This is a genomic window from Pseudomonas sp. GL93, from assembly GCF_003408955.1.
Classification (GTDB): domain Bacteria; phylum Pseudomonadota; class Gammaproteobacteria; order Pseudomonadales; family Pseudomonadaceae; genus Aquipseudomonas; species Aquipseudomonas paracarnis.
This window is the reverse complement of the sequence record NZ_NKRF01000087.1, coordinates 1-113,349: the sequence shown is the minus strand read 5'-3', so window position 1 is coordinate 113,349 and position 113,349 is coordinate 1. Positions and strand designations below refer to the sequence as shown.

At 60.9% G+C, this 113,349-nt stretch carries 110 protein-coding genes and 3 pseudogenes (1 of these 113 only partly in view); 47 read left to right on the top strand and 66 right to left on the bottom strand.

Translation table 11 applies throughout. From position 1 onward, the window contains the following. Both CER19_RS19985 and CER19_RS19980 read left to right on the top strand, forming a co-directional pair. Positions 1 to 45, top strand: partial view of an adenosylmethionine--8-amino-7-oxononanoate transaminase gene (locus CER19_RS19985; RefSeq protein ID WP_032902293.1) — the end only. Its footprint begins 1,362 nt before the window's first position; only the last 45 of its 1,407 coding nucleotides appear in the window; the start codon falls outside the window, past its left edge; its stop codon occupies positions 43 to 45. A 137-nt stretch (positions 46 to 182) separates the two neighbouring features. Next, positions 183 to 902 (top strand): 16S rRNA (uracil(1498)-N(3))-methyltransferase, encoded by a 720-nt coding sequence (locus CER19_RS19980; protein WP_116667689.1) that lies wholly within the window; start codon positions 183 to 185, stop codon positions 900 to 902. Positions 903 to 979: 77 nt separating this feature from the next. Here the strand turns inward: CER19_RS19980 and CER19_RS19975 are convergent, their stop codons facing one another. Next, positions 980 to 1,477, bottom strand: a complete 498-nt coding sequence (locus CER19_RS19975) for a hypothetical protein (RefSeq protein ID WP_133298347.1) — start codon at positions 1,475 to 1,477, stop codon at positions 980 to 982. A gap of 1,284 nt (positions 1,478 to 2,761) precedes the next feature. Between CER19_RS19975 and CER19_RS19970 the strand changes: the two genes are divergently transcribed. Next, positions 2,762 to 3,673, top strand: coding sequence for a hypothetical protein (locus CER19_RS19970; RefSeq protein WP_116667687.1), 912 nt, complete (start codon positions 2,762 to 2,764; stop codon positions 3,671 to 3,673). Positions 3,674 to 3,680: 7 nt separating this feature from the next. Continuing rightward, positions 3,681 to 5,042, top strand: a complete 1,362-nt coding sequence (locus CER19_RS19965; protein ID WP_105228832.1) for a hypothetical protein — start codon at positions 3,681 to 3,683, stop codon at positions 5,040 to 5,042. Positions 5,043 to 5,173: 131 nt separating this feature from the next. Here the strand turns inward: CER19_RS19965 and CER19_RS19960 are convergent. Continuing rightward, positions 5,174 to 5,290, bottom strand: a pseudogene (locus CER19_RS19960) (IS5/IS1182 family transposase); the annotation flags it as partial. After that, positions 5,272 to 5,358, bottom strand: coding sequence for a DEAD/DEAH box helicase family protein (locus tag CER19_RS29475; RefSeq protein WP_371921555.1), 87 nt, complete (start codon positions 5,356 to 5,358; stop codon positions 5,272 to 5,274). The gene CER19_RS29475 and the pseudogene CER19_RS19960, both read right to left, overlap by 19 nt. A gap of 274 nt (positions 5,359 to 5,632) precedes the next feature. Here CER19_RS29475 and CER19_RS19950 point away from each other — a divergent pair, with 274 nt between their 5' ends. Then, complete coding sequence (locus CER19_RS19950; protein WP_116667685.1) at positions 5,633 to 6,613, top strand: toll/interleukin-1 receptor domain-containing protein; 981 nt, start codon at positions 5,633 to 5,635, stop codon at positions 6,611 to 6,613. A gap of 529 nt (positions 6,614 to 7,142) precedes the next feature. On the opposite strand, the gene CER19_RS19945 is transcribed toward CER19_RS19950, so the two are convergent. From CER19_RS19945 to CER19_RS19930, 4 genes are all read right to left on the bottom strand, one after another. Further along, a complete protein-coding gene (locus tag CER19_RS19945) occupies positions 7,143 to 8,045 on the bottom strand; it encodes a transporter substrate-binding domain-containing protein (protein WP_116667684.1) in 903 nt (300 codons plus the stop codon). A gap of 25 nt (positions 8,046 to 8,070) precedes the next feature. After that, complete coding sequence (locus tag CER19_RS19940; RefSeq protein WP_116667683.1) at positions 8,071 to 8,421, bottom strand: RidA family protein; 351 nt, start codon at positions 8,419 to 8,421, stop codon at positions 8,071 to 8,073. Positions 8,422 to 8,431: 10 nt separating this feature from the next. Beyond that, complete coding sequence (locus CER19_RS19935) at positions 8,432 to 9,673, bottom strand: D-amino acid dehydrogenase (protein ID WP_116667682.1); 1,242 nt, start codon at positions 9,671 to 9,673, stop codon at positions 8,432 to 8,434. A 120-nt stretch (positions 9,674 to 9,793) separates the two neighbouring features. Beyond that, entirely contained in the window at positions 9,794 to 11,035 is a 1,242-nt protein-coding gene (locus tag CER19_RS19930) for a D-amino acid dehydrogenase (RefSeq protein WP_116667681.1), read from the bottom strand. A gap of 104 nt (positions 11,036 to 11,139) precedes the next feature. Between CER19_RS19930 and CER19_RS19925 the strand changes: the two genes are divergently transcribed. Further along, complete coding sequence (locus CER19_RS19925) at positions 11,140 to 12,063, top strand: LysR family transcriptional regulator (RefSeq protein WP_116667680.1); 924 nt, start codon at positions 11,140 to 11,142, stop codon at positions 12,061 to 12,063. On the opposite strand, the gene CER19_RS19920 is transcribed toward CER19_RS19925, so the two are convergent. Next, complete coding sequence (locus tag CER19_RS19920; RefSeq protein ID WP_003195019.1) at positions 12,044 to 12,661, bottom strand: hemolysin III family protein; 618 nt, start codon at positions 12,659 to 12,661, stop codon at positions 12,044 to 12,046. The genes CER19_RS19925 and CER19_RS19920 overlap by 20 nt on opposite strands. A gap of 145 nt (positions 12,662 to 12,806) precedes the next feature. Between CER19_RS19920 and CER19_RS19915 the strand changes: the two genes are divergently transcribed. Next, positions 12,807 to 13,721 (top strand): LysR substrate-binding domain-containing protein, encoded by a 915-nt coding sequence (locus tag CER19_RS19915; protein ID WP_116667679.1) that lies wholly within the window; start codon positions 12,807 to 12,809, stop codon positions 13,719 to 13,721. 58 nt (positions 13,722 to 13,779) lie between these two features. On the opposite strand, the gene madM is transcribed toward CER19_RS19915, so the two are convergent. From madM to pilG, 19 genes are all read right to left on the bottom strand, one after another. Then, positions 13,780 to 14,544 (bottom strand): malonate transporter subunit MadM, encoded by a 765-nt coding sequence (gene madM, locus CER19_RS19910; RefSeq protein WP_046069909.1) that lies wholly within the window; start codon positions 14,542 to 14,544, stop codon positions 13,780 to 13,782. Between the two features lies 1 nt (position 14,545). Continuing rightward, on the bottom strand, positions 14,546 to 14,950 hold the full coding sequence (madL, locus tag CER19_RS19905; protein WP_046069910.1) for a malonate transporter subunit MadL: 405 nt from the start codon (positions 14,948 to 14,950) through the stop codon (positions 14,546 to 14,548). A 67-nt stretch (positions 14,951 to 15,017) separates the two neighbouring features. Beyond that, positions 15,018 to 15,917, bottom strand: coding sequence for a malonate decarboxylase subunit epsilon (mdcH, locus tag CER19_RS19900; RefSeq protein ID WP_116667678.1), 900 nt, complete (start codon positions 15,915 to 15,917; stop codon positions 15,018 to 15,020). After that, complete coding sequence (locus CER19_RS19895) at positions 15,914 to 16,510, bottom strand: malonate decarboxylase holo-ACP synthase (protein WP_116667677.1); 597 nt, start codon at positions 16,508 to 16,510, stop codon at positions 15,914 to 15,916. Before CER19_RS19895 ends, mdcH begins: the two co-directional genes overlap by 4 nt. Next, a complete protein-coding gene (gene mdcE, locus CER19_RS19890) occupies positions 16,504 to 17,274 on the bottom strand; it encodes a biotin-independent malonate decarboxylase subunit gamma (protein ID WP_116667676.1) in 771 nt (256 codons plus the stop codon). The genes CER19_RS19895 and mdcE overlap by 7 nt, the downstream gene beginning before the upstream one ends. After that, positions 17,271 to 18,113, bottom strand: a complete 843-nt coding sequence (locus tag CER19_RS19885) for a biotin-independent malonate decarboxylase subunit beta (RefSeq protein WP_116667675.1) — start codon at positions 18,111 to 18,113, stop codon at positions 17,271 to 17,273. The genes mdcE and CER19_RS19885 overlap by 4 nt, the downstream gene beginning before the upstream one ends. Beyond that, complete coding sequence (locus CER19_RS19880) at positions 18,106 to 18,405, bottom strand: malonate decarboxylase subunit delta (protein WP_116667674.1); 300 nt, start codon at positions 18,403 to 18,405, stop codon at positions 18,106 to 18,108. The genes CER19_RS19885 and CER19_RS19880 overlap by 8 nt, the downstream gene beginning before the upstream one ends. Then, the gene (locus CER19_RS19875; protein WP_116667673.1) at positions 18,405 to 19,238 is read right to left on the bottom strand and encodes a triphosphoribosyl-dephospho-CoA synthase; all 834 of its coding nucleotides are present in this window, start codon (positions 19,236 to 19,238) and stop codon (positions 18,405 to 18,407) included. Before CER19_RS19875 ends, CER19_RS19880 begins: the two co-directional genes overlap by 1 nt. Then, positions 19,239 to 20,909, bottom strand: a complete 1,671-nt coding sequence (gene mdcA, locus CER19_RS19870) for a malonate decarboxylase subunit alpha (protein WP_116667672.1) — start codon at positions 20,907 to 20,909, stop codon at positions 19,239 to 19,241. 83 nt (positions 20,910 to 20,992) lie between these two features. After that, positions 20,993 to 21,715, bottom strand: a complete 723-nt coding sequence (locus CER19_RS19865) for a hypothetical protein (RefSeq protein ID WP_133298346.1) — start codon at positions 21,713 to 21,715, stop codon at positions 20,993 to 20,995. Between the two features lie 157 nt (positions 21,716 to 21,872). Next, positions 21,873 to 22,112 (bottom strand): DUF6124 family protein, encoded by a 240-nt coding sequence (locus CER19_RS19860; protein WP_116667670.1) that lies wholly within the window; start codon positions 22,110 to 22,112, stop codon positions 21,873 to 21,875. Positions 22,113 to 22,310: 198 nt separating this feature from the next. After that, positions 22,311 to 22,730, bottom strand: coding sequence for a hypothetical protein (locus CER19_RS19855; protein WP_116667669.1), 420 nt, complete (start codon positions 22,728 to 22,730; stop codon positions 22,311 to 22,313). Next, positions 22,708 to 23,091, bottom strand: a complete 384-nt coding sequence (locus tag CER19_RS19850; protein ID WP_044269533.1) for a polymorphic toxin type 44 domain-containing protein — start codon at positions 23,089 to 23,091, stop codon at positions 22,708 to 22,710. Before CER19_RS19850 ends, CER19_RS19855 begins: the two co-directional genes overlap by 23 nt. 240 nt (positions 23,092 to 23,331) lie before the next feature. After that, a complete protein-coding gene (locus tag CER19_RS19845; protein ID WP_003195048.1) occupies positions 23,332 to 23,787 on the bottom strand; it encodes a chemotaxis protein CheW in 456 nt (151 codons plus the stop codon). Next, positions 23,780 to 29,599, bottom strand: a complete 5,820-nt coding sequence (locus tag CER19_RS19840) for an Hpt domain-containing protein (protein WP_116667668.1) — start codon at positions 29,597 to 29,599, stop codon at positions 23,780 to 23,782. The genes CER19_RS19845 and CER19_RS19840 overlap by 8 nt, the downstream gene beginning before the upstream one ends. A 175-nt stretch (positions 29,600 to 29,774) precedes the next feature. Beyond that, positions 29,775 to 31,826, bottom strand: a complete 2,052-nt coding sequence (locus CER19_RS19835) for a methyl-accepting chemotaxis protein (protein WP_116667667.1) — start codon at positions 31,824 to 31,826, stop codon at positions 29,775 to 29,777. Then, positions 31,823 to 32,347 (bottom strand): chemotaxis protein CheW, encoded by a 525-nt coding sequence (locus CER19_RS19830; protein WP_116667666.1) that lies wholly within the window; start codon positions 32,345 to 32,347, stop codon positions 31,823 to 31,825. The genes CER19_RS19835 and CER19_RS19830 overlap by 4 nt, the downstream gene beginning before the upstream one ends. Before the next feature lie 11 nt (positions 32,348 to 32,358). Further along, positions 32,359 to 32,724, bottom strand: coding sequence for a twitching motility response regulator PilH (pilH, locus tag CER19_RS19825; RefSeq protein WP_014720320.1), 366 nt, complete (start codon positions 32,722 to 32,724; stop codon positions 32,359 to 32,361). A 46-nt stretch (positions 32,725 to 32,770) separates the two neighbouring features. Next, positions 32,771 to 33,178 (bottom strand): twitching motility response regulator PilG, encoded by a 408-nt coding sequence (gene pilG / locus CER19_RS19820; RefSeq protein ID WP_014720321.1) that lies wholly within the window; start codon positions 33,176 to 33,178, stop codon positions 32,771 to 32,773. Positions 33,179 to 33,417: 239 nt separating this feature from the next. Between pilG and gshB the strand changes: the two genes are divergently transcribed. From gshB to CER19_RS19785, 7 genes are all read left to right on the top strand, one after another. Continuing rightward, on the top strand, positions 33,418 to 34,371 hold the full coding sequence (gene gshB / locus CER19_RS19815) for a glutathione synthase (RefSeq protein WP_116667665.1): 954 nt from the start codon (positions 33,418 to 33,420) through the stop codon (positions 34,369 to 34,371). 77 nt (positions 34,372 to 34,448) lie between these two features. Next, positions 34,449 to 35,354: an energy transducer TonB gene (locus CER19_RS19810; RefSeq protein WP_116667664.1), complete on the top strand. Its 906-nt coding sequence runs from the start codon at positions 34,449 to 34,451 to the stop codon at positions 35,352 to 35,354. 48 nt (positions 35,355 to 35,402) lie between these two features. Then, positions 35,403 to 35,972 carry a YqgE/AlgH family protein gene (locus tag CER19_RS19805; protein ID WP_060763957.1) on the top strand — a complete coding sequence of 190 codons (570 nt, stop codon included), beginning with the start codon at positions 35,403 to 35,405 and terminating at the stop codon, positions 35,970 to 35,972. Next, complete coding sequence (ruvX, locus tag CER19_RS19800) at positions 35,972 to 36,409, top strand: Holliday junction resolvase RuvX (RefSeq protein ID WP_116667663.1); 438 nt, start codon at positions 35,972 to 35,974, stop codon at positions 36,407 to 36,409. Before CER19_RS19805 ends, ruvX begins: the two co-directional genes overlap by 1 nt. Positions 36,410 to 36,557: 148 nt before the next feature. After that, complete coding sequence (pyrR, locus tag CER19_RS19795; protein WP_116667662.1) at positions 36,558 to 37,064, top strand: bifunctional pyr operon transcriptional regulator/uracil phosphoribosyltransferase PyrR; 507 nt, start codon at positions 36,558 to 36,560, stop codon at positions 37,062 to 37,064. Between the two features lie 24 nt (positions 37,065 to 37,088). Further along, complete coding sequence (locus CER19_RS19790; RefSeq protein WP_014720325.1) at positions 37,089 to 38,093, top strand: aspartate carbamoyltransferase catalytic subunit; 1,005 nt, start codon at positions 37,089 to 37,091, stop codon at positions 38,091 to 38,093. Beyond that, positions 38,090 to 39,361, top strand: coding sequence for a dihydroorotase (locus CER19_RS19785; RefSeq protein WP_034128939.1), 1,272 nt, complete (start codon positions 38,090 to 38,092; stop codon positions 39,359 to 39,361). Before CER19_RS19790 ends, CER19_RS19785 begins: the two co-directional genes overlap by 4 nt. Before the next feature lie 132 nt (positions 39,362 to 39,493). Here the strand turns inward: CER19_RS19785 and CER19_RS19780 are convergent, their stop codons facing one another. After that, complete coding sequence (locus tag CER19_RS19780) at positions 39,494 to 39,922, bottom strand: TM2 domain-containing protein (protein ID WP_020301920.1); 429 nt, start codon at positions 39,920 to 39,922, stop codon at positions 39,494 to 39,496. A 249-nt stretch (positions 39,923 to 40,171) separates the two neighbouring features. Between CER19_RS19780 and CER19_RS19775 the strand changes: the two genes are divergently transcribed. Further along, positions 40,172 to 40,810 (top strand): C40 family peptidase, encoded by a 639-nt coding sequence (locus CER19_RS19775; protein ID WP_116667661.1) that lies wholly within the window; start codon positions 40,172 to 40,174, stop codon positions 40,808 to 40,810. Positions 40,811 to 40,950: 140 nt separating this feature from the next. Here CER19_RS19775 and CER19_RS19770 read toward each other — a convergent pair whose 3' ends face one another. Continuing rightward, positions 40,951 to 41,985 (bottom strand): type IV pilus twitching motility protein PilT, encoded by a 1,035-nt coding sequence (locus CER19_RS19770; RefSeq protein WP_116667660.1) that lies wholly within the window; start codon positions 41,983 to 41,985, stop codon positions 40,951 to 40,953. Between the two features lie 57 nt (positions 41,986 to 42,042). Between CER19_RS19770 and CER19_RS19765 the strand changes: the two genes are divergently transcribed. The 9 genes from CER19_RS19765 to CER19_RS19725 all read left to right on the top strand — a co-directional run bounded on the left by CER19_RS19765 (position 42,043) and on the right by CER19_RS19725 (position 48,745). After that, the gene (locus CER19_RS19765; protein ID WP_116667659.1) at positions 42,043 to 42,729 is read left to right on the top strand and encodes a YggS family pyridoxal phosphate-dependent enzyme; all 687 of its coding nucleotides are present in this window, start codon (positions 42,043 to 42,045) and stop codon (positions 42,727 to 42,729) included. A gap of 33 nt (positions 42,730 to 42,762) precedes the next feature. Next, the gene (gene proC / locus CER19_RS19760) at positions 42,763 to 43,581 is read left to right on the top strand and encodes a pyrroline-5-carboxylate reductase (RefSeq protein WP_116667658.1); all 819 of its coding nucleotides are present in this window, start codon (positions 42,763 to 42,765) and stop codon (positions 43,579 to 43,581) included. A 25-nt stretch (positions 43,582 to 43,606) separates the two neighbouring features. Beyond that, entirely contained in the window at positions 43,607 to 44,194 is a 588-nt protein-coding gene (locus CER19_RS19755) for a YggT family protein (RefSeq protein WP_116667657.1), read from the top strand. A gap of 192 nt (positions 44,195 to 44,386) precedes the next feature. Continuing rightward, positions 44,387 to 45,526: a homoserine O-acetyltransferase gene (locus tag CER19_RS19750; protein ID WP_116667656.1), complete on the top strand. Its 1,140-nt coding sequence runs from the start codon at positions 44,387 to 44,389 to the stop codon at positions 45,524 to 45,526. Positions 45,527 to 45,533: 7 nt separating this feature from the next. Next, positions 45,534 to 46,154 carry a methionine biosynthesis protein MetW gene (gene metW / locus CER19_RS19745; RefSeq protein ID WP_003195091.1) on the top strand — a complete coding sequence of 207 codons (621 nt, stop codon included), beginning with the start codon at positions 45,534 to 45,536 and terminating at the stop codon, positions 46,152 to 46,154. 21 nt (positions 46,155 to 46,175) lie between these two features. Then, on the top strand, positions 46,176 to 46,610 hold the full coding sequence (locus CER19_RS19740) for a DUF4426 domain-containing protein (protein ID WP_032894709.1): 435 nt from the start codon (positions 46,176 to 46,178) through the stop codon (positions 46,608 to 46,610). Beyond that, entirely contained in the window at positions 46,607 to 47,203 is a 597-nt protein-coding gene (gene rdgB / locus CER19_RS19735; RefSeq protein ID WP_116667655.1) for an RdgB/HAM1 family non-canonical purine NTP pyrophosphatase, read from the top strand. Before CER19_RS19740 ends, rdgB begins: the two co-directional genes overlap by 4 nt. Further along, on the top strand, positions 47,200 to 48,402 hold the full coding sequence (gene hemW, locus CER19_RS19730; protein ID WP_116667654.1) for a radical SAM family heme chaperone HemW: 1,203 nt from the start codon (positions 47,200 to 47,202) through the stop codon (positions 48,400 to 48,402). The genes rdgB and hemW overlap by 4 nt, the downstream gene beginning before the upstream one ends. Positions 48,403 to 48,421: 19 nt before the next feature. Continuing rightward, the gene (locus tag CER19_RS19725; RefSeq protein WP_034133991.1) at positions 48,422 to 48,745 is read left to right on the top strand and encodes a DUF3392 domain-containing protein; all 324 of its coding nucleotides are present in this window, start codon (positions 48,422 to 48,424) and stop codon (positions 48,743 to 48,745) included. A gap of 138 nt (positions 48,746 to 48,883) precedes the next feature. Here the strand turns inward: CER19_RS19725 and trmB are convergent, their stop codons facing one another. The 4 genes from trmB to CER19_RS19705 form a co-directional block, all read right to left on the bottom strand. Continuing rightward, positions 48,884 to 49,609 (bottom strand): tRNA (guanosine(46)-N7)-methyltransferase TrmB, encoded by a 726-nt coding sequence (gene trmB / locus CER19_RS19720; RefSeq protein WP_003195101.1) that lies wholly within the window; start codon positions 49,607 to 49,609, stop codon positions 48,884 to 48,886. 9 nt (positions 49,610 to 49,618) lie between these two features. Continuing rightward, positions 49,619 to 50,413, bottom strand: a complete 795-nt coding sequence (locus tag CER19_RS19715; protein ID WP_116667653.1) for a thiazole synthase — start codon at positions 50,411 to 50,413, stop codon at positions 49,619 to 49,621. Between the two features lie 54 nt (positions 50,414 to 50,467). Continuing rightward, on the bottom strand, positions 50,468 to 50,668 hold the full coding sequence (gene thiS / locus CER19_RS19710; protein WP_165861651.1) for a sulfur carrier protein ThiS: 201 nt from the start codon (positions 50,666 to 50,668) through the stop codon (positions 50,468 to 50,470). Between the two features lie 79 nt (positions 50,669 to 50,747). Next, positions 50,748 to 51,122 (bottom strand): DUF423 domain-containing protein, encoded by a 375-nt coding sequence (locus tag CER19_RS19705; protein ID WP_054897582.1) that lies wholly within the window; start codon positions 51,120 to 51,122, stop codon positions 50,748 to 50,750. A 74-nt stretch (positions 51,123 to 51,196) separates the two neighbouring features. Between CER19_RS19705 and mtgA the strand changes: the two genes are divergently transcribed. Continuing rightward, positions 51,197 to 51,919, top strand: a complete 723-nt coding sequence (gene mtgA, locus CER19_RS19700) for a monofunctional biosynthetic peptidoglycan transglycosylase (protein WP_116667651.1) — start codon at positions 51,197 to 51,199, stop codon at positions 51,917 to 51,919. 188 nt (positions 51,920 to 52,107) lie between these two features. On the opposite strand, the gene rpoH is transcribed toward mtgA, so the two are convergent. From rpoH to ftsY, 4 genes are all read right to left on the bottom strand, one after another. Continuing rightward, a complete protein-coding gene (gene rpoH, locus CER19_RS19695; protein ID WP_003176698.1) occupies positions 52,108 to 52,962 on the bottom strand; it encodes an RNA polymerase sigma factor RpoH in 855 nt (284 codons plus the stop codon). A gap of 130 nt (positions 52,963 to 53,092) precedes the next feature. After that, positions 53,093 to 54,115, bottom strand: a complete 1,023-nt coding sequence (gene ftsX, locus CER19_RS19690; RefSeq protein ID WP_054897584.1) for a permease-like cell division protein FtsX — start codon at positions 54,113 to 54,115, stop codon at positions 53,093 to 53,095. Continuing rightward, positions 54,112 to 54,783: a cell division ATP-binding protein FtsE gene (ftsE, locus tag CER19_RS19685; RefSeq protein ID WP_003195112.1), complete on the bottom strand. Its 672-nt coding sequence runs from the start codon at positions 54,781 to 54,783 to the stop codon at positions 54,112 to 54,114. Before ftsE ends, ftsX begins: the two co-directional genes overlap by 4 nt. Then, positions 54,780 to 56,183 carry a signal recognition particle-docking protein FtsY gene (ftsY, locus tag CER19_RS19680; RefSeq protein WP_116667650.1) on the bottom strand — a complete coding sequence of 468 codons (1,404 nt, stop codon included), beginning with the start codon at positions 56,181 to 56,183 and terminating at the stop codon, positions 54,780 to 54,782. Before ftsY ends, ftsE begins: the two co-directional genes overlap by 4 nt. A gap of 232 nt (positions 56,184 to 56,415) precedes the next feature. Here ftsY and CER19_RS19675 point away from each other — a divergent pair, with 232 nt between their 5' ends. From CER19_RS19675 to CER19_RS19660, 4 genes are all read left to right on the top strand, one after another. After that, positions 56,416 to 57,771, top strand: coding sequence for a pitrilysin family protein (locus CER19_RS19675; protein ID WP_116667649.1), 1,356 nt, complete (start codon positions 56,416 to 56,418; stop codon positions 57,769 to 57,771). Beyond that, a complete protein-coding gene (locus tag CER19_RS19670) occupies positions 57,764 to 59,254 on the top strand; it encodes a pitrilysin family protein (protein ID WP_032894697.1) in 1,491 nt (496 codons plus the stop codon). The genes CER19_RS19675 and CER19_RS19670 overlap by 8 nt, the downstream gene beginning before the upstream one ends. Next, entirely contained in the window at positions 59,254 to 59,859 is a 606-nt protein-coding gene (rsmD, locus tag CER19_RS19665) for a 16S rRNA (guanine(966)-N(2))-methyltransferase RsmD (protein ID WP_116667648.1), read from the top strand. The genes CER19_RS19670 and rsmD overlap by 1 nt, the downstream gene beginning before the upstream one ends. A 112-nt stretch (positions 59,860 to 59,971) precedes the next feature. After that, positions 59,972 to 60,967, top strand: coding sequence for a hydrolase (locus tag CER19_RS19660; protein WP_116667647.1), 996 nt, complete (start codon positions 59,972 to 59,974; stop codon positions 60,965 to 60,967). 117 nt (positions 60,968 to 61,084) lie between these two features. Here CER19_RS19660 and CER19_RS19655 read toward each other — a convergent pair whose 3' ends face one another. Continuing rightward, positions 61,085 to 61,939 (bottom strand): sulfurtransferase, encoded by an 855-nt coding sequence (locus CER19_RS19655; protein WP_116667646.1) that lies wholly within the window; start codon positions 61,937 to 61,939, stop codon positions 61,085 to 61,087. Positions 61,940 to 61,972: 33 nt separating this feature from the next. After that, a pseudogene (locus tag CER19_RS19650) lies at positions 61,973 to 62,643 on the bottom strand (TetR/AcrR family transcriptional regulator). A gap of 145 nt (positions 62,644 to 62,788) precedes the next feature. Between CER19_RS19650 and CER19_RS19645 the strand changes: the two are divergent. From CER19_RS19645 to CER19_RS19625, 5 genes are all read left to right on the top strand, one after another. After that, positions 62,789 to 64,216: a coniferyl aldehyde dehydrogenase gene (locus tag CER19_RS19645; RefSeq protein ID WP_116667645.1), complete on the top strand. Its 1,428-nt coding sequence runs from the start codon at positions 62,789 to 62,791 to the stop codon at positions 64,214 to 64,216. A gap of 29 nt (positions 64,217 to 64,245) precedes the next feature. Continuing rightward, the gene (locus tag CER19_RS19640) at positions 64,246 to 64,791 is read left to right on the top strand and encodes a twin-arginine translocation pathway signal protein (protein WP_116667644.1); all 546 of its coding nucleotides are present in this window, start codon (positions 64,246 to 64,248) and stop codon (positions 64,789 to 64,791) included. A 53-nt stretch (positions 64,792 to 64,844) separates the two neighbouring features. Then, a complete protein-coding gene (locus CER19_RS19635) occupies positions 64,845 to 66,440 on the top strand; it encodes a GMC family oxidoreductase (RefSeq protein ID WP_116667643.1) in 1,596 nt (531 codons plus the stop codon). Positions 66,441 to 66,543: 103 nt separating this feature from the next. Beyond that, positions 66,544 to 67,023, top strand: a complete 480-nt coding sequence (coaD, locus tag CER19_RS19630; protein WP_003195136.1) for a pantetheine-phosphate adenylyltransferase — start codon at positions 66,544 to 66,546, stop codon at positions 67,021 to 67,023. A gap of 162 nt (positions 67,024 to 67,185) precedes the next feature. Beyond that, the gene (locus tag CER19_RS19625) at positions 67,186 to 67,437 is read left to right on the top strand and encodes a YfhL family 4Fe-4S dicluster ferredoxin (RefSeq protein ID WP_116667642.1); all 252 of its coding nucleotides are present in this window, start codon (positions 67,186 to 67,188) and stop codon (positions 67,435 to 67,437) included. Positions 67,438 to 67,560: 123 nt separating this feature from the next. Here the strand turns inward: CER19_RS19625 and mutM are convergent, their stop codons facing one another. Then, positions 67,561 to 68,373 carry a bifunctional DNA-formamidopyrimidine glycosylase/DNA-(apurinic or apyrimidinic site) lyase gene (mutM, locus tag CER19_RS19620; RefSeq protein ID WP_003195148.1) on the bottom strand — a complete coding sequence of 271 codons (813 nt, stop codon included), beginning with the start codon at positions 68,371 to 68,373 and terminating at the stop codon, positions 67,561 to 67,563. 21 nt (positions 68,374 to 68,394) lie between these two features. Continuing rightward, the gene (locus CER19_RS19615; protein ID WP_169918568.1) at positions 68,395 to 69,207 is read right to left on the bottom strand and encodes an HDOD domain-containing protein; all 813 of its coding nucleotides are present in this window, start codon (positions 69,205 to 69,207) and stop codon (positions 68,395 to 68,397) included. A 279-nt stretch (positions 69,208 to 69,486) separates the two neighbouring features. Between CER19_RS19615 and CER19_RS19610 the strand changes: the two genes are divergently transcribed. From CER19_RS19610 to ilvD, 4 genes are all read left to right on the top strand, one after another. Then, positions 69,487 to 70,683 (top strand): class I SAM-dependent rRNA methyltransferase, encoded by a 1,197-nt coding sequence (locus tag CER19_RS19610; protein WP_116667641.1) that lies wholly within the window; start codon positions 69,487 to 69,489, stop codon positions 70,681 to 70,683. Between the two features lie 223 nt (positions 70,684 to 70,906). Then, positions 70,907 to 72,067, top strand: a complete 1,161-nt coding sequence (locus CER19_RS19605; protein WP_116667640.1) for an MFS transporter — start codon at positions 70,907 to 70,909, stop codon at positions 72,065 to 72,067. Between the two features lie 213 nt (positions 72,068 to 72,280). Next, the gene (locus CER19_RS19600) at positions 72,281 to 72,739 is read left to right on the top strand and encodes a transposase (protein ID WP_116667639.1); all 459 of its coding nucleotides are present in this window, start codon (positions 72,281 to 72,283) and stop codon (positions 72,737 to 72,739) included. A gap of 362 nt (positions 72,740 to 73,101) precedes the next feature. Then, positions 73,102 to 74,943 (top strand): dihydroxy-acid dehydratase, encoded by a 1,842-nt coding sequence (gene ilvD, locus CER19_RS19595; RefSeq protein ID WP_116667638.1) that lies wholly within the window; start codon positions 73,102 to 73,104, stop codon positions 74,941 to 74,943. 225 nt (positions 74,944 to 75,168) lie between these two features. Here the strand turns inward: ilvD and CER19_RS19590 are convergent, their stop codons facing one another. The 4 genes from CER19_RS19590 to CER19_RS19575 all read right to left on the bottom strand — a co-directional run bounded on the left by CER19_RS19590 (position 75,169) and on the right by CER19_RS19575 (position 80,509). Beyond that, on the bottom strand, positions 75,169 to 77,616 hold the full coding sequence (locus CER19_RS19590) for a TonB-dependent siderophore receptor (RefSeq protein WP_116667637.1): 2,448 nt from the start codon (positions 77,614 to 77,616) through the stop codon (positions 75,169 to 75,171). A gap of 131 nt (positions 77,617 to 77,747) precedes the next feature. Then, complete coding sequence (locus CER19_RS19585; RefSeq protein ID WP_116667636.1) at positions 77,748 to 78,704, bottom strand: FecR family protein; 957 nt, start codon at positions 78,702 to 78,704, stop codon at positions 77,748 to 77,750. Next, complete coding sequence (locus CER19_RS19580; RefSeq protein ID WP_116667635.1) at positions 78,701 to 79,234, bottom strand: RNA polymerase sigma factor; 534 nt, start codon at positions 79,232 to 79,234, stop codon at positions 78,701 to 78,703. The genes CER19_RS19585 and CER19_RS19580 overlap by 4 nt, the downstream gene beginning before the upstream one ends. A 213-nt stretch (positions 79,235 to 79,447) precedes the next feature. Beyond that, positions 79,448 to 80,509, bottom strand: coding sequence for a haloacid dehalogenase-like hydrolase (locus tag CER19_RS19575; RefSeq protein WP_116667634.1), 1,062 nt, complete (start codon positions 80,507 to 80,509; stop codon positions 79,448 to 79,450). Positions 80,510 to 80,751: 242 nt separating this feature from the next. Between CER19_RS19575 and CER19_RS19570 the strand changes: the two genes are divergently transcribed. Then, a complete protein-coding gene (locus CER19_RS19570) occupies positions 80,752 to 82,143 on the top strand; it encodes an L-cystine transporter (protein ID WP_116667633.1) in 1,392 nt (463 codons plus the stop codon). A 12-nt stretch (positions 82,144 to 82,155) separates the two neighbouring features. Here CER19_RS19570 and CER19_RS29470 read toward each other — a convergent pair. Beyond that, positions 82,156 to 82,242, bottom strand: a pseudogene (locus CER19_RS29470) (outer membrane lipoprotein carrier protein LolA); the annotation flags it as partial. A 13-nt stretch (positions 82,243 to 82,255) separates the two neighbouring features. Beyond that, positions 82,256 to 82,768 carry a dihydrofolate reductase gene (locus CER19_RS19565; protein WP_116667632.1) on the bottom strand — a complete coding sequence of 171 codons (513 nt, stop codon included), beginning with the start codon at positions 82,766 to 82,768 and terminating at the stop codon, positions 82,256 to 82,258. Positions 82,769 to 82,837: 69 nt separating this feature from the next. Between CER19_RS19565 and CER19_RS19560 the strand changes: the two genes are divergently transcribed. Beyond that, positions 82,838 to 84,217, top strand: coding sequence for a DUF2868 domain-containing protein (locus CER19_RS19560; RefSeq protein ID WP_116667631.1), 1,380 nt, complete (start codon positions 82,838 to 82,840; stop codon positions 84,215 to 84,217). After that, on the top strand, positions 84,210 to 85,589 hold the full coding sequence (locus CER19_RS19555) for a DUF3482 domain-containing protein (RefSeq protein ID WP_116667630.1): 1,380 nt from the start codon (positions 84,210 to 84,212) through the stop codon (positions 85,587 to 85,589). Before CER19_RS19560 ends, CER19_RS19555 begins: the two co-directional genes overlap by 8 nt. A 45-nt stretch (positions 85,590 to 85,634) precedes the next feature. Here the strand turns inward: CER19_RS19555 and CER19_RS19550 are convergent, their stop codons facing one another. The 8 genes from CER19_RS19550 to CER19_RS19515 all read right to left on the bottom strand — a co-directional run bounded on the left by CER19_RS19550 (position 85,635) and on the right by CER19_RS19515 (position 95,345). Continuing rightward, positions 85,635 to 86,210, bottom strand: a complete 576-nt coding sequence (locus CER19_RS19550) for a hypothetical protein (protein WP_116667629.1) — start codon at positions 86,208 to 86,210, stop codon at positions 85,635 to 85,637. 91 nt (positions 86,211 to 86,301) lie between these two features. Next, a complete protein-coding gene (locus CER19_RS19545) occupies positions 86,302 to 86,856 on the bottom strand; it encodes a phosphonate degradation HD-domain oxygenase (RefSeq protein ID WP_116667628.1) in 555 nt (184 codons plus the stop codon). Then, a complete protein-coding gene (locus tag CER19_RS19540; RefSeq protein ID WP_116667627.1) occupies positions 86,853 to 87,983 on the bottom strand; it encodes a TIGR03364 family FAD-dependent oxidoreductase in 1,131 nt (376 codons plus the stop codon). Before CER19_RS19540 ends, CER19_RS19545 begins: the two co-directional genes overlap by 4 nt. Before the next feature lie 123 nt (positions 87,984 to 88,106). After that, entirely contained in the window at positions 88,107 to 89,120 is a 1,014-nt protein-coding gene (locus CER19_RS19535) for a putative 2-aminoethylphosphonate ABC transporter substrate-binding protein (RefSeq protein WP_116667626.1), read from the bottom strand. A 23-nt stretch (positions 89,121 to 89,143) separates the two neighbouring features. After that, positions 89,144 to 90,856 carry a putative 2-aminoethylphosphonate ABC transporter permease subunit gene (locus CER19_RS19530; RefSeq protein ID WP_116667625.1) on the bottom strand — a complete coding sequence of 571 codons (1,713 nt, stop codon included), beginning with the start codon at positions 90,854 to 90,856 and terminating at the stop codon, positions 89,144 to 89,146. A gap of 1 nt (position 90,857) precedes the next feature. Then, positions 90,858 to 91,922 (bottom strand): putative 2-aminoethylphosphonate ABC transporter ATP-binding protein, encoded by a 1,065-nt coding sequence (locus CER19_RS19525; protein WP_116667624.1) that lies wholly within the window; start codon positions 91,920 to 91,922, stop codon positions 90,858 to 90,860. 236 nt (positions 91,923 to 92,158) lie between these two features. Next, the gene (locus CER19_RS19520) at positions 92,159 to 93,022 is read right to left on the bottom strand and encodes a LysR family transcriptional regulator (protein WP_054898683.1); all 864 of its coding nucleotides are present in this window, start codon (positions 93,020 to 93,022) and stop codon (positions 92,159 to 92,161) included. Between the two features lie 16 nt (positions 93,023 to 93,038). Next, complete coding sequence (locus tag CER19_RS19515; RefSeq protein ID WP_116667623.1) at positions 93,039 to 95,345, bottom strand: heavy metal translocating P-type ATPase; 2,307 nt, start codon at positions 95,343 to 95,345, stop codon at positions 93,039 to 93,041. Between the two features lie 85 nt (positions 95,346 to 95,430). Here CER19_RS19515 and cadR point away from each other — a divergent pair, with 85 nt between their 5' ends. Then, positions 95,431 to 95,871: a Cd(II)/Pb(II)-responsive transcriptional regulator gene (gene cadR, locus CER19_RS19510; protein ID WP_116667622.1), complete on the top strand. Its 441-nt coding sequence runs from the start codon at positions 95,431 to 95,433 to the stop codon at positions 95,869 to 95,871. Between the two features lie 69 nt (positions 95,872 to 95,940). On the opposite strand, the gene CER19_RS19505 is transcribed toward cadR, so the two are convergent. Next, complete coding sequence (locus CER19_RS19505; protein ID WP_116667621.1) at positions 95,941 to 96,774, bottom strand: thymidylate synthase; 834 nt, start codon at positions 96,772 to 96,774, stop codon at positions 95,941 to 95,943. 51 nt (positions 96,775 to 96,825) lie between these two features. Beyond that, on the bottom strand, positions 96,826 to 97,638 hold the full coding sequence (gene lgt / locus CER19_RS19500; RefSeq protein ID WP_003195189.1) for a prolipoprotein diacylglyceryl transferase: 813 nt from the start codon (positions 97,636 to 97,638) through the stop codon (positions 96,826 to 96,828). Between the two features lie 216 nt (positions 97,639 to 97,854). Here lgt and CER19_RS19495 point away from each other — a divergent pair, with 216 nt between their 5' ends. Further along, entirely contained in the window at positions 97,855 to 98,601 is a 747-nt protein-coding gene (locus CER19_RS19495; protein ID WP_116667620.1) for an NRDE family protein, read from the top strand. Positions 98,602 to 98,700: 99 nt separating this feature from the next. Here CER19_RS19495 and ptsP read toward each other — a convergent pair whose 3' ends face one another. Beyond that, positions 98,701 to 100,980 (bottom strand): phosphoenolpyruvate--protein phosphotransferase, encoded by a 2,280-nt coding sequence (ptsP, locus tag CER19_RS19490; protein WP_116667619.1) that lies wholly within the window; start codon positions 100,978 to 100,980, stop codon positions 98,701 to 98,703. A gap of 22 nt (positions 100,981 to 101,002) precedes the next feature. Next, positions 101,003 to 101,482, bottom strand: a complete 480-nt coding sequence (locus CER19_RS19485) for an RNA pyrophosphohydrolase (protein WP_003176750.1) — start codon at positions 101,480 to 101,482, stop codon at positions 101,003 to 101,005. A gap of 143 nt (positions 101,483 to 101,625) precedes the next feature. On the opposite strand from CER19_RS19485, the gene CER19_RS19480 reads away from it, so the two are divergent. Further along, positions 101,626 to 102,282: an HAD family phosphatase gene (locus CER19_RS19480; RefSeq protein WP_116667618.1), complete on the top strand. Its 657-nt coding sequence runs from the start codon at positions 101,626 to 101,628 to the stop codon at positions 102,280 to 102,282. 116 nt (positions 102,283 to 102,398) lie between these two features. Here the strand turns inward: CER19_RS19480 and CER19_RS19475 are convergent, their stop codons facing one another. Both CER19_RS19475 and ilvA read right to left on the bottom strand, forming a co-directional pair. Further along, the gene (locus tag CER19_RS19475; RefSeq protein WP_014720366.1) at positions 102,399 to 102,812 is read right to left on the bottom strand and encodes a DUF2269 family protein; all 414 of its coding nucleotides are present in this window, start codon (positions 102,810 to 102,812) and stop codon (positions 102,399 to 102,401) included. A 40-nt stretch (positions 102,813 to 102,852) separates the two neighbouring features. After that, positions 102,853 to 104,367, bottom strand: a complete 1,515-nt coding sequence (ilvA, locus tag CER19_RS19470) for a threonine ammonia-lyase, biosynthetic (protein ID WP_116667617.1) — start codon at positions 104,365 to 104,367, stop codon at positions 102,853 to 102,855. Between the two features lie 138 nt (positions 104,368 to 104,505). Between ilvA and rpiA the strand changes: the two genes are divergently transcribed. Together rpiA and CER19_RS19460 are read left to right on the top strand one after the other, a co-directional pair. Next, the gene (rpiA, locus tag CER19_RS19465) at positions 104,506 to 105,177 is read left to right on the top strand and encodes a ribose-5-phosphate isomerase RpiA (RefSeq protein ID WP_003195201.1); all 672 of its coding nucleotides are present in this window, start codon (positions 104,506 to 104,508) and stop codon (positions 105,175 to 105,177) included. Between the two features lie 333 nt (positions 105,178 to 105,510). Continuing rightward, entirely contained in the window at positions 105,511 to 107,457 is a 1,947-nt protein-coding gene (locus tag CER19_RS19460) for an autotransporter domain-containing protein (protein WP_116667616.1), read from the top strand. Here CER19_RS19460 and CER19_RS19455 read toward each other — a convergent pair whose 3' ends face one another. The 4 genes from CER19_RS19455 to CER19_RS19440 form a co-directional block, all read right to left on the bottom strand. Continuing rightward, a complete protein-coding gene (locus tag CER19_RS19455) occupies positions 107,458 to 108,366 on the bottom strand; it encodes an SdiA-regulated domain-containing protein (RefSeq protein WP_116667615.1) in 909 nt (302 codons plus the stop codon). It lies immediately after the preceding gene. Positions 108,367 to 108,487: 121 nt separating this feature from the next. Continuing rightward, complete coding sequence (locus CER19_RS19450) at positions 108,488 to 109,411, bottom strand: SdiA-regulated domain-containing protein (protein ID WP_116667614.1); 924 nt, start codon at positions 109,409 to 109,411, stop codon at positions 108,488 to 108,490. A 247-nt stretch (positions 109,412 to 109,658) separates the two neighbouring features. Then, positions 109,659 to 110,324: a fumarylacetoacetate hydrolase family protein gene (locus CER19_RS19445; RefSeq protein WP_116667613.1), complete on the bottom strand. Its 666-nt coding sequence runs from the start codon at positions 110,322 to 110,324 to the stop codon at positions 109,659 to 109,661. 22 nt (positions 110,325 to 110,346) lie between these two features. Then, positions 110,347 to 111,741 (bottom strand): FAD-binding oxidoreductase, encoded by a 1,395-nt coding sequence (locus tag CER19_RS19440; RefSeq protein ID WP_116667612.1) that lies wholly within the window; start codon positions 111,739 to 111,741, stop codon positions 110,347 to 110,349. A gap of 205 nt (positions 111,742 to 111,946) precedes the next feature. On the opposite strand from CER19_RS19440, the gene serA reads away from it, so the two are divergent. Beyond that, positions 111,947 to 113,176, top strand: coding sequence for a phosphoglycerate dehydrogenase (gene serA / locus CER19_RS19430; RefSeq protein WP_116667611.1), 1,230 nt, complete (start codon positions 111,947 to 111,949; stop codon positions 113,174 to 113,176). Positions 113,177 to 113,272: 96 nt separating this feature from the next. Here serA and CER19_RS29140 read toward each other — a convergent pair. Beyond that, on the bottom strand, positions 113,273 to 113,349 hold a 77-nt coding region (locus tag CER19_RS29140), incomplete at its 5' end, for a hypothetical protein (RefSeq protein WP_256660497.1).

Below are 113,349 nucleotides of genomic sequence, written 5' to 3'. Positions count from 1 at the left end.
GCGGTGCCGAAAGATTTTCACCCGGGCTTCCGTGATCCGGGTTGATTGCCGAAATCCTTGTAGGAGCGAGCTTGCTCGCGAAGGTATTCCAGGCGCACCGCTGCGTCGGATGTACGTTTTTCGCGAGCAAGAACTAGGCGTCCCCCTCGCTCCTACATAAACAACCTCTTCAGAGAACAGACATGAGACTGTCCCGCTTTTTCACCGACACCCCGTTGAGCCTCGGTGATCACGAACTGCCCGAAGCCCAGGCGCATTACATCAGCCGTGTACTGCGCATGACTGAAGGCGATGCCGTGCAATTGTTCGACGGCTCTGGCCAGGAGTTTCGTGGCACCTTGCTGGAAGTCGGTAAAAAACGCGTCACCGTGCAACTCACCGATAGCTTTGCCGGCCAGGCCGAATCTCCCCTGCACATTCACCTCGGCCAGGGCCTGTCCCGGGGCGAGCGCATGGATTGGGCGATCCAGAAGGCCACTGAATTGGGCGTCAACGCGATCACGCCGATCTTCAGCGACCGCTGCGAGGTACGCCTCAAGGACGAACGCGCCGACAAGCGTTTGCTGCACTGGCGCCAGGTGGCAATCAGCGCGTGCGAGCAATGTGGGCGCTCAACGGTGCCGGTGATTCACCCACCGCTCTTGCTGGCAGACTGGCTCAAGCAAACCGAGGCGGATTTGAAGCTGGTGCTGCACCCGGTGGCAGAGCCGATGATCAGCCACGCCAAGCCATCGAGCCTGGCGTTCTTGATCGGCCCCGAGGGTGGGCTGACTGACAACGAAGTTGAAGCTGCCCAGAGTGCAGGCTTCCACGCCGCCCGCCTCGGCCCGCGTGTATTGCGTACCGAGACAGCGCCTGTAGTCGCGCTGGCAGTCGCCCAGCAACTGTGGGGCGACTTCTAACCTCACCCTGTAAACCCAATCAAATGTGGGAGGCCCCACTAAGTCTTCGACATAGCGCTGTCGCGCATCAAACTGGTTCATCGTAAAGTTGAAGAACGCGTACGGGGCAAAGGCCGTAGCCGGCACTGGCGTGTCAGCACCCGAGTGGGAGAGTGGCCCGCACGGTATCGGTGTGGAATCATTGTCGGGGTGATGACAAAATCCATGTCGATCTGAGCTTTGTCGACGCACGCATAAGAGATGCGAAACGCTTCCACAAAATCCGGAATTTGCTCAATAGAGCTTCCGTAGAAAATGGGCACGAAATCAGAATCTATTCTTACTTTGGTCTGACCCCAGTCAGCTTCTGGAGAGAAATTTTCAAGCATTGGAAACTCCGGCCAAACCGCATAAAGCGCCTTGGCGAAGTTCTCGAACTCTTCATAGGTTTCGATAGGCAATGCTTCAAGAACCGACTCCTCGGTTCTTAGCAGAACCGCCCACGCAAACATATGTTTGACTTGGCTGGCTACGTTGGCAGGCCACAGATCAGATGCGCACAGGGCCAGCGCTGTATCCGTGCGTTTGTAACGCAAAAAACCTGGCGAGTCTGTTCAATACGTTTCTGAAATTCTCCACCGTTCTCTGGATCAGGCGCGCCTTGCCTGAACAAAGACTCGAAATCCTCAGGCCATAGTTGCGAATCCAGAGTTGCTTTTGCGGCCTTACGCTCGCGCTTTTCCCGAGATTTCTTTCCCATCTGACACTTCCTTTTGCATGGCTGTGGGCGCCGGTTTTGAATTGACCCGATTGCAGAGAGAGAGGCCAGACCAGTCTGATAGTTCCCGAACCATCACCTGTCCAGGGTTATACACTTCTGGTGGTGGGTCAGCCTGGCTCCTGCATATAGGTCAATTCGGCATCAGCGCGAACAATCATGGCTTTCGCGGCCTGCGCTGCTCCTGTCCTAGCTGGCGTGACACCGGCCTTTTCATGCGGCCACTCTCAACCTGTCCAGAAATGTACAAATGTTCATTGGGCCACTGCCACTGACCGGAACGATCAATGCTGTCTGTGGATAGTTGATACAGTGATAACCGTCCGGCCAACTCACTTTCCTGACCCCGACGCCAAAGGCGATAGTGTGCCTCCGGCGTCATGGTAGAAAACCTCTTTTCCAAATGAGTCGCTGCGGATAGCTCGCCCACTTGGCTCAGCTATCCGCTTTCTTGCCGCACCGACAGTGCTAAAGATGAAAGCTGGCCTTTCCCTAGGGGCCGTTCGTCGCATCGGGGCTCATGTGGGAGGGCTGATGGATTCCTGCTCCACCGCGCTTCGGTTAGAATTGTGGACTTGCAGCAGATTGGTATTTTTCGCGATTTTGCCGCATTCAGCCCTGAAAATGCGCTCTGAGCGAGACTCCGGTTTCGAAAGCCGAACGTTGGCTTGGAGTGCTTTCTGACGATCTCAGCGAACCGCAAAGCCGCTATGAGACCACACACATATATTTGACAAAGCCCGGGCTAGGCCTCCAGAATGTGTTTATCCAACGAATGTCGGCATCCAGTCCTAGGAGATGCACATTCGGCGCAGTCAGCATGAGGGGTAGCAACCCTTCTTTGGACATTGGCTACCGTGAGCTGCAACGGTTCCTTCTCTTGGCGCAACAGCCTCGACCAAGAGTGACCGCAAAGGGGCAACGCTCTGTAATCTGTTGGAAGCAGATCTGGCACATTTTGTCAGTAGGGCACGTGAGGGATTTCTGACCTTCCTTGTCGAAGAAACGGACTTCGGCATGCTGATTACTATCCGACGAATATTTATGGTTCATCTCGAGCCTTCGGGCTTGAGATGAACATCCGTCAGGACATGATTTGCATATGAACCCTCGCTTGACTGGCAATGAAATCGCCAAAATTCAAACGCTCCTGAATGAACATGTCCAGAAAAAGGGCCCTAGCATCTTAGGAGCTCAACTGGGCCAGTGCATCAGGCGTGCGATTTCGCCAAAATCCATCAAGTTTATCGGCAATCTTCGGAGCCTCGTGGATAACGAGCTTCGAGAGCTGCTGTCTTTCGTTGAGGCGCTACCCTCCGATTCCCTGTACTTGGTTTCCGGTCCTGGTCAGGGCCCTATCACATTCAACCCCGAATTTGTGCCTGCTGCAGGCGCGAAGCTCTGGGAAAGCTTCTCGAACCCGACGATAGATTGCCTGGTTGGCGTTGACTCGGCTGGTGTGACTTACGTCACGACGTCTGCTAAGCCGTTTGGTGCCGATTTTACACTGCTCAGAAAGATGACCTCGGATGAGTTTTACGACCTCGCCCAGGTTTTTGCTAATGAGCAGAAGGATATTCCACTTCAAGCGGCGCTGTACGAGGCGCTCGATCATCCCAACTTCTATTCGAAGTGGATCGCTGCTCTGCGAGCACATCGCTCCACGGCCAACTTCCTACGAACTTGGGAGATCAAGCGCACTGAGTTGGTGATAGCGCGGCTACAGGAGGAGCTTGAAAGGGCTGGCCTGGGAACTGCTCGGGCGGTTGTTATCGCCAACGATATTCGTCCCAAGCCTGCTCGGTCGGTCGCCAAACCAGCCGCAGTGCCCGCACCAAAGACTGCTCGCCAGCCTGAAGCGCCTACGGCGGTACCAGGAGCTGAGTCGAACGATCTTGAGGAACTGCGCGCGGTAATGCACCGGGCGATTGATAAGATGTCCCTCGCTGACCTCAAAGACATTCGCGTTCCTGCAGGTTTGCTGCTCGAAATTTTCCAAGAGCAAGCGGACTGAATGATTCATGCGGCCATTGTTGATTATTTCTGAAGCCCGACAAGCTAATCAGATCTCAGAAGTTATCCGCAGGTATGGTCATCCTCAGGCCATAAGCCGCTTCATTCGTCGCATCGAGGTGGATCTCAATCTTGAGGTTAACCCTCAGCACTTCCACTACGAAATCATGAAGGTGTTGCAAGACCAGATGCCTGCTGGAGCACGGCAGGGCTACCTGATCTGCGCTACGCATGACATCGAAAGGGAGTTGAGGCTCAAGGGGTTTCTCAAAACCCAGCAGGCAGAATTCCAGCTTTACAATGCGCAGGAACTCGCGAAGGTTTTTCCTGCCGGTGGGCAAGCTAAACCACAGTTGGCAAAGATCATTGCCAATTGTGGTTTGTCGATTGATGCCGCAGCGCTCAGCATCATTTCCAACTGGACTCACTCGCTGATCGACATCAATGCGCTAACCGCGTGGAAAGGTCAGTTCGGTCGTCTAGGAAAGCTCTCTTGGTTGGCTGACGCGATCCTGGCGAGGGTGGCATTGATGACCGCGCCAGAATTGGGTGAGATTTTCATGAACTCCCCAGTGATGGACGCTGAGATCGCTGCATTTAACAAGGATCGTCGCGGCGCGGTCAAAAGCGGAGACATCCTGGCGAATCTGTTGAATAAGAGGCGTCCAGATCTAGAGCTACTTGATTCACCTGCCGATGCCATTGCGAAATTTCCGAATGGCAATGTAGTGGTGGTTGAGGACGGGCTGTGGAGTGGTACTGAGCTCATCGGTGTGTTTGACAGTCTCCTTGGCCGGCGGGCTGGTCGAGAAAAGACCAAGCCACTCGACGATCCTAGCCTTCTGAAGGGGGTGTCGCTTACTCTGGTCTTCGGCATGAGTACTGACTATGGCGAAGCCATGGTAAGGCGCTACCTGCAGGACGAAGGCCTCAACAATATCTCCATATTCAGTGCTAGCCCATTGGAGTTGGCATCGCCGACACTGCTGACGAAAATCGGTGACCCGGCGTTCCCGATTGACGGGCTGCGTGCGAACGGGCCCATGGCCGGCGACATTAATCCATTCCTGATCAGCAGCTTGTCTTCCGCGCTTACACCTGATCAGTGCGAAAATGCTCGCTTGTTCTGCAATTCGCTAGGTCGTCAATTATGGGTCAATTATCTCACTCAAATGAAGACCCTGAAGGACTGGGACATGTGGCCTGACGAGAAGCTGGATAACTGTGCCCTGGGTATGCATGGTCTGGGGCTGACTCACGCATTCGGCCACTCTGTGCCAAAAGCCAGCCTTCCATTACTGTGGGGCAGTGGCCCTGTTCAGTGGGGTGGCAAAACGATTGAGTGGAAGCCGCTTTTCAAGAACGCCTAGGTTGATTGCCTAGCGTAGCCTCAAGCCCTCATGGCTTCCCCGCTGGCATATGCCAGATCTTGTGCACTGCTGAAGTAGAGATCCCGAGCTTCCAAGATGTCTCCTTCCGAGGACGCCCTGAGCTTTGTACCTTAGGCTCTGTACGAAGAGAGATGTCGCAAACACCGCATGGAACGGGCCAGTGAGACCATGGCTGCATAGCTTTTCGCGAGCTTGTCGAAGCGGGTCACTAGCCGGCGGTTCTCTTTCGCCACGTATCTGCAGGCGCGTGGTGGCCCTCATCGATGATGATGAAGTCGAAGAAATCGGGCGACACGTGCTGGGTTATCGGGGTTGTTATCTGCGAGACGGATATCAGGACATCAAGGAGCAGCGCAAATTTCAAGAGCGGATCTCCGACTCTCTGCTGGAGCACTACTCCAGAGAGGCGGTGGCCGTTTTATTTTTCATGACGAGATCAGGAAATTTCAAACGTGCAGAGACTAAGTGGGTGGATTGGTTTCCCTTCATTGATGCTCGTTCCACTGCCGTCAATCCAGCAAGGTGGCCTGGTTGCTGCCCCCCCCTCAATACATCCCAAAGAGTAAAAAATGACAGAAGTCGAAAACCGCGGCTCGATCTTCATCTCCTACGCATGGGGCAATGGATTAGAAAACAAGGAATGGGTACGTCAGCGCATCGTCAGCAGTTTGGACTGGAACCACGACGTATTTTGGGATCGAGACAGCATTGCCTATGGCGAATCGATCGACGGCGTTATTGCCCAGGCGCTGACCAAACGTCCGATACTGATCCTCTGCCTATGCGATCAGGATTATGTAAGGGCCGCTCACCAAGAGGGCTCAGGCCTCTATCGCGAGCTGCAGATGCTGACCAAGATTGCCGACGAGCCTGGAGTACGGATCGTCCCGCTCATTCTTGAAAGCGGATGCATCGACAAACTTCCTGAGCCTTTGGCTGGTCGGCTATACCTGAATCTGCAGCCATTACACCAACTGAACATCGATATCGGAATGGCCTTAATGAGTGCTGCCGAAGGGATGACACCGGCAAAGGTACAAAAAGGCATCAACGCCCAACTGGCCGCCTTCAAATTACGCCAGCGTGCGCTGAACTTCCTGCGCAAGCGCCCAGTGACGATCTGGGGCAATGGCCGCACTCACGAGGTGATGGTTTATCGAGAAGATGCAGCCCCCCAACTATTGCTCGCGCCGCAGTGGATGTGGGAAAGCGATAACTGGAACTACATGCTCAACGATGACGCTCCAACGTTCTGCCCAACCAAGGGGCGCTGGCACTGGGAACTATCGTCCTCGTCAATCGATATGCGCCCGCTCGCCACTGCACTGTTGTCGGTTTTCTTTGAGCAACTCGCCGGCGAGAACGAACAAAGATTTCTAAACCAGGGAGGCATCGTCCTCGCCAACACGTTCTTCAGAACAGTCTTGATTACCGAGCCATTCACTTTCAACGCGGAAGATATCGTTGGCTTTCTGATGCGGCGCGATGAGGGTTACGAAGCATTGGAAATGCTATTGAACGCGGCAGATACGGATGTCGAAGTCGCTTAGCTATCAGCAGAAACTTTAAACGCAGAACAATAGGCCGTTTAGAGATCCCGTGAACGGCCGCCATCAATCAGCGCGATGCACCGCAATGCGCTCGCATTCGGGAAGGCTATAAAATATCCTTGCTTATGGATGTATCCAAACTGGTAGCTTTTGCACCGGCGTGGAGATAGTTGGGGCAAGAGCGTTTTGCTTACTTTGCCGCTTTTGCAAAGTGAGCCGCCGCTGAACACTAAGTGGCCGTTACCTAAATAACGGATATGTACGCGCTCCGATCCAACATCCCAGTTGGCTGCCAGGCCGTCTTCGCAGGCAAGCCAGCTCCCACATTTTGATCGCGGTGCGTCAGTTAGATCAGCGTCGGATGTCAGGCCGTCACGGGAGCAAGCTCCCTCGCCACAGGTCCAGCGTCGCCTCGAAGTTGTGTAGATACCTATGCTGCGATAGCGGTCTTCCAGTTACAGATTAACTGCCTGAACCACCGCTATCGCAGGCAAGCCAGCTCCCACAGTGTGATCGGGTTATCAACGTTTCACTCCACCGGGTTACTCACCGGCTTGGCGATGATCGCCTTCAACTCGCTGGTCATCGGGAACTCCAGGTTCAAGCCCTTGGGCGGAATCGGCTGCTCGAACCAGCGCTGGTAAATCCCGTTGATCTCTCCCGAGCGGTACAGATCGCCCAGGGTTTCGTTGACCACCGCCAGAAACTGCGGGTCATCCTTGCGCACCATGCAGCTGTAGATCTCCCGCGATTGCTCCTCGCCCACCACCACCCAATGATGCGGGTCCCTGGCCTTGGCGCGCTCGCCATAGAGCAACGCGTCGTCCATATAGAACGCTACCGCCCGGCCAGTCTCGAGCATCTTGAACGCTTCGCCATGGTCCTTGGCACTGATCACGAACATATTGGCTTTGTGTTCAGCGTTATAACTTTTGAGGAAGCGCTCATTGGTGGTGCCGGCAGTGGTCACCACATTCTTGCCCGCAAGGTCGGCAAAGCCTTTGATCCCGCTGTCCTTGGCCGTCAGCAACTGGCCCTTCACGTAGATAAACCCGTAGGAGAACGCCACCTGCTTCTGCCGTTCAGCCGTCACGCCGGTGGAGCCGCACTCCAAATCGACAGTGCCGTTCTGCACCAGTGGGATGCGGGTTTGGGACGTCACCAGGTTGTACTTCACCTTGAGGTCGTCCACTGCGGTTTTCTGCTGGATACGCTCGACAATCTTGTTTGCCAGGTCCACCGAGTAGCCCATCGGTTTACCACTGCTATCCCCCACGTAGGAAAACGGCACCGACGCATCACGGTAGCCCAGGGTGATGGACTTGGCGCTGGCGATCTTGCTCAAAGTGCCCTCCAGCGGCGCTTCGGTTGCATGCGCCTGCGCGCCCCACAAAAGGCCCAGGGTGCAGCCGGTCAACAGGATCTTTTTCATTGTTATTCTCCGTTGGACTTTGAGGTTATTTACGTACTGCAATCACGCTGATTTCCACCAGCACACTCGGCCGCGCCAGCTCTGCTTGCAAGGTAGTGCGGGTGGGCGCCATGCCTGGCGAGAGCCATGCGGACCAGACTTCATTCATCGGTGCAAAACCGGCACCGATGTCCTTCAGGTAAATCGTGGCGTTGAGTAAGTGGTCCTTATCGCTGCCCGCCTCGGCCAACAGCGTGTCGATCCTGGCCAGCACTTCCCGGGTCTGGGTAGCCACATCCAGGCCGTCGCCCGGTACCTGGCCCGAAAGGAACACCAGGTCCTTGAACGTCACGGCACCGCTGAGTCGTTCGTTGCTATTGATTCGGGTAATGGTCATGGCTGCATCCTCAAGCGGCGCGGGGCGTCAGGCCCTGCATATCAATGGAAGGGGTGCGCTGGTCGATCAACTCGGCCAGCAGTTGGCCGCTGCCGCAGGCCAAGGTAAAGCCAAGGGCACCGTGCCCCAGGTTCAGCCACAGGTTGCGATAGCGACTGGCACCAATCAGCGGCACGCCCGTTGGCGTGGCCGGGCGCATGCCAGCCCATTCGAGCGCGTGCTGGTAGTCGCCAGCCAGAGGAAATGTCTCTACGGCGTGGCGTTTAATCAGTGCCAGTCGCGAAGGCTCAAGGCCGGTATCGAACCCCACGATATCCACCATGGCCGCGACCCGAAGTTGCTCACCTAGGCGCGCGTAGACGATCTTGCGGTCGTAGTCGGTGATGCTTACGTTCGGCGCCTTGTGTTGCGCGCCAATCGGTACGCTCAAGCTGTAGCCCTTGAGTGGATACACGGGCACCGACAACCCCGGCAGTGCCAACGCGGCACTGCGATAACCCGCAGCGAGCACCAACTGCTCGACCGGCATCACCTCGTCACCCAACTCAACGGCTTGTACCGCACCGCCAGCGTGGCGCAACCCGGTGACCTTGCGCCCCAGCAAGAACCTGCAACGCCCCGACGCCTGAAGGCGGGTCGCTAATTGCTGGCAAAAGGCGTGGCAATCCCCCACTTCTTCGTTCGGCGTATAGATGCCACCAGCAAAGCCGCCGTCCGCCAATGCGGGCTCCAGGCGGGCGCACTCAACAGGCAACAGCACCTGTTGTTGCAGGAAACTTGTCACCTTGCGGCGGGCATGTTCGAAGGTGCTGGCGCTGCGAAACATGACCAGCTTGCCGTTGCGCCGCCAGTCGAAGCCGTCCAGGCGATCATCCTCGCGCCAATGCTGCAACGTACTCTGGCTCAGGGTTGCCAGGCGCAGAAGATGGGCACCGTTACGCCTGTTGACCGAACCCCGGCACGCGCCGATAAAGGCCGCCATCCAGCGCCACTGCTGTGGGTCGAGCCGGGGACGCAGCTTCAAGGGCGAGTCACCGCGCAACAGCCAGCCTATCGCCTGCAGAGGCACGCCGGAATCAGCCAGCGGAGCGACATACCGATAGGACAACTGCCCGCCATTGGCGAAGCTGGTCTCGCTGCCTAGACTGTCGCGCGCATCGATTACCGTCACTTCATGGCCGGCTCGTACCAGTGCATAAGCACTCGCCAAGCCGATGACACCGCCGCCAATGATGCAAACCTGCCTGGCCATCCCAGCCCCCAGCCGTCGATTAAGAGGACTCAGCGTAGGGGCATCGGGCAGGCAGCCGAAAATGAATAAAGAGGAGCAGCCCATAACCTAAGGTTATAGACTAGCGTTTAGGCAGGAAGATCATGCCACTTTGGGAAGAAACGCCCGGGTATCGATAGACGTGGATTGTGCGTCGATCATTTCGGCCAATACTTGCCCACTGCCACACGCGAGGGTGAACCCCAGGGCACCATGGCCAAGGTTGAGCCAAAGATTACGATAGGCCGTGGCGCCAATCAGCGGCAGGCCAGTGGGCGTCGCCGGGCGCATACCTGCCCATTCAACAGCGGCGTCGTAATTCCCGGCCATAGGAAAAGTCTGGCGGGCCAGGCGTTTTATGACCTCCAGGCGCTTGGGCTCCGGAGCACTGTTGAACCCGACGATGTCGACCATTGCCGCGATGCGCAATTGCTCACCGATACGGGCATAGACGGTACGGCGGTCATAGTCGGTAACATTGATGTTCAACGCCGTATGCTGGTCTTCGATCGGCACGGTAAGGCTATAGCCTTTGAGCGGATACAACGGCATATGCAAGGCCGGCAAGCTCAGGCTGTGGCTGTTATGTCCGGCGGCCAGTACCAGGTTATCCACCGGCAGCACTTCATCCTGGAACTCCAGAGCCACCACCGAACCAAAGGCCTCGTGAATCTTCAATACCTTGCATCCCAGCATGAACCGGCATCGCCCGGAGGCTTGCAGATGATCGGTCAGGCGCTGGCAAAACCCATGGCAATCAGCGGCTTCTTCGGTAGGGTTGTAAATGCCACCGATGAACGTGCCCGAGCTCAATGAGGGCTCCAACCGCCGACAGTCCTCGGCCGACAACACTTGCTGCTGTAAAGGGTCGCTCAACTTACGGCGGGCCTGGGCAAAACTCTCGGAGGAGCGAAAGGTCAGCAGCTTGCCGTTACGCTGCCAGTTGAATCCTTCGAGCTTGTCCTCATGACGCCAGCTCTCCAGCGTCTGCTGGCTCAGCGCCGCCAAGCGCAGGAGATGTTGAGAATTGGTGTGATTGACCGATGAACGACAAGCGCCCAGGAAAGACGCGAGCCAGCGCCACTGCAGTGGGTCCATGCGCGGCCTGAGTTTGAGCGGCGACTCGCCCCGCAGCAGCCAACCGAGCGCTTTGAGTGGCATGCCAGCATCCGCAAGTGGCGTGACATACCGATAGGAAAGCTGGCCGCCGTTGGCGAAGCTGGTGGCGCTACCCAGGGTTTTCTGCCCCTCGACCAGCGTCACATCCATTCCCGCACGTACCAGGGCGTACGCGCTCGTCAGGCCAATCACACCCCCACCGATGATACAAACCTGCTTTGCCAAAGTGTCACCTCACACGTCACGAAACTAAATCGAGACTAAGGGTGAGTGACAACGCTTGCACAATGAATAAAAGTAGGACGTCTATAAACCAGGGTTATGCCTTTATGCGTCTACGTCATATCGAAATCTTCCAGGCGATCCGACAGACCGGCTCCGTCAGCGGCGCCGCGCAGTTGCTGCACGTGTCGCAACCGGCGGTGACCAAAGTGCTGCAGCACGCCGAACTGCAGCTGGGCTTTCCCTTGTTCTTGCGGGTTCGCGGCAAATTGCAACCCACGCCGGAAGCCCTTGCGCTGGAAAACGAAGTCGAGAAAGTCACCGAGACCCTGCAAGGCGTGCGACGCCTGGCAAGAAGCCTGCGCCGCGACCCAGGGCAAAGCATACGTATCGGTGCGATCCCGGCACTGGCACTGTCTTTGCTGCCACCCGCGATTCTGGAGTGGACGCGCGACTATCCGAACATGACCTGCGAGCTATCCAGCGACCATAGCAGCGAACTGGTGCAAAAGCTGTTGGTGCGCGAAATCGACCTGGCACTGACCCTCAACTTCTCCGGCCATCCAGGGTTGACCTCCCAAGTGCTGGCCAACGGCGCATTGGTCGCGCTGGCCTCCAAGGGGTTCTGGCGCGACGACGAGTTGAACCAGCCGTTGCCCTTGGCGGACCTGGCGGGAGCGCCGTTAATTGGCCTTTCCAGCGCCGATCCGTTGGCGGCAAAACTTGCTGGCTACCTGGAAAATGTCGAGCCCGCACCTCGGGTCACGATCTCCGTACAGACCTACTCCCTGGCCCGCGCGATGGTGGAATCCGGTGCCGGCCTTGCCGTGATCGACCCTTTTACGGCCCTTGGCGCCTCAACGGCCACCACCTGTATCCGCCCATTCACCCCGCCGCTGCCCATCCCCTTGTACGCCCTGACCCGCGCCGGTGCGCCACCGCCGCATATGTTCGCTCACCTGCTGCAGATTTTCGGCACCCGGGCGCGTGAGTTGCTGGACCTTGCGCAGCTCAAAGCACGTAATGCATGATCGCCACGAAATGCAGCAGGCTGCCGCCAATCACAAACAAATGCCAGATGCCGTGGGAATGGCGCAAGCGATCCTCCAGGGCAAAAAAGATAATGCCTACGGTGTACAGCACCCCACCGGACGCCAGCCAGATAAACCCTGCCGTGCCCAACGCCGCCATCAGCGGCTTGACCGCTACCAGTACGATCCAGCCCATCACGGCGTAGATCACGATGGACAGAATCCGCGCCTCCGAACGCGGCTTGATCTCCTGCAGGATGCCGATCACCGCCAGCCCCCACACAATCCCGAACAACGTCCAGCCCCACGGCCCGCGCAGGGTCACCAGGCAGAATGGCGTGTAGCTGCCGGCTATCAACAGGTAAATAGAAAAGTGATCGACCTTCTGCATGATCGCTTTTCGCCGGCCTCGCACGCTGTGGTACACCGTTGACGCGCTGTACAGCACCATCAGGGTAAAGCCATAAATCGCCACGCTGACGATTTTCCAGGGGCTGCCGTCCAGGCTCGCCACTACCAACATCCACACGGCGCCTATACAGGCCGCGACTGCACCGAGCAAATGGCTCCAGGCGTTGAATCGTTCCCCGTGGTACATCTGTCACTGACCTCCCGTAACCCTCAAGAACAGGCGGACAAGCGTCCAGCCTTGCGCATCAGAGTGCAAGCGGCACATGACGTTCCGGCGACGACAGCCGCATTTACGGGCACAATCGAGCGCAATCGAACAAGAGCCCAAGGCCATGCTGATCGACGAAGAACTCACCCTCAAGAAGCTGGAGATCTTCCTGGCGTTCATGCGCACCGGCAACCTGGCCCGCGCCGCCGCCGAGCTGCAAACCAGCAATGTCAGCGTGCACCGCGCCATTCACTCCCTGGAAAGTGCCCTGCGCTGCCCGCTGTTCAAACACGAGGGGCGCAACCTCACCCCGCTGGAAAGCGCCTACGTGCTCGAAGAGCGTGCGCAGAAACTGGTGGCCGACGTGGTCGACAGCGTGCGCCTGACCCGCGAAGCCGCCGGGTTCTCCGCCGAACGCTTCAAGCTCGGCTCGCTGTATTCGCTGACGGTCAAGACCGTGCCACAGTTGATCATGGGTCTGAAAATCAGGCGCAGCGAACTCAATATCGACCTGATCCTGGGCTCCAACTTCGACCTGCTCTACAAGCTCAAGAACATGGAGGTGGACGCGATCCTCATCTCCCTCGACGAACACGCCCACGACCCCGACTGCGAGCAGATCGCGCTGTTCAGCGATGACATCTTCCTCGCCACCCCGGCCGATTCGCCCCTGGACCGCAATCAGGAAATCGACCTGGCCGACGTGCGCGATGCCACCTTCATCACCCTCACCCAGGGCTTCGCCACGCACCAGGACGGCAACCGGGTGTTCCATCAGGCCGGGTTCGAGCCGAAGGTGGCAATGCAGGTAAACGATATCTTCACCTTGCTGAGCATGGTCAGTTCAGGGGTGGGTTATGCCCTGCTGCCAGGGCGGATCGCAGCGGTGTATGAGAACCGCGTGAAGCTGATACCGCTGCAGCCCAGGTATCGATTGCAGCAGCAGATCGGCGTGGTGTTCCTGAAAGCCAAGGAGCGCGATCCGAATTTGCTGGCGTTGTTGGCGGAGTGTCGGATGTATGCCAACCGCCAGGTTTGAGAATGCCATCGGGGGCAAGCCCCCGATTGGGCCCGATCAAACACCACAATCTGCAAACCTAACCAACCAACCCACGCACAATGAAGTACAACAGCGAAGGCCCGAGCAAACACCCAAGCCCGGTATGAAACGTCGCCGTCAGCGCACCATACGGTACCAGCCGCCGATCCGTCGCCGCCAGGCCCGCTGTGACGCCACTCACGGTGCCGGCCAACCCACCGAACACCATCGCCGAACGCGGGTTATCCAGGCCCATCCAGCGCGCCGCCACCGGCGTGCCAACCATCACCAGTATCGCCTTGATCAAGCCTGTTGCGATCGACAGCGCCATCACATCCGAGGTCGCGCCAATCGCCGCGCCGGTCACAGGGCCGACGATGTAGGTTACAGCGCCAGCTCCGATAGTGGTCATGCTGATCGCATCGCGATAACCAAAGGCCCAGGCCATGCTTGCGCCGACAATAAACGGCAGGATCGTGCCCAGCAGCAGTGCAATCACGCCGATCATCCCGGCCTTGCGCGCCTCGGTGGCTTGCACTTCGAACGCCGTGGCGACGATGGCGAAGTCACGCAACATCGCACCGCCCATCAGGCCGATCCCGGAAAACAGCGCAAGGTCCGCCAGGCCCTTTTGCCCACCCGTAAGCGTGCCGCCGACCCAGGCCAAGACCAGGCCGATAACAATGGCAATCGCCGAGCCATGAATGCGCCCGAACGTCAGGCGCTTGGACAGCACCACGGAAATCCACATCACCACGCCAACGAACGCGAAAGCGGTAATCAGGCCGTTATGTTCCAAGCCTTTTTCAATGAGGTCCCACATATCAGCGACCTCCCGCGACGAGAATCAGCGGCTCTTCGGGCGGCAAGGGCTCGCCCTTGTGGGTGCGGCTGATCAAGGCGATGGTGCAACCACACACCACCACCGAACCAATGGCCGCGAGCACCGCAACCGGGCCGCCATGCAGCGCCGTTACTACGTTTTGCTGCGCCGCCATCGCCACCACCACCGGAATGTACATGGCGCCCCAGAAGCCTACGCCCATCTCGCAGTCCTTGGTCATGCCGCCGCGCTTTTGCATCCACAATCGCGCGCAGATCAGCAGGATCATCGCGATCCCCACGCCGCCCACGTTGGATTTTACGCCCAGCAACACGCCGAGCATGTCACCCATGATCACGCCCGCAAGCGTGCAGATCGCCAGCAATGCCACACCGTAGATAATCATTGTCGTTGTCCTCAAAGTGCTCGTTCGAAATTGTTGTTGTTGTGCTTCGAAAGCCTTGGGTATTGCTTTATCGGTGGCGGCGTTCCTCCTCTTGCAGCAGGGCCTGCAAGGTGTCCAGGCGGGCGCCTTCGCAGGCGATCACCGTGCCTTGTTCAAAAACACGGCGTGACAGACCGGTGAGCACCGCGCCCGGAGGCAGTTCGATCTGCAGGCGCACACCGCGCTCGTAGGCGCTTTGCACAGTGCCGCGCCAATCGACAACGCGGCACATGTTGAAGGCCAGGTCATCGCGCAGTTGCTCAGGGTTGTGGATAGGTCGCGCGCGCGTGCTGCTCAGGTAGGTGATGCGCGGCGCCTTGAGTGGCACGAACGCTTGGGCAAGCACCTTGGCCGGCGCTTCCAACAGCGCACAGTGGGACGGCACGCTCACTGCAAGACGCTTGGCGATGCCGCTGCCTTTGATGCGCTCGGCGACACGCTGCATCGCCGCATTGCTGCCGGCGATCACGGTCTGGTTGTCGGCGTTGATATTGGCCAGATACACCGGAGTTGCAGCGCTGTGGATATCTGCAAGCAAGGCTTCAACCGTGGATAAATCGGGGCCGATCAGGGCGGTCATGCCGTAGCCCTGTGGATAAGCCTGTTGCATCAGCTCGCCACGCAGGCTGACCAGTTTCAGCGCATCAGCGAAGTCCAGGGCGCCGGCGATGACGGCGGCCGGGTAAGCGCCGATGGACAGGCCCGCCACGTAGTCAGGCGTATGGCGCAACTGCTGGGCATGGGCAACGCCGACGATCAGCAGGCACAGTTGCACCGCACGCGTGCTCGCCAAGGCTTGCGCCGAATCGAGCCGACGAACATCTTCACCCAAGGCATCACTGGCTTCTTCCAGAACCTCGGCCGATAGCGCCTGGAGCATGCCCACGCGCTGGGCGCCCTGCCCCGGAAACACCAGGAGGCTGCTCATGCCACAGCCTGCCAAGGGTCGGGTACAAGGTGCGCGCCACTGCTGGTTTTGAGCAGCACACGACGAGATCCGCCGGCCCATTCGCGCAAGGCGACGGCGCCAAACGGGGTTTGCAGTTGCAGGTCCACGGCGCACGGTGCGGTGTCGAATTTCGCCAGCAATGCACGCGCCGCGTTGCGATCAAGCGGTTCGGGGGTGCGCAGGATCAAATCCAGGTCACTCATGGCATGCAACGCTTCGACGCCGCTCGCCAATTCAAATCCGGCGCTGCCGCTGACGCCCCAGTGATACTGCGCCAACACTGGCCGCAGTTGATGGAGCGCCCGTAGCGCCGGTAAATCCCGTGGCGAGATCACCTGGCGCAATTCTTCGGGCGCCACGCGCCGTTGCACCGCAGCAACAGGCATCACCGCCCCATAACGCTGCTCACGTAGACGCCCACGTACGCCAACCGCCACGTGACCCGCTTCGGTAATGGCACGCCGCACCACTACTGGATGACCGGCTCTCAGCGCGTCCCGCGCCCAGGCCGGAGCGCCAGCGGGCAGATGCGCGGGGGTCATGCCCCAGAGCAAATCGTGGGCGTTCACCATTGTTCCCGCAGCAGTTGGCGTACGTGGCTTGAGGCGGCGCGGTTAGTCGCACCAAGTCGTCCTTTTAAATCAGGCTGCGCGACATCTTTGATCGCATGCACCAGGCAATCGCTGACCCGTACCACATCGTCCGGCGTCGGCTGTTCAATCTGGCTCACCGACAAGGTCTCCCAGAGCAAACCCAGGCTGGCATAGCTGTCGATGTCATAGGCCATCGGCGGCACGCTGGCGGCCAGGGCTTCGAGTTCTTCGACGCTGCGCAGCGTCACCCGTGCGGCCGAAGCCTTGCCCATGGCGTGCACCATCACGCCGGGATCACGCAGGGCAATCAAGCGATTAGCCTGGTAACCGTGGGCCAGAAACGCACCGGACATGGCCTTGCCCACCAGCAGTGCAATCACCGGGTGGCCGGCCAGGCGTGCGCGAGCGTAGCTGTCTGCAGCAGCGGCAAGGGCCTGGTGGATGCCGAGGGCTTCTTCACGACGGCCATAGGCTTGGCTGGGCACATCGACGATGGCGATGATGGGGCGCTTGTCACCCGTCGCGATGGCTTCATCGACGGCCTTGGCCAGCCCCCAACCTTCCAGCAAACCGACTTCGCCATTGCGCGCACGCGGGAAGCGGTTATTCGGGTCGGTGACCACCGCGATAAAGCGCACCGCCTGTTCACCCAATACGCCGTCTGCGACTTTCAATGAGTCCGGCAAGCCCTCTACGAGTGTCGCGCCGACGCTCAATGCGTTGAACCACTGCAACCCTCTCATGAGCGTTCTCCCTGATACAGCGCGCGAACCGCAGCGGGCTCGATCTGCGCTGTGGCGTCCAGTTCGGCCAGGCGCGCCAAGTAGAAATCAGCGCGCCGGCTGCGTTGTTGTGCGGGCACACCCTGCTGCAACAGTGCGCTGACGGTCTGCTGGATCTGCGCCACATCGTCCGCCACATAACGGTCGGCCAAGCCGCTGTTGAAGCGCTGCTCGCCACCGGTAAGGCTCCAGATAAAGGGGCGGTCGCGGGAGTCGTATTCCTCCAGGCCAGCCTCCTGCTCGATCACCTGCGGGCCATTCAAGCCCAGGCGTGCTTCGCGAGTGACCACCAGGTAACTGCACAAGCCAGCCGCGATGGACATGCCCCCAAAGCAACCGACACTGCCGGCCACCACGCCGATCACCGGCTGGTACTGGCGCAGGTCGACAATCGCCGCGTGAATGTCGGCAATGGCGGCCAGGCCCAGGTTGGCTTCCTGCAAACGCACACCACCGGTTTCCAACAGCAGCACGGCGCAGGTGGGAATGCCGTTGCGGTTGTCGTCGGCGGCCAGTTCCAAGGCGCCCGCGATTTTCGCGCCGCCGACTTCACCCAGGCTGCCGCCCTGGAAGTTGCCTTCGATCGCGGCAATCACCACAGGCTTGGCGCCGAGGCTGCCCTTGGCGATCACCACCCCGTCATCGGCCTGGGGCACCACGCCTTGGCGGCTGAGCCACGGCGACATGACCCGCTGGAACGGGTCGATCAACTCGCGGAAGGTGCCCGCATCCAACAGCGCCTTGGCGCGCTGCCGGGCACCGAGTTCCACAAAGCTGTGTTTAGCGAGTAAGTCAGTCATGGCCGATCTCCTCGAAACCTTGCTCCAGGCGCAAGCGCACCACACCGGGCGTGGCACCGAAGTCGTGGATATCAATGTTCAGGGCCGGTGGCGTCTGCTTCTGGAAGATGCGTTCGAACAGGTGCTGCCAGCGTTGCTGCGCGCCATTGACCGAGGTTTGCACCTGGATGGTCAAGGTGCCGGGCGTGCCCGGTTCCAGCAGCACTTCCAGGTCGCCCGAGCCGACGCAACCCACCAGCGCACGGCCTTTGGGGGGCTGCCCGGCGGGGAATTCAAAGGATAAGGTTTCCATCACAACGCTCCGTCGAGGCGGTCGATAAACAGGCAGGCGGCCAACAGGTCGGCGGCGCCACCGGGGGAGGCATTCAAGGCCAGCAGTTGCAGGTCCAGCTCATGCAATTGGCGGCGTCCGGCCAGGGTTGCGCTGCCACCGGCGCCGAGCACGGCCTGGGCGCCCTGTTGCATGGTGGCCAGGCCTTCGATACCGGCGCGGTAGAGCACGCAGGTGTCCGCCAGGTCCGTCATGATCGCCAGCAAAGCATCCAGGCGGGCGTTCTGTTCACCGGCGTTTTCGCGGCGGCTCTTGTGCAGTTGCGGCAGGCCGCGTTGAGTCACCGAAGGGAAGCCGAGCTGCGCTTCTTCACGGGCACCGCGTGCGCCGTACCGCTGGGCGACCTGGGCGCCATGGCTCATGGGCCGCGGGGCGAAGTGGTCGTTGAGCAGCGCCAGTTTGGCGGCAGTCAGGGTTATGGCGCGGGGTTCCAAGGCCGCCGCGGCGGTGAGCAACCCCAGCGCCCAGATCGCACCACGATGAGTGTTCACGCCCTGGGTGGTGGCGAGCATGGCCTGCTCGCCTTCCCGGCCAATACGCCCGAGCGCTTCGCGCAGAGGCAGGCCGACTTCGCCGATGTCGAGCGCGGCCTCGGCCATTTCCTTGAACATCGGCCACAGCGACAGCGCCGAGGCGTGCATCAGCCCCAGGTGCAAATCGCTGTGGGCGCCGTTGCCGCGCCGGTCTACCAAGGCGGGTTTGGGCGACAAATCCGCTTCGTCGATCAGCGCATCGACCGCCATATCCGCCAGGCGATCGGCCAGGCTCAGTTCATGCTGTTTGAGCGCGCGCATTTACCAACTCCTGAATTTGGCGGGCGGGTTGTACAGGCCACCGGACCACTCCACCAGGTCGGCCACGCTCTTGGCGGCCAACAACTCGCGGGTGGCGTCGGTTCGGCGAATACCCAAGTCTTCGGGCAAGGCAATCAAGCCTTCGCGGCGCATGCGCGCAGTGTCCTTGGGGTTGTGGCGCATACCGATGGCGGTGACCCCGGCGACGGCGGCGATCATTGCCTGGCGTTCTTCCAGGGAGCGCGCCTTGTACAGGTAGGCGATGCCTTCTTCGGTGAGCAAGTGGGTGACGTCGTCGCCGTAGATCATGATTGGCGCCAGGGGCATGCCGCTTTTGCGGGCCACTTCCACCGCGTCCAGGGTGTCGACGAAGGTGGGTTTGCCGCCCTCTTGGAACGTCTCGACCATTTGCACAACGAGTTTTTTGCCACGCTCCAGCAAGGCCTCGGGCGCATCGTCGTGGCGCATATCCAACCAGGCCAGCGTGCCATGGCGGCGGCCGCGTGGGTCGTGGCCCATGTTCGGCGCGCCACCGAAACCGGCGAGGCGGCCACGGGTCACGGTGCTGGAATGCCCGTCGCCGTCCACTTGCAGGGTGGCGCCGATAAACAGGTCCACGGCGTATTGGCCGGCGAGTTGGCAGAACATGCGGTTGGAGCGCATCGAGCCATCGCGGCCGGTGAAGAACACATCCGGGCGTGCGGCAATGTAGTTTTCCATGCCCAGTTCGGTGCCGAAGCAATGCACACTTTCTACCCAACCGCTTTCGATCGCCGGGATCAATGTGGGGTGTGGGTTGAGGGTCCAGTTGCGACAGATCTTGCCTTTGAGGCCCAGGGATTCGCCGTAGGTGGGCAGGATCAATTCAATGGCAGCGGTGTTGAAGCCGATGCCATGGTTGAGCGACTGCACATTGTGTTTTTCGTAGATGCCACGGATCGCCATCATCGCCATCAACACATGCACCGGCTTGATATGACGTGGGTCGCGGGTGAACAGCGGTTCGATGTAGAACGGCTTGTCGGCCACCACCACGAAATCCACCCAGCTTGCGGGTATGTCGACGCGGGGCAAATCGGTGACGTCATCCACCAACTGGTTGACCTGCACGATGACGATGCCATCGCTGAAGGCGGCAGGCTCGATCAGTGCTGGCGTGTCTTCGGTGCTGGCGCCGGTGTAGATGTTGCCGGCGCGGTCGGCCATGAAACCCGCCGAGAGCACCACGTTGGGGATCAGGTCCACCACCAGCCGTGCGTAGAGTTCGATGTAGGTGTGGATCGCGCCGATTTCCAACAGGCCGTCTTCCAGCAACTGGCTGATGCGCAGGGATTGGGTGCCGGCGAAGGAGAAGTCGAGCTTGCGGGCGATGCCCTTTTCAAACAGGTCCAGGTGCTCGGAACGCCCCACGCTGGGCATGATCATGTGCAAATCGTGGAGCTTGGTCGGGTCAGCCTTGGCCAGGGAGCGCGAGAGGAAATCGGCCTGCTTCTGGTTGTTGCCCTCCAGCACCACGCGGTCGCCGGGGAGGATCAAGGCTTCAAGGGCCTCGACGATCTTGTCACTGGGCAACACCGCCCCGTCTGCGTATTTCTTGACCAGCCCGAGCCGCCGCTGCTTCTCGTCGCGCCGCCGCGTCCAGCGCGAGTCGGGGGTGATGGTTGTTGTCATGGTCGCTCCACGGGGTTTGCTGTCGTGGGCTGTACCTTAGGAGGGAATGTGGAGAGGCATCAATCAAGCTTGGTGCTGGATCGTTACGGCTGGAGTAACGGTGCAACACCACGCCTGCGGTAATACATCGATGTGCTCAATATCGAGCAAGCCACCAGACTATTTAACGTCAGTATCCAACCCGGTGCCTTGGACCATACAGAGGCAAGCGTCCCTATATAGAGCACCAAGAGCACAAGTAGTAAGAAGAATAGACCCAGTCCGACCGACTCTCCCCATTTAGCGAATTTGTTACGGCACTCAAGCAGCACAATGCTCAAAAAGGTGAACAAGAAGGTAATAAGCATGCTTCCAAGCGCATGATCAGTTGCCACTATGCGGCCAGAGAGCTTCGAAATAAGGAAAAGAAAAATCATGGACAGAGAGGACAGCCCCAACCAAACAAAGGCGTAATCAAGAATGTTGAACAACGCCAGTTTGAACTTCAACGCCTCGACTGCGTTCGGCTTTGTCACGAGTGCAACAGCCAGCAGACCGGACCCCAGCCCTCCAAGGGTCATGATGATGAAGTTGTTTAAAACATTAATTGTGTCTTCGGGAACACCGATCAACTGGATAAGCAGTAGGATAATCACTGCACCTACAGTGGAAATCATGGCCCCCCATAGCGCACCACGCCCCTCAGCCAATGACCTGACTGCGGACGCTGTTGCGGTCACTGTCAGGACCCATAAGATCAAAGCGCCGGTAACCATGTTGTAGAGAAATGAAAAACTGTTGCCTACTGCGCCAAGAAATTCCATCACGCCCACATCACTCCATCCCTAAAACTGATTCCTCCTTATCGGCCGTAGCACATAAAGCTTGATGTGGGAGCTGGCTTGCCTGCTCCCACATGGGTCGGTGGTGTTGGTTAGATAGCGGTCCCAAAGAGGGAATGATCAGTCCCTTTTTGGGACCGTTTCAGGTTGTTGGCGACGGGCTGACTTGCTCCAGCGCTCTATCGACCAACAACTGCCCCAACTCTGCCATTTGCTGAATCCCCAGCATGATGGCGCGCTGGGAAGTGTCCAGGTCGAAGGCCAGGTTGCAGGTGAGCGCATTGAGCGAGGACAGGGTTTCGCTGGCATTGACCAGTAAGGTTTCGGTGTGTTGGTGGACTTTTACGGTGAAGAGGGGTGGATTGGGCGTAGGTTTGACCATGATTTACAGCTCCGATATGTGATGGAGGCTGCCCTCTTCCGCTTGCACGCGGATAAGGTGGCAGCCGTGCGCAGGTGTGCAAGACCGGGCATATCGGACCCCGGCAGATTCCGAAGATTCTCCCACGCACAGCCGCCATAACGAGTACGGCAGGCATAAAAAACGCCCGCTTGCAGGAAAAATCTGAGCGCCAGCCCATCACAACACCATCATCACCTTGACCTTCCCCAGGCCCTCCAACGCATAACTGTGGTACTCATACACTTCTCCCTGAATAACCAGATGCAGGGCGCCACCCACATTATTGACTTGAACATCTGGCTCTTTTGTTTTGAGAAAAGGAGGTGCAGACACTAATGCGCTGAGTATTTCCTGATCACTTCCCAAATCCTTATGCACGTAGTACCTGTAGGAAAACCCCACCGTCGCGCCACCTTGGCCATCTCGCGCACCATAGATCGACATACCGTTGCCCAGGGAATGCTTCAACACCACTTCATCCAGGTCCGGTGTTCCGGGCGACAGAACCCAACTGCCGCCGATATAGATCAGGCAGATCACAAGCAGGCAATTACGCAGAACAGGTATGAGGCGCTTAGTGGCCTTGCGAAATGGCATATTCGATACCTCTTCTTATCCAATATTGGTCCCGTGGATCGTCACCAAAAGGCTCACCGCCCCACCATGATCCAAAATCCGGACGAGTCGTTCTGGCGACGGTTTGAGCCACACCGGCGGCTCGCAGCAACACATTTTCGGGAATGCCCAGCACCGTGCCCGTGGCACCGTAATTGAAGTTACCAAAAGCTTCGTACTGACGCCCCTGCTTCTTGTAGTTCCAAGGGCCGGCCGCACGGACCTGGGAGTAAAACCAGGAATAGGCGAATGCCGAGCCGGGCTTGAGATGAATGCGTTTGCAGTTGGATATCGCCATGTTTTCAAGAATTGAAACACCGGGCGGCATTAACGGTACGGCCATTTGCGAGTCCTTGCTGGCAGTGAGGAGTGCAGAAACTAGCCACTGCACTACGGCCTGAAAACCCGCCTATTCCAAATTCAGAACTCGCCTACAGCAACTCCACCCTATTCCGACATAACTGATCGTTCCCACGCTCCGCGTGGGCATGCATCCTGTGGCGCTCTGCGTCGCCCTTGTTCTGACTGGCGGGACGCGGAGCGTCCCCGGCGGCATTCCCACGCGGAGCGTGGGAACGATCAGTCAGGCCAGGCCGGACTCTACCAGCAGCGCTTCAAGCCCCATCAAGTCCGGCACCTTCGCCACCTGCTCGCCCACTTGCACCGCCGCCAGTTCCAGCGGGCAAAGCGGCACGTCCACGTAGCTCAATTCGCTATCGAGCTTGTACGAGCGGGGAATACCCTGGATCACCAGTGCAATGAATTTCAATGTCGGCCGCCCCCCCAGTGCATTCAACACCACGATGCGTGAGCGTTCGCCCGTCATGCTGGCTTCGCCGCAGGCCGCCTCAAAGCTGATCAACGGAATTTGCCGATCGCGCCAGGTCACTTGCCGCAGATACCACGGCGGTGCATCGCTGGCCGGTTCGCCGCGCTGGAAGTCGATCAGTTCGGCCACTGCAACGTTGGGCAGCACCAGATGGCGGTCGGCCAAGGGCAGTAGCAGGCCGGTGAGTTGGCTGGTGCGGTGCTCAAGCATGGGACTTGCTCCAGTAGGCGATGCTTTCCAGCAGCACCGACTCTTGGTACGGCTTGCCGAGGTAGTCGTTGACGCCAATGGCCATGGCGCGGTCGCGGTGTTTCTGGCCGGTGCGTGAGGTGATCATGATGATCGGCAAGCGCATCAGGCGTGGGTCGTTGCGTATCTGGATGGCCACTTCGAAGCCGTCCATACGCGGCATTTCGATGTCGAGCAGCATCAGGTCCGGGGTGTGTTCTTCCAGGATGGCGAGGGCGTCGATACCGTCCTTGGCGGTGAGCACGTTCATGCCGTTGCGCTCCAGCAGGCGGCTGGTGACTTTGCGCACGGTGACCGAATCGTCCACCACCAGCACCAGCAGCGGGCGTTTTTTCAGTGGGTCGTTGAGGATCAGCGGCGCATCCACCGCCTGGGCCGGCAAGGCCGGTTGTCGGGCGCGGATGTGCGCCAGCAGGTCGATAATCAGCACCACATGGCCGTCGCCCAGGATGGTCGCGCCGGTCACGCCCTGCACCCCGGAGAACTGCGGCCCCAGGCCCTTGACCACGATCTCGCGGGTACCGGCCATGGCATCCACGTGCACCGCCACGCGGCGTTCATTGCAGTGCACCAGCAGCACCGGCACCGGCTGGTACTGGCCCAGCAGTTTCGGGCGGCTGGCGGTGTGCAGCAGGTCGCCGAGGTAGAACAACTCGTAGCGCTGGCCGCCATATTCATAGTGCGCTGGGTCTTGCTGGTAGTGCCCCGCCAACTCGTGGGGCAGCACGCGCACCAGGCCTTCGATGGTGTTGAGAGGGATCGCGTATTGGTCGTCGGCGCAGTGCACCATCAGCGCACGATTGACCGACACGGTAAACGGCAGGCGAATGCGAAAATGCACGCCCATGCCCGGCGTCGAGTCGATCACCATGGAGCCGCCGAGCTGGCGCACTTCTTCATGCACCACGTCCATGCCCACGCCGCGCCCGGAAATCTGGGTGATTTTTTCGGCGGTGGAAAAGCCCGGTTGCAGGATGAACTGCAACACATCACGGTCGCTGATCTCTTGATGGGGCGCGAGCAAGCCGCGCTTGATCGCCTTGCGCCGCACCGCGTCAAGGGGCACGCCGGCGCCGTCGTCGCGCATGTCGAAGACGATGTCGCCGCCTTCGTGGGTCAGGTCCAGGGTGATGCGGCCCTTCTGCGGTTTACCCGCAGCCAGCCGCACTTCGCGCGATTCCAGGCCGTGGTCGACGGCGTTGCGCAGCATATGCTCCAGGGGGGCCGCCATGCGTTCCAGCACATTGCGGTCCATCTCGCCTTCGGCATTGCCGACGATAAACTCCACGTCCTTGCCCAACTCGCCCGCCACTTGCCGCACGATGCGCTTGAGGCGTGGCAACATGCGCTCGAAAGGCACCATGCGCGTGCGCATCAGGCCTTCCTGCAATTGGGTGTTGATGCGTGCCTGTTGCTGCAGCAGGGTGTGGGCATCCTGGTTGCGGCGCTCAAGGGTGTCCTTGAGGTCGAGCAGGTCGGAGGCAGATTCGGACAGCGCACGGGCCAGCTGTTGCAGCTGCGAGTGGCGGTCCATTTCCAGCGGGTCGAATTCTTCGTAGCCCAGGCGTTCGGCCTCGGCTTGCTGGCGGCTCAAGAGGCGGCCCTGGGTTTCGCTGTCGAGCCGGCGCAGTTGGTCGCGCATGCGCTCGATGGTGGTTTCCATCTCACTCAAGGCAATGCGCGCATCCTTGACTTGCTGCTCGATACGCCCACGGAAGATCGAGGTTTCGCCGGCCAGGTTGACCAGGTCATCAAGCAAGTCGGCGGAGATTTTCACCATGTCGGCAGCCGGGTCGGCGACCGCTTCGGCCTTGCCAGCCGGCAGCGCCACCGGTGTGACCGGCTCATCACTGGGGTGCACCAGGCTCTTGATGCGCTCGATGAGTTTATCCACCGAACCCACCGGCAACCCCTCGGCCACGGCGTCGATCATCTGCGCCAGGCGGTCATGGCAGCCTTGCAGCAGTGCGAACAGTTCAGGGGTCGGCGCGAGCAAACCGGCGGACAGCCCTTCGTAGAGAAATTCCAGCTCATGGGCCAGATCGCCGATCGGCCCGATCTCGACCATGCGTGCACCACCCTTGAGGGTGTGCAGGTCCCGCAGCAGGGTTTCCACTTCCTGGCGACTGCCCGGTTCGGCCTGCCAGCGCAGGAGCGCGCTGCCGGAGCTGTCGAGGATATCGGCGGCTTCTTCGAGGAAGATATCCAGCAACTCCGGGTCGGCACCCGACGCTGGCGCCACCGCAGCCGGAGCTGCCGGGCTGCTGGCCTGGCGCAATTCCCGCAACCTTTCGACCAGTTCGGCACCGTCACTCAAGGGTTGCTGCTGTTGCAGTTCGTCCAACTGTTGGGCCAAGCGTTCGTGGCTGGCCATCAGTGCCTGGGACAGCTCGACAGAATAGCTATAGCGGCGATCCACCAGCCCCTCATAAACGCATTCCAGCTCCTGGGCCAAGTCGCCCACCGGGTCGATTTCGGCCATGCGCGCGCCGCCCTTGAGGGTGTGCAGATCTCGCTGCAACGAGGACAAGGGCGCAGCGCTGTCGGGTTCCAGTAACCAGCGCTTGAGCGACTGGCCGGCGCTGTCGAGGATGTCTACGGCCTCCTCAAGGAAGATCTCGACAATCTCGTCGTCCATCGCGGTGGCGTGATCCAACTGCGCGGTGGCCGCGCCCAACTCGGAGATACTCAGGGCGCGGCTGCCGTCGCTTTTGATAAGGCCCGTGGCGGACGGGTCCAAGGCTTCGTCCAGCAACGCGCGCAACGCCTGCAGCCGTGCGGGCGCGGGGCTAATTTCCTGGCCGGCGGCCAACTGGTCGAGCATGTTGATCAGCGCGTCATGGGCCTGTTCGGCCTCGTGGAAGAAGCGGGCGCTGACCGCCAGGCTGCTTTCCTCCACCGCGCCATACAGGTCGAGCAAGGCTTCGCACAACGCGTCGATAGGATGCAGGTCGGCAAGGTGCGCGCTCTCGCCCAGGGTGGTCAGTTCGTCCAGCAACGCCGTGAGCTCCTGACGGTCGCCGGGGTGTTGCTGCCAGCGGCGCAGCAGGCTTTCGGCGTCGAGCAGGATGTCCATGCCCTGGGCCAGGAAGTTGGTGATCAAGTGCGGGTCACGCTTGACGCGCAGGCCAGTCGTGGGAGCGTCGAGCAAGGCGGCAAGTTGATGCTCCAGCAGGTGTTGGGTGCTGCTGATCACGCTGGCAGCGCCGTGGATCGGCGCCAGGGGATTGTTGTCCAGGTCACGCACCCCGCGCTGGAACAGCCCTTGTGCTTCAAGCAACAACGCCACTTCGTCCTTGTCCAGCGGCACACGGTGGGCCTTGTACTCACGGGTGAGGTGATCCAGCGGGCACGCCAGTTCAGCGATGGGCAACACGCCGGCCATGTAGGCACTGCCCTTGAGGGTGTGCAAGGCGCGTTGCAGTTCATCGCTGACCTGCAACGGCACCTGCTCGGCGGCCTGTTGCAGGAAGTGGTCGAGGCTGTCCAGATGGCCCTGGGCTTCGTTGCGGAAGATCTCCAGCAGCAGCGGGTCATGGGGCTCGGTGGCCGACGTTGCAGCGCCACTGGCCAGGGCGTGGGCACGGGCGGCCAAGGCATCGACTTCATCGCGCTGGCGTTGGTCGTCGCTGGCAAAATCGGCGATCAGCTCCGGCAGCAGGGCCACGGCCTCATCCAACACCTGCTGCACCTCAGGGCCAAGGACTACGCTGTGTTCCAGCACGCGATTGAGTAGGTTCTCCACGGCCCAGGCCAGCTCGGCCAGCACCAGGGCGCGCACCATCCGGCCACTGCCCTTGAGGGTATGGAAGGCGCGGCGCATTTCGCCCTGGGCGGTTTTGTCCGCGCTGTCGGGCAGGTAGCGATGCAACACGTCGAGGACTTCATCGGTTTCTTCAAGGAAGACGTCGCGCAGTTCATCGTCAATCGGTTCTTCACCGGCCGGCGGCGGCAACAGGCTGCCTGGACGCTGCAAGGCCGGAGGGTTGAGACGTGATGCAGGGCTGGCCAACGCATCGAACTGGGATTGGTTCGGCGCAGCCTCGGTAGACAGTGCACCCTCGGGCGCGGCCAGGGCCTGGCGCCAGGGTTTTTCCATCGGCAGGTAGCCCAATGCACTCAAGCCCTGGGTGGCCAGCTCCAGGACTTTTTCCCCTGCTGCATCGGAGTCTTCAAGCATGCGTTCGAGGTAGTACTCCAGGCTGCTGACCACCTCGGCGAAATGCGCCAGTTGTGTCGCCGAAGGGGCGGCCTCGTTGATCATCAACTGCTCGTCGACGTAATCGGTGCAACCGCGCATCAAACTTGCGGCGCGCGGCAAGGGAATCATCGCCAGGGCACCGCGCACCTGGCTCAACAGCTCGGGCAAGGACTCCAGGCGCTGACGGTCCCAGTCGGCTTCGATGCAGTCGATCACCAGTTCCTTGGCTTGACGCAGGCACTGGCACGACTCGCGAATCACCAACTGATGGATCTGGGTTAGGTCGGTGGTGGGCAAGCGGCTGTCTTCACGGCTTTGCGGTTCGACGGTGCCGATCATCCCGGCCAACGTCGCTTCGACATAGAGCAACGCGCCGGCCACATCCATCAACACCGCGTCATTGGGTTCGCGCTGCCCCTGGACCAGGCTCAACACCACCGCGAGTTGGTCGATGATCACTTTGCGCGGCTGGCCGAAACCCAGTACCGCAAGGGTATCGGCGATCTGCCGCAACGGCGCCAGCAATGGGTCGAGGTCTTGGGTGTGCTGGCGATCACTGCGCACGAACAGATCCAGGCGCTCCTTGACCCGCACCAGCTCCTCACACAACGCCCCGAGCACCGAGCCCATGGCATTGCGATCCGGCCCGGCCAGCCGTGCACGCTCAGCGTCGACCACGGCGCTGTCGGGCAAGGCTTCGTCCAAGCCGTAGCGTTCCTTCAGGCTTTGCATGCGCGGCGTCGGCCGGGTGACTTTGGCGACGTAGAACAACAGGCTCTTGAGCAACTCGTCCGGCGCCGGCTGGTTGATGCCATTGATGCCTTGAACCAGCAAGCGCTTGAGTTGCTTGTCGCTGGCCTTGAGCAGGCTGCGCAACGCCGGGCTGTTGGCGACCACGCCGGTGAGCATGCCTTCGACCAGCGCCGAGGTGACCTGCCACAACGGCAGCAGCGGCGCACCCTGGCACAGCGCTTCAAGGCGTGCGAACACCCGTGCCATGTCTTCCAGGTTGCTGGGGCCGTGGTCTTCACGCAGCAACCCGGCGAGGGCTTGTTGCAGCAGGTGGCGCCATTGGCGCAACTGTTCATGCAGATCCGCCGTTGCACGTTGGGCCAGGGCTTGCTCAGGCAACGGCTCGATCGATAGCAGTTGCGGGCTGAACAGGCTGGTTTCCGATAGCAGGCTCTCACCCCGGGCGCTGCGCAGGTCGTTGAGCAGCGGTAGCACCACCAGCGGCAAGTCTCGGCGGGCACTGTGCACGCGGTCGAGGTACAGCGGCAGTTGGCCAAGGGCTTGTTGCAGCAGGCGGATACTTTCATCGCGTTGGCCAACGTGCCCGGCCTGTAGCGCAAGGGCCAGTTCCTCGATCTCTTCGGCCAGCAGCGCCGCGCCGTAGAACTCGACCATTTGCAGCGCGCCATGTACCTGGTGGATACCGGCCAGGCATTCGTTGAGGGCATCGTCGTCATGGGTTTCAACGTACGCGTCCAGGGCCGAACGGGCCTGTTTCAGGGTTTCGGCAATATCGCCCTTGACCCATTCGAGGGCCACATAGTCGTGCCGATCAACCATAACTGCTCCGCTTAGAACTCATGAGTTGCTGGTATCTCACAAACAATGGAGATCCAATGTGGGAGCTGGCTTGCCTGCGATAGCGGCGGGTCAGCAATACATCTGTATTTGACAGACCGCTATCGCAGGCAAGCCAGCTCCCACCATTGGACTGTGGCGTTCTTCAGGTCGTATTTCAATCATCGACCTGCTTGGGCGGCGGCAAGGTGAAACCCGACACCGACCTGCGCAACTGGCTGGCCATCTTCGCCAGGTTACCAATGCTTTCGGCGGTGGCGGTGGAACCCGACGAAGTCTGGGTGGTGATCTGCTGGATCACGTTCATGGTCAGGGAAATCTGCCCCGCCGATGAGGTCTGTTGCTGCGCCGCGTTGGAAATACTCTGGATCAGCGCCGCCAGGGTTTTGGACACGCCTTCGATCTCTTCCAGCGCCACCCCGGCGTCCTGGGCCAGGCGCGCACCGCGTACCACTTCGGTGGTGGTCTGCTCCATGGAGATCACTGCTTCGTTGGTGTCGGCCTGAATGGTGCGCACCAGGGTTTCGATCTGCCGGGTGGCCGCCGAGGAGCGCTCGGCCAGCCGTTGCACTTCATCGGCCACCACCGCAAAGCCGCGCCCGGCGTCACCGGCCATGCTGGCCTGGATCGCGGCGTTGAGGGCGAGGATATTGGTCTGGTCGGCGATGTCGTCGATCAGGCTGATGATGTCGCCAATTTCCTGGGACGACTCGCCCAAACGCTTGATGCGCTTGGCGGTGTCCTGGATCTGCTCGCGAATGTTGTCCATGCCGTGGATGGTGTTGTGCACCACCTCGTTGCCTTTGTTGGCGATCTCCACCGAGCGCTCAGCCACTGCCGAGGATTCGGCCGCGTTGGCCGACACCTGGTCGATGGACTGCGCCATCTGGTTGATTGCCGTGGACGCTTCGGCAATCTGCTGGGCCTGATGCCCCGACGCCTGGGCCAGGTGCATGGCGGTGGCCTGGGTGTCCTGCACCGCACCGGCGACCTGCCCGGCAGTGAGGTTGATGGTGGCGACCAGATCGCGCAGTTGGCCCACCGAATAGTTGATGGAGTCTGCGATGGTACCGGTGAAGTCTTCGGTGACCGAGGCGGTGACGGTAAGGTCGCCGTCGGCCAGGTCTTCGATTTCATCCAGCAGGCGCATGATCGCGTTCTGGTTGCGCTCGTTCTTCTGTGCGGTTTCATGCAGTTGGCGGTTGGTCTCGCGCACCATGACCAGGCCGATCAGGATGATCGAGGCCAGCGCCAGCAAGCCCAGCACGTAACCGCCGATGGTGTCGAAGCTGCGCCCGCTGGCGAGGTTTTCAAAACCGGTGGCCAGGTGCGAGGCTTCATCGAGCAGGGTTTGTGACAGGTTGAAAATATTGCTCGCCGAGGCGCGCACCTGGAACAACTGCGGCGAGGTCTCGAGAATTTCATCCACGGAGCCGGAGACAAATTCGAACAGCTCGGCGATGTCCGCCAGCCGCGCCCGGGCATCCGGGTCTTCGACCTGGGTGATACGCAGCCCCGGGTTGCCGTTGAGCATGCCATTGAGCACCACGCCAAAACGGTTGGCATCGCGACCGAAGGCATCGGCGGCCTGCACGGCGGTTTCATCCCCCGCCAGCACAGTGTTGACCGCACCCAAGATACGTTCGGCCAGCAGCGATTGGCGTTGGGCCAAGGCAACTTGGCTGGCCGGGGCGCCGCGTTGCAGCAGGATATCCACGACCTTTTCCGACTCGATCTGCAGTTGCGGCACGGTTTCGGCCAGGGTCGCCGCCACCTGGTGCAACGACAATACGGTCTGCTCGCTGGCCAGGATGGCGTCGGTGTTTTTCAGCAACGCCTCCCAGTCGGTCTGCACCGCCCGCATTTCGGCGCGCACCGCACTGGGCGCCGCCGGCAAGCCGGTTTGCGGGTCACCTTTTTTCAGGTAGCCCCAGCGCTGGGCAAAATCGTTGCGCGCATCGCCCAGCAGCTTGAACGCCGCCGCTTTTCCGGCAGCGGCCTCGGTGGCGTTCTTGGCAATGCGCTGGGACAGCACGCGCAGCTCACCGGCGTGGCCGATGTACTGTTTATCGTAGGTGGACTGGGTGTTGAGGTACGCGAAGTTGGCGAACAGCAACATGATGAACACGATCAAGGCGATAAACAGCACGATGATCTGCGAACGGCTGCGCGAAGCGGCCTGGGGTTTGGGCGTGGTAGCGGTGCTCATGCGGCAACATCCATGAAGCCAGGGGCCTGGGCCAGGGCGAAGGGGCTGAAGACTTGCCACTGAGGGTCGCCGTCGAACTGGCCCTGAATAAACGGCGCGCTCGAGGCGGCGCTCGCCACCCAGGCGTCCAATGGGAAATGCTGCATGCCTACCACCTCGTCTACCAGCAGCCCGACAAACAGGTCGTTGAACTCCACCACCAGCACCCGCCGTTGCTTACGCACCCTGGACAACTCAAGGCCCAGGAAGCCGCCCAGGTCCATCACCGGCAGCAAGCGCCCGCGCAAGTTGGCCACGCCCTTGACCCAGGGCTTGACTCCCGGCATCAAGGTGCAGCGCGGCTCATGCAACACCTCGGCGACTTCGCCCATGGGCGCCACGTAGGCGTTTTCCCCTACGCGAAAAGCGATGCCGCTCCAGCGTTGCAGGCGCGTTTCCTGGGACGGCAGGTCCGCGGCCAGCAAGCGGCAGCGGCGGTCGATGTCCAGCAGCAGCTCGAAGGCGGTTTGCGACTCGGTCATGATCGCAAGCCTTAGCCGGCCAGCACCTTGTTCAGGGTGGCGATCAGGGTTTCTTCATCCACAGGCTTGGTCAGGTAGTCTTTGGCGCCCTGGCGTGCGCCCCAGATTTTGTCGGTTTCCTGGTCCTTGGTGGTGATGATGATGATCGGGATACCGTTGGTTTCCGGCTCCTTGGACAACTGGCGCGTGGCCTGGAAGCCGTTGAGGCCAGGCATCACGATATCCATCAGCACCGCGTCGGGCTTTTCCTGGCGGGCCAGGGCCACGCCGTCCGCGCCGTTCTCGGCTTTGAGCACCTGGTGGCCATGCTTTTCCAGCATGCCGGTGAGTTTGTACATTTCAGTCGGCGAATCGTCGACGATCAGAACACGTGCCATGGTTTTCCCCGCTACATTGGTCGGCGCCAGCCCTCGTGAGGCGGCGTCAGTGTGCTTGTTCTACTGCGGCGAACCCAGGCACATAAGCCTTGATCGCCCCCAGCAGTTCTTCCTTGCTGAAAGGCTTGGTCAAAAATTGATCGACACCCACAATGCGTCCCTTGGCCTTGTCGAACAGGCCATCCTTGGAGGACAGCATGATCACCGGGATCGACTTGAACGCCGGGTTGTTCTTCACCAGGGCGCAGGTCTGGTAGCCATCCAGGCGCGGCATCATGATGTCGACAAAGATAATGTGCGGGTGATGATCGACAATACGGGCCAGGGCGTCGAAACCGTCGATCGCCGTGATGACCTCGCACCCCATGTTCTTCAACAGCGTCTCGGCGGTGCGGCGGATCGTTTTCGAATCGTCGATCACCATCACCTTCAAGGCGTTGGAATGCTGTTCCATATCTGCTCTACCATCGCCACAGCGAATCGGTTTTCGGTGTGTACTGCCTGATGTTGCACAGGATGAACGCCGCAAGCCTTGGAATTCAAGGGCTGCTGCGCCGTGCCAGCCTTTTTAGCACAGTCTCCTGGCGCAATCTATCGAGGCACCCGCCCAGTGGTTTTTCCTTGACCCACAACAGCCGCAGCGCCACTCTGACGCCACTTTTATGCGCCCCAATTTGCTAGAGGAAATCCCCCATGAGCGTTCGCGTCGGCATTGTCATGGACCCTATCGCCAGCATTTCCTATAAAAAGGACAGTTCGCTGGCCATGCTCCTGGCCGCCCAGGCCCGCGGCTGGACCTTGTTCTATATGGAGCAGCGCGATCTTTACCAGGGTGACGGCGAGGCCCGCGCACGCATGCGCCCGCTGCAGGTGTTCGCCAACCCCGAGAAGTGGTTCGAGCTTTCTGACGAAATCGACAGCCCGCGGAGCGACCTCGACGTGATCCTGATGCGCAAGGACCCGCCGTTCGACATGGAGTTTGTGTATTCCACCTACCTGCTGGAGCAGGCCGAACGTGCGGGCGTGTTGATCGTCAACAAGCCGCAAAGCCTGCGCGACTGCAATGAAAAGCTGTTCGCCACCCTGTTCCCGCAGTGCACGCCACCGACCGTGGTCAGCCGCCGCGCCGATGTACTGCGTGAATTCGCCGCCAAGCATGGCGACGTGATCCTCAAGCCGCTGGACGGCATGGGCGGCACCTCGATCTTCCGTCACCGCGCCGGCGACCCGAACCTGTCGGTGATCCTCGAGACCCTGACCGCCCTGGGCACCCAGCAGATCATGGGCCAGGCCTACCTGCCGGCAATCAAGGACGGCGACAAGCGCATCCTGATGATCGACGGCGAGCCGGTGGATTACTGCCTGGCGCGTATCCCGGCAGCCGGCGAGACCCGTGGCAACCTGGCCGCCGGTGGTCGCGGTGAAGCGCGGCCGTTGTCGGACAAGGACCGCTGGATCGCCGCTCAAGTCGGCCCGACCCTGCGGGAAAAAGGCCTGCTGTTTGTCGGACTCGACGTAATTGGTGAAAACCTCACTGAAATCAACGTCACCAGCCCGACCTGTATTCGCGAGATCGACAATGCATTTGGCACGAACATCGGCGAAATGCTGATGGCCGCCATTGAGCGCAAGCTAAAAGCCAAGTGACATAGAACAGCCGGACACACACCAACATTGCGTTATCATGCGCCACCTGTGAAACGCGCGATGTTGGTTTTCTTGTCATGACACTCCCGTCCGATCTGCCCCCCGAACTCACCCATAGCGGCGTGCGCCCGGCTGATCGTCTCGGTTTTACCCTGTTTCTCGCTGCGCTGCTTCACCTCGCCTTGCTCCTGGGCGTGGGGTTCACCCTGGTGGAACCCAAGCAGATCACCAAGACCCTGGAAATCACCCTCGCCACGTTCAAGAGCGAAAAGAAGCCCGAAAAGGCTGACTTTCTCGCCCAGGACAACCAGCAAGGCAGCGGCACCCTCGACAAGAAAGCCGTGCCCAAGACCACCGAAGTGGCGCCCTTCCACGACAACCAGGTCAAGAAGGTCACCCCGCCGCCGGCGCCAAAGCCCGAGGTCAAGCAGGCCACGCCCAAGGCCGCGGTGGCCACCGTCGCCCCCAAGCCGCAAAAAGCCCCGGCCCAGCGCGAAAAGGCCAAGACCGAACCCAAACCCGAGCCGGTGAAACCTGCGCCGACGTTCGACAGTTCGACGCTGTCCGACGAAATTTCCAGCCTCGAAGCCGAACTGGCCCATGAACAACAGCTGTATGCCAAGCGCCCGCGCATCTACCGCCTGAATGCGGCCTCGACCATGCGCGACAAAGGCGCCTGGTATAAGGACGAGTGGCGCAAGAAGGTCGAACGCATCGGCAACCTCAATTACCCGGACGAGGCACGACGCCAGCAGATTTATGGCAACTTGCGCTTGCTGGTGTCGATCAACCGTGACGGCTCGCTGTATGAAGTGCAGGTGCTGGAGTCCTCCGGCCAGCCGCTGCTGGACCAGGCCGCGCAACGCATCGTGCGCCTGGCCGCGCCCTTTGCGCCGTTCAGCGGCGACTTGAACGACGTGGACCGCCTGGAAATAATCCGCACCTGGCGGTTTGCCAAGGGCGACCGGTTGTCCAGCAACTGATCGCGCCCGCACTTGTCAGTTCGCCCCTCCAACGCCACACTAGCGGACATGAAAAACGTCAGCCCGACCTACCTCAAGCACCAATTCCTGATCGCCATGCCCCATATGGCCGACCCGAACTTTGCGCAGACCTTGACCTACATTGTCGAGCACACGGCCAATGGTGCCATGGGGTTGGTGGTCAACCGCCCGCAGGAGCTGAACCTGGCCGATATCCTTGAGCAACTGCGCCCGGAAATCGACCCGCCGGCCCGCTGCCAGGGTGTGCCGATCTACATCGGCGGGCCGGTGCAGACCGATCGCGGTTTTGTACTGCACCCCACCGGGCCGACGTTCCAGGCCACGGTAGACCTTGAGGGGGTGTCACTGTCCACGTCCCAGGACGTGCTGTTCGCCATCGCCGACGGCGTCGGCCCTGAGCAAAGTGTGATCACCCTGGGCTACGCCGGTTGGGAAGCCGGGCAGCTGGAGGCCGAACTGGCCAGCAATGCCTGGCTGACCTGCCCGTTCGACGCTGACATCCTGTTCAACACCGCCAGCGAACTGCGCCTGGAAGCGGCAGCAGCCAAGCTGCGGGTCAACCTCAGCCTGCTGACCAGCCAGGCGGGGCACGCCTGATGGCTTTGCGTCTGATCCTCGGCTTTGACTACGGCACCAAACAGATCGGCGTAGCGGTTGGCCAGGTCATCACCGGCCAGGCCCGCGAGCTGTGCACCCTCAAGGCCCAGAACGGCGTGCCGGACTGGAACCAGGTCGAAGCCCTGATTAAAGAGTGGAGGCCCGACGCAGTGGTGGTCGGCCTGCCCCTGAACATGGATGGCACCCCGAGCGACATGTGCCTGCGCGCCGAGAAATTCGCACGCCGCCTCAATGGCCGCTACAACCTGCCCTTCTATACCCACGACGAACGCCTCACCACCTTTGAAGCCAAGGGTGAACGCCGTGACCGTGGCGGGCAAAAAGGCAGTTACCGCGACAACCCGGTGGACGCCATCGCCGCCGCCTTGCTGTTGCAGGGGTGGCTGGATGAAAACACCGCTTTATTTGAATCCTGACTGACGCGGCTTGCTGCTATGCCGTTTTTGTAGGAGCGAGCTTGCTCGCGAAGAACTCACAGGCACCGCGCACTTGCAGGTTTTCACGCGTTATCGTTGACGTTTTTCGCGAGCAAGCTCGCTCCTACACACTTAACAAGGAGCCACCATGAGCTTGCCGAACCCTGCCGAACTGATCAGCCAGATGGCGATACGCCTCAAGGCGCACCTGGAACACCGCGCCATCAGCGAACCGCGTTTTATCGGCATACGCACCGGTGGCGTGTGGGTGGCCCAAGCATTGCTGGAAGAACTGGGTAGCGATTCGCCTCTGGGCACCCTGGACGTGTCCTTCTACCGCGACGATTTCAGCCAGAACGGCCTGCATCCACAAGTGCGCCCATCGGCCCTGCCCTTCGAGATCGAAGGCCAGCACCTGGTACTGATCGACGACGTGCTGATGAGCGGCCGCACCATCCGCGCCGCCCTGAACGAGCTGTTCGACTATGGCCGCCCGGCCAGCGTCACCCTGGTGTGCCTGTTGGACCTGGATGCCGGCGAACTGCCGATCAGCCCGGACGTCGTGGGCGCGACCCTGTCGCTTGCCCCCCAGCAGCGGGTAAAATTGTCCGGTCCCACGCCGCTCGAACTCGAACTGCAAGACCTTGCCCTTTAAACCGCCTTGTAAAGAGTCCCCGCGATGACGCCTCTAGATGCCAAGCGCCCGCTGCAGCTCAATGCTCAGGGCCAGTTGCAACACTTCTTGTCCCTCGACGGTTTGCCCCGCGAGTTGCTCACCGAAATCCTCGACACCGCCGACTCGTTCCTGGAAGTCGGTGGCCGGGCAGTGAAGAAAGTCCCGCTGTTGCGCGGCAAAACCATCTGCAACGTGTTCTTCGAGAACTCCACCCGCACCCGCACCACCTTTGAACTGGCGGCCCAGCGGCTGTCGGCCGATGTGATCACGCTGAACGTGTCCACCTCGTCGGCGAGCAAGGGCGAAACCCTGCTCGACACCCTGCGCAACCTGGAAGCCATGGCGGCCGACATGTTCGTGGTACGCCACGGCGACTCCGGCGCTGCGCATTTCATCGCCGAGCATGTGTGCCCGAACGTGGCGATCATCAATGGCGGCGACGGCCGTCACGCGCACCCGACCCAGGGCATGCTCGACATGCTCACCATTCGTCGGCACAAGGGCAGCTTTGAAAACCTCTCGGTGGCCATCGTCGGCGACATCCTGCATTCGCGGGTGGCACGTTCGAACATGCTGGCTCTCAAGGCCCTGGGTTGCCCGGATATCCGCGTGATCGCGCCCAAGACCCTGTTGCCCATCGGTATCGAACAGTATGGCGTGAAGGTCTACACCGACATGGCCGAGGGCCTCAAGGATGTGGACGTGGTGATCATGTTGCGCCTGCAGCGCGAGCGCATGGCTGGGGGATTGTTGCCCAGCGAAGGTGAGTTCTACCGCCTGTTCGGCCTGACCACGGCGCGCCTGGCCAAGGCCAAGCCGGATGCCATCGTGATGCACCCGGGGCCGATCAACCGTGGCGTGGAAATTGAATCGGCGGTGGCCGACGGCCCACAATCGGTGATTCTCAACCAAGTGACCTACGGCATCGCCGTGCGCATGGCCGTGCTGTCCATGGCCATGAGCGGGCAAACCGCGCAACGTCAATTCGAGCAGGAGCAGGCCCAGTGAAGCTCAGCATTCTCGGCGCCCGAGTCATCGACCCGGCCAGTGGCCTGGACCAAGTTACCGATCTACACCTAGACGCCGGCAAGATCGTCGCCATCGGCGCCGCCCCCGCAGGCTTCAACGCCGGCCAGAGCATTGACGCCAAGGGCCTGGTGGCCGCACCTGGGCTGGTGGACCTGAATGTCGCCCTGCGTGAACCGGGCTACAGTCGCAAAGGCAACATCGCCAGCGAAACCCAAGCCGCGGCAGCCGGTGGCGTGACCAGCCTGTGTTGCCCGCCCAATACCAAGCCGGTATTGGACACTTCTGCTGTGACCGAGCTGATCCTTGACCGCGCCCGCGAAGCCGGCAATTGCAAAGTGTTTCCCATTGGCGCCTTGAGCAAGGGCCTGGATGGCGAGCAACTCGCCGAATTGATCGCCCTGCGTGACGCCGGTTGCGTGGCTTTCGGCAATGGCCTGGAAAGCTTTCGCAGCACACGCACCTTGTGCCGCGCCCTGGAATACGCGGCCACGTTCGACTTGACGGTGATCTTCCATTCCCAAGACCGCGACCTGGCCGAAGGCGGCCTGGCTCATGAAGGTGCAGTGGCGAGCTTCCTCGGCCTGCCGGGCATTCCGGAAACCGCAGAAACCGTGGCCCTCGCCCGTGACCTGTTGCTGGTGGAACAAAGCGGCGTGCGTGCGCATTTCAGCCAGTTGACCAGCGCCCGGGGCGTGGCTCTGATCGCCCAGGCCCAGGCCCGTGGCTTGCGGGTAACTGCGGATGTCGCCCTGTACCAACTGATCCTGACGGATGAGGCGCTGATCGACTTCTCCAGCCTGTACCACGTACAGCCCCCGCTGCGCACCAAGGCAGACCGTGACGGCTTGCGTGCGGCGGTGAAGTCGGGTGTGGTGTCGGCGATTTCCAGCCATCACCAACCTCACGAGCGAGACGCCAAGCTGGCACCGTTTGGCGCGACCGAGCCGGGCATCAGCAGCGTGGAGTTGTTGCTGCCATTGGCGATGACGCTGGTGGAAGACGGCTTGCTGGACTTGCCGACACTGCTGGCACGCCTGAGCGCCGGCCCGGCCGAGGCCCTGCGCTTGCCAGCGGGCCAGTTGGCGGTGGGCTCACCGGCAGACCTGGTGCTGTTCGACCTGGCAAGCTCGACGGTGGCCGGGGAGCGCTGGTTGTCCAAGGGCGAAAACTGCCCGTTCATCGGCCACAGCCTGCCGGCGACGGTGCGGTATACCTTGATGGATGGGCGGATCAGCTACCAGGCTTGAAGCGGGCACGCAAAAAACTGTGGGAGCGGGCTTGCTCGCGAATGCGGAGTGTCAGTCGACATTTATTTGACTGATCTACTGCATTCGCGAGCAAGCCCGCTCCCACACTTGCTTATGTGTATGCCTAGGAATTCAGCGCCCGCTGTTGCGCTCGGCATTGCGGATCGAGATCTGCGTGTTCAGCGTCCAGAAGTCATACAACACCCCGATCAGGAACAAACCACCGGTCAGCAGGTAGATCAGGCCGGTGATCCATTTGCCCTGATACATACGGTGCACACCAAACACGCCCAGGAATGCCAACAGAATCCAGGCCACGTTGTATTCGATGGGCCCAGCGGTAAAACGCAGGTCGGCCTCACGGTCCATGGCCGGGATCAGGAACAAGTCGATCAGCCAGCCAATACCCAGCAAGCCGAAAGTGAAAAACCAGATCGTACCGGTCACGGGCTTGCCGTAATAAAAGCGATGAGCCCCGGTAAAACCGAAAATCCACAGCAGGTAACCAATCGCCTTACTGTGGGTGTCGTGCTGCTGACCAACCTGTTGATAGGTGTTCATGAAGGACCTCTTTTGCTTCGATAGATAAATTTTTTCATTTTCTTTGTGACTTTTTTACGGGCGCCCGACGTACGGTAAATGGTATCTTCCTGCCCTCAAAGCCTTGTACCGCCTGCCTTGTGTAGGACAATTGCGGCGAATCGTCGCGTTTTTCCTGAATTTGACCCCAAGGTTCAGTCGACAAACGGCCTGAGAACAGCACAAAAAGCTGTTATAAAGTTGCGCGCAAACCCATAAGAGCCACGCCTAATGCGACCATTTTTCAAGACATGGCTAACCATTTGCCTATTAATGCCACTGGCCGCCCACGCCACCAATCGTGAGCAACGACTTCCGAACGTTAACGGTTTCACCCCTAAAGTCCATAGCACGCCCAGCACTGCCAAAACGGCAAAGCCGACTGTCAGCCGCCCGACTCAACTGAGCAAGGCCAACGGCAAAGCGCTTTCCACCCAGCTGGCCGTGAACACCAAGCAAAGCAGCAACGTCTTGAGCCGTGCCGTCAACGTGCTCGGTACACCTTATCGTTGGGGCGGCAGCAGCCCAAGTAAAGGGTTCGACTGCAGCGGGCTGGTGAAATATGCATTTAACGATGTAAAAGCGGTGGACCTGCCACGCACCTCCAACGCCATGGCGGCCGGCCATGGGTTGAAGGTAGACCGCAAGGACCTGAAACCGGGCGACCTGTTGTTCTTCAAACTCAAGAGCCGCCAGGTCAACCACGTTGCCATCTACCTGGGCAATGACCGCTTTATCCACGCACCGCGCCGTGGCAAGTCAGTGAGCATCGACACGCTGAAAAAGCCGTTCTGGAACAAAAACTACGTGATCGCCAAGCGGGTACTGCCTAAAGAGCAGAACAGCAACCTGCGGATCGTGCAGCGCTGATTTAACACTGCAATGCAGTAGAGAATGTGGGAGCGGGCTTGCCCGCGAATGCGGTATATCAGTCAGCCTATTCGTCGTCTGACACACCGTATTCGCGAGCAAGCCCGCTCCCACATTTGTTTCCGGGCCGACCTGCCGATCTAGATATCTGCCGGTACCCTCGCCTTCTCCCGCGCCTCTTCCCGGCTGACCAGCCCCGCGCCGACCAACGCCTTCAAACTCATATCCAGGGTCTTCATCCCCAACGCCCCACCGGTCTGAATAGCCGAAACCATCTGCGCCACCTTGTTTTCGCGGATCAAGTTACGAATCGCCGGGGTGCCCAGCAAGATTTCATGGGCCGCCACACGCCCACCGCCCACCTTCTTCACCAACCCCTGGGACCCCACCGCCTGCAACGACTCCGACAGCATCGAGCGCACCATGGCCTTTTCCCCGGCCGGGAAGACATCCACCAGCCGGTCTATCGTCTTTGCCGCCGACGAGGTGTGCAGGGTGCCGAACACCAGCTGCCCGGTCTCTGCTGCCGTCAGCGCCAGGCGGATGGTTTCCAGGTCGCGCAGCTCACCCACCAGGATCACATCAGGGTCTTCGCGCAGGGCCGAACGCAGGGCCACCGAGAAACTATGGGTATCACGGTGCACCTGGCGTTGGTTGACCAAGGCCATTTTCGGCCTGTGGATAAACTCGATGGGGTCTTCCAGCGTGAGAATATGCTGGCGTCGATACCGGTTCAGGTAGTCGATCATCGCCGCCAGGGTGGTGGACTTGCCCGAGCCCGTAGGCCCGGTGATCAGTACCAGCCCGCGAGGGAACAGGGCGATACGCTGGAAAACCTCGCCCAACCCCAAGTCTTCCAGACTCTTGATCTCGGTTGGAATAGCCCGGAACACCGCACCCACGCCGCGATCCTGGCGGAACACGTTCGCCCGGAACCGGGCGACGCCTGGTAACTCGAAGGCAAAATCCGTTTCAAGAGATGTTTCGAAATCCTTTTGTTGATGTTTATTCAGCAAAGGGCTCAATAAGTCGACCACTTGGGTAGCGTTCAGCACCGGCCCATCCAGGGGCCAAACCTCGCCATCGATGCGCAGCATCGGTGCCAGGCCGGCTGACAGATGCAGGTCTGAGGCGCCTCGGCTTACGCTGGCCGTCAGCAATTGCGTGATATCCATAGGGCTTTCCATTTCCAGTAGAATGCCGCGGACTCCATATCCACGGGCGCATCTTGAATGTCGACGATAGCAGACAACATCGGCTTGGTTAGCCAGCGCATCCGCGCCGCAGCCGACGCCGTGCAACGTGACGCAAGCAGCATCCACCTGCTGGCCGTGAGCAAGACAAAACCCGCGCAGGCAGTGCGCGAAGCTTATGCCGCCGGGCTGCGCGACTTTGGCGAAAACTACCTGCAGGAAGCCCTGGGCAAACAGGCGGATTTAACCGACCTGCCCTTGAGTTGGCACTTCATCGGCCCCATTCAATCGAACAAGACTCGCGCCATCGCCGAGCACTTCGCTTGGGTGCATTCCGTGGACCGCCTGAAAATCGCACAACGCCTGTCCGAACAACGCCCGGCCGACCTGCCGCCGCTCAATATCTGCATCCAGGTCAATATCAGCGGCGAAGCCAGCAAGTCCGGCTGCACACCCGCCGACCTGCCGGCCCTGGCCACTGCGATCAGCGCCCTGCCGCGTTTGAAGCTGCGGGGCTTGATGGCGATTCCCGAGCCGACGCAAGACCGGGCGGAACAGGATGCCGCGTTTGCCACGGTGCGCGACCTGCAAGCCAGCTTGAACCTGGCGCTGGACACACTTTCCATGGGCATGAGCCACGACCTTGAGTCGGCCATTGCCCAAGGCGCCACCTGGGTGCGGATCGGTACCGCCCTGTTTGGTGCCCGCGACTACGGCCAGCCGTGAAATGGCTGACATCCCTCAAAATAAGGACCTGTCATGAGCAACACGCGTATTGCCTTTATCGGCGCCGGTAACATGGCGGCCAGCCTGATCGGTGGCCTGCGGGCCAAGGGCCTGGACGCCGAGCAGATCCGCGCCAGCGACCCGGGCGTCGAGACCCGCGAGCGCGTCAGCGCCGAACACGGCATCCAGACCTTCGCCGATAACGCCGAGGCCATCCACGGCGTCGATGTGATCGTGCTGGCGGTCAAGCCCCAGGCCATGAAGGCTGTGTGCGAGAGCCTGCGCCCGAGCCTGCAACCTCACCAACTGGTGGTGTCGATTGCCGCGGGCATCACCTGTGCCAGCATGACCCACTGGCTCGGTGCCCAACCCATCGTGCGCTGCATGCCCAACACCCCAGCGCTGCTGCGCCAGGGCGTCAGCGGTTTGTATGCCACCGGCGAAGTCACCGCGCAGCAACGTGACCAGGCCCAGGAACTGCTGTCTGCGGTGGGCATCGCCGTGTGGCTGGAGCAGGAACAGCAACTGGACGCGGTCACCGCCGTCTCCGGCAGCGGCCCGGCCTATTTCTTCCTGTTGATCGAGGCCATGACGGCCGCCGGCGTCAAGCTGGGCCTGCCCCACGACGTGGCCGAACAACTGGCGGAACAAACCGCCCTGGGCGCCGCGAAAATGGCGGTCGGCAGCGAAGTGGATGCCGCCGAACTGCGCCGGCGCGTCACCTCGCCGGGCGGCACCACACAAGCGGCCATCGAGTCGTTCCAGGCCGGGGGCTTTGAAGCCCTGGTGGAAACAGCACTGGGTGCCGCCGCACACCGTTCAGCCGAGATGGCTGAGCAACTGGGCAAATAGTCGTCCCTTACCAAGGTAATCAAACATGCTCGGAATCAATGACGCTGCCATTTTCATCATCCAGACCCTGGGCAGCCTGTACCTGCTGATCGTGCTGATGCGCTTTATCCTGCAACTGGTGCGCGCGAACTTCTACAACCCGCTGTGCCAGTTCGTGGTGAAGGCCACCCAACCGCTGCTCAAGCCGCTGCGCCGAGTGATCCCGAGCCTGTTCGGCCTGGACATGTCGTCGCTGGTGCTGGCGCTGTTGCTGCAGATTTTGCTGTTCGTGGTGATCTTGATGCTCAATGGCTACCAGGCCTTCACCGTGCTGCTGTTGCCATGGGGCCTGATCGGGATATTCTCGCTGTTCCTGAAGATCATTTTCTGGTCGATGATCATCAGCGTGATCTTCTCCTGGGTCGCACCGGGCAGCCGTAGCCCAGGTGCCGAATTGGTGGCTCAAATCACCGAGCCAGTGCTGGCACCCTTCCGTCGCCTGATCCCGAACCTGGGTGGCCTGGATATCTCGCCGATCTTCGCGTTTATCGTGATTCAGCTGCTGCAAAGCTGGGTGATTCCGCGCCTGGCGTACTTTGCCTACATGCCAAAAGAGTTGTTTGGCCTGATCTGACCTGTAGGAGCGAGCTTGCTCGCGAAGAACGTGAACGATAACGCGGGAAACCTGATACCCAACTGCGTTCTCAGGTTTTTCGCGAGCAAGCTCGCTCCTACACAAAGCAATGCGCTTACCCCCCCGACCTTTGCTTGCCGCTAGGGTCCCCGCTCTTTAGACTTACGCCTCATTTAAACGAGAGCAGGGTCGATGCCAACTGCCTTCCCCCCCGATTCTGTTGGACTGGTCGTGCCACAAGTGGCGCACTTTCGCGAACCGCTGGCCCTGGCCTGCGGCCGTTCGTTGCCAGCCTACGACCTGATCTACGAAACCTACGGCCAACTGAACGCCACGGCGAGCAACGCCGTGCTGATCTGCCATGCCTTATCCGGCCATCATCACGCCGCCGGCTTCCATAGCGTTGACGACCGCAAGCCCGGCTGGTGGGACAGTTGCATCGGCCCCGGCAAGCCCATCGACACCAACAAGTTCTTTGTGGTCAGCCTGAACAACCTCGGAGGCTGCAACGGCTCCACCGGCCCCAGCAGCCTCAACCCGGAAACCGGCAAGCCGTTCGGCGCCGACTTCCCCGTGCTGACGGTAGAGGACTGGGTGCACAGCCAGGCACGCCTCGCCGACCTGCTGGGCATCAGCCAGTGGGCCGCCGTGATTGGCGGCAGCCTGGGCGGCATGCAGGCCCTGCAATGGACCATCACATACCCGGACCGCGTGCGTCATTGCCTGGCCATCGCCTCGGCGCCCAAATTGTCGGCGCAGAACATCGCCTTCAACGAAGTGGCACGCCAGGCCATCCTCACCGACCCCGAGTTTCACGGCGGTTCGTTCCAGGAAGCCGGAGTGATCCCCAAGCGCGGCCTGATGCTGGCACGAATGGTCGGCCACATTACCTACCTGTCCGACGATTCCATGGGTGAGAAATTCGGCCGTGGCCTCAAGAGCGAGAAGCTCAACTACGACTTCCACAGCGTCGAGTTCCAGGTGGAGAGCTACCTGCGTTATCAGGGCGAGGAATTCTCGGGGCGTTTCGACGCCAACACCTACCTGCTGATGACCAAGGCCTTGGACTATTTCGACCCGGCCGCCAACCACGGCGACGACCTGGCGAAAACCTTCGAGCACGCCACGGCCAAGTTCTGCGTGATGTCATTCACTACCGACTGGCGCTTCTCGCCGGCCCGCTCCCGTGAGCTGGTGGATGCCCTTATGGCCGCCAAGAAAGACGTCTGCTACCTGGAGATCGACGCACCGCAAGGCCACGACGCCTTCCTGATTCCGATCCCACGTTACCTGCAGGCCTTTAGCAACTACATGAACCGAATCGCACTGTGAGAACGCCATGAGAGCCGACCTGGAAATCATCCAAGACTGGATCCCCGCCGGCAGCCGCGTGCTCGACCTGGGCTGCGGCGACGGCGAACTGCTGAGCTGGCTGCGCGACCACAAGCAAGTCACCGGCTACGGCCTGGAAAACGACCCGGACAACATCGCCCAGTGCGTGGCCAAGGGCATCAACGTGATCGAGCAGGACCTGGACAAGGGCCTGGGCAACTTTGCCAGCAACAGCTTCGATATCGTGGTGATGACCCAAGCCCTGCAAGCGGTGCACTACCCGGACCGCATCCTCGACGAAATGCTGCGCGTGGGCCGCCAATGCATCATCACCTTCCCCAACTTTGGCCACTGGCGCTGCCGCTGGTACCTGGCCACCAAGGGGCGCATGCCGGTCTCCGACTTCCTGCCGTACACCTGGTACAACACGCCGAACATCCACTTTTGCACCTTCGAAGACTTCGAAGCCCTGTGTGGCGAGCGTGAAGCCAAGGTGATCAACCGCCTTGCCGTCGATCAACAGCACCGCCACGGCTGGGCGAGTAAGCTATGGCCCAACCTGTTGGGCGAAATTGGTATCTACCGGGTCAGCAGTCCTGGCCTGACCGACCACAAAGTTGCCGTCTAATCATCTTCAAGAGGGACGTTCATGAGTCGTTTGGCTATTTTTCTATTGACCGCATGCCTGGGCGCCAGCGCCATGGCCGCCGACACTATTGACGCTAATCGCAAAAAAGACTTCGGCGATATCACCGTTCATTACAACACCTTCACTTCAAGCTTCCTGCCACCCGAGACCGCCCAAAAAGTCGGCGTGGTGCGCAGCAAGGAGAAGGGTTTGATCAACGTGACCGTGATCAAGGGCGTAAGCCCAGTGGCCGCGCAAGTCACCGGTACCATCAAAGACCTGGGCGGCAAAAGCGAGATCCTGACGTTCAAGCAGATCGAAGAAAAAGGCGGCATCAGCTACCTCGCGCCCTACACCGTGACGCAACGGGAATACAAGACCTTCACCATCAACGTTGAAACCGGCGGCAAGGCCCACGGCTTCCAATTCAACCAAGAACTGTTCCCTGCCCAATGATGAACCTGACTCAACTCGTACTCGCCAGCCACAACGCCGGCAAACTCAAAGAACTGCAAGCCATGCTTGGCGACTCTGTACAACTGCGTTCGATCGGCGAGTTCAGCCAGGTCGAACCGGAAGAGACCGGCCTGTCGTTCGTCGAGAATGCCATCCTCAAGGCTCGCAATGCCGCGCGTATCTCCGGCCTGCCGGCCCTGGCGGACGATTCGGGCCTGGCCGTGGATTTCCTCGGCGGCGCCCCTGGCATCTACTCGGCCCGTTACGCCGACGGCCAGGGCGACGCAGCCAACAACGTCAAGCTGCTCGACGCCCTCAAGGACGTGCCGGAGGCCGAGCGCGGCGCGCAGTTCGTTTGCGTATTGGCCCTGGTGCGACATGCCGATGACCCGTTGCCGATTCTGTGCGAAGGTCTTTGGCACGGGCGCATCCTGCAAGCCGCCAGCGGTGAACATGGGTTTGGCTATGACCCGCTGTTCTGGGTGCCGGAGCGCAATGTCTCCAGCGCCGAACTGAGCCCGGCCGACAAGAACCAGATCAGCCACCGCGCCCGCGCCATGGCGTTGCTGCGCCAGCGCCTGGGCTTGAAATGACCCAGAACACCTCTGCGCAGCCGCTGATCCACGGTGGCGCGCAAACACCACGGGCGGCCCTGCCCCATCTGCCGCCCCTGGCGCTGTACATCCATATCCCGTGGTGCGTGCGCAAATGCCCGTATTGCGACTTCAACTCCCACACTGCCAGCAAAGTGCTACCGGAGGAAGAGTATGTGGACGCATTGCTGGCGGATCTGGATCAAGACCTGCACGCCGTTTATGGCCGGGAACTGAGCTCGATTTTCTTCGGTGGCGGCACGCCCAGCCTGTTCAGCGCCGCCGCCTTGGGCCGCTTGCTCAAAGGCGTTGAAGCCCGTATTCCGTTCGCTGCGGATATCGAGATCACCCTGGAAGCCAACCCCGGGACGTTCGAACAAGAGAAGTTCGTGGCGTACCGCAAGCTGGGGATCAATCGCCTGTCCATCGGCATCCAGAGCTTCCAGCAAGACAAGCTTGAAGCTCTGGGCCGCATCCACAATGGCGATGAAGCCGTGCGCGCAGCCGGTATGGCGCGCCAGGCCGGGTTCGATAACTTCAACCTGGACTTGATGCACGGCTTGCCCAACCAGTCCCTGGAGGACGCTTTAGGCGACCTGCGCCAGGCCATTGCACTCAAGCCGACGCACCTGTCCTGGTACCAACTGACCCTGGAACCCAACACCGTGTTCTGGAACCAGCCACCCGCGCTGCCGGAAGACGACACGCTATGGGATATCCAGGAAGCCGGCCAGGCACTGCTCGCCGAACACGGTTACGCACAATATGAAGTCTCGGCCTACGCCCAACCAGGGCGGCCGGCGCGGCACAACCTCAATTACTGGAGCTTTGGCGACTTTATCGGCATAGGCGCCGGCGCCCACGGTAAGCTCAGCCACCCGGACGGGCGCATCATCCGCACCTGGAAAACCCGTGCACCGAAGGACTACCTCAACCCGGCCAAAAGCTTCCAGGCCGGCGCGAAAGAACTGACCAACGATGAACTGCCGTTCGAGTTCCTGATGAACGCGCTGCGCCTCACCGAAGGGGTTGATGCCACGCTCTACGCCGAGCGCACCGGCCTTGACCTGGCGAGCCTCGACGAAGGCCGCCGCGAGGCAGAACAAAGTGGATTAATGCAGGTCGAACCGTCACGCCTGGCGGCCACCGATCGCGGGCAACTCTTTCTCAATGACCTGTTGCAGAAGTTTTTGAGCTGATAGCTCTTAAGGAAATCGAATGGATCTGGTACTCGACCTGCTCGCCACCGTATCCCGCTGGAGCCGTAGCAACCTGTCGGAAATCTCATTGGCCCTTGTGGGCTGTTTGCTGGTGCTGTTCGGCGCCGACATCAAGGGCTGGGTCGAAGCGCGCCTGGGCAGCATCGCGGGCGCCTTGCGCGTACCCTTGATGGCCCTGCTGTGCCTGATCGGCAGCGGTGCGGCGTTGATCTACGCTACGCCGTGGATTGTGCGGGGGTTGAGCCAGTTCAATAACTACAGCCTGGCGCCGGTGTTGGTGGTGGTGCTGGTGTTGATTGGCGTGGTAGCAGACCGCCGCTGACCCAGCAGGCACTACAAAACAAATGTGGGAGCTGGCTTGCCTGCGATGCAGACACCTCGGTGTATCAGTGATACCGAGGTGATGCTATCGCAGGCAAGCCAGCTCCCACATTTGATTGCGTTTCAAGCTGATGACTGTTTAGGCCAGCTTCTCGAACTTCAGATCCCACACCCCATGCCCCAATCGCTCGCCACGGCGTTCGAACTTGGTGATCGGCCGCTCGGCCGGGCGTGGCACGCATTTGCCGTCTTCGGCCAGGTTGCGGTAGCCGGGGGCGACGTTCATCACTTCCAGCATGTACTCCGCGTACGGTTCCCAGTCGGTCGCCATGTGCAGGATGCCGCCGACTTTCAGCTTGCTGCGCACCAGTTCCGCGAAGGAGGCCTGGACGATACGGCGCTTGTGGTGACGGGCTTTGTGCCATGGGTCGGGGAAGAACAGCATCAGGCGGTCGAGGCTGTTGTCGGCGATGCAGCGGTTGAGCACTTCAATCGCGTCGCAGTCGTAGACCCGCAGGTTTTTCAGGCCTTGGGTCAGCACACCATTGAGCAGTGCGCCAACGCCTGGGCGGTGGACTTCCACACCGATGAAATCTTGCTCCGGCGCGGCTGCGGCCATTTCCAGCAGGGAATGGCCCATGCCGAAACCGATTTCCAGGGAGCGCGGGGCCGAACGGCCGAACACTTGGTCATAGTCCACCGGCGCGTCGGCCAGGGGCAACACGAACAGCGGCGTGCCCTGTTCCAGGCCCTTTTGCTGGCCTTCGGTCATGCGGCCGGCGCGCATCACAAAACTCTTGATGCGGCGGTGCTTGGACTCGTCGCCCTCTTCCACGGTGTTCGGCGTTTCGTTTGATTCAGTCATCAATAGCTCTTACTTGATCAGACCATCCAGCGGCGAAGAGGCGCTGGCATAGAGTTTTTTCGGCATGCGCCCGGCGAGGTAGGCCAGGCGGCCCGCGACGATGGCGTGGTTCATGGCTTGGGCCATCATGATTGGTTGCTGGGCATGGGCAATGGCCGAGTTCATCAGTACGGCGTCGCAGCCCAGCTCCATGGCGATGGTCGCGTCGGAGGCAGTGCCCACGCCCGCATCCACCAGTACCGGAATCTTGGCTTCTTCGAGGATGATCTGCAGGTTATACGGATTGCAGATCCCCAGGCCGGAACCGATCAGACCGGCCAGCGGCATCACCGCGATGCAGCCGATTTCTGCCAGTTGGCGCGCGATGATCGGGTCATCGCTGGTGTAGACCATCACGTCAAAACCTTCCTTGACCAGGGTTTCGGCGGCCTTGAGGGTTTCGATCACATTGGGGAACAGGGTTTTCTGGTCGGCCAGCACTTCCAGCTTCACCAGGTTGTGGCCGTCGAGCAGCTCACGGGCCAGGCGGCAGGTGCGCACGGCTTCGATGGCGTCGTAGCAGCCAGCGGTGTTCGGCAGGAAGGTGTAGTGCTCCGGCGACAGCACTTCGAGCAGGTTCGGCTCGCCCTCGATCTGACCGAGGTTGGTGCGGCGTACGGCAAAGGTGACGATCTCGGCACCCGAGGCCTCGATGGCCAGGCGGGTTTCTTCCATGTCGCGGTACTTGCCGGTGCCGACCAGCAGACGGGACTGGTAGGTACGACCGGCCAGGACGAAAGGCTTGTCGCTACGAACGATGCTCATGGGAAATCCTCTGGTTGGATGAGGTTCTGCAGAATGCGTTCCGCCCGTGGCGGGCTAGCCGCCGCCGATGGCGTGGACCACTTCGATCTGGTCACCTTCGGTGAGCGCAGTCTCGGCGTGCTGGCTACGCGGGACGATATCCAGGTTGAGCTCCACTGCGACGCGACGCCCGGTCAGGTCCAGGCGGGTCAGCAGGGCCGCAACGGTTTCGCCGTCGGGCAGTTCAAAGGATTCGCCGTTCAACTGAATGCGCATGCCACGGGCCGCCATCGTTTTTAGGGGCCCGCATTCTAGCGCGATTGGAACCTGAAGGTCAGCTCCAAGCGTCAAGCGGTCAAAGCTGCAAGCGCCACGCCGCCAGGCCCAGGAAGAACCAGCCAAGCAGGAACGCCAGCCCGCCAAACGGCGTGATGATCCCCAGTTTGCTGATGCCGGTCATCGTCAACACATACAGGCTGCCCGAGAACAGCAAGATGCCGACGGTAAACGAAATACCCGCCCAAGTGACCAGTCGGCCCGGAATATGCGCCGCCAGCAAGGCCACGCCGAACAGTGCCAGGGCATGCACCAACTGGTAGGTCACGCCGGTATGGAAGATCGCCAGGTAGTCGGTGCTCAGGCGGTTTTTCAGGCCGTGGGCGGCGAACGCGCCCAGGGCGACACCGGTAAAGCCGAAAAAGGCAGCCAGCATCAGAAAGCTACGCAGCATGGGGAACTCCAGTCAGACTCATCGGGCAGGGTCTGTATAATGGCCCGCTCAACGGGTTCGGCCAAGCCATCTCTATGCTGCGTGTCCTCTTCAAGCGCTTTCTCAACGTCGTGAAATGGTTTGCCATCGGCAGTGTGTTGCTGGTGCTGCTGTTTCGTGTGGTGCCGCCACCGTTCACTGCGCTGATGGTGGAGCGCAAAGTCGAGTCATGGGTCGACGGTGAGCCTATCGACCTGCAACGCAGCTGGGTGCCGTGGGATGAAATCTCCGACGACCTCAAAGTGGCGGTGATGGCCGGTGAAGACCAGCGTTTTCCGCAACATTGGGGTTTTGATTTCGGCGCGATCCAGGCGGCGATCCTGCACAACGAGCGCGGCGGCTCGATTCGCGGTGCCAGCACCCTGAGCCAACAGGTGTCGAAAAACCTGTTCCTGTGGGCCGGCCGCAGCTATTTGCGCAAAGGCCTGGAGGCTTGGTTTACCGGCTTGATCGAGGTGTTGTGGCCCAAGCAGAGGATTCTTGAGGTGTACCTCAACAGCGTGGAATGGGATGAAGGCGTGTTTGGCGCAGAGGCAGCGGCGCGGCACCATTTTGGCGTGAGTGCCAAGGGACTTTCGCGGCAGCAGGCCAGTTACCTGGCGGCGGTGTTGCCCAATCCACGGGTGTGGAGTGCCAGTCATCCCACAGCTTATGTGGCACGGCGAGCGGCGTGGATTCGTCAGCAGATGAGCCAGCTGGGTGGGGAGGGTTACCTGATGGAGCTGAACAACTCTCGAAAGGCACCCTGGTCCGACTGACACAATACGGGACCTGTGGGAGCTGGCTTGCCTGCGATAGCGGTGGGTCAGTAACCCATGCTTCATCTGACACGGCCTCATCGCAGGCAAGCCAGCTCCCACATTAAACCGAGTTGGGCTTGAGACTTTACGAGCACATACAAAAATGCCCCGATCTTTCGACCGGGGCATTTTTTGTTCGCTGCGTGTTAGGCGGCGATCGACAACTTCAGCTTGTTCATCGCGCTTTTCTCAAGCTGACGAATCCGCTCGGCCGACACGTTGTACTTCTGCGCCAGGTCGTGCAGCGTGGCTTTTTCTTCTGCCAGCCAACGCTGGTAGAGAATGTCACGGCTGCGGTCGTCCAGCACTTCCAGCGCTTCGTGCAGATTGTGGTTGGAGTTGTCGCTCCAGTCGGCGTCTTCCAGTTGACGCGCCGGGTCGTACCGGTGGTCTTCCAGGTAGTTGGCCGGCGATTGGAAGGCGCTGTCGTCATCCGCTTCGGCGGCTGGGTCGAAGGCCATGTCATGGCCGGTCAGGCGGCTTTCCATCTCGCGCACTTCACGCGGCTCCACGCCGAGGCTTTCGGCCACGCGGTGGACTTCTTCGTTGTTCAGCCACGCCAGGCGTTTTTTCTGGCTGCGCAGGTTGAAGAACAGCTTGCGCTGGGCCTTGGTGGTGGCCACTTTCACGATGCGCCAGTTGCGCAGGATGAACTCGTGGATTTCCGCCTTGATCCAGTGCACGGCAAACGACACCAGGCGCACGCCCATTTCAGGGTTGAAACGCTTCACTGCCTTCATCAGGCCAACGTTGCCTTCCTGAATCAGGTCGGCCTGGGCCAGACCGTAGCCGCTATAGCTACGGGCGATATGTACGACAAAACGCAGGTGGGCGAGCACCATCTGCCGAGCCGCCCCCAAATCCTGCTCATAGTAGAGACTCTCGGCCAGTTCACGCTCCTGCTCGGGCGTCAGCAATGGAATGCTGTTGACCGTGTGCACATAGGCCTCCAGGTTCGCACCCGGGACCAAGGCATAAGCAGGTTGCAAAGAAGTGGTCATACGAAAAAACCTCCGACTCACATAACTCGTGCAGTTCAGCACTGCGAAAATTGACCTGGGAACCGTAGGACAAGTTCCCTAAACCGCTGATACGGTCAATACAAACGAAACCAGATTAATCTGGCATTAACTACTTCGGCGCCAGCTCACGTAAATGCCGTGCCACCGCAATCCACGCACCGATATACCCCAACAACACCGCGCCAAGCAAGAGACTCAGACCATCGGCTACCGGCACACCGGCCAGTGCGAAATCACTGCCGTAGAGCCCGGCCAGGCCGACAACCGCGTCGTTCAACCAATCCAGGCCAAACGCCAGTACGCCCCAGGACAAGATCCCCGCACCCAGGCCATACAGCGCGCCCATGTACAGGAAAGGCCGACGCACATAGCTGTCTGTGCCGCCCACCAGTTTAATCACTTCTATCTCGGTGCGACGGTTTTCAATATGAAGACGAATGGTATTACCTATCACCAAAAGTAATGCAGACACTAATAACACCGTCAGGCCGAACACAAAGCGGTCACCCAGCTTGAGGATTGCGGCCAGGCGCTCCACCCAGACTAGATCAAGTTGCGCCTGTTGCACCTTCGGCATCTCTGCGAGTTTTTGTCGCAGGGCTTCCAGCGCCGGCTTGTCGACCTCGTTCGGCGTTACCAGCACCACGCCCGGCAGCGGGTTCTGCGGCAGCTCCTTGAGCGCCTCGCCCAGGCCGGATTGCTGCTGGAACTCTTCGAGGGCCTGGTCGCGGCTGATGTACTCGGCCTCGGCTACCCCCGGGATGTTCTTGATGTCGTCGCGCAGCGCTTCGCCTTCCTTGCTGCTGGTGTCCAGGTTCAGGTACAGCGAAATCTGCGCCGCCCGCTGCCAGGAACCGCCCAGGCGCTCCACATTATTAAGCAACAGCGACAAGCCCATCGGCAGGCTCAAGGCCACGGCCATGACCAGGCAGGTGAAAAAGCTGCCGATGGGCTGCTTGCCCAGGCGACGCAGGCTGTCCAGCAGGCTGGCGCGATGGCTTTCGATCCAGGCGTGCACCAGGGTGCCGAAGTCCGGGCCGTCGTCGTCGTCGTGTTTTTTCTTTTTCGGTTGTGGGTCGGCCGGTTTCGGCGCCACGCGTTCGGATACTTTAGGGCTGCGTGTAGCACTCATACGCCAGCCTCCCCATCGCCGATCAGACGGCCGCGTTGCAGGGTGAGCATGCGATGGCGCATGCGAGCAATCAGGGCCAGGTCGTGGCTGGCGATCAATACGCTGGTGCCCAGGCGGTTGATGTCTTCGAACACCCCCATGATCTCGGCCGCCAGCCGCGGGTCGAGGTTACCCGTGGGTTCGTCCGCCAGCAGCAAAGCCGGGCGATGGACGATGGCACGGGCGATACCGACACGCTGTTGCTGACCGGTGGACAGGTCGCCGGGGAAGAGGTCGGTCTTGTCCGACAAGGCGACGCGCTCCAAGGCCGAATCCACGCGCTTGACGATCTCGGCCTTGGACAGCCCGAGGATCTGCAACGGCAGGGCCACGTTGTTGAACACCGTACGGTCGAACAGCAACTGGTGGTTCTGGAACACCACGCCGATCTGGCGGCGCAGGAATGGAATTTGCGCATTGCTGATAGTGGCCAGGTCCTGGCCCGCCAGCAGCAACTTGCCGGTCGTCGGGCGTTCCATGGCCAGCAGCAGGCGCAACAGCGTACTTTTGCCCGCGCCCGAATGGCCGGTGACAAACAAGAATTCGCCGCGACGCACTCGAAAGCTCAGCTCATGCAAGCCCACATGCCCGTTGGCATAGCGTTTACCGACCTGTTCGAATCGAATCATGAACGCTCCCGCTCGGCAAACAATGCCTGTACAAAGGGTTCGGCTTCAAAGGTGCGCAGGTCGTCGATGCCTTCACCGACGCCGATATAACGAATCGGCAACCCGAACTGTTTGGCCAGGGCGAAAATCACCCCGCCCTTGGCCGTGCCGTCGAGCTTAGTCAATGCCAGGCCGGTCAGCTGCACGGTCTGGTTGAATTGCTTGGCCTGGCTGATGGCGTTCTGGCCGGTACCGGCGTCGAGCACCAGCAGGACTTCATGGGGTGCATCGGCGTCAAGCTTGCCGATCACGCGGCGCACTTTCTTCAGCTCTTCCATCAAATTGTCTTTGGTGTGCAGGCGGCCGGCTGTATCGGCGATCAGCACATCAATGTTGCGCGCCTTGGCGGCTTGCACGGCATCGAAGATCACCGACGCAGAGTCGGCACCGGTGTGCTGGGCGATCACCGGGATCTTGTTGCGCTCGCCCCACACCTGCAACTGCTCGACGGCTGCGGCACGGAAGGTGTCACCGGCGGCGAGCATGACTTTCTTGCCCTCACCCTGCAGCTTCTTGGCCAGTTTGCCGATGGTGGTGGTCTTGCCAGCGCCGTTTACACCTACAACGAGGATGACGAACGGCTTTTTCGGCGTGATCACCAGCGGCGCTTCAACCGGCTTGAGCATGGCGGCCAGCTCAGCCTGCAGGGATTTGTACAGCGCATCGGCGTCGGTCAACTGCTTACGCGCAACCTTTTGCGTCAGACTCTGGATGATCACGGCGGTGGCTTCGACGCCCACGTCGGCGGTGAGCAGGCGGGTCTCGATGTCTTCCAGCAGCTCGTCATCAATGACTTTCTTGCCCAGAAACAGGCTGGCCATGCCTTCGCCAATACTGGCGCTGGTCTTGCTCAGGCCCTGCTTGAGGCGGGCGAAAAATCCGGTTTTGCTGGTTTCGATTGTGGCAGCGGCGGGTTCTGGCTCGATAACAGCAGGTGCGGCGGCAACCGGTGCAGGTACTTCAACGACGGGCGGTACTTCAGCCACAACCTCTACCCGCGCCGGCTCAACCACCGCAGGAATCGGCGGCACAAGGTGCTCGGCCTGAACATCCTCCACCAACGCCACGGGCTCTTCGGCCACCGGCAGCTCCAACCAGGGCTTGTGCTCGGGCGGCGCAGGCTCAGGTTCCGGCTCGGCCTCGACGACCGGCTGCAACACCGGCTCAGCCATCGGCAACACCACCGGAACTGGCGTCTCGGCAACCGGTTCAGCTTCTATTACGGGTTCAGGGGTCGGTTCAGCGTGAACCTGTGGCTGTTCGACGACGGTTTCCTGCGGCTTTTTGCGCAGCCATCCGAACAGGCCTTTCTTCTCGCCAGCCGCAGCTGGGGTCTTCTTGTCGTCGTTGGAACCAAACATGGAGACGGCTATCTCAAGGTAGCGACGCGCCACAGGGCGCGTCGGTAAATAAAATTCGATGCGTAACAGACTGTTTTTTAGCCAGCTCGTTCATGCGCAACATTTTGTAAGGCCTAAATCGGGCCTCAACAAGACAGCCGCAGTGGCCGTCCTTAAGTCGGATCAGTATCCTAGCACCTCCTCGCCCGCCGACGCTAAGACCAAGGGGGCAGCCCAACAGGTTTAAAAACGAATGAATGCTCTAGCCCGCCGCGCCGCAGGCCTGCTGTTCAGCACAGTTTGTCTGCCTCTCTCAGCTTTGGCTGCCGATCCACAACCCACCCACGAATTCACCCTCGATAACGGCCTCAAAGTGGTCGTGCGCGAAGATCATCGTGCGCCGGTGGTGGTTTCCCAGGTCTGGTACAAGGTTGGCTCAAGCTACGAAACCCCGGGCCAGACCGGTTTGTCCCACGCCCTGGAACACATGATGTTCAAGGGCAGCGCCAAGGTTGGCCCCGGCGAAGCCTCGCTGATCCTGCGCGACCTGGGCGCCGAAGAAAACGCCTTCACCAGCGACGACTACACCGCGTATTACCAGGTATTGGCCCGTGATCGCCTGGGTGTGGCCTTCGAGCTGGAAGCCGACCGCATGGCCAGTCTGCGCCTGCCGGCCGACGAGTTCAGCCGTGAAATCGAGGTAATCAAGGAAGAACGCCGCCTGCGCACCGACGATAACCCCATGTCCAAGGCGTTCGAGCGCTTCAAGGCCATGGCGTTCCCGGCCAGTGGCTACCACACGCCGACCATCGGCTGGATGGCCGATCTGGACCGCATGAAGGTCGAGGAACTGCGCCACTGGTACCAATCCTGGTACGTGCCGAACAACGCCACGCTGGTGGTGGTCGGCGACGTGACCCCGGACGAGGTGAAAAACCTCGCCCAACGTTACTTCGGCCCGATCCCCAAGCGTGACGTGCCGCCGGCAAAAATCCCGATGGAACTGGCCGAGCCCGGCGAGCGCCTGCTGACCCTGCACGTACAGACCCAACTGCCGAGCGTGTTCCTGGGCTTCAACGTGCCCGGCCTGGCCACCGCCGAAGACAAACGCTCGGTGCAGGCCCTGCGCCTGATCTCAGCCCTGCTGGACGGCGGCTACAGTGCACGGATCTCCGAGCAACTGGAGCGCGGTGAGGAGCTTGTGTCCGCGGCTTCCACCAACTACGACGCCTATACCCGTGGCGATAGCCTGTTCACCCTCTCGGCCACGCCGAACCAGCAGAAGAAGAAAACCGTCGCCCAAGCCGAAGCCGGCCTGTGGCGCCTGCTCGATGAGTTGAAGGCCAAGCCGCCGACCGCCGAAGAACTGGAGCGCATCCGTGCCCAGGTGATTGCCGGCCTGGTGTACCAGCGTGATTCCATCACCAGCCAGGCCACGGCCATCGGCTCCCTGGAAACCGTCGGCCTGTCCTGGAAACTCATGGACACGGAGCTTGCCGACCTGCAAAGCGTGACCCCAGACGATATCCAGAAGGCTGCACGCACCTATTTCACCCGCGAACGTCTGAGCGTCGCCCATGTTTTGCCAGAGGAGACCGCTCATGAGTGATCGCAAAAACAGCCGCCTGATCCTGCCCGGCCTGATCGCCGTCACCCTGATGGCGGCCAGCGCCGTTTACTTCTTGCGCCCCAGCGAGTCGGTCGCCAGCCAGGCCCTGGACAAGGCTCAAACAGCCAGCACCCTGCAGTCCCTGGCGGAACTGGATGGCAAGGCACCGACCAACCGCAAGCTCGACGTACAAACCTGGACCACCGCCGAAGGCGCCAAGGTACTGTTCGTCGAAGCCCATGAGTTGCCGATGTTCGACATGCGCCTGCTGTTCGCCGCCGGCAGCAGCCAGGATGGCGACGTGCCAGGCCTGGCGTTGATGACCAACGCCATGCTCAACGAAGGCGTGCCGGGCAAGGACGTCAGCCAGATCGCCAGTGGCTTCGAAGGCCTGGGGGCCGATTTCGGCAACGGCGCCTACCGCGACATGGCGCTGGTGACCCTACGCAGCCTGAGCGACAGCGCCAAGCGCGACGCCGCCCTGTCACTGTTCAACCAGGTGATCGGCCAGCCGACTTTCCCGGCAGACTCACTGGCACGCATCAAGAACCAGATCCTGGCCGGTTTCGAGTACCAGAAGCAGAACCCCGGCAAACTGGCGAGCATCGAACTGTTCAAGCGCCTGTACGGCGACCACCCTTACGCACACCCGAGCGAAGGCACCCCCGAGAGCGTGCCGAAGATTACCCTGGCGCAGTTGCAGGCGTTCCACGCCAAGGCCTATGCAGCGGGTAACGCGGTGATTGCGGTGGTGGGCGACCTGACCCGCGCCGAAGCTGAAGCCATGACGGCCAAGGTGTCCGCGTCGCTGCCCAAGGGCCCGGCCATGGCCAAGATCGCCCAGCCGACCGAGCCAAAAGCCGGCCTGAGCCGTATCGAGTTCCCGTCCAAGCAAACCCACCTGCTGTTTGCGCAGTTGGGCATTGACCGTGCCGACCCGGACTACGCAGCCTTGTCCCTGGGCAACCAGATCCTTGGCGGCGGCGGCTTCGGCACCCGTTTGATGAGCGAAGTGCGAGAGAAACGCGGCCTGACCTACGGCGTTTACTCCGGTTTCTCGCCGATGCAGGTGCGCGGCCCGTTCATGATCAACCTGCAGACCCGCGCCGAAATGAGCGGTGGTACCTTGCGCCTGGTGGAGGACGTGCTGGCTGACTACCTCAAGACCGGCCCGACGCAAAAGGAACTGGATGACGCCAAGCGCGAGCTGGCCGGCAGCTTCCCGCTGTCCACCGCAAGCAATGCCGATATCGTCGGGCAGTTGGGCGCCATGGGTTTCTACAACTTGCCGCTGAGCTATCTGGAAGATTTCATGAAACAATCCCAGGCCCTGACCGTCGATCAGGTCAAGGCTGCAATGAACAAACACTTGAGCGCCGACAAGATGGTCATCGTGACCGCCGGCCCGACGATTGCGCAAAAGCCACTACCGCCCCCCACTGATAAACCTGCCGAGCAGCCGCTCGGGGTTCCGGAGCATTAATGGCCAGTTCATCTCGCCCGAAAAAACCTGTCCACAACGTGCATAACGGTGTGGGCCAACTGCGCATCATTGGCGGTGAATGGGGCAGCCGCAAGCTGAGCTTCCCCGACGTCGTGGGCCTGCGCCCGACGCCCGATCGCGTGCGTGAAACCCTGTTCAACTGGCTCGCGCCGTACATTGGCGGGGCCAAGGTGCTGGACCCGTTCGCCGGCAGCGGCGCGCTGTTCCTGGAGGCGCTGTCCCGTGGCGCGGCCCAGGGCCAGGCGCTGGACGCCAGCAATGTGGCAGTGTCCAGCCTCAAGGAGCACCTGGGCACGCTGCGTTGCACCACCGGCCAGGTGCAGACGGCCGACGCGCTGCGCTACCTGGAAACCCAGGCGGCGACTGAATACGACGTGGTGTTCCTCGACCCACCGTTCAACCAGAACCTGCTGCCGGCCGTCTGCACCCTGCTGGAAGAACGCCAGTGGCTGGCACCGGATGCCTGGATCTACACTGAGAGCGAGACCGCGCCCTCCACGCTCGGCCTGCCAAGTGGCTGGCGCCTGCACCGGGAGCAGAAGTCCGGGCGGGTGTATTACGCGTTGTGGCATCGCACCCTGTAGGAGCGAGCTTGCTCGCGAAGATCGAACAGGCGACACGGGCTGTCTGATAGCGCTGCGTTATCGTTAACGTTTTTCGCGAGCAAGCTCGCTCCTACACGGCAGCGGGTAATTCATGATTCCATCTACAGACCGCTTCAAACCCGCCTTCGGCCTTGGCAACCCCCACTTGCAGACACTGTGGGGGCCGCTGTGGCGGCCGACGACCCACATCGAGCGCCAGCGTGAACGCCTGTGGCTGGAAGATGGCGACTTCCTTGATCTTGACTGGCACGGGCCGCATGACGTGCAAGCGCCCTTGGTGCTGGTGCTGCATGGGCTGACCGGCTCGTCCAATTCGCCCTACGTGGCCGGCCTGCAAAAAGTCCTGGCCGCCCAAGGCTGGGCCAGTGCCGCGTTGAACTGGCGTGGTTGCTCGGGCGAACCCAACCTGCTGGCTCGCAGTTATCACTCCGGCGCCAGCGAAGACCTGGCGGCGACGATTGCTCATCTGCGCGCCAAGCGGCCGTTGGCGCCCTTGTATGCGGTGGGTTATTCCCTGGGTGGCAATGTGTTGCTCAAGCATCTGGGGGAAACCGGCAAGGCTTCGGGCTTGCAGGGGGCGGCGGCGGTGTCGGTGCCGTTTCGCCTGGATCAATGCGCCGATCGCATTGGCCTGGGGTTCTCGCGGGTGTATCAGAAGCACTTCATGCGCGAGATGCTGGCGTATATCCGCGTCAAGCAGCGCCAATTCCTGCAGGACGGTCGTGAGGATGGGCTCAAAACCCTGGAGGCCCTTGGCTCCCTGGAAAAGATGCGCACGTTCTGGGACTTCGACGGGCGGGTAACCGCGCCGCTGCATGGTTTCATCAGTGCTGAAGACTATTATCGCCGTGCATCGAGCCGTTATTACCTGGGCGATATCCGTACGCCTACGTTGATTATCCAGGCGGCCGATGACCCGTTTGTGTTTGCGCACAGCTTGCCAGAAGCGAGTGAACTATCGGCTTGCACTGAGTTTGAGCTGTTGGCAAAGGGTGGGCATGTGGGGTTTGTGGAGGGTTCGCTGAAGCGCCCTGGTTACTACCTGGAACGCCGGATACCTGCCTGGTTACTGACACAACGCGGTTAAACATGTGGGAGCGGGCTTGCTCGCGAATGCGGTGTATCAGTCAAACTTGTATCGACTGACACCCTGCATTCGCGAGCAAGCCCGCTCCCACATTTGATTGGGTTTGCAGATCGAGCCTTAGTCGCCCGTTGCTATTTCCCGAGCGGGATCAGTAATCCACTCACTCCACGACCCCGCATACAACTTGCCCAACGGGTACCCCGCCAGGCTCAACGCAAACAGGTTATGGCACGCCGTCACCCCAGACCCGCAATACGCCACCAATTCCTGCGCCGGGCGCCCTTGCAACTGCGCGGCAAAGCGCTGCTTGAGCTGCTCGGCTGGCAGGAAGCGGCCGTCGCTGCCCAGGTTTTCACTGAACGCCGCGCATTGCGCGCCAGGGATATGCCCGGCAATCGGGTCGATGGGCTCTACTTCGCCACGAAAACGCTGCTGGGCGCGGGCGTCGATCAAGGTCAGGCCGGGTTGGCCCAGGCGTTTTTGCAGGTGTTCGGCATCCAGCAACAGACGATGATCCGGCGTACCGGCGAAGGTACCTGGCTCAACCACAGGCGCGTCCAGGCTCAGGGGGAAACCGGCGGCATGCCAGGCCTTGAGGCCACCATCCAGAATAAACACGCCATCACGCTTGCCCAGCCAGGCCAGCAGCCACCAGGCACGGGCGGCGTAGGCACCGGGGCCGTCGTCATACAGCACCACATCGGTGTCGGCACTGATGCCCCAGGCCCGCAGTTGCCTGGCGAACGTGTCCGCCGCCGGCAAAGGATGACGACCGGTCACGCCCTTGGTCACCGGGCCGCTCAGGTGGCGCTCCAGGTCCGCGTATTGCGCGCCCTCGATATGCCCTTCGGCGTAACTGCACAAGCCGTAGTCCGGGTCTTCCAGAGCAAAGCGGCAATCCAGGATCACCCACCCGCTCGACTGTTGGCGCTCGGCCAATTGCTGGGGGCTGATCAGTTGGGCAAGCGGCATGACTGACTCCTGTGAATACAAAGGGGAAAGGTCTTACTTCACTTCTTCCAGTGCCTGATTCAACGGCACGTAAAACTCTTTGAACAAGGCGTCCACCGCCTCTTTGGCCTGCGGCGTGACAAACCCCGCCTCCAGCACCAGCACCTGATAGACCCCACGCTTGATCGCCTCGGCGCTCAGGTGGGTGGATTTTTCATTGGTGGTGCACAAAAAGCGCACCCACGAGGTGAGGATGATCCAGGCATTCAGGGTCAGGGCTTCGGTTTGCACCGGGTCCATATTGAGGATGCCGGCATCGACAAAGCCTTGGAGATCGCGCCGCCCTGGATCAGGCAACGCTGGGAAAACCGCCGGTAGCCGGTCGCCAGTTCCGGGTCGCTCTCCAGCAGGTGTTCAAGGTCACGGTGCAGGAAGCGATAACGCCACATGCCGGCCAATACGGCTTGCAGGTAAAAGCGTTTATCCTCCACCACCATCGTGCGTCCCTGGGGTGGGCGCAGGAAACTGTCTACCAACGCTTCATATTCGCGGAACAGCACGGCGATGATCGCCTGCTTGTTAGGGAAGTGGTAGTACAGGTTGCCCGGGGAAATTTCCATGTGGGCGGCAATGTGGTTGGTACTGATACTGCGCTCGCCCTGCTGGTTAAAAAGCTCCAGGCTGGTTTGCACAATGCGCTCGCTGGTCTTTACTCGTGGTGCCATAGGGGATCAGCTTCTATACACGGGATGGGGCATCTTACGGCCTAACCCGGCCAGGATAAATCTGGATGTTACTGCAATGTTATTTGACAATTTAGAGCAATGACTCTAAAAATCCAGGCAGACCAATAACAATCGGTGCCGCGCCATGTCTGCCAACGTTGCCTACCTGCAAGACTCCCAGGCGCTGGATCAACTCCAGGACCTGTTCGACGCCCAACGCCGCGCCTATGCCGCCAACCCGATGCCGCCGGCCGGGCAGCGCCAGCAATGGCTCAAGGCTTTGCGGGATCTGCTGAGCGACGAACGCCAGGCACTGATCAATGCAATCAGCCAAGACTTCAGCCATCGCAGCGCCGACGAAACCCTGTTCGCCGAATTGATGCCCAGCCTGCATGGCATTCACTATGCCAGCAAACACCTCAAGCGCTGGATGAAACCTTCCCGCCGCGCTGTAGGCATTGCCTTCCAGCCCGCCTCAGCCAAAGTCATTTACCAGCCACTGGGCGTCGTCGGCGTCATCGTGCCGTGGAACTACCCGTTGTACCTGGCCATCGGCCCGTTGGTGGGAGCGTTGGCTGCCGGTAACCGGGTGATGCTCAAGCTCAGCGAGTCCACGCCGGCCACCGGTGAGCTGCTCAAGGCGTTGCTGGCCAAGATCTTCCCCGAGGACCTGGTGTGCGTCGTGCTGGGGGAAGCTGACGTGGGTATGGCGTTTTCCAAGTTGCGCTTCGATCACCTGCTGTTCACCGGCGCTACCAGCATAGGCAAGCACGTGATGCGTGCGGCGGCAGAAAACCTCACGCCGGTGACTCTGGAGCTGGGCGGCAAATCGCCAGCCATTGTCTCGGCCGATGTGTCACTCAAGGACGCCGCCGAACGCATCGCCTTCGGCAAAACCTTGAACGCCGGGCAAACCTGCGTGGCACCGGATTATGTGCTGGTACCGGAAGATCGCGTGGAGGGCTTTGTCGAGGCGTATTCCAAAGCCGTGCGCGGGTTTTATCCGACGCTGGCCGACAACCCGGACTACACCGCCATCATCAACGAGCGCCAACTGGCCCGGCTCAATGCCTACGCCAAGGACGCCACCGACAAGGGTGCCACTCTGATCCCGCTGTACGAGCAAGGCCAGGCTCGGCGAATGGCCCACAGCCTGCTGCTGAATGTCAGCGACGACATGACCGTGATGCAGGACGAAATTTTCGGCCCGCTCTTGCCCATCGTGCCGTATCGCGGCCTTGACCAAGCCTTTGCCTACATCAACCAGCGCCCACGCCCGCTGGCCCTGTATTACTTCGGCTACAACAAAGGCGAACAAGTGCGGGTGCTCCACGAAACCCATTCCGGAGGTGTGTGCCTGAACGACACCTTGCTGCACGTCGCTCAGGACGATATGCCGTTCGGTGGCATCGGCCCGTCAGGCATGGGCCATTACCACGGTCACGAAGGTTTCCTGACGTTCAGCAAGGCGAAGGGCGTGCTGGTCAAACAGCGCTTGAACGCGGCGAAGTTGATCTACCCGCCCTATGGCAAGTCGATCCAGAAGCTGATCCAGAAGCTGTTTATCCGCTGATAACCGCCACCTTCGGGACAATAAAAACAATGAACCCCAGCCTGACTGATTCACCCGCGCTGTCACGGCGCGGCGTCTTGAAAATCGGCCTGTGTGCCAGCGCCTTCCTCGCCACCGCCGGGTTGGGCGCCAGCCTCAGCGGTTGCTCCAGCAGTACGCCGGCCAGCGGCTTTGCGATGTTGCGCACCAGCGACTTGCCGTTCTTGCGGGCGGTAATCCCGGTGCTGCTGGAAGGCGCGGCCAGCGCCGACCACGTGCTTGCCGGTATTGAGGACACTCTGAAAAAACTCGATTACAGCCTGCAGCACTTGTCGCCCGAAATGTTCAAGCTCACCCAGCAATTATTCGACGTACTGGGCATGGGCATCACCCGCGGCCCCCTGACCGGTGTCTGGGGAAGTTGGGAAAACGCCAGCAGCGAACAGATCCGCAATTTCCTGCACCGCTGGGAAAACAGCTACCTGAACCTGCTGCGCATGGGCCAGGGCTCACTGCTCAAGCTGGTGATCATGGCCTGGTACTTCCGGCCCGAGTCCTGGGCCCATTGCGGCTACCCCGGCCCGCCCAAGATCTAGCCTGGGCAATCCCCCAAGATTGCATCTTCCTACAAGAATAAGAGAGTGTACCTATGCCCGTACCCGATCTGTTCCGCGACGGCCTGGCCCGTGGCTGGAAAACCCACAATGGCGCCGCCCTGGATAACGACCTGACCCTGGAAGCAGATGTCGCCATCATCGGCAGCGGCGCCGGGGGCGGTACCACCGCTGAAATCCTCAGCGCCGCCGGCTACAAAGTGTTGCTGATCGAAGAAGGCCCGCTCAAGACCAGCAGCGACTTCAAGCTACTGGAAGACGAAGCCTACGCCAGCCTTTACCAGGAAGGCATCGGGCGGATGAGCAAGGACGGCGCTATCACCATCCTGCAGGGCCGGGCTGTGGGCGGTACCACCTTGATCAACTGGACCTCCAGCTTTCGCACCCCTGACGCTACCCTCGCGCATTGGGCCAGCGAATATGCGGTCAAAGGCCACAGCAGCGCCGAAATGGCACCCTGGTTCGAAAAAATGGAACAGCGCCTGGGCATCGCGCCGTGGGCGCTGCCGCCGAATGCCAATAACGACGTGATCCGCAAAGGCTGCGAAAAGCTCGGCTACAGTTGGCATGTGATCCCGCGCAATGTGCGCGGCTGCTTCAACCTGGGGTATTGCGGCATGGGCTGCCCGGTCAACGCCAAGCAGTCGATGCTGGTGACGACCATCCCGTCCACCCTGGAAAAGGGTGGCGAACTGCTTTACCTGGCCCGCGCCGAACGGCTCATCTACAGCGGCGACACCATCAGCAGCCTCGAATGCGTGGCCATGGACGAGCGCTGCGTAGCGCCCACCGGGCGCAAGATCAGCGTAAAGGCCAAGCACTATGTGCTGGCGGGCGGCGGCATCAACAGCCCGGCCCTGCTGATGCGCTCCGACGCACCCGACCCGCACTCGCGGCTGGGCAAGCGCACCTTCCTGCACCTGGTCAATTTCTCCGCCGGGCTGTTCGACGAGGTGATCAACCCCTTCTACGGTGCGCCGCAATCCATCTACTCCGACCATTTCCAGTGGCAAGACGGCACTACCGGCAAAATGTCCTACAAACTGGAAGCACCGCCCCTGCATCCAGGCCTGGCGAGCACCCTGTTTGGTGGCTATGGCAACCAGAACGCCTTGGACATGAACCAATTACCCCACACCCACGCCATGCTCGCCCTGCTGCGCGACGGCTTTCCCCCCGACAGCCCGGGCGGCACCGTGGAGTTACGCGGTGACGGCACGCCAGTGCTTGACTATCAGGTCTCGCCCTACGCCTGGGACGGCCTGCGCCGGGCCTTCCACAGCATGGCCGAGATTCAGTTCGCGGCGGGGGCCAAATCGGTCAAGCCCCTGCATCACGACGCGCGCTTTGTGAACAACTTGGCCGAAGCGCGCAGCGTGATCGACGGTCTGAACCTGGAACTGCATCGCACCACCCTGGGCAGTGCCCATGTGATGGGCGGTTGCGCCATGGGTGAAGATCCGAAAAATGCCGTCGCCGACAGCCTGGGTCGCCATCACCAGTTACGCAACCTGTCGATCCACGATGGCTCGCTGTTCCCCACCAGCATTGGCGCCAACCCGCAATTGTCGGTGTACGGACTGACCGCGCAACTGGCGAGCGCATTGGCCGAACGTCTGAAAACGGCATGAAAAGACAGGGTATTCACGGTATCTATCTACATAAGTCGACTTGGCCCACCGGTAATGCTGCGATACCATCCGGTTCCCCAACGGACTCCGCCAGGACGACGCGATGAACCGAGTGTTGTACCCAGGTACCTTCGACCCGATTACCAAAGGCCATGGCGATCTGGTCGAACGCGCCTCTCGCCTGTTCGACCATGTGATCATCGCGGTCGCGGCCAGCCCCAAGAAAAACCCGCTGTTTCCCCTGGAACAGCGTGTGGAGCTGGCGCAAGAGGTCACCAAGCACCTGCCGAATGTGGAAGTAGTGGGCTTTTCGACATTGCTGGCGCATTTCGCCAAGGAGCAGAACGCCAATGTGTTCCTGCGTGGCCTGCGCGCGGTGTCAGACTTCGAATACGAATTCCAGCTGGCCAACATGAACCGCCAATTGGCGCCGGACGTGGAAAGCCTGTTCCTCACGCCGTCGGAGCGTTATTCGTTCATTTCCTCGACGTTGGTTCGTGAAATTGCCGCTTTGGGCGGAGATATCACCAAGTTCGTGCATCCTGCCGTGGCGGACGCACTGACATTGCGCTTCAAGAAGTAAGACTGCTTGTGGCGAGGGAGCTTGCTCCCGCTGGACTGCGTAGCAGTCCCAATCCTTTCATCCCTCACCACAGAGACAGGCTCGCACTGCGGGCGCCAATGCGGCACAATTGCGCGCATTAGTTTTCAGATGCCTTGGCAGAGTGCCCTGGCAGGAGTTTCCATGTCCCTGATCATCACCGACGATTGCATCAACTGCGACGTCTGCGAACCCGAGTGCCCGAACGCCGCCATTTCCCAGGGCGAAGAGATCTACGTGATCGACCCTAACCTGTGTACCCAGTGCGTCGGTCACTACGACGAACCGCAGTGCCAGCAGGTATGCCCGGTGGATTGCATTCCGCTGGATGAGGCACACCCTGAGAATGAAGAGCAGTTGATGGAGAAGTACCGCAAGATTACCGGTAAGGCCTGAAGGTTTTCGGTGCCTGCAAGGGCGTCATCGCAGGCAAGCCAGCTCCCACACTTGAATGTATTTACATATCCAAATGTGGGAGCTGGCTTGCCTGCGATAGCGATATCAGCCCTCAACCAACAATCAGCTCTGACACCTAGGGCAAAACACACTCGCCCGCTGCCCCAGCACCACATTGCGTAGCTCTGTCCCGCAGACCTTGCACGCCTCGCCGCCCCGGCCATACACGAACAGTTCCTGCTGGAAATACCCCGGCTGCCCATCGCCGCCGATAAAGTCCCGCAACGTGGTACCGCCCCGCTCGATGGCAGCGGCCAACACCCGCTTGATCTCAATCGCCAGCTTCAAATAACGCCCGCGTGAAATACCCCCGGCGGCGCGGCGCGGGTCAATCCCCGCTGCAAACAGCGCCTCTGTCGCATAGATATTGCCCACGCCCACCACCACCGCGTTGTCCATGATGAACGGCTTCACCGCCATCGACTTGCCGCGAGACAGCTGGAACAAGCGCTCGCCATCAAACAGGTCGGTCAACGGCTCCGGCCCCAGCCGCATCAGCAGCTCATGGTTGTGCGGGTCGAGGCTCCAGAGCATCGCACCGAAGCGCCGCGGGTCGGTGTAGCGCAGGGCCATACCCGATTCCAGCTCGATATCCACGTGTTCATGCTTGGCCGCCGGCATGCCGACTTCCACCAGGCGCAAGTTGCCCGACATGCCCAGATGGCTGATCAAGGTGCCCACTTCGGCATTGATCAACAGGTATTTGGCCCGGCGCTCCACCAGCACGATGCGCTGCCCCGACAGGCGCACATCCAGGTCTTCCGGAATCGGCCAGCGCAGGCGCCGCTCACGCACTACCACGCGGCTGACGCGCTGGCCTTCCAGGTGCGGGGCAATGCCGCGTCGGGTGGTTTCGACTTCTGGTAACTCGGGCATGTGTACCTCTTGAATAACGGGTCAGTGCGCGCCCAGTTCGCGGATCGACAACTTCAGGCTCTCGAAGTCGTAGTCCGACAGGCCCACGTAATCCAGCACCAGATGGCCGATGGCATTCCACTCATGATCCACCGGCTGGTTGCCCAGTACGCGATAGGACGAACAGATATGCTCGGCCATCTTCAAAATGGCCAGCAGGTTCTTGAGCTGCGGGTTGCGCGACGACTCATCGCTGAAAATCGCCAGGGCGTTGTGGTGATTGGCGATGGCGTCGGTCACATGCTCCGGCAGGCGCCAGGACTTGGCGGTGTAGTAGCCAACCACCGCATGGTTGGTGTGGAACGCGTTGTTCTCGGTGTCGACCACGCGGCAATCCGGGCCCGCATTGGCGTAGGCCTCTTCCAGCACCGCCATGTAATTGGGAAAGCGCTTGAGCATCAGCGGCACGCCACAATCATGGAACAGGCCCAAGGCATAGGCTTCGTCCACGGCCTGGGAACCGGTGCGCTTGGCCAGGGTGAGGCAGGTCATGGCCACATCCTGGGCGGTGTCCCAGAAACGGTTGAGCGTGACGATGGTGTCGTCGCACATCTCGCCCTTGATCGACTGCGCGTTGATCAAATTGATGATCGAACGGCTGCCCAGCAGGTTCACCGCACGCTGGATCGAGGCGATTTTGTTGCTCAGGCCGTAATACGGCGAATTGACGATCTTGAGCAGCGCACCGGACAAGCCCGGGTCCTGGGAGATCAGCCGCGCAATCACTTCCAGGTCCGGGTCGGGCATGTACTGCTCCATCTGCAAATCCACCATGATTTGCGGTTGGGGCGGCACGCTGATGCCTTGCAGGGCCTGTTGGATCTGCTCGGGGGAAAGCTCTTGGGACATAAGTACACACTCTGGGCTAGGCGCGAATTCTAACCTCTAAGCAAAGCTGACCGACACCTCAAAAACCCGAACCGAACCCCGATCAAATGTGGGAGCTGGCTTGCCTGCGATTGCATCACCGCCGTACGTCAGATACACCGCGCCGCCCGCATCGCAGGCAAGCCAGCTCCCACATGAAAGAGTGCGCAAAGGGTATACTCCCGCTCTTTTTTCCGGAGCGACGTCATGTCCCTGCCAAGCCTGCGTCTCAAAGCCAACGCCGATCGTCGTTTGCGCAACGGCCACCTGTGGGTCTACAGCAACGAAATCGACGTGGCCGCCACCCCACTCCACGGCTTCCAGGCAGGCGACCAGGCTATCCTGGAAGCAGCCGGCGGCAAGACCCTGGGCATCGTGGCCATGAGCCCGAACAACCTGATCTGCGCCCGCCTGCTGTCGCGCGACATCAAGTTGCCGCTGGACAAGTCGCTGCTGGTGCACCGCCTCAACGTCGCACTGTCCCTGCGTGATCGCCTGTTCGACAAGCCGTTCTACCGCCTGGTCTACGGTGATTCCGACCTGTTGCCGGGCCTGGTGGTCGACCGTTTCGGCGACATCCTGGTGGTACAAATCGCTTCGGCGACCATGGAAGCGCATAAAGAAGACGTGATCGCTGCCCTGACCCAAGTGCTCAAACCCAGCGGCATTCTGTTCAAGAACGACTCCGCCGCGCGTGACGCCGAAGGCCTCAACCGCTACGTCGAAACCGTATTCGGCCTGGTGCCAGAGTGGGTGGCGCTGGAAGAAAACGGCGTGAAATTCGAAGCCCCGGTGATCCAGGGCCAGAAAACCGGCTGGTTCTACGACCACCGCATGAACCGCGCCCGCCTGGCCCCGTATGCCAAAGGCAAGCGCGTGCTCGACCTGTACAGCTACATCGGCGGCTGGGGCGTGCAAGCTGCAGCGTTCGGCGCCAGTGAAGTGTTCTGCGTCGACGCCTCGGCCTTCGCCCTCGACGGCGTAGAGCGCAACGCCGCCCTGAACGGGGTTGCCGAGAAGATGACCTGCATCGAAGGCGACGTGTTCGAAGCCCTGAAAGAACTGAAAGCCAGCGAAGAACGCTTCGACGTGATCGTCGCCGACCCACCGGCCTTCATCAAACGCAAAAAAGACATGAAGAATGGCGAAGGCGCCTACCGCCGCCTCAACGAGCAAGCCATGCGCCTGCTCAGCAAAGACGGCATTCTGGTCAGCGCTTCGTGCTCGATGCACCTGCCGGAAAACGACCTGCAAAACATCCTGCTGACCAGCGCCCGCCACCTGGACCGCAACATCCAGATGCTCGAACGCGGCGGCCAAGGCCCGGATCACCCGGTGCACCCGGCGATTGCCGAGACCCGCTATATCAAGAGCATTACGTGCCGGTTGCTACCCAATAGCTGATTAAAACCGAATCATCTGTAGGAGCGAGCTTGCTCGCGACGAACGAATAGACGCCACGGGCTACCTGATAGCGCTGCGTTATCGTTAACGTTCTTCGCGAGCAAGCTCGCTCCTACAATGATGGCGCACATCAATACGGGAAGGCCCCTACAGCGGTATTGATTGAATTCCATTTTTCGCAGACTAGTATCGGTTTCTGGTTTTACTCCGGAAAACAAAAACAATGTCTGGGCCCACCCTCTCCCGCTTTATCCTTATCACCTGCATTTCCCTGATCAGCTTTTTCCCGATCAATATCCTGCTTCCCTCGTTCCCTGCCCTATCTGCTCGATTCGACACGCCCAGTGCAGACATCGCACTGTCCATCAGCCTGTTCACCCTGGTGTTTTCGATCTCGCAACTGGTCGCCGGCCCGCTGTCGGATAAATGGGGGCGCAAGGAAGTGCTGCTCGGCTGCATCACGCTGTCGATATTTGGCGCAATAGGCTGCGCGATGGCCTCCGATTACCTGACTTTCCTGCTGTTTCGCACAGTGCAGGCCATGGGTTGTGGTTTCTTCGTATTGGGCCATGCGCTGGTGGAAGACTTGTTCGCAGAGCAAGATCGCGCCCGTGTGCGCCTTTACTACATGACCTTGAGCGGTTCGTTTGTCGCGCTGTCACCGCTGATCGGCTCCTGGCTGCAAACCACCTTCGACTGGCAAGGCAGCTTCTACGGCTTCGCACTGATGGCTGCGGGCATGCTGATCCATGCGTTCTGCATCCTGCCTTCCAAGTCCGCCAGCCCGCACCGTGAGCCGGTGTCCATCCTCGGCACGCTCAAGGCTGTCGCCCGCAACCGCGACTTTCTGCGCTATTGGTGGATCGCCGCGCTGGTGTTCGCCTGCTATTTCGCCTTGATCAGCGTGACACCGCTGATCTTCATGGATGCATTGAAGTTGTCCGAGTACCAGTACGCCTTGGTGCTGATGGTGTACGGCGCGGCCTATTTGCTCGGCGGCGTGGCAGCGTCGTGTTTACAAAAACGTATCTTGCTGTCCCGACAGATTAATATCGGCCTCGGCTTGCTCAGTGTTTCCGGCGTGCTGTTGGCGCTGATCATCCACTACGAGGCCATCACCACCCTCACTTTGCTCATTCCCATGCTGATCAGCGCCCTGGCTGTCACGCTGGTGAGGCCTGCCGCCATTTCCGCCGCGATGTTGCTGTTTTCGAGCAGCGCCGGCACTGCCGCCTCAGCCGGCAACAGCATCATGTTCCTCACCGCCGCCGTCAGCAGCGCGGCGCTCGCCCAAGCGGGGAGCAACCTGCTGATGACCATCGCCATCAGCTTCATCGTGTTCAGCGTCTGGGGCGTGGTGACGAATACCAGGGTTGGACGCTAACGACCTCCCATTCCCACTGTAGGAGCGAGCTTGCTCGCGAAAAACCAATAGGCGACGCGGGCTACCTGATAGCGCTGCGTTATCGTTGACGTTTTTCGCGAGCAAGCTCGCTCCTACAGAAAGCCGGGACATATTCAGAACCAGTGTTTAGACGCCAATAGACGCTGCAGCCTCCTACCGTTTCTCTTCCACCCACAGGAAGAGGACGACGGAATGTCCAACCAGCAAAACGCACATCGGCTGCGTGAAGGCCGCTATTCAGAATCCGGCCGCATTTATCTGCTCACTGCCGTTACCCATCAACGACAGATAGTATTTGAGGACTGGCGCCTTGGCCGCCTGCTTGTTCGCGAATTCAGAAAGGCTCAGGACGACGGCGAGGCGACTTCGCTGGCCTGGGTGGTGATGCCGGACCATTTCCATTGGCTGGTTGAATTGCACAACGGCGATTTGTCGAGGCTAATGCGAATCACCAAATCGCGAAGCGCCCACGCCATCAACAAAGTGAGGAGTTGCCACGGGGCACTTTGGCAAAAGGGCTACTTTGATCGCGCGCTGCGTCGGGAGGACGACTTGAAGACGATGGCTCGTTATATCGTCGCAAATCCCTTGCGGGCAGGTTTGGTGGAGCATATCGGCCAGTACCCACTATGGGACGCCATCTGGCTCTGACCCACTCTCCACTGTAGGAGCGAGCTTGCTCGCGAAAAACCAATAGACGACGCGGGCCACCTGATAGCGCTGCGTTATCGTTGACGTTTTTCGCGAGCAAGCTCGCTCCTACAATCGCCCGCACGTCCCGTAGCCGCTATCTTCACGGTTTCGGCCATTCCCTCCAGCCACCAGCGGTGTAGAATCGGCCCTATTCATCGCCAGTCATCCCCCGGCGGGTTTATGAGCTCGAGGCCCAAGCAAGCGGCGATCCCGCGACGCGAGTGGCAACTTCCGGACACACGGCCATTTTCTGAGTGTTCCAGTCGTCAATTAGAAGCTCACTCCCCTTTAGTACTTGATTAGCCGCCCGGAGTGCTCCAATGCCTGATTACCGCTCGAAAACATCCACCCACGGCCGCAACATGGCCGGCGCGCGCGCGCTGTGGCGTGCCACGGGGATGAAAGATGACGACTTCAAAAAGCCGATCATCGCGATTGCCAACTCGTTCACCCAGTTCGTGCCGGGCCATGTCCACCTCAAGGACCTGGGCCAACTGGTCGCCCGCGAGATCGAACGCGCCGGTGGCGTGGCAAAAGAATTCAACACCATCGCCGTGGACGACGGCATCGCCATGGGCCATGACGGCATGCTGTATTCCCTGCCGAGCCGCGAGATCATCGCCGACTCCGTGGAGTACATGGTCAACGCCCACTGCGCTGACGCCATCGTCTGCATCTCGAACTGCGACAAGATCACCCCCGGCATGTTGATGGCTGCCTTGCGCCTGAACATCCCGGTGATCTTCGTTTCCGGCGGGCCGATGGAAGCCGGCAAGACCAAACTCGCGTCCCACGGACTCGACCTGGTCGACGCCATGGTGATCGCCGCCGATTCCAGCGCTTCTGACGAGAAGGTCGCGGAATACGAGCGCAGCGCCTGCCCGACCTGCGGTTCGTGTTCCGGCATGTTCACCGCCAACTCGATGAACTGCCTGGTGGAAGCCCTGGGTCTCGCCCTGCCGGGCAACGGTTCCACACTGGCCACCCACAGCGACCGCGAGCAGTTGTTCCTGCAGGCCGGCCGCACCATCGTCGAGCTGTGCAAGCGCTACTACGGCGAGAACGATGAGTCGGTGCTGCCGCGCAACATCGCCAACTTCAAGGCGTTCGAAAACGCCATGACCCTGGACATCGCCATGGGCGGTTCCACCAACACCATCCTGCATTTGCTGGCTGCCGCCCAGGAAGCCGAGATCGATTTCGCCCGGCGCGACATCGACCGCCTGTCCCGTCACGTGCCGCAACTGTGCAAGGTCGCGCCGAATATCCAGAAGTACCACATGGAAGATGTGCACCGCGCCGGCGGGATCTTCTCGATCCTCGGCTCCCTGGCCCGTGGCGGCCTGCTGCACACCGACCTGCCGACCGTGCACAGCAAATCCATCGCCGAAGGCATCGCCAAATGGGACATCACCCAGACTGACGACGAAGCCGTGCACACCTTCTTCAAGGCCGGCCCGGCCGGTATTCCGACCCAGACCGCGTTCAGCCAGTCGACCCGTTGGGACACCCTGGACGACGACCGTGAAAACGGCTGCATCCGCAGTGTCGAGCACGCCTACTCGCAAGAAGGCGGCCTGGCCGTGCTGTACGGCAACATCGCCCTGGATGGCTGTGTGGTGAAAACGGCAGGTGTGGATGAATCCATCCACGTTTTCGAAGGCCGCGCCAAGATCTACGAGAGCCAGGACAGTTCGGTACGCGGCATCCTCGCGGACGAAGTCAAGGAAGGCGATATCGTGATCATCCGTTACGAAGGCCCCAAAGGCGGCCCGGGTATGCAGGAGATGCTTTACCCCACGTCCTACCTGAAATCCAAAGGCCTGGGCAAAGCCTGCGCCCTGCTGACCGACGGGCGTTTCTCCGGCGGGACTTCGGGCCTGTCCATCGGCCACGCTTCCCCGGAAGCCGCTGCCGGTGGCGCGATTGGCCTGGTGCAAGATGGCGACAAGGTGCTGATCGACATTCCGAACCGCTCGATCAACCTGTTGATCAGCGATGAAGAATTGGCGGCACGCCGCGTTGAGCAGGACAAGAAGGGCTGGAAGCCGGTAGAAAAGCGTCCGCGCAAAGTCACCACCGCGTTGAAGGCCTACGCCCTGCTGGCCACCAGCGCCGACAAGGGTGCTGTGCGTAACAAAGCGATGCTCGACGGTCTGTAAGACTCGCGCATCAAAATGCCCCGCCAAGTGCGGGGCATTTTTTTGCCTGAAACAATCCTGACGAACAATGGAAATCCCATGTGGGACGGGGCTTACCCTAATGCCAGTGTAGGAGCGGGCTTGCTCGCGAAAAACTCAAAGGCACCGCGTTTATTCAGGAAACACGCGCTATCTTTGACGTTTTTCGCGAGCAAGCTCGCTCCTACAGCAATGATGCATCAGGCTTTAGAACTGTGGGGTGTAGGTCATGCTGAACATCACGTTACGCGGGTCGCCATAGTAGTTACTGCCCCACGTCGCGTTATACGCAGGGATGTAGTACTTCTTGTCGAACATATTGTTCAGGTTCGCCGCCACGGTGAACTCCTGGTTGATCTTGTAGGCCACCCGCGAATCCCACAGTGCATTGCCGGGTACGCTGAAGTTGCGGTCGTAGGCTTCGGTGCTGCTTTGTGCGGTTACGCCGGCACCGACGCTGAACTGCTGCCAATCGCCCGGCAACTGGTAGTCACCCCAGACCTTGAGCAGGTGCTTGGGTGTCCAGGTGCTGAAGATCTTGCCTTCGTAAGTGTCGTCTTTGAGGAATTTGGTGGTGTTGTAGGTGTAGCTGGAGACCAATTGCAAACCCGGCAGCACTTCGCCGCTCAAAGTGGCTTCGAAGCCTTGGCTGCGAACCTTGCCCGAGGCGAGCGAGCAGTACCAGCCGCCGCAGACTTTGCCGCCTTGCAGGTCTTGAGCCGCACGGTTTTCCTGGTCATAACGGAAGATGGCGAACGAGGTATTCAGACGACCGTCCGCCAGTTCACCCTTCAGGCCCAGTTCGTAGTTCTGGCCTTCGATGGGCTTGAGCACGGTCAAAGACGTGGTCAGGTTGGTTTGCGGTTCGAACGCGTCAGCGTAGCTGGCGTAGGCTGACCATTGGTCATTGAGGGCGTACACCAAGCCGGCGTACGGGGTAACGTGACCATTGCTCTGCGTGGTGCTGCGGGTGGGGTCGCCATACACACCCCGGGAACCGCTCTCGTCGGTGTAGCCATAGTCATACCAACTGGTACGTGCACCGAGAATCAAGGTCAGTGGGTCCACAACCTTGACGCGCCAAGTGCCATAAACCCCTTTCTGGCGAATGTCATACCAACTTTTCGTAGCATTGCCCGCCTGGAACAGCTGGTTTTTGTCGCGCTGTGGACGGTTGTGATCGATGTTGAAGATATCCGCGCCAGCCGTCGCTGCTCGCGCCCACTGGTCGTTGGTGGTGAGCTTGGAATAGTTGGCGCCCAGCACCATCTCCTGTTGCAAGCCCAAACCTTCAAACTTGCCGTTCACGTACACATCCACCCCACGGCTCTTGGTGTTGAAGTCGGTGACCCAATCCACATAACGCACATTGCCGGCGGTGCCGGGGTTGGGGACCTCATCCCAGGTCGCCTGGTAGGTCGCGTCGTTGTGTTCATCCATGGCCACGAGGGCAGCTTTCACCTTCCAGTCATCGTTGAAGCGATGCTCGATATCGGCAAACACCTGGGTCTGGTTATTGACGTTGCGGTTCCAGCTGGCGCCGACAAAAGTCGAGCGCGGCAGGCCGATATCGCTGCCATTGGCGTAACGGGGCAGTGACATGAAGTTGGGTCGCGAGTGGCCTTTCTGGTTGCTGACCCCCACACCGACGGTGGTGTCTGGCGTGAAGTCGTAGTCCACGGCGGCATACACCGTCTGATTCCAGCCACCGGCATAGTCAACAAACGAGTCCGTCGTGTCGTAATCCGCCACAAACCGGCCGCGCAGGGTGCCTTCGGCATTGAGCGGGCCACCGGCATCGACCTGGGTGCCGTAGTGGTCCCAGGAGCCGGCTTTTGCAGTGATCGTCACAGTCGGGTCCTGCTGGCCACGCTTGCGCACCAGGTTCATGGTGCCGCCCGGGCTGTTGGCGCCTTGCAGCAAAGCGGCCGGGCCGCGCAGGGTTTCTACACGGTCATAGATGGCCATGTTTTCAGTGAGGTAGCTGCCCAACGCATAGGTGTTACGCGGGATGCCCACGCCATCGTATTGCAGGGTGCCGACCTCAAAGCCACGGGAGAAGATGAACATACCGGGCCCAGGGGATTTGGTCGCTGTCAGGCCGGGGGTGCGCTTGACTACTTCGGACAGCTTGGTGGTGTTCTGGTCATCCATCTGCTTGCGTGTCATGACGCTGACCGATTGCGGGATGTCCTTGAGCTTCTGTTCGCCTTTGCCAAGGGTCACCGCGCCCGTGGTGTAAGAGCCGCTACCCTCGGTGGTGGCGCCCAGGCGTTCGGCGCTGATGGTGGTGGCGCCGACTTCGATGGCCGAACCGCTGGCCACGCGCTTTTCCAGGGTGACCGTATCGGCATTGATAAACGCCGCGCTCAATCCCGTGCCACCAAGCAGTTGCGCGAGCGCTTCGCGCTGACCGAGATTGCCTTTCACACCCGGCGATATCACCCTCTGGGTCAACTCACCCGACACCAGCCCCTGAACTCGCGTAACCGCCGAAAACGCCGCCAACGCGCCGTCCAGGCTTTGCCCCGGAATATCAAAACGGTACGTCTGGGCTTGCGTAGTCTCGGCGGCCTGCAAATACATCGATGCAGTGCCACCGGCCATGGAAATGGCCAGTGCCAGCAAGGGCCGTGCGGCGAATCGGTGTGCCATGGATGGTGCTCCCCGGTGCAAAAAGTCTGTGATCGGCGCCGCACTACTTGAGAGTGCTTACTATTTACGCCTCAGTGATCAAGGACGACCGCCTGCCGGGAAACCCTGAAAGTTTTTTCAAAAAGTTGTGATTACGACGCCTTGCCTTCGCGCAACACCAGTAAATACGGGGTGTAGTGCTCAGCGCGCAGGTTGAGGGTGTATTCCAATGCCTTGATCACCGCGTCGGGTTTGTCGATTTCAAACACCCCCGACACCACTCGATTGCGCAGCGCATCCCCCAGCACCAGGGTCTTGCCCGGCCAGTAACGGTTCAACTCGCTGACCACGTCCGACAGCGGTTGCTGACGAAACACCAGTTGTCGCTGGCGCCAGGCAAACCCGCTGGCCGGGTCAAAGCCATGCACCTCGGCCAGGCGTTGACCCTGATACTCCACCGCCCGACCCGGCTCCAGGTACACCGACGTGTCGCTGCCAGAACTGACCTGTACCTTGCCTTGCGCGACTTGCACGCGGGTCTGGGCATCGCGCCGCGCCACACTGAATTGTGTGCCGACCACCTTTACCCAACCATCGCCGGACTGCACTACAAACGGTCGCGACGGGTCCTTGGTCACGTCGAAGAACCCTTCGCCCCGCAACAAACGCACCTGGCGCTCGCCCGCACTCATGCGCACCTGCACTGCACTGTCGGTATTGAGTTGCAGGTGGGAGCCGTCGGCCAGTTCAATGCTGCGTGATTCGCCGGTGCTGGTTGCGTAGTCCGCGCGCAGGCGGTCGGGCCAGGGCGTGTTTTGCACGGTGAGGCCCACCGCCAGCAACACCGCGGCGGCGCAGGACCAACGCGGCCAGCGCCGTGCAGGTTTGCGCCAGGCGACCTGTTCGGCGCGACGGATCACCCGCGCGGGCTCACGCAGGCCACCGAGCATCGCCTGCACTTCCTGCCAGGCCGCGTCCTGGGCATTACCCTGCCCCAGCCAGGCGGCAAAGGCGTCCATTTCGGCAGCCGTCACATCCTCGGCCTGCAGGCGGAAATACCAGCCGGACGCTTCGTCAAACAGCGCCTCAGCAGTGGGTGTGGCAGTCATGACCGACGTCCTTGTTCATCGCAGGCAAGCCGCGTCTTGATGTACGCCCGGCATTCAATCAAGGCGCGACGCAATTGGTATTCCACACTGCGCGGGCTGATCGACAGGCGTTCGCCGATCTGGCGATAGGAAAGTTCGTCGACATGATAGAGCAGGAAGATCTGTCGAGTCGCTTCAGGCAAGGCCAGGATAGCGTCCTGCATCAACTGTTCCTGTTGATAGGCGGCCAATTGCTCGTCGGCACCTGGGTTACTGCATGGCAGCTCTTCGCTGGGTTCACCGGCGTCCAAACGTTCGCGGCGAATGGTCTGGCGCTGATGATCGCGCACCAGGTTGCTGGCGATGGTGAAGAGGAAGGCAGGCAGGTTATCGATTTTTTCGCCGCAATCCATGCGTGCCAGGCGCAGGAACGACTCCTGAGTCAGGTCGGCGGCCACTTGGGCACTGCCGGTGCGGCGAGTGACGAAGGCTTCAAGGGCTTTCTTCTGCTCCGCGAACAGGCGCGCGATCTGCGAATTCCAGGAGAGCACGGCACTACCTTGAGAAGAACGGACGGTTCAGGGAGTGCGCACGCTAGCAAAGAATGAGATTGGTTCGCAATTGATATCTATTTTTGCCTTTGAATCTGCGGTTTCTTAAGACCGCCTTCGCGGGCAAGCCCGCTCCCACAGTTGACCGCGCCCCAACATGAGAATGCGGTCGACGGTGGGAGCTGGCTTGCCTGCGATGCAGGCGACTCGGTCCTACTGAATCTCCTCCGGCTTGACGATCACCCAGTTCTTGTCCGCCGTCACCGGCAACCCTTCCTTGGCTTGAGCCGCCGCGTGCTTGGCGATCATGCCGTTGAGCTGGGTCATGTATTTGTCTTTGCGGTTGATCCACAAGTGGATACCGCCTTTAGCCACGTCCACATCATGGAACAGCATGTAACCGTCGCTGGTGGGTGTATCACCGCCGACGATCACCGGTTTTTTCCACTCGTCGATATAGGTGAGGATCGCCGCGTGCTTGCCGGCCATCCAGGTCGCCGGGGTCCACAGGTAGGGTGTCAGCTCCAGGCCGAGGTTGGCCTTCTCGTCATATTTGCCCGCGGTGATCTGCTTGCGTGCGGTGGTCAACTCGCCGGTTTTGCGGTCCTTGAGCATCGTGGTCACGCCGATGACGTTCTCGGGCTTTACGTTGTAGCCGTACTTCGGATCGGCCGCGACCATGCGCACCAGCTCCTCGGAAGCGGCGGTCATCACATACACCTCGATGCCGTTTTCCATCAGCTTGTTGTACAGCTCGGCCTGGCCGGTGAAGACTTTTGGCGGTTGCACCTCGGATTTCTTCACCGCGTCGCCTTCAAAATAACTGACCGGCACCGGCTTGCCGGAGGCCATCAGCTCATCCACCTGAACCTTGAGTTCCTTGAGGGTAAAGCCAGAGAACACCTGGGCCACCCACGGGTAGCAGACCATGTCGTCGACTTCGCAAAGGCGGTAGTAGTAACTGAACAGGCTCTCTTTATGCTCGGCAGTGTCTTTGAACGGCATCAGCTTGAGCGACGGGTCGAGGCTGTCGCGGGTGATCAGGCCCTTGTTTTCCATGAACGGCAGCAAGGACTCTTCGAGGTCGTAACGGTAGCTGGTGTTGTCCATGTCGAACACCGCGTAGTTACCCTTGTTGGCGTTGGCGGCGATCATTTCGTTGAGTTGTTTGGCGGCAGGTGCCGGCCAGTGTTTTAACTCGGTGGCGGCAAACGCCTGGCTGGCGAGCCCGAGGCAAAAGGCGGCGGATACCAATAGTTTCGGCGCGAGCTTCATAGGCGTTGTCTCCCTCAAGTGAAAGACATCGACGCTAACAAATCCGTATGACAGTTATCGCCCGGGCACGACCGCGGACGTCGCGATTGCGCCAAGGGCATATGCCTGAGCGTCAAACGCTTATTCCAAAAACGACAGTCGCCATTCCATATCGGTATTAAATCAATATATTTCAAGCTGTTAGGCTTGCCGGTTCGCAATCGCAGGCTCACGCGATTGGCTGCCTTCTCAACGGAGCTTCAATGAATCTGCCCCTGATTCTCAATTTATTGGTGTTCGTGGCCCTGTTGCTGGGCCTGGCACAAACTCGCCGTACTAACTGGAGCCTGGCCAAGAAGGTGCTATTCGCCCTAGTGCTTGGCGTGCTGTTCGGCGCGGCTTTGCACACGATCTACGGCGACGGCAACCCGGTGCTCAAAGCCTCGATCAGCTGGTTTGACCTGGTCGGCAACGGCTATGTGCAACTGCTGCAAATGATCGTGATCCCGCTGGTGTTCGCCTCGATCCTCAGTGCCGTGGCGCGCCTGCACAATGCCTCGTCCCTGGGCAAAATCAGCTTCCTGACCATCGGCACGCTGCTGTTCACCACCGCCATCGCAGCGCTGATCGGCATCGGCCTGACCAACCTGTTCGGCCTCACCGCCGAAGGCCTGGTAGCCGGCACCCAGGAAATGGCGCGCCTGCAAGTGATCCAGAGCGATTACGCTGGCAAGGTTGCCGACCTGAATATCCCGCAGTTGCTGCTGTCGTTCGTACCGGCCAACCCGTTCGCCGACCTGGCCCGGGCCAAGCCGACGTCGATCATCAGCGTGGTGATTTTCGCCGCGTTCCTTGGGGTTGCTGCACTGCAACTGCTCAAGGACGACGTGGAAAAAGGCCAGAAAGTCCTTAACGCCATCGACACCCTGCAAGCCTGGGTGATGCGCCTGGTACGCCTGGTGATGAAGCTGACCCCCTACGGTGTGCTGGCGCTGATGACCAAGGTAGTCGCCGGTTCCAACCTGCAAGACATCATCAAGCTGGGCAGTTTCGTGGTGGTGTCGTACCTGGCCCTGGGCCTGATGTTCGTGGTGCACGGCCTGCTGCTGTCCCTGGCCGGGATCAACCCGCTGCGCTTCTTCCGCAAGGTGTGGCCGGTGCTGACCTTCGCCTTCACCAGCCGCTCCAGCGCTGCGAGTATTCCGCTGAGCATTGAAGCGCAAACCCGTCGCCTGGGCATCCCGCAATCCATCGCCGGTTTCGCCGCCTCGTTTGGCGCGACCATCGGCCAGAACGGTTGCGCCGGTCTTTACCCTGCGATGTTGGCGGTAATGGTCGCGCCGACCGTGGGCATCAACCCGCTGGACCCGCTGTGGATCGCAACCCTGGTGGCGATTGTGACCTTGAGTTCGGCGGGCGTTGCCGGCGTGGGCGGCGGTGCGACCTTTGCCGCGCTGATCGTGCTGCCGGCCATGGGCTTGCCGGTGTCACTGGTGGCGCTGTTGATTTCCGTGGAACCGCTGATCGACATGGGCCGCACGGCGTTGAACGTCAATGGTTCGATGACGGCGGGGGCGATTACCAGCCAGATCATGGGGCAGACGGATAAAGCGTTGCTGGATGCCGATGAGCATGCCGAACTGGCGCAGGCATAAAGGCTTATAACCTGTAGGAGCGAGCTTGCTCGCGAAGAACCTGAGGGCGCCGCGTTCATTCAGAATGCCCGCGTCATCGTTGACGATCTTCGCGAGCAAGCTCGCTCCTACACTAGTTGCGCTCCCACACTTCGAAGTTGTAGGCCGGCTTATCACCTTCGGCTGGATTCTCGACATTCGACACCAGCTTCCACTGGTTCATATCAAACTCTGGAAACCACGCATCCCCTTCCGGGCTCAGCGCAACGCGGGTCAGGTACAAGCGATCGGCCTGTTCCAGCCCCTGCGTATACAACTGCGCGCCGCCGATCAGCATCAGCTCGTCCACGCCTTGTGCCTTGGCCCACTCTTCGGCGCGCTCTACCGCCGCGTCCAGTGACGGAAAAACTTGCGCACCTTCCAGCACAAGATCGGTCTGACGGCTGACCACCAGGTTCAAGCGCCCCGGCAGCGGTCGGCCCAGGGAGTCCCAGGTCTTGCGCCCCATGATGATCGGCTTGCCGAGCGTGGTGGCCTTGAAATATTTGAAATCCCCCGGCAAATGCCAGGGCATGCTGTTGTCGACGCCGATCACACGGTTTTCACCGAGGGCTGCGATCAGGCTTAAAGGGAGAGTTTTTTTCATGGCGACGAGAATACCAGAGCGGCGAGCCAGCGGTTATGCTCCAACCTCATCAACACGACAGGACGGCGCGTGACTGAACTGAACCCGCTGCACAGACTTTGGCTGACAGAAGCCGTGCGCCTGCGTGAAGAACACGCCGGCCCCCTGGAAGACCTGGAAGCCAACCGCCTGGCCCGCACCGCCGGGGGCGACCTACCCACGCGCATCCAGCAGCGTGCGCTGCACCTGGCCGAGCGCGATGGCTTGGCCGCCGCGCTCAGCCGCTGGCTGCAAGGCGCACGCCTGGCGCTGGTGTTACTGGCGGTGGTCGCCGTCATCAGCGGCGCCGGTTTGGCGTTCGCCGCGCTGGGCAATGGCCTGGCCCCGGTGAATGTGTTCTGGGCCTTGGGCAGCCTGCTCGGCCTGAACCTGATCTTGCTGATCAGTTGGGCCCTGGGCCTGCTGTTTGCCGGCGAACACAGCGCCAGCCTTGGCCGACTGTGGTTGTGGCTCAGCGAGAAACTGGCGCGTGACGCCAAGGCCGCGCAACTGGCCCCGGCGTTGTTGCTGTTGCTGCAACGGCAAAAACTCAATCGCTGGGCGGTGGGTGTGCTGGTCAACAGCTTGTGGTTGCTGGCCTTGCTCAGCGCCCTGGTGATCCTGCTGACCCTGCTCGCCACCCGCCGCTATGGGTTTGTGTGGGAAACCACCATTCTCGGCGCCGATACCTTTGTCGCCGTGACCCAGGCCCTCGGCACACTCCCGGCTCTGCTCGGTTTCAATGTGCCCACCGTGGAGATGATCCGCGCCAGCGGCGACTCCGCGCTGAATATCGAAAGCGCCCGCCAGGCCTGGGCCGCCTGGCTGGTGGGCGTGTTGCTGGTCTACGGGCTGCTGCCGCGGTTGATCCTTGCCTTGCTGTGCCTGTGGCGATGGAAACGCGGGCGCGCAGCGTTGCGCCTGGACCTCAACCTGCCCGGCTACGCCCAACTGCGCGAACGCCTGATGCCCAGCAGCGAGCGCCTGGGGGTCAACGATGTGGCGCCCGAACACCTGCACCCGATCAGCGGCGGCGCAAGTGAGCTGGAGAGTGATGGCGCCTTGCTGGTCGCCATCGAACTCGACGACCAACACCCTTGGCCCCCCAAACTGCCTGCCAACGTCAAGAACGCCGGCATCCTCGACAGCCGCGAATCACGCAACAAACTGCTGGAGCAACTCAGCCGTTTCCCACCCGCGCGCCTGGCCATCGCCTGTGACCCGCGTCGCTCGCCGGACCGTGGCAGCCTGGCGCTGATCGCCGAGCTGGCACGCAGCGCCACCGACACCCGCGTATGGCTGCTGCAGGCACCACCGGGCCAGGCACTGGACGCCGAGCGCCTGGGCGACTGGCATGCCGCGATGCAACAGCTTGAGCTGTCGTTTGCCGATTGCGCGCCGCTAAGCTGGCTGGAGACCGGTCATGACTAAACCGCTGAAACTCGCCGTGGTCGGCCACACCAACGTGGGCAAAACCTCATTGTTGCGCACCCTCACCCGCGATGTCGGCTTTGGCGAAGTGTCCCATCGCCCCAGCACCACGCGGCATGTCGAAGGCGCACGCTTGTCGGTAGATGGCGAAGCCTTGCTGGAGCTGTACGACACCCCCGGACTGGAAGACGCCATCGCCCTGCTCGATTACCTCGAGCGCCTGGACCGCCCCGGCGAACGCCTGGATGGCCCTGCCCGCCTGGCCCGTTTCCTGGAAGGCAGCGAAGCGCGCCAGCGTTTCGAACAGGAAGCCAAGGTGCTGCGCCAGTTGCTGGCCTCCGATGCCGGCCTGTACGTGATCGACGCTCGCGAGCCGGTGCTGGCCAAGTACCGCGACGAGCTGCAAGTGCTGGCCAGTTGCGGCAAGCCGTTGCTGCCGGTACTCAACTTCGTCAGCAGCAGTGACCACCGCGAACCAGACTGGCGCGAAGCCCTGGCCCGCCTCGGCCTGCATGCGCTGGTGCGTTTCGACAGCGTGGCGCCGCCCGAAGACGGCGAACGCCGGCTGTATGAAAGCCTGGCCCTGCTGCTGGAAAACTCACGGCCGCAACTGGAGCGCCTGATCCTCGATCAAGAAGCCCAGCGCCAGGCTCGCCAGCAAAGCGCCGCACGGCTTATCGCCGAATTGCTGATCGACTGCGCTGCCTGCCGCCGCAGTGTGACAACCGAGGATGAGCCCCAGGCCATCAGCGATTTACGCAAGGCCGTGCGCCAGCGCGAACAAAAGTGCGTCGAAGCCCTGCTCAAACTGTTCGGCTTCCGCCCACAGGACGCCGCCGCCAGCGACTTGCCGTTGCTGGACGGGCGCTGGGGCGACGACCTGTTCAACCCCGAAACCCTCAAGCAACTGGGCGTGCGCGTGGGTGGCGGGATCGCCGCTGGCGCAGCGGCCGGTGCGGGTGTGGACCTCCTGGTCGGCGGCCTGACGCTGGGCGCTGCGGCTCTGGCGGGCGCGATTGCCGGCGGTGCACTGCAAACCGCACGCAGCTATGGCAGCCGCCTGATGGGCAAGATCAAGGGCCAACGCGAACTCACCGTCGATGACAGCGTGCTGCGCCTGCTCGCCCTGCGCCAACGCCAACTGCTCAAGGCCCTGAACCTGCGCGGGCATGCGGCGATGCACAGCATCAAGGTCGATACGCCCCAGGACAAAACCTGGCGCGAAGGCAAGTTGCCGGACGCCTTGAACAAGGCCCGCGCCTATCCGCAATGGTCGTCCCTCAACCCCCACGCCAAACTGAGCCAGGCCGAGCGGCAGGAACAGGTCCAAGCATTGTCGGCTCAACTGGATGAGCCGGGGCTCGTGCCTTGAACGCTCAATAAGCAGAGTCAAACGGTGCTGTCTTTTGCTTACTGATCAATGTGCCTTGATATCAACAATCTTGGCGTCGAAGGGCTCAGGTGTGTGCCAATTGAACTTCAAATAAAGCTCCGCCAATTGCTGGACCAAGTGCTTGTCAACCTCATCAATGATGCCATCGCAGTTAATGTCGGCATGAATATTCCACTCAAGTTCGCCGTTGTTATCAAAATCATAGGCGGCGCTCCAAGACACCTGAGCGTCCGAACTCAGCAGCCCTGGGCCTTTATGTAAGTGCAGGCGCACGGTGTCGGGGGTGCCGTCCCTATAGAAGTCTTCGGAAAAAATCTTCATGTAACGTCGGGTACTGGCGCCGCGATTCACCCAATTGATCTTCAAATAGGCATTGGCAAATTCGTCCAACAACGCTTGATCAAGGCTGCTTTCCTGACCGTCATTGGTAACGTCTCCCCTGCTGTAATCGACCCTTGCGTCTGAGGTGAAGTCATAGGCCACGGCCTCATTGAGCAACTCGTCGTGATTGCATGGCGTACCTTGGTAGAACTGAAGCCGCACCGTGTTCGCCCGGCCATCTCCCGTTTGATCCTGTGCAACAACCTTCAAATAGCGCATCTGCGTTGCTCCCTTGGCTAAGAAGCAAGCACCTTAGTGGGGCGCTTATCGAGGTTCCAGGCGGCGTGTCTGCGATGTGTGTAAGGCCCGTCTACGCGGCCAGTAGTCGTACGGCCATGGCTTTGAGCAGTTGCAGATCCAACACCGGCACCTGCATTTGCTTGGCCTGCTCGTCCCAGTGGCGCATGCGCAAGCTCACGGCATATAGCGGGTCTTGTTCAAAGGCCCGGGCCTCTTCGGCGCTCATGACGCCGCCCTGGTAACCCAGGGTGCGACGGCTGGCTTGGCTCAGGCGGGCGAAATAGTCCGGCTGGCTGAAGGTCAGGTAACGCTTGGCCTGCACGTGGTATTCCACCAGCCTGGCCAGGCGTTCGCTGAAGCCTGCGCGACGCAGGTAATCGGCGCCCAGCCGCTCGTGGCTGACCACGCCATAACCGCCCATGTTCGCGCCGCCCTGGCCGCAGAGATGGCCGATGTCGTGGAAAAACGCCGCCAGCACCACCTCGTCGTCAAAACCTTCGGCCATGGCCAATTGCGCGGCCTGGGACATGTGCTCGATTTGCGACACCGGCTCGCCGATGTAGTCAGCCGTGCCATGCTGCTCGTACAAGCCAAACACCTGGGCAATCGCCTGTTCCGGGCTCATCGCGTCGCGCCCCACAGTGTGCTGATATTACGCTCGGCCATCGCCGGCCCCACGCTCATCCCTACGCCGGTGTGCATCAAGGCAGCGCTGACGCCGGGTGCCGCTTGTACAAACGAAAACGGCCCAGGCCCGCGAGATCCGTAGACACCCTGCCAGCGTTCGACCACCTGGACCTTGCAACCCAGGGTCTGTTGCGCCAGTTCGATCAGCCAGTCATCCACCTGCTCGGCATTGAAGGGCGACGGATCGCTGTCGTAATGGTGGGAATCACCGATGATCAACTCGCCATGGGGCGTTGGGCTGATCAACAGGTGAATACCGTGCTCGTGCAGGTACGGCGTTTCACGCAGGATCTGCGCCTGCACCGCGGCCGCTTCCGGCAGGTCGGCAAAGGCGCCGTAGTGCACGCAGCTTAAGCCGGTGAGCAAGGCATGTTGCAGGTTCAGGTTGAGCGCCGGCCGGGCGCGCAGCATTTGCAGGCGACAGGTTTGCGGGTTGAGCGCGGCAATCGCGTCGGCCAGCAGGGTCTGATAATCGTGGCCGGAGCAGACGATGATCTGCTCGCCGCGAAAGCTGCCCGCCGTGCTGTGCAACTGGCCCGGTTCCACCTCGCGCACCAGGGTGGAGAAGTGAAACTCCACATTGAGCGCCTGGCTCAGGTAATGGATCAGCGCCGGGATGGCCTCGCGGGAATACAGTTGCTGATCGTCCTTGCCATGCAGTGCGGCGCGGTGATGACGGAACTGGCCGGCGTACAGGTCGTTCATGGCAGCACCTTGCAGCAGCTCGACGTTGTAGCCGTGCTCCCGCGCGCGCCCCGCGCAGAAGGCTTCGAGCAGATGTTCTTCGGCTTCGGTGCGGGCGAACAGGTAGGAACCATTGCGCTTGAGCGCCAGGCCCGCCGCTTGCGCCCACTGGCCCCAGATTTCGCGGCTTTCACGCGCCAGGTCGAGCATTGGCCCTGGTGGTTGGCCGGTGACCAGGGCTTGGCCGAAGTTGCGTACAGAGGCGCCCAATGGCGTGGCGCTGCGCTCGAACACCTTGACCTTGAGGCCGCGCCTGGCGGCGGCATAGGCGTGGGACAGGCCGAGGATGCCGGCGCCGACGACTAACAGATCACTACTCATACTGTCCTCTGGTTCCCGCGCTCCGCGTGGGAATTCATCCGGTGACGCTCCGCGTCACGACCTTTAAAAGCGGACGCGGAGCGTCCAGAGCGGCGTTCCCACGCGGAGCGTGGGAACGATCGGTTACTGTTTTTCCGACTTGCCGTCATAACGCTTACGCCATTCGGCCAGGATGCTGTCACGGTTTTTGGAAGCCCAGACAAAGTCGTTCTTGATCAATCGCTGCTCGTAGTCCGCCGGCAATTCGGTCTGCGGCTTGGCGATACCCGGTTGGGCGAGCACGGCGAAGTTGTCCTTGTACAGATCCATCGCCGCGGTGCTGGCGGAGAAGTCAGCGAGTTTTTTCGCTGCGTCGGCGTGGGCAGTGCCTTTGATCACGGCGGTGGCTTCGATGTCCCAGCCCAGGCCTTCTTTGGGCAGGATAATGTCCAGCGGTGCACCCTGGCGCTTGAGCTGAACCGCCGGGTATTCGAAGGAGATACCGATCGGGAACTCACCGGAGGCCGCCAGCTTGCACGGCTTGGAGCCGGAGTGAACGTACTGACCGATGTTCTGGTGCAGGTCGTCCATGTACTGCCAGCCTTGCTTCTCGCCGAAGGTCTGGAGCCAGGCGCTGACATCCAGGAAGCCGGTGCCTGAAGACGCCGGGTTAGGCATCACGATCTTGCCCTTGTATTCGGGCTTGGTCAGGTCCTGCCAGCTCACCGGTTTGGTGAGGCCCTGCTTCTCGGCTTCGACGGTGTTGAAGCAAATGGTGGCGGCCCACACGTCCATGCCGACCCACGCCGGAGGGTTGGCGGCGTCGCGGTAATGCTTGCCGATCTTGTCCAGGTCCTTGGGCGCGTAGTTGTCGAGCATGCCTTGCTGATCGAGGATCGCCAGGCTGGAGGCGGCCAGGCCCCACACCACGTCAGCCTGGGGACGGTCTTTCTCGGCCAGCAGTTTGGCGGTGATGATGCCGGTGGAGTCGCGCACCCACTTGATCTCGACGTCGGGGTTGGCCTGTTCGAAAGCTTTTTTGTAGGTCTTCAACTGCTCGGCTTCAAGGGCCGTGTACACCGTCAACTCGGTCTTGGCGAAAGCATTCAGGCTGAATGCCGTGAGGACTGCAGCGACCAGCGCCAGGGGCTTGAACATGGAGCACCTCCTTCAGGGATGTTTTATTGGCCAGGTGCGCGCTGGCGCCAGGCTTGGGAGCGGCGCAGCGCGCCACGTGAGGCCCACGCCAGCAGCAGCGAGACGCTGGCCGAGGTGAACAGGATCAGGGTCGACATGGCCGCCGCACCGCCCACATTGCCGGCGTCGTCCATGTTCAGCACGGCGACGGCGGCGAGGATGGTGTCGGGGCTGTAGAGGAAAATCGCGGCCGACACGGTGGTCATCGCCGACACAAACAGGTAGCGCAGAATGTCCAGCAGCGCCGGCAGACAGATCGGCACCGTGACGCGCAGATAATGGCGGTACAACGGTGCCTTGAGGGACAACGCGGCGGCTTCGAACTCGGCGTCCAACTGGCGCAAGGCAGTGGTCGCGGTCATCTGCGCGGTGGTCAGGTAGTGCGCAATGGTGCACACCACCAGCAACACCATGCTGCCGTACAACACATGCAACGGGTTGCCATTGAGGTTGAAGAAGAACACGTAGCCCAGCCCCAGGACCAGGCCCGGCACGGCCATCGGCACGAAGCTGAGCATGCGCAACGCTAGGTTCAGATGTTTCTGGCCCTTGGTCTTTTCCATCAGGTAGGCGCCGGTGAAAATCAGCACGCTGCCGATCAACGCCGTGCACAGCGCCATGGTCAGGCTGTTGCGATAGGCCAGCCAGCCGCCACCGGCGGTGTCTTCGAATTGGTAGTGGTTGAGCGACAGCGACAGGTTGTACGGCCAGAACTTCACCAGCGAGGAGTACACCGCCATGCCGAACACCAGCAGCAACGCTGCGCAAATCAGCAGCACGATGGCCAGGTAGCACCCGTCGCGCAGCCGCGATGGCGCTGGCTGGAACACCTGGGCGCGGCCGCTCATCGCGTCGCCATGCCGACGGCGCAACCAGGCATCCACACCAAAGCTGAACAGCGCCGGCAGCAGCAACACCATGCCAATCAACGCGCCACGACCGAACTGTTGCTGGCCCACCACCGCCTTGTAGGCCTCCAGCGCCAGCACCTGGTAATCACCGCCCACCACCACCGGTACCCCGAAGTCGGTGATGGTCAGGGTGAACACCAGGCAGAATGCGGCGAACACCGCCTGGCGCGTGGCCGGCCAAGTAATGCTGCGAAACGCCCGTGCCGGGCTGGCGCCCATGCTCGAAGCGGCGTCGAACAAACGCGCATCCGCCAGGGATAGCGCCGACAGCAAAATCATCAAGGCATGGGGAAAGGTGTAAATCACCTCACCGAGCACAATGCCCCAGAAACCGTAGATATTCTCCGAGAACAAGCCGCGCAGCAGGCCCTGGTTGCCGAACAGATAAACCAGGGCAATGCCCGGCAGCATCGACGGCGCCATCAATGGCAGCAATGACAGGCCGCGCCAGATGGACTTGCCGGGGATCAACGTCCGTTGCAGGGCATAGGCAAACAGATAGGCCAGCGGTACGACGATGGCCGCGACGCTGAGGGAAACTTTCAGGCTATTACCCAGCAACCAGTGGAAGTTGGCGCTGCTCAGCAGTTCGCGTGCTGCCACCAGGCCACCGCCCTGCCCGGCTTCGCTGCTGAAGCCGCGCCAGAAGATCGCCAACAGCGGCAACAGCACCGCCACCACTAACAGGCCCAGCCAGAGCCACTTGCCGCCGACCACGAAGAGGCGGTCGCCCCACTCGGCGCGGGACACCTGGCGCGGTACCGGCAATGTCATCACAGCCCCCATCTCAGGCAAACACCTGCAGGCTGCGCGGCGGCAACGCCACCCAGATGTCCTGGGCGCCCAGGCGCGGCATCGCTTCCGGCGCCAGTTCAGCCAGCAACGGATGGCCCGGCAATTGTTCCAGCTCAAAGCTCATGCGGCAGCGGTTGCCGAGAAAGGTGATCTCGCGAACCTTAGCCGGGAACAGGTTTTCTTCATGCACCGGCGGGTTGACGCAAATGGCTTCGGGGCGGCAGAACAAGCGGCCGGACTGGGCGACACCCGCGTCCTCAGCCAGGCGCATGTTCAAACCACCCACCTGGGCATGGCTGGCGCTGTTACGGCTGAACGGCAACCAGTTGCCCTGGCCGACAAACTCCGCCACGAACGGCGTGGCCGGGCGGTCGTAGATTTCCTGGGGCGTGGCGTACTGCTCGACCTTGCCGTTGTTCATCACGGCAATGCGGTCGGCCATCAACATGGCTTCGTCCTGATTGTGGGTCACCATCAAGGTGGTGATGCCCAGGCGCCGCTGCAGTTGACGTAGCTCGGTGCACAGGTGCTCGCGTACGCGGGCATCGAGGGCCGACATCGGCTCATCCAACAGCAATAACGACGGCGCCGGCGCCAGTGCGCGGGCCAGTGCGACGCGTTGTTGCTGGCCGCCGGAGAGTTGGCCGGGGTACTTCTTTTCGCTACCCACCAGGCCCACCAGCGCAAGCATCTGCGCGACCCGCTTGCGCACTTCATCGCGGCCGCTGCCGGTGAGGCCGTAGCCGATGTTCGCTTCAACGCTGAGGTTGGGAAACAACGCATAGGACTGGAACAGGATGCCGTAGTCCCGCGCCTGGGGTGGCAGCAGGGACACGTCCCGCTCGCCCAGATAAAGCTCACCGCTGTCCTGGCGCTCCAGGCCGGCGATGCAGCGCAGCAGTGTGGTCTTGCCGCAGCCGGATGGGCCCAGCAGGCACACCAGCTCGCCGGCGGCGACGTCCAAGGAGACGTTGTCCAGCGCGGTGAAGGCGCCAAAGCGTTTCTGGATTGCACGCACTTTCATCGGTGCGCCGGGTTGGGTCAGGGCTGTGTGCATGGTGGCACCTCATCGAACGGATGAAGGCCATGCTAGGGAGGCAATGCGTAGCGGGTGTGGCAGAAAGGCAAAAGGAGGTGATAGTGGTATTGGTGGATTTGTGTAGGACTCAAGGAGATGGGTGACTCATGGTCCGCTATCGCAGGCAAGCCAGCTCCCACACTTGAATAGGTTCACACATCAAAATGTGGGAGCTGGCTTGCCTGCGATAGCCATTTAAAAGCCGCCATCCATGTTCAGAGGGGTGACATTTCCTGAGCCAAGCCAAGGAACGCCGCCGGCAGCCGCGCACCTTTGCGCTCCTTGAGGCAATACAGATACTCCGGAATCTGCGGCGCATTCTCGATGGTCAGCACGCGCAACTGCGGGTCATGGGGCACTTCCTGGCGGGCGATGATGCTGATGCCGATATTGCGCAGTACCGCCTCGCGAATCGACTCACGGCTGCCAATCTCCAACAACGGCCCATACCCCACGCCCGCGTTCTTCAACATCTCTTCCGTCAGCCTGCGGGTGGTGGAGCCCGCTTCACGCATCAGCAAGGTATGCCCGACTAGCGCGCTCAACGGTACGTGATCAAGCTTGGCCAACGGGTGATTGCGGTGCACCGCCAGCACCAGCGGGTCCGTGCCCAGCACGCGGCGGATCAGACGGGCGTCTTCCAGCAATTGCGATGAGGCCGCGACATCGACGCGGTAATCGTCCAGTGCCTCAAGCACCTGCTGGGAGTTGCCGATTTCCACCGACACGTCCACCTGGGGCAGGCGTTCGCGAAAGGCTTTGACCAGATCGAGGATGTAATACGGCGCCGTCGCCGCAATCCTCAGCGCACCCTGGACCTGGCCGTTGTTGCGCAGGAAAAACTCGATATCCGCTTCCTGCTGCAACAGCGCCTTGACCATCGGCAACAGCCGCGCGCCTTCGTCGCTGACGGTGAGACGGCGGCCGCCACGGTAGAACAACTCGACGCCGTAGTGGCTTTCCAGGTTGCGAATCTGGGTGGTCACCGTGGGCTGGCTCAAGCCGAGTTTCTTCGCCGCCTGGGTAATGCTACCCAGGCGGGCGACCATGAAAAACGCCTTTAACTCAGCACTCAGCACACCACCCTCTCATCCGCTATTTGCGCACCAGGCGCAGGCCATTGAACACCACCAGCAGGCTCACGCCCATGTCGGCGAAGACCGCCATCCACATGGTCGCCATGCCCATGAACGTGACCGCCAGAAAGATCGCCTTGATCACCAGCGCCAGGGCGATGTTCTGCTTGAGGATACTCGACGTTTGCCGCGACAACCGAATGAAAGCCGGAATCTTGCGCAAATCATCGTCCATCAGCGCCACGTCGGCGGTCTCGATGGCGGTGTCGGTGCCCGCTGCGGCCATGGCAAAGCCGATCTCGGCACGGGCCAGGGCCGGGGCGTCGTTGATACCGTCACCGACCATGCCCACCCGATGGCCCTGGCCGTAGAGGGTTTCGATGGCTTGCAGTTTGTCGGTGGGCAACAGGTCGCCCTGGGCCTGGTCGATGCCGACCTGGGCTGCAATGGCCTGGGCGGTGTGGGTGTTGTCGCCAGTGAGCATCAGGGTCTTGATGCCTAGGTCGTGCAACTGCTGAATGGCTTCGCGGCTGCTCTCCTTGACCGTGTCGGCCACGGCAAACAGCGCCAGCGGGCCGGATTTGTCCAACAGCAACACCACGGACTTGCCTTGTTTTTCCAGGGCGAAGAGTTTCTCTTCCAAGGCCTCGGAACACAGGCCGAGGTCTTCCACCAGGCGGTGGTTACCCAGGTGATAGGTCTGGCCGTTGATATCACCACGCACACCGCGCCCGGCCAGGGCCTCGAAGTTATCCACAGCGTGAGTCGACAGGTTTTTATCCACAGCCGCGTTGGCAATCGCCAGGGACACCGGGTGGTCAGAGCGCGATGCCAAACTGGCCGCCAGGGCCGGCGCGCTGTCTTCGATATTCGGGAACAGCGGCAGGTAGTCGGTTTGCACCGGTTTGCCGTGGGTGATGGTGCCGGTCTTGTCGAGGGCCAGGTAGTCGAGCTTGTAGCCGCCCTCCAGGTACACGCCGCCTTTGATCAGGATGCCTTTGCGCGCCGCCGCTGCCAGGCCGCTGACAATGGTCACCGGGGTGGAGATCACCAAGGCACAAGGGCAGGCCACCACCAGCAGCACGAGGGCGCGGTAGATCCAGTCAAACCACACGCCCGCCATGAACAGCGGCGGAATCACCGCCACACCGAGGGCAAACAGGAAGACGGCCGGTGTGTAGACCTTGGAGAAACTGTCGACAAACCGCTGGGTCGGTGCGCGTGCGCCTTGGGCCTGTTCCACGGCGTGGATGATCCGCGCCAGCGTGGAGTTGTTGGCCGCTGCGGTGACCTTGTACTCCAGGGAACCGGCCTGGTTGATGGTGCCGGCAAACACCTTATCGCCCACGGTTTTCTCAATCGGCAGGCTTTCCCCGGTGATCGGTGCCTGGTCGATGGTGGACTGGCCGGCCGTGACTTCACCGTCGAGGCCGATGCGCTCGCCAGGCTTTACTCGGACAATCGCGCCAAGATCAATGCTTTTGACCTCTTGTTCCAGCCAGGAACCATCGGCCTGGCGCACCGTGGCCTGTTCCGGGGTCATCTGCATCAGGCCGCTGATGGCGTTGCGCGCCCGGTCCAGGGACTTGGCCTCAATCAACTCGGCCACGGTGAACAGGAACATCACCATCGCCGCTTCCGGCCACTGGCCAATCAGGATCGCGCCCGTCACCGCGATGCTCATCAAGGCATTGATATTGAGGTTGAAGTTCTTCAGGGCAATCCAGCCCTTCTTGTAGGTGGTAAGGCCGCCGCTGAGGATCGACACCAACGCCACCAGCGCGATTACCCAGGTGGGCGCCACGCCGGTGAAGTGCAACACCTCGGCCCCCAGGGCACCCACGCCCGACACCGCCAACGGCCACCAATGTTTCTTGGCGGGCGGCGCGGCGGCGGGGCTGCCTTCTTCGATAGGGTCGGCCTGCATGCCGATGGACTTGATTGCCTCAATGATCGGCGCCGTGTTCGGCAGGTCATGGGTGACGCCGAGGATGCGGTTGATCAGGTTGAATTCCAGTTGCTGCACGCCAGCGAGCTTGCCCAGCTTGTTCTGGATCAGCGTCTGCTCGGTAGGGCAGTCCATGGCTTCGATGCGGAAGGTGCTCAGGCGCGAGCCGGCGGTGGGCGCTTCACTCAAGGTCACGATGGCGGGCCCGGCAGCGCCGGAGCAGCAGGAGCCGGAATGGCCGTGGTTATCCACAGGCGTGAGTTTGGCGGGCCCATGGTCATGTTTATGATCATGGCCGTGGTCATGATCGTGATCGTGATCGTGATCGTGATCATGCTTGTGGTCGTGCTTGTGCGGGGTATGAATGGAGTGGCTCATCAGGTCGCGTCCGTAAAGGTGCCTGTTGCCAAGTAAAGACCCTGTAGCCACTATAGGGTCAAGCGCCCATTTGGAGATTGCTGCGATGAAGATCGGCGAACTGGCCAAACTCACCGATTGCCCGGTGGAAACCATCCGTTATTACGAGAAGGAAAACCTGCTGCCGCCCCCGGCACGCACCGACGGCAACTACCGCGTGTACACCCAGGCGCACACCGAGCGGCTGACCTTTATCCGCAACTGCCGCAGCCTGGACATGACCCTCGAAGAAATCCGCAGCCTGCTGGGGCTACGCGACAGCCCCCAGGACCAGTGCGAAAGCGTGAATGCGTTGATCGACGAGCATATCCATCATGTGAAAGCGCGGATCGACGGATTGTTGGCCTTGCAGGAACAACTGCTGGACCTGCGCCAACGTTGCGGCGGTGGGAACCACTGCGGGATCCTGCAGCAGTTGGAAGTCAGCGGCGCGATTACGGCCAGCGAGGCCGAGCCTTCGCATGTGGGCAGAAGCCACGGCCATTAACTTAGGTGAACACCAAACCCATGTGGGAGCTGGCAAGCCAGCTCCCACAGTTTTTCACCGAGTAAGGCTTTAGATAGCCACGGCCGCCTTGATGCTTGGGTCGGCGTCGTAACCCACGATTTCGAAGTCTTCGAACTTATAGTCGTAGATCGACGCAGGCTTACGCTTGATCACCAGTTCCGGCAGTTTTTTCGGCGTACGCGCCAACTGGGTCTGGATCTGTTCCATGTGGTTGCTGTAGGCGTGGGTGTCGCCAGTGGTGACGATGATCTCGTGGGGGATCAGGTCGCACTGCTGGGCCAGCATGTGGGTCAGCAACGCCAGCGCAGCGGTGTTGTACGGCAGGCCCAGGAACACGTCGGAGCTGCGGATATACAGCTGCATCGACAGATGGCCGTCATGCACGAACGCCTGGTACAGCAAATGGCACGGCGGCAGGGCTTGCTTGCCGTTACGCGCGTTCTCCTGCGGGCTCTGGGTTTCGTCCGGCAGGTATTCGACGTTCCAGCCATGGAACAGGATGCGACGGCTGTTGGGGTTGGTCTTGAGCGTGTGCACCATGTAGTCGATCTGGTTGATCGTGCCGCCGTCCTTGGTCGGCCAGGCGGTCCACTGCTCGCCGTAGACCGGGCCCAGGTCGCCGTCTTCGGTGGCCCACTCATCCCAAATCTTCACGCCATTTTCGTTGAGCCACTTGATGTTGGTGTTGCCGCTCAACATCCAGATCAGTTCGTTGGCGATGCTTTTGAAGTGCAGCTTCTTGGTGGTCAGCAGCGGGAAGCCGTCGGCCAGGTTATGCCGATACTGACGCGCAAACACAGCCTTGGTGCCGGTGCCCGTGCGGTCGCCCTTGGCCAGGCCATTGGTCACGACGTCCTGCAGCAGTTCGAGATATTGCTTCATGTTTTTACCCGTATCGTTGAAGCCAAGACCTCCTGGTCTTGGCATTCGAATTTAAAGCGCGGCGTTCTTCAGCGGCTGCGGGCGATTGTACGCCCACCACAGCATGCCCAGGCCCGCCAGGATCATCGGCAGGCTAAGCACCTGACCCATGGTCAGCCAGCCCCATGCCAGGTAGCCCAACTGCGCATCCGGTACCCGTACGAATTCGACGATAAAGCGGAAAATCCCGTAGAACAGCGCGAACATGCCCGACACGGCCATGGTTGGGCGTGGCTTGCGCGAGAAGATATACAGAATAAGGAACAGCGCCACACCTTCCAACGCGAACTGGTACAGCTGCGACGGGTGGCGCGGCAGTTGCGCCGGGTCGCTGAACGGCGGGAACACCATCGCCCACGGTACGTCGGTCGGCTTGCCCCACAGCTCGGCGTTGATAAAGTTACCAATGCGCCCGGCGCCCAGGCCGATCGGCACGAAGGGGGCGACGAAGTCCATCAGTTGGAAGAACGACTTGCCATTGCGCCGGCCAAACCACCAGGCGGCGATCATCACGCCGATAAACCCGCCGTGGAACGCCATGCCGCCCTTCCATACTTCGAAGATCAGGGTCGGGTTGGCGAGATACGCAGACAGGTCGTAGAACAGCACATACCCCAGGCGCCCGCCGACGATCACGCCCATCGACATCCAGAACACCATGTCGGAGAGCTTCTCCTTGGTCCAGGTCGGGTCGAAACGGTTCAGGCGCCGGGAAGCCAGCAGCCAGGCACCGCCGATGCCGATCAGGTACATCAACCCGTACCAATGGATTTTCAGCGGACCGATGGCCAGGGCCACCGGGTCGATCTGCGGGTAAGGCAGCATTGCGACTCCTCGTTAAAACATTTAGTCATGACGCACCGGACCATGCCGATGTGCGATTAAGCCTGCGTTACAGCTGCGAGATCAAATTAAGAAGTTCACATACACACCAAACAGCCCGGCATGTTAACGGATCAGAGGTGCGCGGCCCAACTTCGAGACGATGGAACACCGGCGCGTCTGTGGGTAGAGTGGCAAAAACACAAAAGGGGTCACCCGATGTGCCTGATTGTTTTCGCCTGGCGACCGGGCCATGCCCAGCCGTTGATCGTCGCGGCCACCCGCGATGAGTTCTACGCCCGCCCCAGCCTGCCGCTGGCCCAGTGGGCGGATGCGCCCCAGGTCTATGCCGGTCGCGATCAGGAAGCGGGAGGTACGTGGCTTGGGGTGAATGCCGATGGCCGCTTTGCCGCCCTGACCAACATCCGCGACCCGCACCAGCCACCGGCGCGCAGGTCTCGTGGCGAGCTGGTCGCGCGGTTTCTCAGTGGTTCGCTGCCGATTGAGGACTATTTAGCCGATGTGAATGGACGCTCGATTGAATATGCCGGGTTCAACCTGCTGGTGGGCACGCGCGATGAACTGTGGCACTACAACGCCAACGACACCGAACCGACGCGGTTGAAAGCTGGGGTGTACGGGTTATCCAATGCCGGGCTGGATACGCCCTGGCCGAAGTTGGTGAAAACCAAGGCGGCGTTCAGCGCAGTGCTGGAAAACCCCGAGCCTGAGGCACTGCTGGGAATTCTCAGCGACCCACAGACCGCCCCGTTCGCTGAACTGCCAGACACCGGCGTAGGCCTGGCGACCGAAAGCCTGCTGTCGAGCGTGTTTATCGCCAGCCCCAGTTATGGGACACGGGCGAGCACGGCGCTGATTGTGAATGCCGATGGGACGCGCAGGATACTGGAGCGTAGTTTTGGCCCGCACGGTGGGCGGCTGGGTGAGGTTGAACTGGAAATCTGACGGCGCTTGGACTGGCGTCATCGCAGGCAAGCCAGCTCCCACATTTGGAATGCATTCCACAGGTGGGAGCTGGCTTGCCTGCGATGAAGGCGCCTCGGTTTAGAGGGTTTTGGCCGAGGCCGGGTTGATCATCCGGGTCAACCCCAGATTCTTCAGCGCCAATTGCAGCGAGCTGTGGATAACTTGCGGGTTGTCGATGGTCATCAACTCGGCGAGCAAATCCTTGGCCCTGCTCAATTCCACCTGGCGCAGCATCCACTTCACTTTCGGCAAGTTGGTGGCGTTCATCGACAGGCTGTCAAAGCCCATCGCCATCAGCAGCACCGCCGCGGCCGGGTCGCCGGCCATTTCGCCGCAGATACTCACCGGCTTGCCTTCGGCATGGGCGTCGCGCACCACGTGTTGCAGCGCTTGTAGCACCGCCGGGTGCAGGTAGTCGTAGAGGTCGGCCACCCGTGGGTTGTTACGGTCCACGGCCAGCAGGTACTGGGTCAGGTCGTTGGAGCCCACCGACAGGAAGTCTACCTGCCGCGCCAGTTCCTTGGCCTGGTACACCGCCGCCGGGATTTCGATCATCACGCCAATCGGCGGCATCGGCACATCGGCGCCTTCGTCGCGCACTTCGCCCCAGGCGCGGTGGATCAGGTGCAGGGCTTCTTCCAGTTCATGGGTGCCGGAGATCATCGGCAGCAGGATACGCAGGTTGTTCAAGCCCTCGCTGGCCTTGAGCATGGCGCGGGTCTGGACGAGGAAGATTTCGGGATGGTCGAGGGTAACGCGAATACCGCGCCAGCCAAGGAAGGGGTTGTCTTCCTTGATCGGGAAATAGGACAGTGACTTGTCGCCGCCAATGTCCAGGCTGCGCATCGTCACCGGTAACGGGTGGAAGGCTTGCAGTTGCTCGCGATAAATCGCCAGCTGCTCCTTCTCGCTCGGGAAACGCTGGTTGATCATGAACGGCACTTCGGTGCGGTACAGCCCCACCCCTTCGGCGCCGCGTTGTTGCGCACGGGCTACATCCGCCAGCAGGCCGGTATTGACCAGCAGCGGTACGCGGTGGCCGTCGGGAGTGACACACGGCAGCTCGCGTAGCGAATCCAGGCCCTGGGCCAGTTGCTTCTCTTCTTCCACCACCTCGGCGTATTGCTTGCGCAGCACGTCGCTGGGGTTGGTGAACACCTCGCCGCGATGCCCGTCGACGATCATGTCGATGCCATCGACCTTGGAATACGGCAGGTCCACCAGGCCCATCACCGTCGGGATACCCATGGCCCGGGCCAGGATCGCCACGTGGGAGTTACCCGAACCCAATACCGAAACCAGGCCCACCAGCTTGCCTTCAGGCACTTCGCCAAGCTGGGTGGCGGTCAACTCTTCGCTGACCAGGATGGTGTTATCGGGGAAGACCATGTTGGTGCTGCGGTCTTCCTGCAGGTACGCCAACAGACGGCGCCCCAGGTCGCGCACATCCGATGCGCGCTCGCGCAGGTAGGCGTCGTCCATCATTTCGAAACGGTTGACGTGATCGGTGACCACCTGGCGCAACGCGCCCTGGGCCCACTGGCCGGTCTTGATCACGGTCTTGACTTCGTTACCCAGGGACGCGTCGTCGAGCATCATCTGGTACACGTCAAACAGCGCACGCTCTTCGGGGCGCAGTTGGGTGGCCAGCTTGGTCGACAGGTTGCGCATGTCGGCGCGCACGCCTTCGAGGGCGGTCTTGAACAGTTTGATTTCGGCGTCGATGTCGTGGACGGTCTTGTCCGGCACCACATCGAGGTCGGCTGGCGGCAGCATGACCACCGCAGTACCCACCGCGGCGCCCGGCGAACCCGGTACGCCGACGAACTTGGCTTCCTGGATACCCTTGCCCTGGCGCCCCAGGCCGCGAATCGAGCCAGTGGCTTCGGCATGGGCGATAACCCCGGCCAGTTGCGCGCTCATGGTCACCAGGAAGGCTTCTTCGCCTTCGTCGAACTGGCGACGCTCTTTTTGCTGGATGACCAACACGCCGACAACGCGGCGGTGGTGAATGATCGGTGCGCCAAGGAACGAGGCGTAGCGCTCTTCACCGGTTTCGGCAAAGTAGCGATAACGCGGGTGATCGGCCGCGTTCTCGAGGTTAAGGGGTTCTTCACGCGTCCCCACCAGGCCCACCAGACCTTCATTGGGCGCCATGCTGACCTTGCCGATGGAGCGCTTGTTCAAGCCCTCCGTGGCCATCAGCACAAAACGGTTGGTCTCGGGGTCCAGCAGGTAAACCGAGCAGACCTGGCTGCCCATGGCTTCCTTGACGCGCAACACAATAATCCCCAACGCCGCCTTGAGATCCTTGGCGGAGTTAACTTCCTGGACGATCTTGCGCAGCGTATTGAGCATGGCTCGGGGTCGAACTCCGTCGTCAGTCGCGCGCTAAAAGGCGCGGGGCAAGCTCTTTGAGAGCGCGACGATAAACCTCGCGCTTGAATGTCACCACCTGGCCCAACGGGTACCAATAGCTGACCCAGCGCCAGCCATCGAACTCCGGTTTACCGGTCAAATCCATCCGCACCCGCTGCTCGTTGGAGATCAGGCGCAAAAGAAACCATTTCTGCTTCTGGCCGATGCACAGCGGTTGGCTGTGGGTACGCACCAGGCGTTGCGGCAAACGATAGCGCAACCAGCCACGAGTACAGGCCAGAATTTGCACATCTTCGCGCTCAAGGCCGACTTCTTCGTTCAACTCACGGTACAAGGCGTCTTCAGGGGTTTCGTCGGGGTTGATTCCACCTTGAGGAAACTGCCAGGCATCTTGGTTGATTCGGCGAGCCCATAGCACCTGTCCGGCATCATTCGTCAGAATAATGCCGACATTAGGACGGAAACCATCGGGGTCGATCACGGCAACAACCTCGCAAACGCATGTCGCCGCATTGTTCCACAAAGGTTGTTCCAGCGGCAACGAGGCTTCTTACCTTATGTGCACTCTTGTGAAAAGACCGTATTCTGGGCGCCTTTTTACAGACTTTTCAGCGAGTAACTGCAATGCGCCTGGCTTTATTCGACTTGGACAATACCCTTCTGGGCGGTGACAGCGATCACGCCTGGGGCGATTACCTGTGTGAACGCGGGATTCTCGACGCTGTGGCCTACAAGGCCCGTAACGACGAGTTCTACCAGGACTACCTGGCTGGCCGGCTGGATAACGCCGCCTACTTGAACTTCTGCCTGGAAATCCTCGGCCGCACCGAGATGGCCCAGCTGGACGCGTGGCACAACGACTACATGCGCGACTGCATCGAGCCCATCATGCTCCCCAAGGCCGTTGAACTGCTGGCCAAGCACCGCGCCGCCGGTGACAAGCTGGTGATCATCACCGCTACCAACCGCTTCGTCACCGCGCCGATTGCCGAACGCCTGGGCGTCGAGACCTTGATCGCCACTGAATGCGAAATGGTGGATGGCCGCTACACCGGGCGCAGCACCGACGTGCCGTGCTTTCGCGAAGGCAAGGTGACACGTTTGAACCGTTGGTTGGAAGAAACCGGGCACAGCCTGGAAGACAGCTACTTCTACAGCGATTCGATGAATGACTTGCCGTTGCTGGAGCAGGTGACGCACCCGGTGGCGGTGGATCCGGACCCGAATTTGCGAGTTGAGGCCCAGAAGCGGGGTTGGCCGGTGATTACGCTGCGCGACTGATCGACTTCACCTGTAGGAGCGAGCTTGCTCGCGAAAATCGTCAACGCTGACGCGGTCATCCTGAATGAACGCGGCGCCCTTGAGTTTTTCGCGAGCAAGCTCGCTCCTACAGGGAATCAAACCGGCTTGGCGCCCATAAGCCCTGCAATCGCCACAAACCCCACCAGGCTGACCACCGCCAGCACCAGGGTGAAATTCAGGCTCCCGCCCTCGCCCTTGCGCAGCCGATTGAGCCGCGCCACCAGCCAGAACCAGGCCAGCGCCGCCACGGTGTAGAGGATGCTGGAGCCCAAAATCCAGGTTTGCCCCAATGGCCAGCCGAGCAGGTGCACCAGCCACCAGCCGGTGAACGGCATGCTCACCAGGCAAATGCCCATCAGCAGCCATACAAATGCCCAGGGGCGTTGCACGGTCGCGGCCGGGCCGGCGCTACGTTTACGCCACGCCAATACAGCCAGGCCGAGGCCGCTGAGCAGCAGCAATACGGTGGCGGTGATGTGGATCACCTTGAGGGTGGTCAGCGTTTCCATGGTCTCTATTCCTTATAGGCCGCTCAGTCAGCGTAGTCGCTCAACCGAGGAACAGCTGGTAAGCCGGGTTTTCGCTTTCATCCCAGTAGGGGTAACCGATTTGCGCCAAGGCCGCGGGCACCAGGTGGCGCTCGTCTGCCGGCACTTGCAAGCCCGCCACCACTCGGCCGTCAGCCGCGCCGTGGTTGCGGTAGTGGAACATTGAGATGTTCCAGCGCCCGCCGAGCTTGTTGAGGAAGTTGAACAACGCCCCCGGCCGCTCCGGAAACTCGAAACGAAACACCAGCTCGTCGCTGACTTTGGCCGCATGCCCGCCGACCATATGGCGAATGTGCAACTTGGCCAGTTCGTTCTCGGTGAGGTCCAGCACCGGGAAACCCTGGCTGGTCAGGCTGGCCACCAACGCGCTGCGCGGGTCGTTTTCCGGGTGGGTTTGCACGCCGACGAAAATGTGCGCTTCGCTGCCGGAGTGGTAGCGGTAGTTGAATTCGGTGATCTGGCGCTTGCCCACCGCCTCGCAGAAGGCCTTGAAGCTGCCCGGTCGCTCGGGGATGGTCACAGCGATGATGGCCTCACGACCTTCACCCAACTCGGCGCGCTCGGCCACATGGCGCAAGCGGTCGAAGTTGACGTTAGCACCCGAGTCGATGGCGACAAAGCTCTGGCCGCTGACGCCACGGGTCTCGACGTACTTTTTGATCCCGGCCACACCCAGCGCACCGGCCGGTTCGGTGATGGAGCGGGTGTCATCGTAGATGTCCTTGATCGCCGCACAGATTTCATCGGTGCTGACGGTGATCACTTCATCCACATAGTCTTTGCAGATGTCGAAGGTATGCTGGCCGATCTGCGCCACCGCCACGCCGTCGGCGAAGATCCCCACAGTCGGCAATACCACACGCTCGCCCGCCGCCATGGCGGCTTGCAGGCAGTTGGAATCGTCCGGTTCCACGCCGATGATCTTGATCTCCGGGCGCAGGTATTTCACATACGCCGCAATCCCGGCGATCAGCCCGCCGCCGCCCACCGGTACGAAAATCGCGTCCAAAGGCCCTGGGTGCTGGCGCAGGATCTCCATCGCCACGGTGCCCTGCCCGGCAATGGTGTGCGGATCATCGTAAGGGTGGATGTACACGTAGCCTTTTTCGTCGACCAGCTTGAGCGAGTAGGCCAGGGCTTCCGGGAAGGAATCACCGTGCAATACCACTTTGCCGCCACGGGAGCGCACGCCTTCGACCTTGATCTCCGGGGTGGTCTTGGGCATCACGATGGTGGCTTTCACCCCCAGCACCTTGGCCGCCAGGGCCAGGCCCTGGGCATGGTTGCCGGCCGACGCGGTGACGACGCCGCGTGCACGTTCTTCGGCACTGAGCTGGGTCAGCTTGTTGTAGGCGCCGCGAATCTTGAACGAGAACACCGGCTGCAAGTCTTCGCGCTTGAGCCAAATCTTGTTACCCAGCCGCTCGGAGAGCTGGCGGGCAGTCTGCAAGGGGGTTTCCACGGCGATGTCGTAAACGCGCGAGGTGAGGATTTTTTTGACGTAGTGTTCAAGCATCGGCAGGCATCTACTTCACGGGTTGGGCAGGGCCAAGGAGTCTAACCCAGCGTTTGGCCGGGCGACCACACGAATCCCGAGGTTTTGTTGGGTTATACTCGCCGCCCTCGTTAATTCCCCGCCCGTTCCGGAGCCCGCATGACCCAGGATCAACTCAAACAGGCAGTGGCCCAGGCCGCTGTCGATTTAATCCTTCCTAAACTCGACGACAAGAGCATCGTCGGTGTCGGCACCGGTTCCACCGCCAACTGCTTTATCGACGCACTGGCCCAGCACAAGGGCGCGTTCGACGGCGCCGTCGCCAGTTCCGAAGCCACCGCTGCCCGCCTCAAGGGCCATGGCATTCCGGTGTACGAACTCAACACCGTGAGCGACCTGGAGTTCTACGTCGACGGCGCCGATGAAAGCGACGAACACCTGAACCTGATCAAAGGCGGCGGCGCGGCCCTCACCCGCGAGAAGATTGTCGCGGCCGTGGCCAAGACCTTCATTTGCATCGCCGACGCGAGCAAGCTGGTCCCCGTGCTGGGCACGTTCCCACTGCCGGTAGAAGTCATCCCCATGGCCCGCAGCCACGTGGCCCGCGAGCTGGTGAAACTGGGCGGCGACCCGGTGTACCGCGAAGGTGTGTTGACCGACAACGGCAACATCATCCTCGACGTGTTCAATATGCAGATCACCAACCCGGTGGAGCTTGAGACGCAGATCAACGCCATTGTGGGCGTGGTCACCAACGGCCTGTTCGCGGCGCGCCCGGCGGATGTATTGCTGCTGGGCACCCCGGAAGGCGTGAAAACCCTCAAGGCCTGACCCTGTGGGAGCCGGGCTTGCCCGCGATGCAGACGACTCGGTGTATCAATGGATACCGAGGCGATGCCATCGCAGGCAAGCCAGCTCCCACATGTGTTAGCGCTCGGCTATAAAGCGATGTAACAAAAACGCTACTTTTCGCAGCACTCCTCGCCAAAACCGTGCGCTCTGTCACGGCATCCTCTGCCCCGCCTGGTATCCAATCCGTTACAAATTACAGCCACGCGACCCACGCGTTTAACAATGCGCCAATTCGCAGCCGCCCAGGGAATGAGGCGCGCATTGTGCAAAGGGTCTGGGCTTGAACGTCCCCCTCACCTCAAGGAAGACCTTGTGATAAAGCCCTTAGCCCTCGCCGTCAGCGTTGCCGGTGCCTTGCTGTCCACGCATACCCAGGCCTACGATTACGGCCAGCACGCCAACACCACCCTGGAAAAACTGATCAACGACTACCCTGGCCGTTATCGCGGCACGGCAAATTTTGCCGGGGCAGCCGACTGGATGCAGAGCCAGATGGGCACGGCCTATAGCATCAGCCGCCAGGACTTCACCTGGAATAACGGCAGACGGGCTTCGCAAAACGTGGTGGCCTCTGCCGCTGGCACCAAGGCCCAGTACGTGGTGATTGGCGCGCATTTCGATACCTACTTCGGCCGCCCGACCCTGCAAGGCCTGGATGACAACGGTTCCGGCGCCAGCGTGTTGACCGAGGTGGCGAAGAACCTCGGCGGCCTGTCACTGGAAAATGGCCTGCAAATCGTTGGCTTCGGCGCCGAAGAAGAGGGCCTGCGTGGCTCCCGGGCCTTTGTCGACTCACTCAGCGCCAGCCAGCGCGCCAACATGCTCGCGATGATCAACCTCGACAGCCTGATCACCGGCGACATGATGTACGCCCACGCCGGCCAGAACAGCACCGCCAACCCGGCGTTGGCCTCCTTGCGTGAGCACACCTTCCAGATCGCCAAGGAGTTGAACATCCCGTTGTTCAGCAACCCCGGCCTCGACCCGCAGTACCCAAAGGGCACCGGCTGCTGCAGCGATGGTGAAGCGTTCGAACCGCTGAATATCCCGATCCTTTATATAGAGGCCACCAACTGGGAACTGGGCGACCTGGACGGCTACACCCAGACCGACAACCCGAAAATCCCCGGCGGCTCGACCTGGCACGATCCGAACGAAGACAACAAAGCCGTGCTGACCGATGCATTCGGCCAGGCGCGCATCGACCAGCGCCTGCGTGACTATTCACGCCTGCTCAGCCGCCTGGTGCTGGAACTGACCAACGCCGACCTGATGGCCTCGACCGCTTCCGGCGGTGCCGTTGCGCGCAATATGCAAGACAACATGCAGCGCCAGCATCAGGCTCTGGTGCGCCTGCATGATCGCCGTTGGCTGACCCTGCAAGCGGCCAGCCGCGAGGTCGCAAGCTTCGATGGCGAGATCGGCGTGGATGGCGAATACAACCCGGACAGCGGCTTCGACACGGCCCCCAACCCCGAAGCCCGACGCCTGGGTCTGCACGCCCTCGGCGACTACCAACTGACTTCAAGCCTGAATATCGGCGCCAGCCTCAGCTACCTCAATGGGCGCGACAAGCTGGAGCATCGCGGCAAGCTCGACAGCGACACCTGGCAGGCAGCCGTCTATGCGCTGCTCAACGATGGCGGGCCACGCTGGCTGGCCGGTGACCTGAGCGTGGGCCACACGCGCTTCGACTCCAAGCGCAACCTGGTCATCCAGGCCAATGGCGGGCCGATCCTGCCCAACCAGCAACTGACGGGCGACACCGATGCCTTGGCGGTGGGCGCACGGGGGCTGGGTGGCTATGACTTTGAGTTTGGCGCGATCAAGAGCGGGCCGTTCGCCGGCCTGGACTACAGCCATTACCGCATCGACAAGTTCCGCGAAAAGCAGAACCTGCGTACGGCCCTGGAGTACGAAGAGCAGTCTTTCGACTCCCTGGAAGCCAGCTTCGGCTGGCGCGTGCGCGGCGCTGTTGCCCTGCCCTATGGCCTGAACCTGATGCCCTACGGCGACATCGCCTGGGTCAAGGAATTGGCCGACGGCCGCCGGGACGACCTGCAACTCACCGCACGCGCCGATGGCCAGGCCCGCACCGCCAGGCTGGGCTCAGTGGACAAGAGCTTTGCTCGCGCACAACTCGGCAGCCAACTGGCGATCACCCCACAGTTGGGCGTGTTTGCCGAGGTCAATGGCCGCCTCGGGCATGCTGAAGGCAGCCAGACCGGTTATTCGCTGGGCGTGCAATGGATGTTCTGATCAGGGTTTCTTGAACACGTAAAACAGGTTCGGCTCGCTGACCATGTACAGCGTGCCGTCGTCATCCATGGCGATCCCTTCGGCCTGGGGCACACGCTTGCTCAGGCCATGGCGCCCTTTAAGCAACGACAGACTGCTTAGAGGGCGACCATCAATATCCAGCTCCAAGACCAGGAACGACTCATCCGACAGCGCCAACAGATGGCCGCTGCGCTCGTCGTATTGCAGGCTCGACAGGTCGCGCACAAACAGCCCGGCATCGCGCTTGGGGTTGTTGATCACATGCACCGAATAGGTTTTTTCCGGCTTGAAATGGGGAAACCCATGCACCTCGTAGATCAGCATGGGGTCGCGCTCCTTGGCCACGAACAGGCGCTTGCCCACCGAGTCGTAGGCCAACCCTTCAAAGCCCTTGTTGCCGCCGACGTGCACGCCCAGGGTCATTTGCTCCGCATCGGCGGCGTCGAGGAACTTCGTGTCATCATCCACATGCACCTTGATCAAGCGCTGCTGGCGCTCATCACTGATGACGTAGATGTTGTCGCTGATAAATTCCACCGCTTCGGCATCGCCAAAGCCCACCAGGGGAATACGCCGCAGGATCTTGCCCTCCAGCGACAACTCGACCAGTTCGGCGTTTTTATTGGTGACGGTAAACAGGCTTTTGCGCACGGGGTCGTAGGTCAGGGCCGAGACATCGTCGTCGAGCCCTTCGATCACCTGGCCTTCGAGGGGGACGCGATAATCCGCCAGGCCAATGGCGCGCTCATCGGCAGGCTGGTACCACACCCGCCAGTTGAACCAGGCGCGTTCGAACAGACGGAACTGCTGTGCCACCAACCCGGCAACCACCAGGGCGAGCAGCAGCAGGATGAAAACAACAGGTTTGGGGCGGGCAAATCGGCGCATCGGGGCGGGCTCAGAGAAAAAACTGGCGAATAGATATCAAGGTCACCTGAATTTAAACTTAAACGCACCGGACTGTCTGGCGAATGCCGTTTATAAAGAAAAGTCTGACGTAATTCGTCAGTTATTTCCGCTTTTCAAAACGATAGAACAGGTTTGGCTCACTGACCATGTACAGATTGCCGCTCTCGTCCATGGTCACGCCTTCGGCACGGGGGATCGTGTCTTTCAGGCCATTGAAGCCGCCAAGCAAGGTCATGAAGCTGACTTGCTCGCCCGTTTCATCCAGTTCCAGCAGCAGGTGGGAATCGGCCGACAGCACCAGCAAATGCCCGGTACGTGGGTCGATGGACAGGGCCGAGAGATTGCGCACATCCAATTCGGTGCTGGCCAGTTTTTGCTTGTCGCCGGTCAGCGTATTGCCATCGCTTTTCCAGGTGAACAAGGCCGGCGGGCGCTCTTCGCCCAGCACCAGCTGCTGGTTGCGCTTGTCCCAGGTGACGGCTTCGAAGGCTTTGTTCTGGTCTTTGGACGGGCCCAGGTCATGGCTGGGGAAATCGGCCTTGTTCAGCGCCGTAGTGCCGGCGTCGACCTTGACCACGGTCAGGCTGTGATCGCGTTCATCGACCACCGCCATCAAGCCGTTTTCCATCACCGCCACACCTTCCGGATTGTTCCAGCCGTTGAGCGGCATCTTGCGCAACACATCGCCTTGCAGGCTCAGCTCAACCAGAAAGGGGTTCTTGCCCATCACCGAAAACAGGGTTTTGGTCTGCGGGTTATAGGACAGGTCTGATGCCTCATCCTTCTCCATACCGGGCAGCAACTTGGCGTCGATCACCGCGTGATAGTCCGGCAGCCACACACTTTCCCGGCGTTCGGCCGAACTTTCGAAACGCTCCAGCACCCACAGCAGACCGCGATCGTCCCAGTGCATGGCCCAGGCGACGCCATACAAAATGGCACCGGCCAAAAATACCCAGGAATACCAGCGCATGGACAAGCGGGAGCGGAGCGAGGTTTTCGAAGTGGGCAGAGGTACGACCATTGAGCGCTTTTCCGGAAAGTCAGCTGTAGGGGATAGCACAGGATTCAAGGACCCGCGCGCAAGAGCAGGAAATTATCCGGATGGAGTGTGAAAAAAATGCAAAAGCGAGAATTCAGGATGTAATGAAGATCCAATGTGGGAGCGGGCTTGCTAGCGAATGCGGTGGTCCAGTCGTTGATGCATTGACTGACACTGCGCATTCGCGAGCAAGCCCGCTCCCACAGTTTGATCGTAGTTTGCCTGCTACTTAGCGCACGACGCTTTCGAAACAGTTCACACCCGCCAGCTCCAACACCACTTCATCGCCCACACTCAACGGGCCAACGCCTGCCGGGGTGCCGGTCAGGATCACGTCGCCCGCCTGCAGGGAAAAGCAGCCCGCCATGTACTGAATCATCGGCACAATCGGGTTGAGCATCTGCGCGCTGTTGCCGTCCTGGCGCACTTCGCCGTTGATGCTCAGGCGAATGCCGATATCGGTCACGTCTGCAAAGGTACTGCTGACCACGAAGGGGGCAATCACCGCCGCGCCATCGAACGACTTGGCGATTTCCCACGGCAGGCCCTTGGCTTTGAGCTCGGCCTGTTTGTCGCGCAGGGTCAGGTCCAGGGCCGGGGCGAAGCCGGAGATGGCGTCCAGCACTTCTTCCCGGCTCGGCTTGGCGGACAAAGGCTTGCCGATCAACACGGCGATTTCCGCTTCGTAGTGCACCGAGCCACGCTCGGTCGGAATGGCAAAGCCGCCTTCCAACGGCACCACGCAACTGCCCGGCTTGATGAACAGTAACGGCTCGGTGGGCACCGGGTTGTCCAGTTCCTTGGCGTGTTCGGCGTAGTTACGCCCGATGCACACCACTTTACCCACCGGGAAGTGGATGTTGGTGCCGTCGACATACTTGTGCTGGTAGCTCATGGAACGACTCCTTCAGGTGCGATTAAACAGCGAAGATCTTGCCGGGGTTCATGATCCCGTTAGGGTCGAACACCGCTTTGACGGCCTTCATGTATTCGATTTCAACCGGTGAACGGCTGTACGTCAGGTAATCGCGCTTGGTCATGCCCACGCCGTGCTCGGCGGAAATCGAGCCGTTGTACTTGGCGACGGTCTCGAATACCCACTTGTTCACGGTGGCGCACTTGGCAAAGAACTCGTCTTTGCTCAGGTTTTCCGGCTTGAGAATGTTCAGGTGCAGGTTGCCGTCACCGATATGGCCGAACCAGACAATTTCGAAGTCCGGGTAGTGTTCGCCGACAATCGCGTCAATTTCGCTCAGGAACGCTGGCACTTTCGAGACGGTCACCGAGATGTCGTTCTTGTACGGCGTCCAGTGGGAAATGGTTTCGGAGATGTACTCGCGCAGTTTCCACAGGTTGTGCAGCTGGGTTTCGCTCTGGCTCATCACGCCATCCAGCACCCAGCCCTGCTCCACGCAATGTTCGAACGTTTCCAGGGCGTGGTTGGCGACTTCTTCGGTGGTGGCTTCGAATTCCAGCAGAGCGTAGAACGGGCACTCGGTTTCGAACGGCGCCGGCACGTCGCCACGACCAAGGACTTTGGCCAGGGCCTTGTCGGAGAAGAATTCGAAGGCGGTCAGGTCCAGCTTGCTCTGGAAGGCATGCAGCACCGGCATGATCGAGTCGAAATCAGTCGTGCCGAGCACCATTGCCGTGAGGTTCTTTGGCGCACGGTCCAGGCGCATGGTGGCTTCGACCACAAAGCCCAGGGTGCCCTCGGCGCCGATAAACAGCTGGCGCATGTCGTAGCCGGTGGCGTTCTTGATCAGGTCGCGGTTCAGCTCCAGCACATCGCCTTTGCCGGTGACGACCTTCATGCCGGCCACCCAGTTGCGGGTCATACCGTAGCGAATTACTTTGATCCCGCCGGCATTGGTGCCGATATTGCCGCCAATCTGGCTGGAACCGGACGAGGCGAAGTCCACCGGATAATACAGGCCGTTTTCTTCAGCGACGTTCTGCAGTTGCTTGGTGACCACACCCGGCTGGCACACGGCGGTGCGGTCGGTGAGGTTCACGTCGAAAACCTGGTTCATATAGTCGAACGACACCACCACTTCGCCATTGGCGGCAACGGCAGCAGCCGACAGACCGGTGCGCCCGCCCGATGGCACCAGCGCCACCTTGTGCTCATTGGCCCAACGCACGATGGCCTGTACCTGCTCGGTGGTCTTGGGGAACACGATGGCGCTAGGTGCGGGTGCGAAGTGCTTGGTCCAATCCTTGCCGTAAGCCTCCAGGGAGTCGGCGTCGGTCAGCACTTTGCCGGGCTCAACCAGGGTCTTTAGCTCATCAATCAGGGCAGGATGGGTCATCGACAGAACTCTCGAACAATTCATGGTCATCCTGAGAACGCTTCACGTCGCAGGAATAGGTGTTTAGCGGGGTGCGTATGCTAGCATACCGCCCCCGCAGGACAGACCCAAAGGGCGTTTCTGCGGTGACGGCTTTCCTGCCGTCCGGGTCAGCTTGCGCTGCTCGACTCCCTGCCAATTTTCTCCGGGATACAGGTTTACGCAGATGAGCAAGACTTCTCTCGATAAGAGCAAGATCAAGTTCCTTCTTCTGGAAGGCGTCCACCCATCGGCTGTCGACGTTCTGAAAGCCGCCGGGTACACCAGCATTGAGTACATCACCAGTTCTCTGCCGGAAGCCCAGCTCAAGGAAAAGATCGCCGACGCGCACTTTATCGGCATTCGCTCCCGCACTCAGCTGACCGAAGAGATCTTCGACCACGCCAAGAAACTCGTGGCTGTCGGCTGTTTCTGCATCGGCACCAACCAGGTCGACCTCAATGCAGCGCGCGAGCGCGGCATCGCGGTGTTCAACGCACCGTACTCCAACACCCGTTCCGTTGCGGAGCTGGTGCTGGCCGAGGCCATCCTGCTGCTGCGCGGTATCCCTGAGAAGAACGCTTCCTGCCACCGTGGCGGCTGGATCAAGAGCGCGGCCAACTCCTTCGAAATCCGCGGCAAGAAGCTGGGCATCGTCGGCTACGGCTCGATCGGCACGCAACTGTCGGTGTTGGCTGAAGGCCTGGGCATGCAGGTGTTCTTCTACGACACCCTGACCAAGCTGCCGTTGGGCAACGCCACCCAAGTGGCCAGCCTGACCGAGCTGCTGGGCATGTCCGACATCGTCACCCTGCACGTTCCGGAAACGGCCGAGACTCAGTGGATGATCGGTGAGAAGGAAATCCGCGCGATCAAGAAAGGCGGGATCCTGATCAACGCCGCTCGCGGCACCGTGGTCGAGCTGGATGCCCTGGCCGACGCGATCAAGGACAAGCACCTGATCGGCGCTGCCATCGACGTGTTCCCGGTGGAGCCACGCTCCAACGATGACATCTTCGAAAGCCCGCTACGTGGCCTGGACAACGTGATCCTGACCCCGCACATCGGCGGTTCCCCCGCTGAAGCCCAAGCCAACATCGGCCTGGAAGTCTCGGAAAAACTGGTCAAGTACAGCGACAACGGTACCTCGGTATCGTCGGTCAACTTCCCGGAAGTGGCCCTGCCGGCTCACCCGGGCAAGCACCGTCTGCTGCACATCCACCAGAACATCCCTGGCGTGATGATGGAGATCAACAAGGTCTTCGCGGAAAACGGCATCAACATCTCCGGTCAGTTCCTGCAGACCAACGAGAAGGTCGGCTACGTGGTGATCGACGTCGACGCCGAGTACTCGGACCTGGCGCAAGAGAAGCTGCAGCACATCAACGGCACTATTCGTAGCCGCGTGCTTTTCTAGTAGGCGCGAGCTTGCTCGCGAAAATCCCAAGGCCGCCGCGTTTAAACAGGTTAAACGCGTCATCGTTGACGTTCTTCGCGAGCAAGCTCGCGCCTACTAGAAAAGCACGCGGCTACGAATAGTGCCGTTGATGTGCTGCAGCTTCTCTTGCGCCAGGTCCGAGTACTCGGCGT

Coding starts and splice junctions, on each gene's coding strand:
- CER19_RS19980 (WP_116667689.1), top strand. CDS start 183: ATGAGACTGTCCCGCTTTTTCACCGACACCCCGTTGAGCCTCGGTGAT.
- CER19_RS19970 (WP_116667687.1), top strand. CDS start 2,762: ATGAACCCTCGCTTGACTGGCAATGAAATCGCCAAAATTCAAACGCTC.
- CER19_RS19965 (WP_105228832.1), top strand. CDS start 3,681: ATGCGGCCATTGTTGATTATTTCTGAAGCCCGACAAGCTAATCAGATC.
- CER19_RS19950 (WP_116667685.1), top strand. CDS start 5,633: ATGACAGAAGTCGAAAACCGCGGCTCGATCTTCATCTCCTACGCATGG.
- CER19_RS19945 (WP_116667684.1), bottom strand. CDS start 8,045: ATGAAAAAGATCCTGTTGACCGGCTGCACCCTGGGCCTTTTGTGGGGC.
- CER19_RS19940 (WP_116667683.1), bottom strand. CDS start 8,421: ATGACCATTACCCGAATCAATAGCAACGAACGACTCAGCGGTGCCGTG.
- CER19_RS19935 (WP_116667682.1), bottom strand. CDS start 9,673: ATGGCCAGGCAGGTTTGCATCATTGGCGGCGGTGTCATCGGCTTGGCG.
- CER19_RS19925 (WP_116667680.1), top strand. CDS start 11,140: ATGCGTCTACGTCATATCGAAATCTTCCAGGCGATCCGACAGACCGGC.
- CER19_RS19920 (WP_003195019.1), bottom strand. CDS start 12,661: ATGTACCACGGGGAACGATTCAACGCCTGGAGCCATTTGCTCGGTGCA.
- CER19_RS19915 (WP_116667679.1), top strand. CDS start 12,807: ATGCTGATCGACGAAGAACTCACCCTCAAGAAGCTGGAGATCTTCCTG.
- madM (WP_046069909.1), bottom strand. CDS start 14,544: ATGTGGGACCTCATTGAAAAAGGCTTGGAACATAACGGCCTGATTACC.
- madL (WP_046069910.1), bottom strand. CDS start 14,950: ATGATTATCTACGGTGTGGCATTGCTGGCGATCTGCACGCTTGCGGGC.
- mdcH (WP_116667678.1), bottom strand. CDS start 15,917: ATGAGCAGCCTCCTGGTGTTTCCGGGGCAGGGCGCCCAGCGCGTGGGC.
- CER19_RS19895 (WP_116667677.1), bottom strand. CDS start 16,510: ATGGTGAACGCCCACGATTTGCTCTGGGGCATGACCCCCGCGCATCTG.
- mdcE (WP_116667676.1), bottom strand. CDS start 17,274: ATGAGAGGGTTGCAGTGGTTCAACGCATTGAGCGTCGGCGCGACACTC.
- CER19_RS19885 (WP_116667675.1), bottom strand. CDS start 18,113: ATGACTGACTTACTCGCTAAACACAGCTTTGTGGAACTCGGTGCCCGG.
- CER19_RS19880 (WP_116667674.1), bottom strand. CDS start 18,405: ATGGAAACCTTATCCTTTGAATTCCCCGCCGGGCAGCCCCCCAAAGGC.
- CER19_RS19875 (WP_116667673.1), bottom strand. CDS start 19,238: ATGCGCGCGCTCAAACAGCATGAACTGAGCCTGGCCGATCGCCTGGCG.
- mdcA (WP_116667672.1), bottom strand. CDS start 20,909: ATGACAACAACCATCACCCCCGACTCGCGCTGGACGCGGCGGCGCGAC.
- CER19_RS19860 (WP_116667670.1), bottom strand. CDS start 22,112: ATGGTCAAACCTACGCCCAATCCACCCCTCTTCACCGTAAAAGTCCAC.
- CER19_RS19855 (WP_116667669.1), bottom strand. CDS start 22,730: ATGCCATTTCGCAAGGCCACTAAGCGCCTCATACCTGTTCTGCGTAAT.
- CER19_RS19850 (WP_044269533.1), bottom strand. CDS start 23,091: ATGGCCGTACCGTTAATGCCGCCCGGTGTTTCAATTCTTGAAAACATG.
- CER19_RS19845 (WP_003195048.1), bottom strand. CDS start 23,787: ATGCTTGAGCACCGCACCAGCCAACTCACCGGCCTGCTACTGCCCTTG.
- CER19_RS19840 (WP_116667668.1), bottom strand. CDS start 29,599: ATGGTTGATCGGCACGACTATGTGGCCCTCGAATGGGTCAAGGGCGAT.
- CER19_RS19835 (WP_116667667.1), bottom strand. CDS start 31,826: ATGAGCACCGCTACCACGCCCAAACCCCAGGCCGCTTCGCGCAGCCGT.
- CER19_RS19830 (WP_116667666.1), bottom strand. CDS start 32,347: ATGACCGAGTCGCAAACCGCCTTCGAGCTGCTGCTGGACATCGACCGC.
- pilH (WP_014720320.1), bottom strand. CDS start 32,724: ATGGCACGTGTTCTGATCGTCGACGATTCGCCGACTGAAATGTACAAA.
- pilG (WP_014720321.1), bottom strand. CDS start 33,178: ATGGAACAGCATTCCAACGCCTTGAAGGTGATGGTGATCGACGATTCG.
- gshB (WP_116667665.1), top strand. CDS start 33,418: ATGAGCGTTCGCGTCGGCATTGTCATGGACCCTATCGCCAGCATTTCC.
- CER19_RS19810 (WP_116667664.1), top strand. CDS start 34,449: ATGACACTCCCGTCCGATCTGCCCCCCGAACTCACCCATAGCGGCGTG.
- CER19_RS19805 (WP_060763957.1), top strand. CDS start 35,403: ATGAAAAACGTCAGCCCGACCTACCTCAAGCACCAATTCCTGATCGCC.
- ruvX (WP_116667663.1), top strand. CDS start 35,972: ATGGCTTTGCGTCTGATCCTCGGCTTTGACTACGGCACCAAACAGATC.
- pyrR (WP_116667662.1), top strand. CDS start 36,558: ATGAGCTTGCCGAACCCTGCCGAACTGATCAGCCAGATGGCGATACGC.
- CER19_RS19790 (WP_014720325.1), top strand. CDS start 37,089: ATGACGCCTCTAGATGCCAAGCGCCCGCTGCAGCTCAATGCTCAGGGC.
- CER19_RS19780 (WP_020301920.1), bottom strand. CDS start 39,922: ATGAACACCTATCAACAGGTTGGTCAGCAGCACGACACCCACAGTAAG.
- CER19_RS19775 (WP_116667661.1), top strand. CDS start 40,172: ATGCGACCATTTTTCAAGACATGGCTAACCATTTGCCTATTAATGCCA.
- CER19_RS19770 (WP_116667660.1), bottom strand. CDS start 41,985: ATGGATATCACGCAATTGCTGACGGCCAGCGTAAGCCGAGGCGCCTCA.
- CER19_RS19765 (WP_116667659.1), top strand. CDS start 42,043: ATGTCGACGATAGCAGACAACATCGGCTTGGTTAGCCAGCGCATCCGC.
- proC (WP_116667658.1), top strand. CDS start 42,763: ATGAGCAACACGCGTATTGCCTTTATCGGCGCCGGTAACATGGCGGCC.
- CER19_RS19755 (WP_116667657.1), top strand. CDS start 43,607: ATGCTCGGAATCAATGACGCTGCCATTTTCATCATCCAGACCCTGGGC.
- CER19_RS19750 (WP_116667656.1), top strand. CDS start 44,387: ATGCCAACTGCCTTCCCCCCCGATTCTGTTGGACTGGTCGTGCCACAA.
- metW (WP_003195091.1), top strand. CDS start 45,534: ATGAGAGCCGACCTGGAAATCATCCAAGACTGGATCCCCGCCGGCAGC.
- CER19_RS19740 (WP_032894709.1), top strand. CDS start 46,176: ATGAGTCGTTTGGCTATTTTTCTATTGACCGCATGCCTGGGCGCCAGC.
- rdgB (WP_116667655.1), top strand. CDS start 46,607: ATGATGAACCTGACTCAACTCGTACTCGCCAGCCACAACGCCGGCAAA.
- hemW (WP_116667654.1), top strand. CDS start 47,200: ATGACCCAGAACACCTCTGCGCAGCCGCTGATCCACGGTGGCGCGCAA.
- CER19_RS19725 (WP_034133991.1), top strand. CDS start 48,422: ATGGATCTGGTACTCGACCTGCTCGCCACCGTATCCCGCTGGAGCCGT.
- trmB (WP_003195101.1), bottom strand. CDS start 49,609: ATGACTGAATCAAACGAAACGCCGAACACCGTGGAAGAGGGCGACGAG.
- CER19_RS19715 (WP_116667653.1), bottom strand. CDS start 50,413: ATGAGCATCGTTCGTAGCGACAAGCCTTTCGTCCTGGCCGGTCGTACC.
- thiS (WP_165861651.1), bottom strand. CDS start 50,668: ATGCGCATTCAGTTGAACGGCGAATCCTTTGAACTGCCCGACGGCGAA.
- CER19_RS19705 (WP_054897582.1), bottom strand. CDS start 51,122: ATGCTGCGTAGCTTTCTGATGCTGGCTGCCTTTTTCGGCTTTACCGGT.
- mtgA (WP_116667651.1), top strand. CDS start 51,197: ATGCTGCGTGTCCTCTTCAAGCGCTTTCTCAACGTCGTGAAATGGTTT.
- rpoH (WP_003176698.1), bottom strand. CDS start 52,962: ATGACCACTTCTTTGCAACCTGCTTATGCCTTGGTCCCGGGTGCGAAC.
- ftsX (WP_054897584.1), bottom strand. CDS start 54,115: ATGAGTGCTACACGCAGCCCTAAAGTATCCGAACGCGTGGCGCCGAAA.
- ftsE (WP_003195112.1), bottom strand. CDS start 54,783: ATGATTCGATTCGAACAGGTCGGTAAACGCTATGCCAACGGGCATGTG.
- ftsY (WP_116667650.1), bottom strand. CDS start 56,183: ATGTTTGGTTCCAACGACGACAAGAAGACCCCAGCTGCGGCTGGCGAG.
- CER19_RS19675 (WP_116667649.1), top strand. CDS start 56,416: ATGAATGCTCTAGCCCGCCGCGCCGCAGGCCTGCTGTTCAGCACAGTT.
- CER19_RS19670 (WP_032894697.1), top strand. CDS start 57,764: ATGAGTGATCGCAAAAACAGCCGCCTGATCCTGCCCGGCCTGATCGCC.
- rsmD (WP_116667648.1), top strand. CDS start 59,254: ATGGCCAGTTCATCTCGCCCGAAAAAACCTGTCCACAACGTGCATAAC.
- CER19_RS19660 (WP_116667647.1), top strand. CDS start 59,972: ATGATTCCATCTACAGACCGCTTCAAACCCGCCTTCGGCCTTGGCAAC.
- CER19_RS19655 (WP_116667646.1), bottom strand. CDS start 61,939: ATGCCGCTTGCCCAACTGATCAGCCCCCAGCAATTGGCCGAGCGCCAA.
- CER19_RS19645 (WP_116667645.1), top strand. CDS start 62,789: ATGTCTGCCAACGTTGCCTACCTGCAAGACTCCCAGGCGCTGGATCAA.
- CER19_RS19640 (WP_116667644.1), top strand. CDS start 64,246: ATGAACCCCAGCCTGACTGATTCACCCGCGCTGTCACGGCGCGGCGTC.
- CER19_RS19635 (WP_116667643.1), top strand. CDS start 64,845: ATGCCCGTACCCGATCTGTTCCGCGACGGCCTGGCCCGTGGCTGGAAA.
- coaD (WP_003195136.1), top strand. CDS start 66,544: ATGAACCGAGTGTTGTACCCAGGTACCTTCGACCCGATTACCAAAGGC.
- CER19_RS19625 (WP_116667642.1), top strand. CDS start 67,186: ATGTCCCTGATCATCACCGACGATTGCATCAACTGCGACGTCTGCGAA.
- mutM (WP_003195148.1), bottom strand. CDS start 68,373: ATGCCCGAGTTACCAGAAGTCGAAACCACCCGACGCGGCATTGCCCCG.
- CER19_RS19610 (WP_116667641.1), top strand. CDS start 69,487: ATGTCCCTGCCAAGCCTGCGTCTCAAAGCCAACGCCGATCGTCGTTTG.
- CER19_RS19605 (WP_116667640.1), top strand. CDS start 70,907: ATGTCTGGGCCCACCCTCTCCCGCTTTATCCTTATCACCTGCATTTCC.
- CER19_RS19600 (WP_116667639.1), top strand. CDS start 72,281: ATGTCCAACCAGCAAAACGCACATCGGCTGCGTGAAGGCCGCTATTCA.
- ilvD (WP_116667638.1), top strand. CDS start 73,102: ATGCCTGATTACCGCTCGAAAACATCCACCCACGGCCGCAACATGGCC.
- CER19_RS19590 (WP_116667637.1), bottom strand. CDS start 77,616: ATGGCACACCGATTCGCCGCACGGCCCTTGCTGGCACTGGCCATTTCC.
- CER19_RS19585 (WP_116667636.1), bottom strand. CDS start 78,704: ATGACTGCCACACCCACTGCTGAGGCGCTGTTTGACGAAGCGTCCGGC.
- CER19_RS19575 (WP_116667634.1), bottom strand. CDS start 80,509: ATGAAGCTCGCGCCGAAACTATTGGTATCCGCCGCCTTTTGCCTCGGG.
- CER19_RS19570 (WP_116667633.1), top strand. CDS start 80,752: ATGAATCTGCCCCTGATTCTCAATTTATTGGTGTTCGTGGCCCTGTTG.
- CER19_RS19565 (WP_116667632.1), bottom strand. CDS start 82,768: ATGAAAAAAACTCTCCCTTTAAGCCTGATCGCAGCCCTCGGTGAAAAC.
- CER19_RS19555 (WP_116667630.1), top strand. CDS start 84,210: ATGACTAAACCGCTGAAACTCGCCGTGGTCGGCCACACCAACGTGGGC.
- CER19_RS19550 (WP_116667629.1), bottom strand. CDS start 86,210: ATGCGCTATTTGAAGGTTGTTGCACAGGATCAAACGGGAGATGGCCGG.
- CER19_RS19545 (WP_116667628.1), bottom strand. CDS start 86,856: ATGAGCCCGGAACAGGCGATTGCCCAGGTGTTTGGCTTGTACGAGCAG.
- CER19_RS19540 (WP_116667627.1), bottom strand. CDS start 87,983: ATGAGTAGTGATCTGTTAGTCGTCGGCGCCGGCATCCTCGGCCTGTCC.
- CER19_RS19535 (WP_116667626.1), bottom strand. CDS start 89,120: ATGTTCAAGCCCCTGGCGCTGGTCGCTGCAGTCCTCACGGCATTCAGC.
- CER19_RS19530 (WP_116667625.1), bottom strand. CDS start 90,856: ATGGGGGCTGTGATGACATTGCCGGTACCGCGCCAGGTGTCCCGCGCC.
- CER19_RS19525 (WP_116667624.1), bottom strand. CDS start 91,922: ATGCACACAGCCCTGACCCAACCCGGCGCACCGATGAAAGTGCGTGCA.
- CER19_RS19515 (WP_116667623.1), bottom strand. CDS start 95,345: ATGAGCCACTCCATTCATACCCCGCACAAGCACGACCACAAGCATGAT.
- cadR (WP_116667622.1), top strand. CDS start 95,431: ATGAAGATCGGCGAACTGGCCAAACTCACCGATTGCCCGGTGGAAACC.
- CER19_RS19505 (WP_116667621.1), bottom strand. CDS start 96,774: ATGAAGCAATATCTCGAACTGCTGCAGGACGTCGTGACCAATGGCCTG.
- lgt (WP_003195189.1), bottom strand. CDS start 97,638: ATGCTGCCTTACCCGCAGATCGACCCGGTGGCCCTGGCCATCGGTCCG.
- CER19_RS19495 (WP_116667620.1), top strand. CDS start 97,855: ATGTGCCTGATTGTTTTCGCCTGGCGACCGGGCCATGCCCAGCCGTTG.
- ptsP (WP_116667619.1), bottom strand. CDS start 100,980: ATGCTCAATACGCTGCGCAAGATCGTCCAGGAAGTTAACTCCGCCAAG.
- CER19_RS19480 (WP_116667618.1), top strand. CDS start 101,626: ATGCGCCTGGCTTTATTCGACTTGGACAATACCCTTCTGGGCGGTGAC.
- CER19_RS19475 (WP_014720366.1), bottom strand. CDS start 102,812: ATGGAAACGCTGACCACCCTCAAGGTGATCCACATCACCGCCACCGTA.
- ilvA (WP_116667617.1), bottom strand. CDS start 104,367: ATGCTTGAACACTACGTCAAAAAAATCCTCACCTCGCGCGTTTACGAC.
- rpiA (WP_003195201.1), top strand. CDS start 104,506: ATGACCCAGGATCAACTCAAACAGGCAGTGGCCCAGGCCGCTGTCGAT.
- CER19_RS19455 (WP_116667615.1), bottom strand. CDS start 108,366: ATGCGCCGATTTGCCCGCCCCAAACCTGTTGTTTTCATCCTGCTGCTG.
- CER19_RS19450 (WP_116667614.1), bottom strand. CDS start 109,411: ATGGTCGTACCTCTGCCCACTTCGAAAACCTCGCTCCGCTCCCGCTTG.
- CER19_RS19445 (WP_116667613.1), bottom strand. CDS start 110,324: ATGAGCTACCAGCACAAGTATGTCGACGGCACCAACATCCACTTCCCG.
- CER19_RS19440 (WP_116667612.1), bottom strand. CDS start 111,741: ATGACCCATCCTGCCCTGATTGATGAGCTAAAGACCCTGGTTGAGCCC.
- serA (WP_116667611.1), top strand. CDS start 111,947: ATGAGCAAGACTTCTCTCGATAAGAGCAAGATCAAGTTCCTTCTTCTG.